The sequence below is a fragment of the Flavobacterium luminosum genome (assembly GCF_023635005.1).
Lineage (GTDB): Bacteria > Bacteroidota > Bacteroidia > Flavobacteriales > Flavobacteriaceae > Flavobacterium > Flavobacterium luminosum.
In genome coordinates, this window is sequence record NZ_JAMLJM010000007.1 from 1 (window position 1) to 115,343 (window position 115,343).

Here is a 115,343-nt window from a genome sequence, read left to right on the forward strand (position 1 = left end):
TTTTCAAATCAAGTAATAAATTATGGCACTAGATAAAAATCAAATTGCAAAACGTATTGCACAAGAAGTGAAAGACGGATACTATGTCAACTTAGGTATCGGTATTCCCACGTTAGTGGTAAATTATGTGCGAGAAGATATATCGGTTGAATTTCAATCGGAGAATGGAGTATTAGGAATGGGACCTTTCCCTTTTGAAGGAGAGGAAGATGCGGATATCATCAATGCAGGAAAGCAAACTATCACGACTTTACCGGGAGCCAGTTTCTTTGATTCGGCGTTTAGTTTCGGAATGATTCGTGCTCAAAAGGTGGATTTAACCATTTTAGGAGCGATGGAAGTAGCCGAAAACGGAGACATTGCCAATTGGAAAATTCCGGGTAAAATGGTAAAAGGAATGGGAGGCGCAATGGATTTAGTTGCTTCGGCAGAGAATATCATCGTAGCGATGATGCACGTGAACAAAGCCGGAGAGTCGAAAATCTTAAAAAGGTGCACCCTTCCATTAACAGGAGTGGGTTGTGTGAAAAAAGTAGTAACCGAATTAGCGGTATTAGAAATCACACCTAACGGTTTCAAATTGTTAGAACGCGCACCAGATGTTTCAGTTGAAGAGATTATCAACGCCACAGAAGCCGATTTAATCATCGAAGGAGATATTCCGGAAATGAAAATTGTTTAATTATAAACTTTAATTACATCGCAGATTCACAGAGAACTATTTTTATGTCTGAGAATCTGCGTTTTTTTATTACAATTTCTCTACAATTCTTGCGGAATTTCAGGTTCCCAAAATATTTCTTTAAAATCGACTACCTGATTGTTTTCTACTTTAACTCCTTCACTTTCTAGAAGTTGTTGCATCAGATTTGTCCCTTCAAAATGATGTTTCCCTGTTAAGATTCCATTTCTGTTGACTACTCGATGAGCCGGTACATCTTCCCGATCATGAGAAGCATTCATAGCCCACCCTACCATTCTGGCAGATCGAGCTGTCCCCAAGGCTTTTGCAATCGCTCCATAGGAAGTAACTCTTCCTTCTGGAATTTTCCGAACTACTTCATAAACCCGTTCAAAAAAACTGTCGTCTTGAGGTTTCACTATTGTAAATAATTAATTGTAAATGGTGAAAATAGCGACAATCCCTGTAATTAAAGCAATAATAAAATTGACATTCTTCACAAAAAAAGAAACTCTATTTTCTAATTTTTTGAAAAGATAGGCATACAACGTATAAACTAAACCCGTACCCACAACACTTCCCAGTACGAAAAAAACGCCAATACACTTTTCAAAAAAATCGGGTATGAAAGCAGAAATATAAAGGCTTAAAAAAGCATAATACGGAATTGGGAAAACATTTAAAAATGACAACAAAAGTCCTTGATAAAAAGGAGCAAATTTACTCTCGGTGGTATCTGTTTCAATCTTACCAGACTGTATCACATTTTGTATTCCCTTTCCCAAAAAGATGATAGTCAATACAAAGAAAATGACACTTCCTACAAGTTTTAAATTATGCGTAACTTGAGGATGATCTTCCAAAAAAGTAGCAAAATTGAAGCCCACAAAACTTTGTGCAGCGACCACTACCAATGCTCCATAAATGAATTCATTGGCTTTTGCAACTGATCGTTTAATACTGATCGTTGCAATTCTCATATTAAGCATTCCCGGAGGAAGTACACCTATGCCAGAGAAAAAAACCGTTAAGAAAAAAGCCAAGGCTATAGACATCTACTTTATTTTAAATCTAATATAGGTAATTGCCTTATTAATTTCCAAATATTGTTTCTCGTAAAATGTCTGAATATCAGTAACTTCTTTTGGAGCCCCTTCATTCTTGTATACATTGTGGTTAGCATAAAGCACTTCGTGTCCTTCACCATGCAAAAGACCTAAAGTATAACCATGCATGAATTCAGAATCTGTTTTAAGATTCATAACTCCATCGGGCTTCAATATCTTTTTATACAACTGCAAAAATTGTGAGTTGGTCATACGATGTTTGGTTCGTTTGTATTTGATTTGCGGATCTGGAAAAGTAATCCAAATTTCGCTCACCTCATTTGCTGCAAAAATGTGGTCTATCAACTCAATTTGAGTACGAACAAAAGCCACATTTTTCATACCGCTTTCCACAGAAGTCTTAGCACCTCTCCAGAAACGAGCTCCTTTCACATCGATACCAATATAATTAACATTAGGATTTCTTTCGGCTAACCCAATCGTGTATTCTCCCTTTCCGCAACCCAATTCCAATATAATTGGATTTTCATTTTTAAAAAACTCTTTATTCCACTTCCCTTTTAAAGCAAAACTATCCGAAACTACTTCTTCTCTTGTTGGCTGAAATACATTCGTAAAAGTTTCGTTCTCTTTAAATCTCTTTAGTTTATTCTTACTTCCCACTACAATAAATTTTTACAAAAATAGGTAAATTATATTGTTATCAGAAATGAACTTGTTTATCACCTTTAAGAAAACCTTCCTGTTACAAATGACAACCATTTCATAATATCACAATAACATTCCCACAACATTTCTTGAGTTAATTTGAAAGAAAAACATTGAAAAAGAGAAAAGTAGAACTAGTTGTTATCTCCGATGTTCATTTAGGAACTTACGGTTGCCATGCCAAAGAATTAATGCATTACTTGGTATCCATTAAACCTAAGACATTAATCTTGAATGGTGATATTGTGGATATTTGGCAATTCCGAAAATCATATTTCCCGCCAAGTCATTTGAAAGTTCTCAAAAAAATCATTTCAATGAGTTCCAAAGGGACCAAAGTATACTACCTTACAGGAAACCACGATGAGTTATTGCGCAAATTCACCGATATACATCTAGGAAATTTTAGTCTTCTAAACAAATTACTCTTAGAAGTCGATGATAAAAAGGCTTGGATTTTTCATGGTGATGTTTTTGATGCTTCAATAACGCACACCAAATGGCTAGCAAAACTCGGAGGATGGGGTTATGATTTCTTAATTGTCTTGAATCGTGCCATCAACTGGGGGCTTGTTAAGTTAGGCAAAGAACCCTACTCTTTATCTAAAAAAATCAAATCGAGTGTGAAATCTGCCGTAAAATTCGTATCCGATTTTGAAAACGTTTGCATCGAATTAGCTATCGAAAAAAACTATGATTATGTAATTTGCGGTCACATCCATGAACCCAAAATAGAAACCATTACCACCGAAAAAGGCAGTACTACTTACCTAAATTCCGGTGATTGGGTAGAAAACCTAACCGCTTTGGAGTACAACAAGAAAAAATGGCGCTTGTATGAACATAAAATCGAAAGTGTTACTTTTGAAACAGAAGAAGAAACTTTTGAATATGAAAATCAACTCATAGAACAATTCATCACAGCCATCCAAAAATAACTACTCCCTAAAACCACAACACACGTAATGAAAAATATATTAGTCGCTCCGTTAAACTGGGGATTAGGTCACGCCACACGATGTATTCCCGTCATACAAGCCTTACTCGATCATGGTTTTAATCCCATTATTGCTTCCGATGGTGTTGCTTTGGAATTATTACAAAAAGAATTCCCTTCATTACAAAGCATCGAATTACCTTCCTATCAGATTGAATATGCCAAAAAAGAAGCGTATTTTAAATGGAAACTGCTTTGGAATAGTCCCAAAATGATTGCCGCAATTCTAGCCGAAAAAAACAGAACAAGGCAAATTGTAGAAACCTATCAGATTGACGGAATTATTTCCGATAACAGACTGGGCGTATATAGCCACAAAGTCACTTCTATTTTCATTACGCATCAATTAAATGTAATGACGGGTAACACCACTTGGTTGACCACCAAATTGCATCAGTTGTTTATCAAAAAATTCGACGAATGTTGGGTACCCGATGTAAATACGGTTCCTAATTTAAGTGGTGCTTTAGGGCATCCCGAAATTGTACCTAAAAACGTAAAATATATTGGTCCTTTGTGTCGTTTGCACAAAAAAAACTTACCTAAAAAATACGATTTAATGGTTATTCTTTCGGGTCCAGAACCACAACGCACAATGTTGGAAGAAAAATTACTGACCGAATTGAAAGCCTATCGCGGAGACATTTTGTTTGTGAAAGGCAAAATTGAATCACAACAAAAAATAGAAAAACAAGCTCAGTTTACCTTTTATAATTACATGGACTCAAAGCAAATTGAAATTGCTTTTAACGAAAGTGAACGAATCCTATGTCGTTCCGGATACACAACCGTGATGGATTTGGCTAAACTAAAGAAAAAAGCTTTTTTTATTCCTACACCAGGACAATACGAACAAGAATACCTAGCTAAAAAATTTAAAGAAGAAGGATTGATTCCGAGTTGCAAACAAGACAAATTCAAATTGCACAAACTGGATAAGATAGACGTATACAAAGGACTAAGAAATTTTGAAAGCCATACGAAATGGAAAGACTTGTTCGAAGTGTTTTAAATAAAAAAGCCGACTCAATCAGTCGGCTTTTTTATACAACGTTTTGTTCAAAATTTATTTTGTGTACGCTACGGTAGCTTTTTCCCATTGGCTCACTGAAGCCACTCGGCTGTTTTTATAATCTACTTCATTCAAGTTAGACGTTTCATTCCAAAAAAACCATTTACCGGCTTTTTCTCCGTTCTTAAATTCCCCCATGGCTAATTTCTTGCCACTTTCATCATAAGAAACCCATTTACCATGAACTTTACCATCTTTATAAAAACCTTCTTGCTTCACTTTACCATTAGCATGATAATAGGTTGCCTTTACTAGATTCCCTTCAATTTCATATTGAGGTTCAACTTCTTGTGCCTGCATCATTCCTGACAAGATCAAAGCGCTAAATAATACCAATTTTTTCATAGTAAAAAGATTTAAGGGTTCGTATCTATCACAAATATAAAACTTTTTTCACGATAAAAAAACATTTACTTAACAATTTAATAACATTGAAAAATAGGGAAATAAAAAAGAATTAACTCAATATCAGTGAATTGATGTTAATTCTATAAAAAAATCAAAAACGTAAGTCTTAAAATAGCTTTTTTTACACTTTCTCTAAAGTAAAAGAAAATTCAGAACCTTTTCTAAAAGTACTTTTAACAAAAATTTTCTCATCGTGAGCTTCAATAATATGCTTCACAATGGCCAAACCTAGGCCTGAACCGCCCTCACTACGCGCACCACTTTTGTCTACACGATAAAAACGTTCGAATAGACGAGGAATATTTTGTTTTTCGATACCTTCACCGTTATCCGTAACGCGTACGATCACTTTATTATTGGTCAAATTCTCAATTCCAATCTCGGTAGATCCTCCCTCTTTTCCGTACTTGATAGAATTCATAACCAAATTAATCATAACCTGCTGAATCTTCTCATAATCGGCCAAAACCATGATGCTCTTGAAGTATTTAGAATCGAAACTCAAACTAATATCTTTCTTATTGGCTTCAATTTCTAAAAGGTCCATCACATTTTGGGACAATTCCACAATATCAAATTCGGTTAAATTCAGGCGTTCATCCCCCATTTCAAGTTTCGAAATCATGTCGAGATCCTCAACGATATAGACCAATCGTTCCACACCTTTTTCAGCGCGTTCCAAATACTTTTTTCGGAGTACTTTGTCTTTATGTGCGCCTTCCAATAGTGTAGAAATATAACTTTGAACCGTAAACAGTGGCGTTTTTAACTCATGGGAAACATTTCCTAGAAACTCTCGACGGTATTCTTCCCGATCCTTAAGCATCTCTATTTCGAGTTTTTTATCGGTAGCAAACTTTTTAACCTGTCGGGTTAACGTCGCCATATCTGTAGTAATAGATTGGTTTCTAAACTCTGTAGCATCAAGAAAAGAAATATCGTCGTAGATTTTTTTTACTCTTCTGTAAATAAAATGTTCCACACGATACTGAAGTACAAAGAAAGAGAAAACCAAAATAGATAACGCAAATAAAGTGCTGAAAAACCAATTAATCGAGAAAAAGAAATAACTTAAAATCGTAATAAAACCAAAAGAAAACAAACTAATGTACAAAGCCGATTTTACAGCAAACTTATAGGTTTTCTTAAGGGTTACACTCATTATAATTCAAATTTATATCCAACACCTTTGATGGTTTTAAACAAATCTTCGCCAATTTTTTCACGAAGTTTTCTAATATGAACATCTATAGTTCTTCCTCCTACTACCACTTCATTACCCCAAACTTTATCAAGGATTTCTTCACGTTTAAACACTTTTCCAGGTTTTGAAGCTAGGAGATAAAACAATTCAAATTCTTTTCGTGGAAGTATGATTTCTTCACCGTCTTTGATGATTTTATATTCCTCACGATTAATTTCAATTCCACCTACGTTTAAGCTATCAGAAGTCGTTTCTTCTTCTTTCAAACGGCGTAATAAGGCTTTAACTTTACTAACTAATACTTTGGGTTTTATAGGTTTAGCAATATAATCATCGGCTCCCGCATCAAAACCAGCAACTTGAGAATAATCTTCATTTCTAGCGGTTAGAAAAGCAATAATCGTATGACTTAATTCTGGTATTTTTCTAATGTTTTCACACGCTTCCATCCCATCCATTTCAGGCATCATCACATCCATGATAATTAAATGCGGATGATGTTTCTTCGCTTTTTCAATAGCTTTCTTTCCATTATCAGCAGTAAAAATCTGATAACCCTCTTGTGTTAAGTTGTATCCTATGATTTCTAAGATATCAACCTCATCATCTACTAAAAGAATCTTAATGTCCTTCTTTTTCATACAAAGTGTTAGGTTGTTTAATGTGAGGTAAAAGTAACTATTATTTGAAAGAATATATTGCGCTTACGTAAATTTAATCTCTTAACAATTAATAAACAAATTGTAAACTTAAAAATAACTTCTGCTTAACTTGTTTTTTACTTTGCTAACGTTCCTTTGCGGAAAATTTAACACAACTACAATGAAATTTAAATTAATCATTACGTTCTTACTGATCTCATTTTCAGTACTTGCCCAAAAAACTACGATATCGGGTGTGGTTTCTGATAAAGAATTAAACGGAGAACCATTACCTTTTGCCAACGTTGTTATTAAAGGTAAATCATTAGGTGTAACTACAGACATTGATGGCAAATATTCCTTAGAAATACCAGCCGGATCACACACCGTGGTCTTCAGTTTTCTTGGCTACGAATCTAAAGAAATTTTATTTACCATTGCAGAAGGAGAAAACAAAACTTTTGATGTGACTCTGGGAACTGGAAGCGTAACATTAGAAGATGTTGTTATTAAAGCTACTGTGAGCCGCGAAAAAGAAAGTGCTTTACTCTTAGAACAGAAAAAATCTGTTGAAATTAAACAAAGTATCGGCGCGCAAGAAATGTCGAGAAAAGGAGTAAGTGACGTAGCGGGAGCCGTAACTAAAACCACTGGTATTACAAAACAAGAAGGAACAGGTAATATTTTCGTAAGAGGTTTAGGTGACCGTTATAATTCGACTACCATGAATGGCTTACCGATTCCTTCTAATGATCCTGAAAAGAAAAATATTAATCTTGAAATTTTTTCTACAGACATTTTAGAATTCGTTTCTATCGACAAAGTATACAACAGTAAACTTTTTGGAGACTTCGCAGGAGGTAATGTTGATATTGTTTCTAAAGACTATAAAGGTAAAGGTTTATTACGCCTAGACGCTGGTTCTAAAATAAACACCAACGCTTTATCTAACAATGACTTTACATTACTTAAAGGATACAGCCCTTTTGGATTTGACGCCAGAAAAACACCACAAAACGCGCTTTCTAGTTATAAATTCAAGACGTTAAACTCAGAAAGTTATACTCCAGTAGGTGGTTCTTTCGGAGTAACTGTAGGCGACTCTTATGATGTTGGCAGCAACGGAAGCAAATTGAACTTTTTCGCCACTGCTTCTTTTAGCAACGATTACACTTCAAAAAATAATGGATTAGCAAGAGGTGGTGTCAATGAAGCGGGGGTAATCAATAAAGATTTCGAAAAATACTCTTCCATTGCTTACACGACTACAACCAATGTAATGGGAACCCTTGGATACAAAATCAACGACAATCACAAGTTAAATTTCAACTCTGTATTAATCAACTCTTCAAGCTTGTCTAAAGATGAATACTACGGTTATATAGTTGATATTGCCAATGATGGAAATGGTTTCATCAGAAGAAATAAATTTGAGAAAAACACACTATGGATCAACCAATTATTAGGTAACCATACTTTATCTGAAAAAACCAAAGCCAATTGGGGTATTTCATACAACACTATCAAAGGGGATATGCCTGACAGAACCCAAAATACTTTACGTAAGGAAAGTAATGGTTATGTTCTTTCTGCTATTTCTGCTCCAGATAACCACAGATATTTTCAAGAGCTAAAAGAAAACGAATTAGCCGGAAATGCTGCTATCGATTATAAATTCAAAAAGAATGACGAAGGAGATTACAACGGTAAATTCACTTTAGGTTTCAACGGAAGATACAAAACCAGAGATTTCGCAGCTACACAATTCAATTTAAAAACGAACAGTAATTTCACAGGAGAAATAGTAGATATCAATAATCTTGATGGTTTCTATAATCAAAACAATTTCAACAATGGTTATTTCAATATTTCAACCTTCAGAGGAAATGCTCAAGTGACCAATGCAGAAAAACCTCAAGTATATAATGGAGAGCAAGTAATCAACGGAGGTTATTTGAATACAGAATACAACTTTGGAAAATTAACTGCCGTAGTAGGTTTAAGAGGTGAATACATTTTCCAAAAAATAAAATGGAACACTCAGTTGGATCCTAGCGGAAACAAAGACGAATTAGAAAAAGTAGCCTTTTTACCAAGCGCCACTTTAAAATACAGTCTAAACGAAAAACACAACCTAAGATTAGGAGTAAGCAAAACCTACACCTTACCACAATTCAAAGAGCGTGCTTTGTTTATCTATGAAGAAGTAAACGAAGTAAAAGTTGGTAATCCCGATTTGTATGCTTCCGATGATTACAATGCAGATTTAAAATGGGAATATTTCCCTAAAAACGACGAAGTAATTTCGGTTACAGCTTTTGCAAAATACATCAAGAACCCTATGAACGAAGTAACCATCGCTTCTTCTACTAACGATATCTCGTTCATTAACACCGGAGATTACGGATACGTAGCCGGAGCGGAAGCAGAAGTGAGAAAACAAATTTTCGCTACCGAAGATAGAAACAAATTAACGACAGGTTTGAATGTATCTTACTTATACAGCGATCAAGAACTAAGTACCAACAAAGTAATTAGAGAAACCAATTACAATGTTGTTTTTACTGACGATAAAAGTAAATTCACCGGCGCTTCTGATTTATTAGTCAATGCCGATGTGACCTTCTTTAACGAATGGAAGAACAAAGAAAACAACTTAACAACAACTTTAGCTTACAATTATTTTTCTGATAGAGTATATGCTTTAGGAACCAATGGTCGTGGCAATTTAGTAGACAAAGCGGTAGGAACTGTTGATTTTATATCAAAAGCCAAATTCGGAAAACATTTCGGTGTTGGAATTGTTGCTAAAAACTTATTAAACCCAACGATCGACAGAGTACAGGAAAATAAAAGCAATACCGTAAAAGTATTGTCTTATGACAAAGGGACAACATTCAGTTTGAACTTTTCATATACATTCTAACAAAAAAGGAGCTTCGGCTCCTTTTTTTATTTAACACAAACAAAAAATTTTAAAGATAACATCACAATAGCTTAACGATGAGATAGTAAACTTAAAATATTTTTGTAACAAATAATAAAAAATAAAATACAAACACAACTATGAAATCAATTGCAAAAATTTTCGGACTACTTGCTGTTTCCGCTTCGATGCTTACCGCTTGTTCATCTGATGATAATACAGATGAAAATACAGTAACAGTAGATCCTAACAATTTCCAAGGTACTTTCAATACTGGTGAAATCATTTTAGATCCTGCTAAAACTTACAAATTAACCGGAAAAGTACAAATCAACGAAGGAGCTTCTTTAACTATTCCAGCTGGAACAAGAATCGAAGGTACTGCGGGTACTGCTTCTTACATCGCTGTTGCTCAAGGAGGTAAAATTTTCGTTAACGGAACCTCTTCAAATCCAGTAGTAATGACTAGTGGTTTACCTACAAAAAAAGCAGGAGACTGGGGTGGATTGGTAATTTGTGGTAAAGCACCTATCAATCGCGTTTCAGGAGGTACTAGTACTGCTCAATCTGAAGTTGCCGAATTAACGTATGGTGGTACAATCGCTAACGACAATTCAGGTTCATTAAGATATTTAAGAATCGAGTACGCTGGTGCAGCTTTCAATAGTGAAAAAGAATTCAACGGATTATCATTATTTGGTGTAGGATCAGGAACTACAGTAGAATATGTTCAAACATACTATGGTGCTGATGACGGTTTCGAATTCTTCGGAGGTACTGTAAACACTGCAAACTTAATCGCTGTTGGAAACGAAGACGACCAATTTGACTGGACAGAAGGTTGGAACGGAACAAACGCTCAATGGTATGGTAAAATTGATTTTGGAAGAGGAAACAGAGGAATCGAAGCAGACAACTTTGAATTAGGATATGCTAATACACCAATTGCAAACCCTACGATCTCTAACATGACCCTAATAGGTCCTGGAAGTGCTGCTGATGCTACTTATACAGAAAATCAAGCGTTAAAATTAAGAAGAGGCACTAAAGGTAATTTTTCTAATGTAGTATTGGCAAATTGGAAAACAGGTTTCGATGTAGAACATGATGAAACTGTAGCTGCTGTAACTGCAGGTACTTTAGAAGCAACTAACGTTTTATTTTCAGATGTTCCAACAAAATCAAAAGGTAAAGGAACAGATCCTGATGGCTCAGGGCCTCAAGTAGCTCCTTCAGCAGATGTTTCAGCTATGTTTACTGAATCAGACAACAACGGTGCTGGAAATGGTACAGGAGTACCTTCTTGGGCTACTGGATGGTCTGTAGGATTATAAAAAATACCCAAATCATAAAAATGCTCCAAAATTTTGGAGCATTTTTTTTAATCCTTTATTTTATTTTTCATAACTTTACTGTTTAAAGAAAATTAAATGACAAAAAACTACTTTTATATTTCCGTATTATTTCTCCTATTTTCCCTGAGCAGTTTAGCTCAAGAGAACAAAGACGGTTCGACTTCAAAATTCCAAGAACAACCCCTAGATAATTTGACGATTTACCCCAACCCTGTGTCTGGCGATAGAGTGTTTATTAACTCCAGATCCACAGCGGCAAAAGACATTGAAATTTTTGATGTTTTGGGCAAAAAAGTAATGCAAACCACCGTAGCGAACAAAGAACTAAACGTTAGCTCGCTTACACCGGGTGTTTACATTATTAAAATTAAAGAAGGGGAGCAACGCGCTACCAGAAAATTGATTATCAAGTGATTAAAACAAAACCTTTCCGTAAAACTTAAAGGTTAATTTACACACATTTCTTAAAACAAAAGAAATTACTTATTATATTTGTTGTCAAACTTAAAACAAAAAACAATGAAAAAAATTTACTTATTAACAATGCTGATACTAAGCACACTGAGTTTTGGGCAAGCAACTGATTTATATTTTAGTAAATATGGAGAAGGTTCTAGTAACAATAAGTTTTTAGAAATTTATAATGGCACAGGTGCCCAAGTTGATTTGTCCAACTATTCTGTTGAACTATACGCCAACGGAGGAACAACTGCAACAAACACACAAACTTTCGCTGCTGGGACAATTCTTAACGCTGGTGATGTATACGTATTGAGGAATTCTGGTGCAGCTTTAGCTGCCATCATTGCAGCTGCAGATATAACTTCTGGGACTTGTAACTTCAATGGTGATGACGCTGTAGTTCTGAAAAAAAATACTGATGTAATTGATATGATTGGACAAGTTGGTGTTGATCCAGGTGCTTCATGGCCTGTTGCAGGGATTACAGGAGGAACTGTAGATCATACTTTAGTTAGAAAAACAACGGTTTGTAGTCCTAATCCAACTCCTCTAGGATCATTCGGTACAGACGCAGCTACTTCTGAATGGACAGTAGAAGCAAGTGATTACGTAGCTGGTCTTGGTAGTTTTAATGGCTGTAATACTGCTCCAAATATTAGCATTACGTCTCCTTCAAACGGAGTAACATTATCACCTGAAACCACTTCAGTAAACGTTATTTTATCTGTAAGTAATTTTAACGTGGCTGCTGCAGGTGCTGGAGACGGCTACATTAAATATAGCATCAACGGAGGAACTGCTTCAGACAAATTTGACACTACTGATATTATTGTTCCTACAACACCGGGTACTTATACAGTAATTGCAGAATTAGTTGACAACTCTGGAAATCCATTATCCCCAGCAAAAAGCGCTACTGTAAGTTTTACCGTTGCTGCTTACATCGTCGCTTCTGACTTAGCAGCTGTAAGAGCAGACGTTTTAGCTACTACCGTTGGAAAATACTACCAAATCTCTAGCACACCTGTAATTACGTATGCAAGACCAACCAATGTTACTACCTACAGAAAACAAAAATACGTTCAAGATGCTTCTGCGGGTATATTAATTGATGACAATACTCCTGAAACAACCAATCCAACACTTTCTGGTATGGTAATTGGTGATGCCATCTCAGGATTGAAAGGTCAAACAACAAATTATAATGGTGTTTTACAATTCGTACCAATTGTGGATGCTACTGTAGCCTCTTCAGGTAATGTAATCACTCCGGAAGTAGTAACCGTACCAACACTAAAAACCGGTTGGGAAAATTACGAAAGTGAATTGGTTCTAGTAAAACAACTAACCTTCCAAGCCAATGCTCAAGGTACTCCTTTTCAAGCTGGCACTAATTATGATGTTGCACAACCTGACTTAGAAAACATGATTTTCCGTACATTGTTCGCTGAAGCAGATTATATTAATCAAAACATTCCTTCTACTCCTTACGACATAGTATTATTAGTTGCTGAATTTAACAATACTCCACAAGTAGTAGCAAGAAGTTTAGCAGATATCACCTTATCAAACAACAAGTTTGACAATATTGCTGGTTTACAAGTATATCCTAACCCAGCGAAAACGAATTTATTTGTAACTTCTAACAGTTTTGCAGAAAAACAAGTAGTATTATACGATGTATTAGGTAAAGTTGCTTTAAAAGCTAAAGTAACGAACCAACCAATCAGCGTTACTTCTTTACCAAAAGGAGTGTACATTGCTAAAATCACAGAAGAAGGAAAAACCGCTACAAGAAAAGTAGTAATCGAGTAATTCTCGTCTTCATAACACTTTTACAAGACCTCACCTAAATTGGTGAGGTCTTGTCTTTTTTAGAGGTTTCATCGAGTTTTTTAGGCTTTTATCTAAAAAAAAATAGCTATTACAAGTGGTTTCATTAATTTTGTTGCAGTAAATTCTTAAACAAATTAAAAACAAAGAAGCATGAAGAAACTTTACTTTTTTTTATTTATTGTAGCCACTGTAACTAGTGCGGTAGCGCAAACCACCTTAACACAATGGACTTTTGAAAACACTACGCTGCCCAGCACGGGTAGTGGCACTATGACTCTAGTTGGCCCATTTACATCTCCAGCCAATAATCCCTACTCTACTGGTACACCAGGACTAAGTTATACCATTACTAATTTCCCTTCAGATTCAGCAGATTCAGGAACTTCTGGCTATAATTTTGCAGTAAATACTTCGGGTTATGGAGGCATAAAGGTTTCTTTTGATATTTCAGGATCTCAGCAGTCTTCAAAATTCATGGAGTATCAATATACAGCTGATGGGATTTCTTGGATTTCTTTGGGAAACAATAATGGAGACCTTACAACAACTTTTGCAAGAAAAACAATCGATTTACCAGCAACTTGTGATAACAATCCAAAGGTAGCTTTTAGAATTGTGTCTATCTTTAGACTTCCACAAAACGATAAATATCAATCTATTGGGACTGGAAACGGATATAACGGCGCTAATGGCTATTGGAACATAGACAATGTTACTTTTAGCTATAATACATTAGGAAGAGCGTCCAATGAAATTGCGGGTTTACAAGTATACCCTAACCCAGCAAAAACGAGTTTATTTGTAACTTCAGACAGTTTTACAGAAAAACAAGTTGTGTTATATGATGTGCTAGGAAAAATAGCTTTAAAAACGGAAGTAACCAACCAACCTATTAGCGTGACTTCTTTACCAAAAGGAATGTACATTGCTAAAATTACAGAAGAAGGAAAAACCGCTACAAGAAAAGTTGTGATTGAATAATGAAACAACCCTGTTCCCCCAAAATAATAAGTCCCGTTTTTGCGGGACTTACTATTTTACGTACTTTTGAAGTATGATTACAACCTCCGACATATTTGAAATTGGTTCCAAGAAAGAGTTTGAAAAAATGGCACTCAAAGTGTTCCGTTTTCAATATGAGCATAATTTGGTGTACCAACAATTTTGTCAACTGCTACGAAAAGACAAAACAAATGTCAAACGTCTTGAGGAAATCCCTTTTTTACCCATTCAGTTTTTCAAAAGTCATATTGTAGTGAGTAGTACTGAAACGGTACAAACCACCTTCACCAGTAGCGGTACCACAGGAATGATTACCAGTAGGCATCACGTTACCGATTTAGCTTTTTACGAGGAAAGCTTTAGACTAGGTTTTAGACAGTTTTACGGCAATATAGAAGATTATGTCATCTTAGCCTTATTGCCTTCTTATTTGGAGCGTGAAGGCTCTTCGCTAATCTATATGGTTGATGATCTGATCAAGCATACCAACAATCCTGAAAGCGGTTTCTACCTCAACAATTACGAGGCGCTCGCTGAAAAACTAATTCGATTGGATCAGGAAGGGCAAAACGTTATTTTAATCGGAGTTACCTATGCTTTGTTGGATTTAATCGAACAGCAAAATTTCAATCTAAAAAACACCATTATCATGGAAACCGGAGGCATGAAAGGCCGACGTAAAGAAATCATACGCGAAGAATTGCATCAAATCTTATGCGACGGTTTTGGAGTTTCCGAAATACATTCGGAATATGGGATGACCGAATTGTTATCGCAGGCTTATTCCTTGGGTAATGGTATTTTTGAATGTCCCAATTGGATGCACATCATCATCAGAGACCCGGAAGATGCTTTGACACTTTTAGAAAACAATAGAAACGGAGGCATCAATATCATCGATTTGGCCAATGTGAATTCATGTTCTTTTATTGCGACACAAGATTTAGGTAAAAAATATGAAAACGGTACTTTTGAGGTATTAGGTCGTTTCGATCATTCTGATATCCGCGGCTGTAATTTGATGGTGCTCTAACCTGAAATTCTATAGTGTTGTCATTCCGACGAAGGAGGAATCTCATAATAAAGACGAACAAATGCGATTCCTCCTTCGTCGGAATGACAAAAAATGATTCAATAAAAAAAACCCTCACATTGCTGCAAGGGTTTAAAATATTTCAGATGCTGAAACAGTTCAGCATAACAATTAATATCTGTAATATTCTGGTTTGAATGGACCTTGAACGTCTACTCCAATATAAGCAGCTTGTTCTTCATTTAATGTTTCCAATTCAACACCTAATTTAGCTAAGTGAAGCGCCGCTACTTTTTCATCTAAATGTTTCGGTAACATGTACACTTCATTTTTATAGTTCGCAGAATTATTCCATAATTCGATTTGAGCTAAAGTTTGGTTAGTAAATGAATTAGACATTACAAAAGATGGGTGACCTGTAGCACAACCTAAGTTTACTAAACGTCCTTCTGCTAAGATGATAATATCTTTTCCGTTCACGTTGTAGATATCAACTTGTGGTTTTACTTCAGTTTTAGTAGCACCGTAGTTTTTGTTCAACCAAGCCATATCGATTTCGTTATCGAAGTGACCGATGTTACATACGATAGTTTTGTCTTTCATTGCTTCAAAATGACGACCTACTACGATGTCTTTGTTTCCTGTAGTCGTGATGATGATATCAGCATTACCAACCACAGTATCTAATTTTTTAACTTCATAACCGTCCATTGCCGCTTGTAAAGCACAAATTGGGTCAATTTCAGTAACCGTTACGATAGAACCTGCTCCACGGAAAGAAGCTGCAGTACCTTTTCCTACGTCACCGTAACCACAAACTACTACTCTCTTACCCGCTAACATTACGTCAGTAGCACGACGAATCGCATCTACAGCTGATTCTTTACAACCGTATTTGTTATCGAATTTCGATTTAGTAACTGAATCGTTTACGTTGATTGCTGGCATGAATAAAGTTCCGTTTTTCATTCTTTCGTATAAACGGTGAACTCCTGTAGTTGTTTCTTCAGATAAACCTTTGATGCCAGGGATTAATTCAGGGTAACGATCAAAAACCATATTGGTTAAATCTCCACCATCATCCAAAATCATGTTCAATGGCTTTCTATCTTCACCAAAGAATAAAGTTTGCTCGATACACCAATCAAATTCTTCTTCATTAAGACCTTTCCAAGCGTAAACTTGAATTCCGGCAGCAGCAATAGCCGCAGCAGCTTGATCTTGAGTAGAGAATATGTTACAAGAAGACCAAGTTACCTCAGCTCCTAATGCAATCAAAGTTTCGATTAAAACTGCTGTTTGAATCGTCATGTGCAAACATCCCGCGATACGGGCTCCTTTTAGGGGTTTGCTTTCGCCATATTCAGCACGAAGTGCCATTAAACCAGGCATTTCAGCCTCAGCTAATTCAATTTCTTTTCTTCCCCAAGCTGCAAGGTTGATATCTTTTACCTTGTAAGCTACAAACGGAATGGTTGTTGTACTCATCTATTTAGTATATTTGTTTTTATTAATACCCAAAAATTGGACTGCAAAATTACACATTAGTTTTAAATTTGACAACGTATAACTAATTTTTAATAGTTGTTTAAACTTTATAACATATTAATTTTCAGTTGAATGAAATTTTAAACCGTAATGTCTTTCTATAAAAGCGTCAAAATCAACGAAACAACAGAATTATTTCTTTGGAAAATCACCGAAGACTATAACGATTTGTATCGAAAAGTAAGTTTAAAAGATGTCTCTCTGGCACGATTGGATGGAATGAAATCGGAGACACATCAAAACGCTTTTCTATCGGTTCGAATGCTATTGCAACATTGTGGTTATACCGATTTTGATTTGTTTTACGATGAATTTGGCAAGCCTCATTTGCAAGATGGCAAACACATTTCTATTTCTCATGCGTTGGGTTTTTCAGCAATAATCCTCAGCAATGAAAATGTGGGTATCGATTTAGAACAAGCCAAAGAAAAGGTGCTTAAAATTGCTTCTCGATTCATGGATGTTTCTCATTTGGAAAATCTTACAGAAGAAGATCAAATTCACAAAGCCACCGTCATTTGGGGAATAAAAGAAGCCATCTTTAAACTAAAAAACGAAAAAGGAATCAGTTTTCCGAAACACATCTTTGAAGCTCCATTCGAATTGAAAGACAAAAAATGTACTGCTCAATTGCATTTTAATAATTCTGTGGAAGATTTCGATATAGCCTTTGATCTAGTGGAAGACTATGTTTTTGTATGTGCCATGAAAAAAAAATAATGAAAAATATCTATTCGAATCTCCTCAAGGCAAAAGCCGAAAACAAAAAACAACTCGCTATTTTGCTAGATCCCGACAAAATAGACTTGAAAAATGCTGCGACTCTGGCTGACAAAATCAACCAAACCCCGGCAACGCATCTTTTTGTTGGCGGCAGTATCGTTGCTTCGGACATAATTGACGAATTAATTGTGTTGTTAAAAAAGAAATGCCACTTACCCATCGTTTTATTCCCTGGAAATCCCTCGCAAATTTCCAAAGAAGCGGATGCCATTTTGTTCTTAACCTTACTTTCCGGAAGAAATCCAGATTATTTAATAGAACACCAAGTGAATGCCGTGCCCATCTTGAAGAAAACTGAATTAGAGATCATTTCGACCGGTTACATCTTGATTGAAAGCGGGACAAAAACTGCGGTGGAACGAGTAAGTCAAACCAATCCTTTAGACCGAAACAACGCAGATTATGTGTTACAAACGGCACAAGCAGGTGAATATCTTGGCAATAAACTGATTTATTTAGAAGCAGGAAGTGGTGCACTACAGCCAGTTCCTTTAGAAGTAATAGAAAAAGTTTCAAAAAATACAACGGTACCTATTATCGTCGGTGGCGGAATCCGATCTCATGAAGGCATCTCGCAAGCCTTCGAAGCTGGAGCGGACCTAGTCGTAATTGGCACTGCTTTCGAAAACGATATTAACTTTTTTTCAAAACTATGATAGATTTCTTTTTAAACGCTTACAAGAATGCTCCGTTATGGCAAATTATACTCGAATTAGTCGCTTTCTTTTTTGGGATAATCAGTGTATGGTACGCTAAAAAAGAAAATATCTTGGTCTATCCTACCGGATTAATAGCCACCGTTATTAGCGTCTATTTGTTATGGCAAGCTGGATATTTGGGAGACATGATGATTAACTTATATTTTTCAATCATGAGTATTTACGGATGGTGGAATTGGTCTAGAAACAAAGACGATGAGAGTCTGGAAATCAGCAGAACCAACACTTCAGAAAAATTTTTCGGAATAGTTTTGTTTATCCTCACTGTATTGGTAGTGTTAAGCATTTATAAATACTTTGATTACGAAATTAAAACAGAGAATTATTTTGATATTTTTGCTTCCGGCATTTTCTTTACAGGCATGTGGTATATGGCCAAAAAGAAAATTGAAAACTGGACCTTATGGATTATTGGAGATATTATTGTCATTCCATTATATGCCTATAGAGGTCTGGGAATGTTATCGTTACAATATTTAATTTTTACAATATTAGCCATTTTGGCTTACTTAGAATGGAGAAAGATCTTAGACAGCAAGAAACTTCAATAATTAAAATTACACTTTACGGTCCGGAAAGCACCGGAAAAACTACCCTTTGCAGAGAGTTGGCGCAACATTTTAACACCGTTTGCGTGGAAGAATATGCACGAGAATATCTTGAGGAAAAATTAGAACAATACAACACTATTTGCGAGGAATCGGATCTACTCCCAATAGCCATAGGACAAACCCAATTGGAAAACGAAGCCTTGAAAAAGGCCAACCGATTCCTATTTTGCGACACGAATGCTTTAGTTACAAAAGTATTTTCAGACATTTACTATCATCATTGTTCGGCCGAATTAGAAGAAGCAGCTCGTTTACACGAATACGATTTGTTTTTTTTAACCGATATTGATGTTCCTTGGCAAAATGACGGATTACGCGATAGTCAGGAGTACAGAGATCGTTCTTTTACGATTTTTGAAGAGGCTTTAATCGAATATAATAAACCCTATATTAAAATTTCGGGCAACGAGCAAGAACGTCTCGAAAAAGCCATCGAAATTGTTACCGATTTAGAAAAAGCAAAAAAAGCAGGTTTAACCAGCCACGACTTTGTAGCGCTTTACCATCAACAAAAAAACATTGATTATATTGTCAATCAAATTCAAAATATAAAAACAGGAATTCCTAAAATAACCTTAGAAAAACCCGCTGCTATCAACGATGGCATTATTCAATTTTCGGAAGACGACTTTGAAAACTACTCTTCGCTTTTTGACAAACAAATTGGTCACTATACAGTAGAAAAATTTGTCCCAGCATCGGGTGCGGCGAGCAGAATGTTTAAATTCCTTTCGGATTTTCTACATGAATTCCTTCCAGAAAAAGAAACCATCAACGGCTATGTGAATCGCACGAAAAACAATCAATTGAATACATTTCTTGTAGCCATAGACAAATTTCCTTTCTTTCATGAAGTCAATAATTATTTAAAAAACAAATACCCCAATTTTCAGTCGTTCTCAAGAGATCGAAAAAACTTTCTTTTTATCGAAACTTTGCTAAACGATGGTTTTTTTGATTATCTGAACAAACCTAAAGCGGTACTGCCTTTTCATAAGTACGAAGAACAAATTATTACGCCCATAGAAGAACACTTGAAAGAAGTGGTAGCTTATGCCACCAATGGCTCAAAAGCAACCATCCATTTTACGATATCTGAAGAACACGAATCAGGATTCAATGAAATTATCAACAGAGTAAAAGGGATTTTCGAAAATGAATTTGAAAAAACAATCAATTACAGTTATTCTTTCCAAAATCCTATAACCGATTCCATTGCGTTAGACAATCAATTAGCGACGCTAAAGGATGAACACAATCGTTTAGTTTTTAGACCTGGAGGTCACGGCGCTTTGCTACACAACTTGAATGAAAGAGACTCGGATATTATTTTCGTGAAAAACATTGACAATGTGAGTCATAACAATACTCTTTCGATTGCCAAATATAAAAAAGCATTAGGAGGACTTTTAATTGAAAAGCAACAGCAAATTTTCGACTATCTTAATCTTTTGGAAGATTCAGAAATAAGCAATGACTCAATCAACAAAATAGCACGTTTTGTCGAAACAGAGTTATTTATCACATTACCGGATACTTTCGAAGAACTTAAAAACGAAAAAAAGATTCAACTCTTACAATCTATTTTAAACCGACCTATTCGAGTTTGTGGAATGGTAAAAAATGAACAAGAACCGGGTGGTGGTCCATTTTGGGTAAAAGAGAAAAACGGAGGTAAATCGTTACAAATCGTTGAATCTGCCCAAATAGATGTAGACAATCCGTCACAAATAAAACTTTTTAATAGTGCTACCCATTTTAATCCAGTAGATTTAGTTTGTGGTACTAAAAACTACCGTGGTGAAAAGTTTAATTTACTAGAATATACAGATCCAGAAACCGGTTTTGTAGTCGAGAAAAGTAAAAACGGAAAAACATACAAAGCTTATGAATTACCAGGGCTTTGGAATGGTAGTATGGCCAATTGGATCACACTTTTTGTAGAAGTGCCCATAGAAACCTTTAATCCGGTAAAAACCGTGAATGACTTATTAAAACCAACCCATCAACCGACACCTCGTGGATAAAGCAATTCTTTTATCGGAGTTACAGTACAAAGCGGTTCGGAGCAGTGGAGCCGGAGGACAAAATGTGAATAAAGTTTCCAGTAAAGTACTTTTGTCTTTTTCTGTAGAAGATTCCATTGGTTTAAATAACGACGAAAAAGAACAAATCAAACAAAAACTAGCCAACAGATTGACCGTAGATTTTGTTTTAAACCTTAGTTGTGACGAAGAACGAAGTCAATTTAAAAACAAAACCATTGTAACCAAGCGCTTTTTTGAAATTTTGGAAAAATCGTTACTGAAACAAAAGCCACGAAAAGCTACTAAAATTCCAAAAGGAGCCGTCGAAAAGCGATTAAGTCGAAAGAAATCAAAAGCGGAAATTAAAAAATCGAGAAGAAGACCTGATTTTTAATGATTCTCGATACTTTTTTTGCTTCATTTCATTGCGCAAAAACACTCGAATTGAACCCAACGAATTAATTAATTCTTTTTGAATTGACTCAGCGCTTTGCGAGTAAAGTCACTTAAGACCAATTTCCCTGATATTGCAGCACGTTCGTACAACAATTCATCCCAATGATCGGTTCCTTCCCACAAAACCTTTTTCATTTCAGTCAAGGCTTCTGGATTATAATTGGCTAATTGCAAAGCAAATTCAAGTAAGGCCGCATCCATTTCTCTTTCGTTGGCAAACAATTGCGCGTATAATTTATGCTCAAAAGCCCATTGTGCAGTTTTCCATTCTGTAGGATTCAAAGTCATTTCTGCCATAGCGGATTTACCGATTTTTCTAGAAACAGCAGGTTCTATAACAAAAGGACCAATTCCTATAGCAATTTCAGAAAGTTTTATCGATGCTGCTTCGGTAGCAAATGTATAATCGCAAGCCGAAGCCAATCCTACGCCACCTCCTACAGCTTTCCCGTGAATGCGACCTACAATGATCTTTTTGCAAGAACGCATAGCATTAATCACATTGGCAAATCCACTGAAAAAGATTTTACCATCCTCTAAATTCGAAATAGACAATAACTCATCAAACGAAGCACCGGCGCAAAAAGCACCTGTTCCAGCACTTTGCAACACAATAACCGTAACGTCGTCATTAGCATCTAAAGCATTCAACTCTTCCGTTAAAGCCTTTAATTGATGACTTGGAAAAGAATTACTAGCTGGATGCGAAAAAGTAATCGTGGCTATTTTGTTTTCTATAGTAGTGGTGATGGTTCCGTTTGTTGACATACTGTTACATTTTGAATTCAAACTTAAATAAAATGCATAAAAAAACCCGATTGTCATCGGGAATTTTGTTATTTACCTTTATTAACTTCGGCTACATATTTTTCAAGAGCCATAGTCATAGAAGGTGCTTCTGGCGTTGGAGCCATAATATCTATGCGCAAGCCGTGTTCTAAAGCTTCTTTTTGTGTAGTGCTTCCAAAAACTGCTATACGTGTTTCGTTTTGTTTAAAATCAGGAAAATTTTTAAATAACGATTTAATCCCTGTTGGACTGAAAAAAGCCAACACATCGTAATAAACATCCTTTAAATCAGACAAATCACTCATTACCGTTCTGTAGAATGTTCCAGGAGTCCAATCTAATTTAAGGTTATTTAAAGTCTGAGGAATATCTGCGTTTAATTGATCCGAAGACGGCAACAAGAATTTTTCGTCTTTATATTTTTTAAAAAGCGGCGACATGTCTGCAAAATCTTTCTGACCCACATAAATCTTTCGCTTTCTGTAAACAACGTACTTTTGTAAATAGTAAGCAATCGCCTCACTTTGACAAAAATAGCGTAAATCTTCAGGAACTTTGTAGCGCATTTCTTCGGCAACCCTAAAAAAGTGGTCTACCGAGTTTTTGCTAGTTAAAATAATCGCAGTAAAATTGTTCAAATCAATTTTTTGAGCGCGAACCTCTTTTGCCGGAACTCCTTCTACATGAATAAAAGGTCTAAAGTCTACTTTTATCTTATGCTTATTCTGTAAATCAAAATAAGGAGAATTTTCAACTTTTGGTTCAGGTTGCGATACTAAAATCGTTTTCACTTTCATATTAGACATCTCAAAATCTATTATCGGTTTGTAATTGCATAATACATGAAATAGTAAGGTGCAATTTCAAGAGCGCAAATATACAAAATAAAATAAAAGATTTTGCCGGAAAGTAAATTTTGATAATTTCTTAATGAAACAAGGTATGTTAGTATATTAATTATCAATAAGATAATCAAAACAGCGATAATCATGTAAGAATTCATCAAATTGGTGTAATAAAACACTAAGTTCACCGGAAGCAAGACTAACCCAATATAGGTTCTATAACTTACTTTAAACAAATTGAACTGTTCAATAAAACTTTCAATATTGAATGAAGTCGCTATAATTTTTTCGATTAGAAACTTGGATAGAATAAAAAAACTGAGCGAAGTAAAAATCTGAACAAAACTGATCCAGTTTGTTTTAGTGGTATATCCAAAATAACTTAACACCAGCTGAATAAAAAACGAAAACGATACTAGCTGTACAAAAAACAACAAAATGGTAAACCAACTCATTAAGTTACTGGGATCTTTATAAACTTTAAGGTATTTATCACTAATAAGGAGATTTGTAAAATCACTGAAACGGTTTTCGAAAACTGCTTTAGCAACCACCACTACCGCAATGGTAACAATGAGGACTATTGTTATCCAATCTTTATTTTCGACAATTCGCGGAATCAATTCGTAGTTTTTCATAGGACAAAATTACAATTTTTCCGCAAAATAAATCAGGCTATTTTTTGTAGTAAGAATCTCTAAAAAATTGAGTTCTAATCTTAAATCCGATTTATTTATAACCGATTTAGAAAACAACAATCGCTGTCATTTTATGGATTTGGAATTAAAATACAAAGCGACCGACAAAATGAATTTCTTTCTTTTAGGGAACAACCTATTAAACGAAAAGTATTATCAACAAAAATCCAACACCGATTATTCTGCTTATATTTCTCAAACCAATGTAACACCGCGTTATTTTTTACTGACAATGGAATACAATTTTTAAATCGGATCGCTTAATTATAAATTATTTAAGAGACACATTGTCTAAAAAGTTTATTTTTGCATCAGATTTTAATACTATGCAAGACGGAATTGTCATAATACCCACTTATAATGAAATTGAAAATATCGAAGCCATCATTCGCGCCGTATTTTCATTACCTAAAAAATTTGATGTTCTTATCGTGGATGACAATTCGCCCGACGGCACCGCAGACAAAGTAATTGAACTTCAAAAAGAATTTCCAGACGCTTTACATTTAGAAAAAAGACAAGGAAAAGCAGGATTAGGAACCGCATACGTACATGGTTTCAAATGGGCTATACAACACCATTATGAGTATATCTTTGAAATGGATGCCGATTTTTCACATAATCCAAACGATTTAGAGAAACTATATAACGCTTGTAAAAACGAAGGAGCCGGCATGGCCATTGGTTCAAGATACAAAACAGGAGTCAATGTAGTCAACTGGCCTTTAAACAGAGTGCTGCTTTCGTATTTTGCTTCGGTTTATGTACGCTTAATCACCGGAATGGAAATCCACGATGCTACCGCAGGATTCATTTGTTATCAGAGACAAGTTTTAGAAAAAATCAACCTTGACAGACTTAAATTCACCGGGTATGCCTTTCAGATAGAAATGAAATACCGAACGTTTGTCAATCATTTTAAAATCATCGAAGTACCAATCATCTTTACCGACCGAACCAAAGGCGAATCAAAAATGAGTGGTGCTATTATTCGCGAAGCCATTTTAGGTGTTATCATGCTTCGCATTCGAAAAATGTTTAACCGACTTTAAAACACACAACACTATGAGCTCGATTTTAATTAAAAACGCAAAAATTGTTAACGAAGGAAAAATAACCGAAGGCGAAGTTTTAATTGAAAACGAGTGGATACGAGCCGTAGGAGTAAATCTTCCTACACCTGAAAACTGTCAGATCATTGATGCACAAGGCAATTATCTTATCCCAGGAGCCATAGACGATCAGGTGCATTTTCGCGAACCGGGATTAACCCACAAAGGAACCATTGCTTCCGAATCTAGAGCAGCCGTGGCTGGCGGAGTAACGTCTTTTATCGAACAACCCAACACGATTCCCAATGCGGTTACTCAGGAAATCCTAGAAGAAAAATACCAAATTGCCTACGACACATCCTATGCCAATTACTCCTTCATGATGGGCGCCACCAACGACAACTTAGAGGAAGTATTAAAAACCAATCCTAAAAATGTTGCTGGAATTAAAATTTTCTTAGGATCATCAACTGGAAATATGTTGGTAGACAAAGAAGAGGTGCTAACCAAAATCTTTTCCAACACTTCGATGCTCATTGCTGTTCATTGCGAAGACGAAGCCACGATCAAAAAAAATTTAGCAATCTATAAAGAAAAATACGGGGACGATATCCCGATGGAATTTCACCATCTAATCCGTAGCGAAGAAGCTTGTTATCTTTCTTCTTCCAAAGCGATAGAACTGGCAAAAAAGACTGGAGCTCGTTTGCATATTTTCCATCTTTCTACCGCTAAAGAAATGGAGCTTTTTAGAAACGATATTCCATTGGAAGAAAAACAAATAACCGCCGAAGTGTGTGTGCATCATCTTTGGTTCACCAATGAAGATTATAAAACCAAAGGAACCCTAATCAAATGGAATCCTGCCGTGAAAACGCAAAAAGACAAAGATGGTTTGTGGGAAGCCTTATTAGACGATCGCATTGATGTAATTGCTACAGATCATGCTCCACATACTTTAGAAGAAAAAACACATAATTATACCTCAGCTCCTTCAGGCGGACCTTTGGTACAACATGCTGTCGTAGCTTTATTTGAAGCGCATCAACAAGGAAAGATTAGCATCGAAAAAATAGTAGAAAAAATGGCACACAATCCTGCCAAAATTTTCAAAATAGAAAAACGAGGCTTTATCAAAGAAGGATATTTCGCCGATCTCGCTATTGTAAACACAAACGACCCTTGGACGGTCTCTAAAGAAAATATTTTATACCATTGCGGTTGGTCTCCGTTAGAAGGTACTACATTTAGTTCAAAAATTACTCATACCTTTGTCAATGGAACTTTGGTTTATGAAAACCAAAAAGTAAAAGAAATCCGTAACGGAAAACGTTTGACTTTTAACCGATAACTTGATGAAAAAAATATTGTTTTTGCTCCTATCTGTACCTTTTTTGAGTTGTAATCCTAACCAATCTGTAGAAAAACCCAAAAAACTCATTGAAGAAGAAACGATGGAAGCGATTTTATACGATTTGGCTTTGTTACAAGCGTTAAAAGGTTACAATCCACAGAAATTGGCTGAAAACAATATCAATCCTAAAACGTATATCTATCAGAAATATAAGATTGATAGCCTACAATTTGTAGAAAACAACCGTTATTATTCTGCCGATGTTGAGAATTATAAAAAAATGTTTGATCGTGTGATCGAACGCTTAGACACAGAAAAAAAAGCTGCTGATAAAATCGTTCAGAAAGAGACAAAAGCAGAAGAAAAAAAACGAAAAGATTCTATCACAAAAGCTAGAAAACAAACAAGCAATAATTAAGATTGCTCCCAATTTTCTTTTCTAATTTCATAGATAAAATTGAGTTTCGGTGTTTCACCGTAATATTCTATTAGTTGTTCATCTATCTTCTGAGCATCAAGTCGTTCCATGGCTATCTGTGAACGTTTGTTTTGCGAACCCACATGAAAATAAACTGTATCTACAAAACGAAACGCGTAGTCTAACATTAGCCTTTTTACCATAGGATTCAGACCTTTTCCCCAATAGGCTTTGGCATAAAAAGTGTACCCAATTAACACACTTTTGTCCTTCGGATTATAATCGTAAAAGCGAGTGCTTCCTACTACTTTATCGGAATCTAGTGCAACAATCTTAAAGGCACCGCCACTCTCGAGTGCTCCTTTAAAGAAAACCTCAAAAACGTCGCGCTTGTATCTATCTTTATTAGGATGCTGTTCCCACACTTCGGGATCCGAAGCACAAGCATACAAATCTTCAAAATCAGTTTCCGCAAGAGGAACTAATTGAACGGTCGTGTTGCGTAGGTTTGTTGGCTGTAAATACATCATTTTGATTCAATATAATTCGCTATCGGTTGAAATTCGATACCGAGAGTTTGTTTCACTTTTGATGTATCAAAATACTCTACGTGGTGTAACGTATGCGCCATGTCTCTGGAAAGCATTCTTTTTTTGCCAAATAATCCCAAAAAATAATCCATACACCATGCTACACTGGTCATCCATGGTTGCGCTGAAAATCGTGGCATTTTTACTTTAAGTTTATGCGCAAGCAGTTCAATTAAAGTTTTATAAGTCAATGTTTCTGCCACCAATGTAAATCGTTGTCCTTTACTATCCGAATTCATCAAAGCTATCATGGCGCGAACCACATCGTCTACTGATACAAAGCCTGTTCCGCCTTCGGTATAAAACCAAAGTCCTTTTTGTACACGATCATAGATTTCACCACTACCGGTGTTCCAGAACAAAGGCCCTAGAATTACGCCAGGATTGACCACCACTACTTCCAAACCTTCCTGATCGCCTCTCCAAACTTCCATTTCGGCTCCGTATTTCGAAATAGCATAATCGCTATGTCTGATTTCGGGATTCCATTCTGTTTCTTCTGTAATTATGGTTTCGTGTTCCTTTAAATCACCTAAAGTGGCAATAGAACTCACATAACACAATTTTTTGACTCCAAAATCGATACAACAATTTACAATGTTAGCTGTCCCTTCGATATTGGTTTTTCGTAACTTTTCTTCTTCTTTAGGTTCAAAAGAAATATAGGCCGCACAATGGTACACGTAATCTACACCTTGAAAAGCATCTTCGAGCGAAGGAATATCTAAAATATCACCGGAAATCCAAAAGATACGATCGTATAAATCTGATTTTTGATAATACTCAAAAACCTTGCGAACGTTTTCCTTATTGGCTTCATTTCGAAATAATGCTTTTACTTTCTGACCTTGTTCAAGCAGTTGTAATACCAAATGTGAACCGACTAATCCTGTTGCTCCTGTAACTAAAATCATATTTCAAAGATATAGATTTAAGTGTATAACCACAAAGTTAACCACATATCTTCTGCAGCCTAAACACCTTAGAGCGATTGTATTTTAATTAACAATTGTAAACACGGTGTAACGACCAGATTCTTTAATTTTGCAAAATGTATGCTTTAGTCGATTGTAATAATTTTTACGCTTCCTGCGAACGTGTTTTCCAACCTCAATACATTGGAAAACCAATCGTTGTGCTCTCTAACAACGATGGTTGCGTAATTTCACGAAGTGACGAAGCAAAGTCCTTAGGTATTCCTATGGGAGCGCCCGAATTTAAAATACGATCACTTTTGACCCAAAAGAACATCAAAGTCTTTTCATCTAATTATGCACTTTACGGTGATTTAAGCAATCGGGTTATGCAGATTCTGAACGAATTCAGCCCACACATGGAAATCTACAGTATTGACGAAGCTTTTATGAATTTTGAGGGGATTCAGATTTCGAATTTTCACGATTACGGGACCCTCATGAGAAATCGGGTACAAAAATGGGTTGGTATTCCAATTTCAGTAGGTTTTGCCTCGACAAAAGCCTTGTCTAAAGTAGCCAACAAAATAGCGCGAAAATTTCCGGAACGCACTAAAGGAGTCTATTGCATAGACACAGAAGAAAAAAGAATCAGAGCTTTACAATGGACTAAAATTGAAGATGTTTGGGGAATTGGAAGAAAACATGCGCAGCGACTTCAGAACCATAATGTTCTTACGGCTTATCAATTTACTTTGCTTTCGGACGATTGGGTACGAAAAAACATGTCGGTCATTGGACTTCGTTTAAAACATGAACTCGAAGGAAAATCGGTGTTAAGTTTAGAGCCTGCCTCTGAACATAAAAAAAGTATTGCAGTCACCCGAAGTTTTCCAAAACAACTGTCAGATTTTGACGCACTCAAAGAGCGTGTTTCCACCTTTGCGACAGTTTGTGCCGAAAAACTACGAAAACAACAATCTTGTTGTCAGACTATCATTGTGATGTTACTGATTGACAAACATCAATACAAAACTGACAAATACTATTTTAACAGAGCCGTTACCTTGCCATTTGCCACACAATCTTCGCTAACCATTGCCAACGCCTCTATTGGTATTTTAAAAGAACTTCTTGCTGAAACCAAAGGTGCTAAATTCAAAAAAGCGGGCGTGATTGTCACAGGATTAACCCCTGAGAATAACAAACAATTTCATTTGTTTGAAGAAGAAAATCCTAAACATTTGTCACTGATGAAAACCATCGATTCCTTGAATCAAAAAATAGGAACACGAAAAATCAAGTTGGCCAATCAGAATTTAAACCTGACTTGGGATATGAATCAGAATTATCTGTCTCCAAAATACACTACTAATTTTAACGAAATCCTTGAAATCAATGTCGACCGATCATAAACTTACTTTTTTTAGACCTGATCTCGAAAGTGATATGTCTATACCGTATATCAAAGAAGGAGTTTCTGCTGGATTCCCCTCTCCTGCCGCTGATTTTTCGGAAAACAGCATCGATTTAAACAAAGAATTATCCAAAAATCCTCTGGCCACTTTCTACATCCGTGTAAAAGGAAATTCGATGATTAATGCTGGTATTCAAGATAAAGATATTCTGGTGGTAGACCGAAGTCTGGAAGCTACTAATAATAAGATTGCTATCTGTTTTATTGATGGTGAATTTACCGTAAAACGAATTAAACTCGATACAAACGGCCTATACCTCATGCCTGAGAATGAAAATTACAAACCTATCAAAGTAAGCGAAGAAAACCAATTTATGATATGGGGCATTGTTACTTATATCATTAAATCCGTTTTGTAACACCCTTGTTTTACCAGCTAAACATAGCATTAAAAATAAGAAATCTCACGGTTTGGAACTTTATAATAACTGACCGGTATATTCCTGAACAATTTCATCAAACACCTGCAACAAAGCATTATGATCATCTAAAGTAACTAATTTGTTTCGATGTTCTTTAAAATGTGGAATTCCTTTAAAATAATTTGTATAGTGACGACGCATTTCCACGATACCTACACGTTCCCCTTTCCACTCCATGGACCATATTAAATGGTTACGGGCAGCTTCCACACGATCGTTTATAGTTGGAACCGGTAAGCGTTCGCCTGTTTTAAAATAATGTTTGATTTCGTTAAAAATCCAAGGGTAACCAATAGCTGCACGACCTATCATCATTCCGTCCAGACCATATTTGTTTTTGTATTCTAAGGCTTTTTCAGGCGAATCTATATCACCATTGCCAAAAATCGGAATAGTAATTCTCGGATTATTTTTAACTCTTTCTATATGAGACCAATCCGAATGTCCTTTATACATTTGTGCTCTTGTTCTGGCATGTACCGTTAGAGCCTGAATACCTACGTCTTGAAGTCTTTCCGCCACTTCATCAATATTAATAGACGATTCATCCCAACCCAAACGGGTCTTAACGGTTACCGGCAAATTGGTACTTTTCACAACAGCTTTAGTCAAACGAACCATCAAGTCGATGTCTTTCAATACTCCAGCACCTGCTCCTTTACAAACAACTTTTTTTACGGGACAACCAAAATTAATATCGACTAGATCGGGCTGTACCGTTTCAACTATTCTAGCCGACATTGCCATTGCTTCTTCATCACCTCCAAAAATCTGAATCCCTACAGGTCTTTCATAGTCAAAGATATCGAGTTTCTGACGGCTTTTTATAGCATCTCTGATTAATCCTTCGGAAGAAATAAACTCCGAATACATTAAATCCGCTCCATGCATTTTACACAAACGACGAAAAGGCGGATCACTAACATCTTCCATAGGAGCCAGCAATAGTGGGAAATCAGGTAATTCTATAGAACCAATTTTGGGCATTTTATTCTGTTTTACAATGAATTACAAATAAAAAAAGCTGCAAAATTACAGCTTTTTTTATGATGCAAAGATAGTATTATTCTACAATTTACCTGCAATGTCTTTGCTGTATTTTTTCAGCGTAGCTCTGGCCATTCCCAAATTCACTTTCGAAGAATCTACCGCTAAATACACGAAATATTCTCCATTGTCCGATAGATCTATAATATGGATTTGGTTGGACAAGGTAATTAAAATATCATCTATTTTTTGGTCCAATCCTAGAGCCTTAAGAGCATTAAATTTAGCCTTAACGACCTCTAAATTGTAGGCCGAAGCCAATTCAGGATCAAAATTAGGGTCTACGGATAGAGAAGCAAAAGACATCCCGGTTTTAATTTCTGTAACGGACACCCCAATAAAACCAGCAAGGTTATCTTTCAAATCTGTTGTAAAAGTTGTTAAAAAATCTGACATAAAATTTTTTTTAAGTTATTATTTATAGTGAATTTTGCATTTTAAGATGGATTAATCCTAGTTTACTTGGATCTTTCGTGAATAACCCCAAGTACTCATCATTTTTTAGTTTTTTCACAAAAAAAAGGCCTTTTTCCCCTTGAAGAATCAATTCGTTAGTCACTCCGTATTTTAGATCTTCCAAAAGTTCCTTACACATGGTAAGAAGCACCCCTGACATGGCGGCTATATTTCCAGGATATTCAAGCTGTTGAAACTCTAACAGCACACCGTCTGTATTGAAAACCAGTCCGGCTTCTACTCCTATGTTTTCAATTAAAGCATCTAATTTAATTTTCATTTTTGTTGGTTATTTTAAATTTGTTTTTGCTAATATAGATAAAAACTACAAGAAATTACTCGAAAAATGTGCTAATTTTTAAAAAAATCTTTATATTTGGTATACTATATTTTAAGAATTTTATGACACAGAGTAAAAATTTTCACGACTTAAGAAAAAAATTAGAAAAGAGGTTAATCGAATTCAGAAAATACCGTTTTGCCAATGGTAAAACAACCAAAAAAGCAGGATTATTTTCTAAGATTTTTAATTAATGATGTACTTCTTTCTTATCAGAATACATGATTTTACATCAAAAAAGATTTCTATTTTTAACACGAATCCATGCTAAGAACATGGATTATTTTTTCAAATTTATTATACTTTTCATATTGACCTGTAAAATCAAAATCTACAACATATGATTAATCAATTGTCATGATTCTAAATTCCTAAAATCTAGATTTTGTGTACTCAAATGAATCAGTCCCATCTTACTCAAATCTTCAGTAAACAAAGTCAACCATTCGTCTTGATTTATATGTTTAATAAAGAAAAGTCCTTGATCCGCTTTAAGAATCAATTCATTAACCTTACCTAAGTTTGAGTTTTCAAATAGTTCTTTAGAGACATTAAGAATCATAGCTGACATAGCCGAAATATTTCCCGGATAATCTAAATTATAGGACTCAAACAAGACACCTTCAGAATTAAAAATCATCCCTCCATTTACGTCAATCTTCTCTATTAATAACTCTAATTTAGTCTTCATCTGTATCATTAAATTCTTTAACAAAACAAAGGTAGCTTTAATAAATAAGACTGCATGGTAATTTTTTGTTAAATCTTTTAAAGGAAACAATAAACAAAATATTTTTCATTATCTTTGCAGTAGAAAATTTTAGTCAATTAAAAAATGATCTGTCAATATAATGCATTGATATATTTAAGTATAGATAAAATTTTTTAAAATCCCCCAAAAACACCTCTAAATATTTGTAACATGAAAACGATAGAAGAAGTACGATTTGATGCAAATGCGAAATTAGCTAAGTTTAGATCATTTCGAATAGAAAATGGCGAAATAGCAGTACCAAAAAAAAATAAATCAAAGAAAAAACAGCCTAGTCTATTAACTAAGATATTTAGTTTTTAATCTACAAAAATTGTTTGCAATGATTGGTTTTCTTAACCAAAAGCACCTTGTTTATGCAAGGTGCTTTTTAATTTAAGACCTATCTTAAAATATAATATCAGTTTTTCTAAAAAATTAGTCTATTTTTTTATTCTCTCATAATGTTTTCTAATAAAATCTAAACTATCCTTACTATATTTGCAGATTAAAAAGCCCTGAAAAACGCTTTTCAAAAGATTGTACGCAACTATTGACAATCTGATAAATACAGACAAAGAACGAAGATGAAGCATATTAGAAATTTTTGCATTATTGCACACATAGACCACGGAAAAAGTACTTTGGCAGACCGATTACTATCGGCCACACAAACGGTTTCAGCCCGTGAAGAAAAAGCCCAGCTATTAGACAACATGGACCTTGAGCGCGAACGTGGCATCACTATTAAAAGTCACGCGATACAGATGGAATATACCTACAAAGGCGAACAATATATTTTGAATCTAATCGACACTCCTGGTCACGTAGATTTCTCGTACGAAGTTTCTCGTTCTATCGCGGCGTGTGAAGGTGCTTTGCTTATTGTAGATGCTGCACAAAGTATTCAGGCACAAACCATTTCTAATTTATATCTAGCATTAGAAAATGATTTAGAAATCATCCCGGTACTAAACAAAGTCGATTTACCTAGTGCAAATCCAGAAGAAGTAAGTGACGACATTATCGATTTATTAGGATGTAAATTAGAAGATATTATTCACGCTTCAGGAAAAACTGGCTTCGGTGTCGAAAATATCTTAGCAGCCATTATTGAAAAAATTCCTGCTCCGCAAGGTAATCCAGACGAACCTTTACAAGCCTTAATTTTCGACTCTGTATACAATCCGTTTAGAGGAATTGAGGTTATTTTCCGTGTTAAAAATGGAGAGATTAAAAAAGGTCAAAAAATTAAATTCATGGCTACCGGCAACGAATATTTTGCCGATGAAATTGGCACCTTGAAACTTAATCAAGTTCCTAAAGACAAAGTATCTACTGGAGATGTTGGTTATTTAATTTCGGGTATTAAAGAAGCGAAAGAAGTAAAAGTAGGAGACACCATTACCGATGCTAAAGTTCCTACTACCAATATGATTCAAGGTTTCGAAGACGTAAAACCAATGGTATTTGCCGGTATATATCCGGTAGACACTGAAGATTACGAGGAACTTCGCGCTTCCATGGAAAAACTACAGTTGAATGATGCTTCTTTAGTATTCACAGCTGAAAGTTCTGCCGCATTAGGATTTGGTTTCCGTTGTGGATTCTTAGGAATGCTACACATGGAAATTATCCAAGAGCGATTAGAACGTGAGTTCAACATGACGGTAATCACAACGGTTCCCAACGTATCGTATTTGGCGTACACCAAAAAAGATCCGGAAACACCATTTGTGGTAAACAACCCATCGGATTTACCAGAACCTTCAAAACTAGACCGAGTAGAAGAACCCTATATCAAAGCAACTATCATTACCAAAGCCGATTTCGTGGGTAACGTAATGAGTTTGTGTATCGAAAAAAGAGGTTTAATTACCAATCAAACCTATTTAACTACAGAACGTGTTGAATTGAATTTTGATATGCCGCTAGCAGAAATTGTATTCGATTTTTACGATCGTTTAAAAACCGTTTCTAAAGGATACGCTTCATTTGATTACCACCCAATAGGAATGCGTACTTCCAAACTAGTTCGCTTGGACGTCTTGTTGAATGGACAAAACGTAGATGCTTTATCGGCGTTAATTCACGAAGACAATGCCTACAACATCGGTAAGAAAATGTGTGAAAAATTACGAGAATTAATCCCGCGTCAGCAATTCGACATTCCAATTCAGGCTGCTATCGGAGCTAAAATTATTGCTCGTGAAACCATTAAAGCCTTGCGTAAAGACGTAACTGCAAAATGTTACGGTGGAGATATTTCTCGTAAACGTAAACTATTGGAAAAACAAAAAGCCGGTAAAAAACGTATGCGTCAAGTAGGAAACGTAGAAATTCCTCAATCGGCGTTTATGGCCGTTCTTAAATTGAATGATTAAAGAGATTTAAAAATAAAATATTGAACAAACCCAATGACAAAAGTTATTGGGTTTTTGTTTGAACTATTACTTTGTAACTTTGCAATATTAAAACTTTGTAACTCATATCATGATCGAAGATAAAACCCCTCAAAGAACCAGCCTTTCACAATTGGGCGAATTTGGATTAATAGAACATTTAACCAAGCATTTTGAAATTAAAAACGAATCGACACTGAAAGGAATTGGTGACGATGCTGCCGTTTTGAATTTTGGCAATAAAAAAGCAGTAATTTCGACTGATTTACTTATTGAAGGTGTTCATTTCGATTTGGCCTACGTGCCTTTAAAACATTTAGGATACAAAGCCGTTACAGTCAATTTATCGGATATTTATGCCATGAATGCCAAGGCAACACAAATAACGGTTTCCTTAGCAGTTTCCAATCGTTTTCCGTTAGAAGCTTTAGAAGAATTGTATGCTGGAATTACTTTGGCGGCTAAACAGTATAAAGTAGACGTGGTGGGAGGTGATACCACCTCATCACAAAAAGGATTAATAATATCGATTACCGCTATTGGTGAAGCTCAAGAAGAAGACATTGTTTATCGTAACGGAGCCAAAGAAAATGATTTATTGGTAGTTTCTGGAGATTTGGGTGCTGCCTATATGGGATTACAAGTGCTAGAAAGAGAAAAACAAGTGTTTCAAGTGAATCCTAACAATCAACCGGATTTAGATAATTATACTTATTTAATTGAACGTCAGTTAAAACCAGAAGCCCGTCAGGATATTCCAGAAATATTGAAAGCTTTAGAGATAAAACCTACGGCTATGATTGATATTTCAGACGGATTGTCTTCGGAAATCATGCATTTGTGCAAACAATCGAATGTTGGTTGTAATCTATATGAAGACAAATTACCTTTAGATCCTCAATTTATCAACGTCTGTGAAGAATTTAACATAGACAGTACAACTATCGCCCTAAACGGTGGAGAAGATTACGAATTGTTGTTTACCATTCCTATGGATGACTTCGATAAAATTAAAGGGAATCCTCACTTTACTGTAATTGGTCACATGACTCAAGCTAGTGAAGGCGTGCACTTGGTTACCCGTGCCAATACTAAAATAGAATTAAAAGCTAGAGGCTGGAACGGATTACAATAATAAATTATAAAAAACCCCAAGTTCTTGTAGACATTATGTTGAAGAACTTGGGATTTTATATTTTAGGGAATCTTATTCGAAACCTAATTTTATTCTTACTTTTTTCAGAACTCCATCAGCTACTTTAGAAGCTCTTTCGGCACCTATTTTTAACAACTGATCTACTTCCTCTAGGTGATTCATGTAATAATTGTAACGCTCTCTTTCTGTTGCGAATTTATCAATTATCAACTCATACAAAGCTTGTTTGGCATGACCGTAACCATAATTACCACCTAAATAATTGGCTCTCATCGCCTCTGTTTGTTCCGGAGTGGCCAATAATTTATAAAGTGCAAAAGCATTACAAGTATCTGGATTTTTAGGCTCTTCTAACGGAGTACTATCCGTTTCGATACCCATAATTTGTTTGCGAAGCGCTTTATCATCTAAAAAAATATTAATGGTATTGTTACGAGATTTACTCATTTTTTCACCATCAGTTCCCGGAATAATCATGATATGTTCCTCGATTTTAGCCTCGGGCAACACAAAAGTTTCTCCCATTTGATGATTAAAACGAGACGCAACATCACGGGTAATTTCTAAATGCTGCAATTGATCTTTTCCTACTGGAACAAATTCGGCATCGTATAACAAAATATCAGCTGCCATCAGCATCGGATACGTAAACAAGCCCGCATTAACATCGTCTAACCTATCGGCTTTATCCTTAAATGAATGTGCTAAGGTTAAACGTTGGAAAGGGAAGAAACAACTCAGATACCACGATAACTCAGCAGTTTGTGGCACATCGCTCTGGCGATAAAAAACCACTTTATTAATATCTAATCCAAAAGCTAGCCAAGTAGCCGCCACACAATACGTATTGTTTCTTAAAATATCTCCGTTCTTGATTTGTGTTACTGAATGTAAATCGGCAATAAAAAGAAACGATTCGTTTTCGGGTAAATTTGCCATTTCGATAGCCGGAATAATTGCGCCCAACAAATTTCCTAAATGGGGAGTCCCTGTACTTTGTACACCCGTAAGTATTTTTGCCATTGTTATTCTAATTTTCACAAAGGTACTTTTTTTTGTCAAAATTTTTGACTGCATTTCAAGCGAAGTCTAAAAAAGTTTAAAAAATTCCTTATGTTTGATCTCTAACCCTGATGGCAGCAACTACCGCGTAGTGCGAACAGCAGGAACAAGGACTATTCACTGCCATGACGCTGGGTTACTAAAAGAAATTTATGAGATTGTTTAAAATACTGTTTTGGTGTCTTTGGCGGATTTGGTTCTATTGCTTGGCCATTATTCCTATTATTGTACTGTTTCCATTGGTACTCCTTAGTCTTTCCAAAGAAAGTTGGTACCCATTTTTCTTTAAAATAGCCCGTTTTTGGGCGCACTTTATTTTGTGGGGATCAGGATTCTACTACAGCGTAAAAGCAGAACAAAAAATAAAACCACACAAAAGCTATATGTTTATTGCCAACCATACGTCGATGACCGATATCATGCTGATGCTGGCTGTGGTGAAGAATCCTTTTGTGTTTGTGGGGAAAAAAGAGTTGGAAAAAATCCCAATCTTTGGTCTTTTTTACAAACGAGCGGTCATATCCGTAGATCGGGACTGTCCTAAGAGCAGAATTGAAGTTTATGAACATGCGCAAAGAAGAATTGGACAAGAGCTGAGTATTTGTATTTTTCCGGAAGGTAAAGTTCCGGATGATGAAAGTGTCGTGCTAGATTCTTTTAAAGGTGGCGCTTTTAACTTAGCCATAGAGCACAAACTCCCGATTGTTCCTATGACGTTTTACGACAATAAAGAACGTTTTTCGTATACTTTTTTTAGTGGTGCTCCTGGAAGACTTCGAGTAAAAATTCATTCGTTTTTGGAAACTGACAAATTAAAAGATTCCGACAAAAAAGCATTAAGAGAACAAGCTCGAGACATTATCTTGCATGAATTGAAATCGGATAAAGCATATATGAAAACTACACTAAAAGCGAAGAAACAGTAATTAGTGAGTAGTGATTAGTGAATGGTGAATGGTTAAGACATACCCGTTTGTTCGAGTGTTTTTGTTGCAATGCAATGGAAACAAAAATGTATCGAGAACTCTCCGTTTAGTGAATAGTGAGCAGTGAATTGTGAATGGTTAAGACTTTCCCGTCTGTTCGAGTGTTTTTGGTGGAGTGCAACGGAAACAAAAATGTATCGAGAACTTTTTGTAAACAAACATAGTGCAAGTTTTCGATACATTTTTTAATCAGAAATCACTCCAATTGACGTAAAACTTAAGATTACGGCACTACGGGAACTTCTACTTCTTCAAAAATATTTTGTCCTTGGGTATCTTTACCTTTCCAAAACTTAAAAATGTAACTGCTTTCAGTAGTAGGTTTGAATTTTAAAATCTCAGTCACCGGATTCGTCGTAGGTGGAACACATCCTTTTTGTTCAAATACAGTAGTATAAATAGCCACTACCCTAACGTTAAGATCTTTCTGGTAATAAAACCCATCGAAAAGGTAACACGTCGTAGGACGAACATATCGAATAGGCAATTCATAGACACTATCCTTTTTAAATTCGGTCGGGAGTACCGCACTTTCTACCGGTAAAATTTCACCATGATAAGGAACACTATCATCGTCCCATAAACCACAACTGCTCACCGACAAGAAAATCAGGCATAAGAAAACAAACTTTTTCATTTCATTTGCGATTATTGATTACATAAAATTACAAAAAATAGATTTAAAAAAAATAGCCACTCTTACGAATGGCTACTTGCTTTAATTTTCTTGTTGTTTGATCAACTCTTTTATTTTTATTTCTAATTCTTCGGCTAACTCAGGGTTGTCTTTAATCAATGATTTCACGGCATCGCGACCTTGTCCTAATTTAGTGTCTCCATAACTAAACCAAGAACCAGCCTTTTTGATAATATCGAACTCTACGGCTAAATCTAAAATTTCACCGGTTTTAGAAACCCCTTCGCCATACATAATATCGAATTCGGCAGTTCTAAAAGGAGGTGCCACTTTGTTTTTTACTACTTTTACTTTGGTTCTGTTTCCTAAAACATTTTCACCGTCTTTAATTTGAGACGAACGACGAATATCCAAACGTACCGAAGCATAGAATTTTAACGCGTTACCTCCCGTAGTCGTTTCAGGATTACCAAACATTACTCCAATTTTTTCACGCAATTGGTTGATAAAGAAAACCGTACAATGTGTTTTACTGATCGTAGCCGTTAACTTACGTAAAGCTTGTGACATTAAACGAGCATGAAGACCCATTTTGGAATCCCCCATCTCCCCTTCGATTTCACTTTTTGGTGTTAAGGCAGCTACCGAGTCAATTACCACAATATCGATGGCTCCAGAACGGATAAGGTTTTCGGCAATTTCTAAAGCCTGCTCTCCGTTATCTGGCTGAGAGATGATTAAGTTATCGATATCTACACCTAATTTTTGTGCATAGAAACGGTCAAAGGCGTGTTCAGCATCAATAAACGCTGCTATTCCACCCGCTTTTTGAGCTTCGGCAATGGCATGTAATGTCAAGGTAGTTTTACCCGAAGATTCCGGACCGAAAATCTCGATGATTCTTCCTCTCGGATAACCATTAACCCCCAAAGCCAAGTCTAATCCCAAGGATCCCGAAGGAATCACTTCTACTTCTTCAATGGCTTTGTCGCCCATTTTCATTACGGTTCCTTTTCCGTAGGCTTTGTCTAATTTATCTAAGGTAAGCTGTAATGCTTTTAGTTTGGCTTCTTTTTCTGCACTCATTATTCCTAAATTTTATATCCAATAATTTTTAGTAAAAATAGGTGTTTTTTGTCGTAATGAAATAACAAGTTTTCAACAAAAAAGAAAATCCCTCTGTTACAGAGGGATTTGTAAGATTTCTAAAATACGATATTGTATTAGTACATGATTTTTTTGCTCACTACCTGACCGTTTTCCAAGGTCACTTTCACGATAAGTGCTTGGTTGTTTTTCATGATAGTAGCTTCTTCGGCCTGATAGCCTTTTACTTGTTTTTTATAGGCTAGAAGCTGTCCTAATACATTATAGATGTCGTACGACTGAATCGCTTCTGTTTTAGAATCAATAACGATAGCGTGATCCGATCCGTAGATTTTTACACCTTCAGCTATCGTTTCAAAATCGGTATTGCCTAGTGCCTGATCGGTGTAACGTAAGATAAAACGATCGTTGATGACACCTTTGTTCGCCGTAAACTGATAAGGTGCAAATGTAAGGTCATGAATCGTTTGATTTAATTTGTCTTCTACATATATTTTTTGTTTCGTAGTAGCAAACAACCCGTCGAGCGTACCTATGGCAATAGTATACGTACCATCTGTTGGCAATTGAACTCCTAACGGCACCTTATCATTAACATCAAACGGTAGTGTTCTTGCCTGAATATCAAAGATCGTATTGTTATTGATGGAATGGAAACCTAAATCGGATCTGTAATCTGCTTTAGAATCGAAATAAAAATCGTCATCATTTGTAGCGCCTTCCACATAAGCCACCACTTGTGTAGTAACTGATTTGTTAGCATCTAATAGATCTAACCAAATTCTATGTTTCTCGCGAGAGGATTTCCCTTTAGACATTGTTCTGAAAAACTGACTGTTATTGAACACACGACTTCTTTGTGTATTGCTAAACTGAAGATTAGCCGATGAACCAATTGCCTCTTTCATTTTTACGAAATATCCTTGACCTGCGGCTATTTTACCATCAAATGCACCTGCTGGAATAGACGCAGTACCATTATAAGAAACATAATCTGTAGAAACATAATTATACGTAAATGTTTGATAGTATGGACTAACTGTAGAAGTAGGCCCCGTTAGATGTCTCCATAGATATATTGTTCCGTCTTCTAGAACACTACTATTTTGTATTGCAAAAGTCTCGGCATCTATAGCTGACGGATATGGATTTCCGACCAAGTTCCAGTTGTCATCAAACTCTGTAATCGGAGCATTAACCCCAGGAAAAGGTACTGTGATAGTCCCCTTGATAATTGGTTTATTTATCAATGCATTATTAAACAAACTACCTGAAAAAGTAACGGTCTGTGTTGAATCACCATTTGGAACTCTAAAAATATAACCCTTACCTATCTGCATAGCGGCATCTGCCGTACCTACCCAGTTTCCTTGCCCATATCCAGTTGGGTTCACTACATCGGTATCCCATTCATACAAACGACTGTAAGGAATAGATGAAAAAGGAGCCGAAATTATTGGCGAAGACCAATAAACATAGTCTAAAGATTTAGTATTTTCTGCAATTCGAGTCATCGAATGCGTTCCGCTACCAGAGTAATTACCCAAATCGTTGCGTTGCACTAACGAACCATCGTCTTGAATAGTAATAGCTCCATTGTTGGTCACACTATACTGAACATCCACATAATCGTTAGAAGCAATATTTAATGTTCTCGTAGCGTTTACAGTTAAATTCCCGTTAGCAATAATATCATTAGACACAGAAGTATCAAAATTATTGTTCAGAATCACATTATAAAACTCTTCGGTACTGCCATTAACGTTATTATTGATGATTTGAGGGGCACTTCCTGTAAAATGAATGGTTCCGTTTCCTTCTTCAAAAGCTGTGTTTCCAGCATTGTTCGTCCAATTTCCATACAAGTTTAATCTACTTGCCGCATTATTCATGGTTAAAGAACTGCCACCATCTATTGTGAGATTATTAGAAAAAGCACCTGTTGGAAATTTTGCTGTTGAAGCACCAATTACCGGTTGATTGGCCACACTAGGAATCACAACATCTGTAGTTGATTTTGGCACTGCCAAGCCTTCCCAGTTACTGCATTTAAACCAATCTGTATCGGTAAAACCTGTCCAGGTTCCGTCCGGATTGGAAGTTGTAACTGTAAAAGGTTTTCCAACTGCATTATCATTAGCACTTGGATTAAAATTTTCTGTGGTACTTAAACAATTGTCATTTGTAGGTGAAGACCAGTTACCCAAATTCATAATGGCCCCTAAAATCTGATTTTTAGAACCGGTATGCAAACCACTGTTTTGGTAATATCTAACACCTTCCAGAGAAGAAGCTTCAATATTAAAACATTCCAAATCTTCCGGCAGTCTAGACACTCTTCCGGCAGATGTATTAGCAGATGAAACAGCAGAAGTAAACGGCACCCATGAAGCCCCATTTGTCAAACCGAACAAAACTCTTCCGTTAAAAAGGTTGTATCGATTAGTGCCAATTACCCCAAAAGGAGTAAAATTTCCCTGCATAATATAAATCTGATCGGATTCTGTCGAGGAAATATTACATTGATTGGCATTTGTTGTCACATTAAAATCTGTCGTTACAACATCATTAATTCGGATGTCGTTTACAGTAAAGACATTGGCTTTAAACGTAATAATGGAACCAGCTACAATAGGAGCTGTACCGTTCCATTTAAAAGTGATAATTCCCGGATCATCATAAGGATCGGTACTTCCGGAGTACCAACGGTCTGTTCGGGTGTTGGCTGCTGCACCTGATTCATATCTTGAGTTAACCACCATAAATTCGGTACCCGGCAAAATATCAATCAAATTGGCAACATACAATTTATCCATTTGTGCTCCTCCGGAACAATCTGCCGCTGCCGAAACGGTAGAATCATAACCAACAAAAATTAAATCACCCGGTCTGAAAACTGTTCCGGTTGCTGTAGCGTCATACGCCGTTGCAACAATATCGAAATTATAAAGTGCTTCATTACTGTCATTGCTTGGAATATTCACCGTGTTGGTAAATGTTCCGGCAATTGCGCTGTTAAAGGTAACGGTAAATGTTGTATTGCCTCCTGCCGGTATCGTTGTAAGTGCAGGTTGCGTTACTGTGAACTCCTGTGGTGCCGACACGTCGGTTAAGGTTACCGGGCCGCTTAAAACTAAATTGGTAGTACCTTGGTTGTGGATAACAAACGATCTGACAATGTTGGTACTTAGTGTTGTACTTCCGAAATTGGTATCGTCCGCTACAGATGGTGTCGTGTCTCCATCAACAATATCCACCCCGCTTCCGGTTATATTGATTTCCGGACCTGATGGTGGTGTTCCACAAAAAACCTGAATATCATCCAAACCCCATCTTGCAACTGATGTTGCAGAATCTTTCCTAAACTTTATAAAAACATTAGGATAAGACGTGTAAGCCGACAAATCAACTGTACAATTTACAGTACCATTCGAAGTTGTATTGCTATGATCATACGTTGCAACTGTTGTATACGTTCCTCCTTGTGTCGTTGTAGAAACCTCTATCAACATAGTTTTTGCAACACTACTTCCGGTTCTTTCCAATGTAAAAGTCAAATTAGTTGGATAATTCACCGCTATTGTTGTCAATTCACCAGTTTGTGATTGAAATTCAGCTCTGTTTGACGCAAAAGTCACGGAGGTTTGTACCCATCCTGATGGTAAAGTATTGACTGTAAAACTCTCAGACAAACAAGGTCCCGTTGTAACCGACAACGTAGCCGCCGAAGACGTCACAGTACCACAAGGCGCATTTCCGGTCACTATTACCTGATACTGATAACCGCTCATCGCTAAAGTAGCAGCCGGAGTAGTATAACTGGCTGAAGTAGCACCTGCAATATTAGCCCAACCACTTCCTGTATTTACTTGCCACTGATAACCTGCAGCATTGGAAGCTGTTACCGAAAAAGTTGCCGTGTTTCCAACTGTGGTTGCTTGGTTGGTTGCTTGTCCAGTAATAGCAACCGGTGCCGCAACTGTAAAAGTTACAGATGTTGCTGGCGACCAACACGTACCACTTAACTCTCTCACATAGATAGTGTAAGAACCTGCAGTTGCTGACGAAATATAACTTGAAGTTGTTGGATTTGTTGTTACTGTTCCTGTAGCACTTGTTTGCCAATAAATATTGGCACTTGGTGCTGAATAAGTTAAAGTTGCTGCTCCACAAGATGGATTAGCAGTAATATTAATAGTTCCAGATGGTGCACTTGGTATTGCTGTTACATTAACCGCTCCAGAAACATTACTAACCGCAGGCGTTGGCGTTGGCATACAAGTACTTCCTACTTCGCAATAATAATACAAAGTTCCGACTGACGCAGTAGAAGGCGTATAAGTAGCGCTTGTTGCTCCGGCGATCAAAGTCCCTCCGCTAGCACTTGCCACTGTATTACTGTACCATTGATAGGTTAAGGTCGGAGCACCAGTCGCAGCAACCGACAAGGCAGTTGCCGAAGCACCTGCACAATAATTTTGAACTGATGTTGAAGGATTTGTAGTTATTGTTGGTGTTGAACACGTTGTTAGTGTTCCTTCAACTTTAAAATCATCTAACACCCATCTCTCATTTGCTGAATTATTTAATAAAGTAATTCTAAATTTTAAATTAGACGTTGAAGGAAGTCCTGAAATATTTATTGATGAATATCCGTCAGTAGTCCTAACACCACCACCTCCAGGTTGAAAGTCTACAGGCGTAGCATTACCATCGTAAGCTGTATTTGCATTTCCTGTTGCTGAATAAGCCCAATAAGCATTTGAATTACCTAAAATCCTAAGTGTACTATACCAATTTGTTCCTCCATTTGGACTAACTTCAACTGTTACAATATCTCCAACATCGGCACCATTTCCAGCACCTCCAATAGAAAATGATGCTAATTTAAAAGACATACTTATTGAAGTATAACCAGTTGAATTTATATCACTACTAAGTAATGTTGCTGTCGCATTTGAAACTCCTCTTGAGTGTGTTCCTTCAAATGCAAAAGGCGAAGAACTTGGTCCATCTGTTGCAGCCGAATTACCATTGTAATAAGCTCCGTTTGACAATGTAAATAATGTCGTAGCATCATTTAACCCATCAGAAACAATGATAGTCTGCCCCCAAGACACAATGGAGCACAAAAAAGCTAAAACGAGTAGTTTTAATTTCATAATAATATTTGTTTTTGGTGAAAACACTTTATTCAAAATCAAGGGGTTGATTCGGAATAAAGCAAGCAAATATAAATTTAATTTTAATTAATATGGGTGAGTTAAGTTAAATTTATCGTTAAATCTTACCCATCATCGATAAAATTTGTGTTTTCGTAATTTTTTTAATATAAGTATATCCTTACATAATAAGAAATCAAATCACTTTTTTTGTAATTTTACCCCATGAGTACACAATCCTATACGGTGAGCGAGGCACAAAAAAAAATGGAGTATTACTGTTCCTATCAGGAGCGCTGCCACCACGAAGTGGTCGCCAAACTCCAGAGCATGAACATGATCCCCCAAGCCATCGATCTGATTGTAGTACATCTAATCACCCACAACTTCCTAAACGAGGAACGCTTCGCCCGAAGTTTTGCCCGTGGGAAACACCGTTTTAAAAAATGGGGAAGGTTCCGCATCGAAAGTGAACTGAAATCCCGCCATATCTCCTCTTACAACATCACAAAAGCTTTGCAAGAAATCCCAAAAGAGGTTTATTGGACTACTTTTCATGAACTCGCCGAAAAACATTGGGAATCGATTAAAATCCAAAACCTACAACAAAAGCGAAAGAAATTTTGCGACTTCCTACTTCGTAAAGGCTATGAAACTTCATTGATTTTCGAAAAACTGAATGATTTGGAGAAAGGGATTACTAGTGAATGGTGAATAGTGAGTGGTGAATGGTCAAAAACTTACCCGTCGGTTCGAGTGTTTTTTTGTAATGAAATGAAGAAAAAATGTATCGAGAACTCTACTATCAGTGAGTGGTGAGGAGTGAATGGTGAGTGGTTTTTAAGGTGAAATCACTAGAACAAATGGAAAATGTTCACCCAAATACGACTGGATTTTTTTTGTGGCAAAATTTTTAAAAATATTTTTTTGCCACACTTTTTGTGGCAAAATATTTCTTGTGAAAATTTTGCCACAACTTTTTTTCAAAAGAAAATAACCTGAAACCAACAACAAAACACAATGTCACACTGAGCCTGTCCAAGTGCTCCCTTCACACTGAGCTTATCGAAGTGCCTCTGTCACACTGAGCTTGTCGAAGTGCTATCAATAAATTTTACCTAGAAAAAGTCTTCGACAAGCTCAGACTGACAATAATAGTAAACTTATCTAAACTCCTATCACACTGTACCTGTCGAAGTGCTTCCGTCACACTGAGCCTATCCAAGTGCTTCCGTCACACTGAGCTTGTCGAAGTGCCTCTGTCACACTGAGCCTGTCGAAGTGCCTCTGTCACACTGAGCTTGTCGAAGTGCTATCAATAAATTTTACCTAGAAAAAGTCTTCGACAAGCTCAGACTGACAATAACATTGAGTTCATCGAAGTACTTCCGTCACACTGAGCTTGTCGAAGTGCTATCAATAAATTTTACCTAGAAAAAGTCTTCGACAAGCTCAGACTGACAATAATAGTAAACTTATCTAAGTACTCCCGTCACACTGAGCCTATCCAAGTGCTTCCGTCACACTGAGCCTGTCGAAGTGCAAAAAGATCTCTCCCTACAAAACGTCTTCGACAAGCTCAGACTGACAATAATAGTAAACTTATCTAAACTCCTATCACACTGTACCTGTCGAAGTGCCTCTGTCACACTGAGCTTGTCGAAGTGCAAAAAATTCTTATCTTAGATATAATTATAAAATTATACGCCATGAAAAACTACTTTGTTTACATTCTAGAATGTAATGACAACAGCTACTACACCGGAATAACCAATGATTTTGAGCGAAGACTTGATGAACATTTATCAGGGAAAAATCCAAAATCATATACTTATGAAAGACGTCCATTAAAATTGGTTTGGTTTGAATCATTCGTTGATCCTGATGAAGCTATAGCAATGGAGAAAAAAATTAAAGGATGGAGTCGCAGAAAAAAAGAAGCTCTTATGAATCAAGATTGGGAAAAACTTGTGGAATATTCAAAGAATTATACGCAATATCAAAATTTTATATTGGTTCCTTTCAAAAAGTCTTCGACAAGCTCAGACTGACAATCACACTAAACTTATCGAAGTACTTCCGTCACACTGAGCCTATCCAAGTGCCTCTGTCACACTGAGCTTGTCGAAGTGCTATCAATAAATTTTACCTAGAAAAAGTCTTCGACAAGCTCAGACTGACTATAACATTAAACTTATCGAAATGCTTCCGTCACACTGAGCCTGTCGAAGTGCTTCTGTCACACTGAGCTTGTCGAAGTGCAAAAAAATCTCTTACCTACAAAACGTCTTCGACAAGCTCAGACTGACAATAAAACACTCACAGCATTGCCTCCAAAACCTACGGCATTGACAAGTATTTTGCGTAACGGTCGGTTTTGTTTCGGACTATCAATATAAGGAACGGGAACAAAATGGTTGTAGCGCAACATGAAAACCGCTAATTCTACGCTCAACATGCCCGAAGCACCAAAAGTATGTCCCAATTTCCATTTATTAGTAGTTAATAGTGGAAGGTTTTCTCCAAAAATATGCTGTATCGCTTTATATTCAGCCATATCGCCTTTAAGGGTTCCCGGTGCGTGCATAACAATGGCATCTATGGTATCGGGAGTTGTATTTTGTAGAGCGCCTTTCATAGACTCTTGAAAACAAAGTGCCTCACTGGAAATCGAAAGGGAATGAGTCAGCATTTCTGTGGCATAGCCTATACCTTCGATATATGCCAACGCTTTCGGAGTTGTTCCTAATTCTAAACAAGCCATTGAAGCACCTTCGCCCAAGACCATAGTGTTTTTCTGTTTTTCAAAATCTAAAGCTCTGCAAAAATAGTCTTCGACAAGCTCAGACTGACTCTCACACTGAGCTTGTCGAAGTTTGGAGTAGATTTTTAGCGCTTGCATTTGAGCCATGGTAAAAGGAGTCAATGGCGCTTCACTTCCTCCTACCAAAAATTTATTACATCGACCCGACTCTAACCAAACGATTCCGTTGAGTAAGGCATGTAACGCTGTAGAACAGGTAATGGAATGGGAAATTTCGGGTCCTTTACTTTTCAGGTCTTGCGCTACCCAAGTAGCAATATTTCCTAACGTAGTGGTCGGCGAAGCCAATGTAGCCGACTTTCCAGTTTCTAGAAATTCCTGATGGTATTGTTCAAACAATTGGGTGGCTCCCCGAGAAGAACCAATATTAATTCCGAATACTTCATCCTCTTGCCACTCTGCCTGACGAACAGCTGCTCTGGAAGCAAAGATGGCAAACAAAACCGAAGGGTCTAGGTTTCTGTATTGAGGATGGGATTGTTGCAAAGCTTCGATCTGCTGTCGAGTCTCCAAAGGAATACGCGCCACAGGGACTGTTTGTTCCCCTATGGTTTCGAGCGTTATAGCCGATTGGTCGTCTAAATATCGTTTCCAGATTTGTTCAGGCTCGTGGCCTAATGCGGCTACCGATGAAAGGGCTGTAATGGCTATTTTCTGTTTCAAAAGAATCGATTTTTTCCTGCTTTGCTTTTTCCACGGTGTAATTATAAACTCCAAAAACACTATGGAAAGTACTGCAAAATTATACTATTTCTAAGGCCGCTTCAATAGTTTGATAAACTTTTTGCAATTGTTCGTCAGTGATGACATACGGTGGCAAAACATAAATTGTACCACCAACAGGACGAAGAATAATGCCGTTTTGGATGAAAAAATTATACAAACGGTTGCGGAGATTACCATAATAACCTTGAGGATTATCAGTGACAACTTCTAAGGCAAAAATAACTCCCAAAACTCGAGTAGTGGCCACTTTAGGATGTTGTTGAATACGTTGTTGAAACTGTAAATGATGTTGATGAATACGCTCTAGGTCTACAGAAGTCTTCGGTTGTTGTAAAATTTCGATACTAGCTAACGCCGCCGCACAACCCGTTGGATTGGCAGTAAACGTATGTCCATGAAACAAGGCGTGATTTACCGAATCACTTTTAAAACCATCAAAAATCTGATTGGTAAACGTTGTTATTGCCATTGGAATTGTTCCACCGGTAAGCGCTTTGGATAAACACATCATATCGGGTTGGTTTTTTAGGTATTGACAGGCAAAAGTCTTTCCTGTTTTACCAAAACCGGTCATGACCTCGTCGGCAATAGTCAACACGTTATTTTGTTGGCACACAACCAATAATTCATCTAGTATTTCCGGTTCATACATAACCATTCCCGCAGCGCCCAGCACCAAAGGTTCAAAAATAAAAGCCGCTACTTCGTGTTGCTCAATGGCTTTTTGCAAACTTGCCAAAGTTTCTTGTTCCTTTCCTTTTACCGGAACTGGAATGCGTACTACCTGAATTAAAGCATCTTGAAAAGCTTCGGTAAAGAGAGAGATTCCGCTAACAGCCATAGCTCCGAAGGTATCGCCGTGAAAAGCATCTTCAAAAGCAATCAATGTATTTTTAGATCTCCCTTGATTGAAAAAATATTGAAACGAGGCTTTAATGGCTACTTCAACAGCAGTGGATCCATTATCCGAATAAAAAAACTTTTGTTGATTATTGGGAAGGATTTCGACTAATTTTTCAGCCAATTGTACCGCTTTATTATGAGTAAAACCACCGAACAAAACATGTTCTAGAGTGGTTAATTGTTCGTAAATGGCATCGGCAATAAATTTATTTGAATGTCCAAAAGGATTTACCCACCATGAAGCAATCCCATCGATGTATTCTTTGCCGTTTTCATCCCAAAGTAAAGCGTCTTTTCCTTTTACGATAGCTGGAAAATCTTGCGCAATCTGATGTTGAGTATAAGGATGCCAGTTGTATAGTTTGTCTTTTTCGGTTAAATTCATGATTGAAGAAAAAAGAAAGTTCTTTTAGTTTTACAATTCCGATGCAAAGATACGTGAAAACCCATTACTGTTTAGTGATTGGTGAGGAGTGAATGGTGAATAGTTAGAAGCTTCGCGTCAGTTCGAGTAATTTTTTGTGTCAAAATATTTTAACACAACGTATAAAACTTTATAAACTCAAAAGGTTTTCTCGAAATAAATCGGCATAATAACGAATTACCCCAGTATCAAAATAAGGTTCGTTTTCGATACGACCAATCATTTTTAGCTTTGTTTTTGATAGAATAATTTCTTCTGAGGCTGGATTAGCATCACCCGAAAAGATAATTCCTGCTACTTGAAGTTTTCTGTTTTGCAAAGCTTCTATAGTTAATAAGGTATGATTAATGCTTCCCAAATAATGACGCGAAACCACAATGATTTTATAGTCCGGTTGAATGAGATCGATAATACAATCCTCATCATTTAAAGGCACCAAAATCCCTCCTGCGCCTTCTATGACAAGATGGTTTGAGGTTTGAGGTTCTACAATCTGATCTAATTTTATGGTGATTCCGTCTATTTTTGCCGCCAAATGAGGACTTGCCGGAGTTTGGAGAGAGTAACTGTTTTCGTGAAATTGCGTCTGGGTGTTAGAAACATAACGACGGACTTTATGTGTATCCGAAAAGTCGAGATCTCCAGCCTGAACTGGTTTCCAATAATCGGCTTGTAAAGCTTCTACTGTAATGGCGGAAGCAACGGTTTTACCCACATCGGTTCCTATACCTGTAATAAATACTTTCATCAATTTTTTTTGCAAAAATAATAAACCCATCGTTATGATGGGCTTACTCTTATTCCTTTAATTCGTTTAAAATTTTTCGGATTTCTTTGGCATATTTCCCGTAGAAATAATGCACCCAATATTCGGCGACAATAGCTATGATTAAAATACTAAAAATCAAAGTAATTAATACTGCTATAACTATTCTAGTATCTAAGTTGCCCTCAATAAATTGGAAAGTTTTAGGTTCGTTATAAAAAACGCTTCCCAAAATATAAATTATCACAAAGGGTGTTAATGCAAAATTGAAAGTTTTGTACAATTCCATATTAATCCGAATATCTAAATACGTTTCGTATAAGCTATCTTTCGTATTTAAAGTTGCTTGATTGATTCTTTTGTAGAAGAAAAACAATTTACCCAAATAATAAAAGATCACCGCCACCATTACGGCATACAATAAATAGTATACTACGACCAATTTTTCTGGAAATTTATTATACATTGGAATAAAACCGATAAACACCACGGCCAAAAGTTGTGATATCAACTCATTTTTAAGGTTTTTACGAATTTTATCCAGGGGTGTATTGGCCGACTGTAGTTTTTCTAAATTAGTCGGAAGTTCTACCTGTTCCTCCTGATCGTTATTCCATGCTTTTTGTATATCGTTAAAGTCCATAACCTTGTTGTTTAATGATTTCTTTTAATTTTTCTTTTGCCCTGTTTAATTTAACTCTAGCATTTCCTTCTGAAATACCAAGGTTGTTTCCGATTTCGCGGTGAGAGAAGCCTTCAAGTTGATAAAAAATAATTGCTTTGTCCACTTTATCCAATTGTTGTACTGCCCTGTAAAAATGATCCAATTGACTTTCTTTCAATTCATGATCATCCTCTTGCTCGCTAGTATTATCAGAAGTGATTTCAAATCGATCGATTTTCTTTTTCTCTTTTTTAAGAAATACAATAGCGGTATTGATAGCCACTCGGTACATCCAAGTCGAAAATTGACTTTCACCTTTGAAACTATCATAGGCTTTCCAAATCTGGTAAATGATTTCCTGAAACAAATCTTGCTGATCGTCAGGGTTATCCATATACATTTTAGAAACTTTAAAGAGAATTCCTTTATGCTGCTTAATTCGGATTAAAAATTCTTGTTCTTTAGTTTCCAAAATATTATCCCATGATTGGTTTTACAGTATAACCTGCTTTTCTCAATAAATGAATAATTCCTATTTCGCCTCCTAAATGTGCTGCTCCAACTGCAAAAAAGGTACTTTCTTTCTGCATTAAGGTAGGCATTGTTTTTAACCAATTTTCATTTCTGAACTGTAGCATCCATTGAACTGCAGTAGCGGACATCATTTCTTTGTTGGTCGAGAACTCGTACAAACCACTAACATCTTCATTCAAATAGGTTGCAACTAACTGTTGCGTTAATTGTTTGTCACTTTTACTTAATTGTTCAATGATTTCATTGGAATCCAATGCTTTGGCCATATAGTCAAATTGTTCCTTTACTTTTTCGAGTCCTAAAACCGGTTTGTTTATTTGTTTGGCTTTGGCGACAAATTCCATTTCATACATTTTTATATTATCGCATCCAAAAGATTTCATAGAAACCAAACTCAAAATTGTTTGTAAACTAAATTGATCTACTTGTGCTACTCCTACACCTACTTCTCTCTTTAGAATTTCTTCTAATTTAGCCAACTGCTCTTTAGTTAATTGTTTGGATAAGGGTTCTTTGCCCAAAGCTAACTGTTGCATAGCAACTAATTCATTGGGATCTGCCATATTAATTTCTAGTACTAATTGACTCGTTTTAGCAAAAGCATCATTCACTTTTGGCTTCATGACAAAATCCTTTTCACAAATCATGTGAATTGTACCAAATAAATACGATGGCTTTGCCAATCCGTTACCTGACACTTCCCAAAGTAAGGCGTTTTCGGTTTTATTTTGTGCATTTACATAGCTAATAGATCCTATGAAAAGGGTAATAATTACTACTATTTTTTGAATTGTTGCTTTCATTTTTTTATGTTTTTAGTTATTTGAATGATTAAAATAAGACAAATGGGATACTATTGCTGCGCTGACGATTTTTTTACCGAAGAAGAAGTCATTCCCGCTACGCACAATGCTATTGAGGTGATTAGAAAATCTTCTTGAGGTTTATTGAATACGAAATGACTCGTTAACGCATAGCCAATACCTATAAAGGTTACAAAAAGTAAAACGGTGTTGATAGAATTAATTTTCATTGTTTAGTGTTTTAATTTGATTACGACTCGTAAGTAATCGTTAAAACAAAACGTTACAGAAAACTTTTGTTTTTTTTTACAAAAGGCCGTAAATACAATGCATCAGAGCCGAAATTTCTTCTAAAGTATTGTAAGAATGCAAACAAATTCGGAGTCTTTCTTGTCCTTCTGGAACCGTTGGAGAAAGAATAGCTTTCACATCAAAACCTTTCGATTGCAGATTAGCGGCAACCGTTTTGACTTTTTCATTACCGGGCAAAATAGCACATTGTATTGCCGATTTGCTAAAGACAAACATTGGTTTAAGTCCCAATAAATGTTTCTCTTGGTTGAAATGGATGATATTGTGTTTTAATTGTTGAATTGCCGTAGTGCCTGAAATTAATTTCTGATAGGCTACTATAATAGTCGCAACCGAATGTGGAGACAATCCGGTAGTATAAATAAAACTTCGTGCGAAATTAATCAGGTATGTTTTGAGATCTTCTGAACCCAGAACCACCGCTCCGTGGCATCCTAAGGCTTTTCCGAAAGTAACGATTCGAGCGAAGACTTTGTCTTGTAAACCAAGATATTGTATAAGTCCTTCCCCTTGTTCTCCAAAAACGCCCAATGCATGCGCTTCGTCAACCACTAACAACACATTGTATTTTGTGGTTAAAGCAGTCAATTCTTCAAAATTCGGAGAATCCCCGTCCATAGAAAAGACCGATTCGGTAACCACATAAAGCACCGTATCCTCCTTTTGATATTTGAGTATTAATCGTTCGAGATCTTCAAAATCGTTATGTCTGAATTTATAGGATCGGGCCGCAGTCATTTGAATTCCATCCCGAATGGAAGCATGACTCAATTCATCATATAAAACAACATCTGTTCTTTGGGGCACCGAACTAAAAAAACCTACGTTGGCATCATATCCTGAATTGAATAGTAAGGCCGAAGGAGCTTGGTGAAATTGAGCTATCATTTTTTCGGCTTCTAGATACAAGATATGATTTCCAGAAATCAATCGGGAACCCGTGGCTCCATTCGTTTTAAAATTTCGCTCGACAAGGTATTGATGCGTCTCATCGAAAATTTCTGTCGAATGCGCAAAGCCCAAATAATCATTTGATGAAAAATCGATAACAGCATGAGAAACAGATAAACTTCGCAAGGCATTGGTTTGCTTACGAAGTTCAAGTTTTTCAATTAGTTTTTGAGGTAAATTCATTTTGAAGATTATCCCTTAATTTCCTCAAGGAATAGAATACTTTTATCTAAATTCTTTTGGTATTCGTTCAAATCCCAAGGATAAAAACTTTCTTTTAAAGATTGTAATCCGAGTTCTTCTTTTCTTATTTGATCTACTGCTTCAGGATTCTCGATAGGGAAAAAATACAATTTAGAATCTTTACTCTTCTGCCACATTTGAGTACCGTATTTTTGGGGAACACCCTTTTTTACACAATACGTATCGTAATAAATAGCATAATCTTCTGCCTTTATTTTTCCTTCTTTGAAAGCTTTAAAGAATAAATCGATATGTTTTTCCATGGTTTTATGACCCGAACGAAGAATTCTTTTGTATAAAACCTTACTAAGTTGATTGCCTACTAATTCTTGGTCAATAAAACCATTTTTTTCTAAAATTTTTGAAGCTTTCGTAACACTAACAGAATCTGTTACCGCATTATCCAACCAAAACAATTTAGCTTCTTTTGAAGCAGCACCATTGTTCATAACCACAGACAAAAACTTCATCGAACCTAATTTTAAAGAGTGGTCAATCTCTGAAAGTTCTTTGGTTAATTCCTCCTTGTTAATTTGGGAGAAAACCGTATTAACAAACAATAAAAGTAAGAAAACAATGTACCTAATCATTCCATTTTTTTTAAAATTCAACTCCAATTCGCTTTACATTTTTAAGATTGTCCACATCTAGAAATATAAAAGCAGTGCTCCCTGACACTTTAAACTTGTAATCAGCCGCGTAAATTTTCTTCAACTGTTCGTGTTTGGCTTCAATTTCTTCGAAAAGAGTTCCTATCGTAAAACCATTCAACTTCCATTTTTTATTGGTAATGGTGACATTTTTAAATTGATTGTTCTGCATTACCATGGTAAGTCCATCATAAGTAAAATAGAAAATAGCAGGTTCGTCCTTTTCTTCTATTTCTTTATCGAGAGTAATGGCTTTACCTAAAATGGCTTCTACTTTATCCGGATCGATTTTAGTGCAAATATTGATACTTTTCTTGGTCTTTACATTCGTGAGGGTTAAAGTACATGAAGTTTGCGCTTTAAGTTGATGAATGAATAAAAAAGCAAAAACTGTAAAAAGAAGTGATAATTTTGTTTTCATAGTGTTGGATTTGAGAGCTCTAAAATAACTAAAAAAGCCAAACATTGCTGTTTGGCTTTTCATTTTATTGATTATTATTTTAGTCAGCTAAAACAATAATTTTGTTATCATTCATTTCAATAGTTCCAGAATTGATTGGCAACCAATAAGTTTGTTCATTTACTTTATTAAATTTACTAACAAATTCTTTAGCAATTTTAATATTAGAACCTACTATTTTAACATTGCCACTTCCTAATAACGACACGATTGGCGCGTGGTTATTTAACATTTGGAACTCTCCATTTACTCCTGGAACTGCTACCGAAGTAACTTCTCCTGAAAATAAAGTAGCTTCTGGTGATACTATTTCTACAATCATATTCTTTCGTTTACAGTTTACAGTTTACAGTTGTCAGTGAAGTTCACTGCGACAGTTTACTGCTTACTAGATTATGCTTCAGCTAACATTTTTTGACCTGCTTCGATCACATCTTCGATGGTACCTTTAAGGTTGAAAGCAGCTTCAGGTAAGTGATCTAACTCACCGTCGATAATCATGTTAAATCCTTTAATTGTATCTTTAATATCAACCAACACACCAGGAATACCTGTAAACTGTTCTGCTACGTGGAAAGGTTGAGACAAGAAACGTTGTACACGACGCGCTCTTGATACAGCTAATTTATCTTCTTCAGATAATTCTTCCATACCTAAAATCGCGATGATATCTTGTAATTGTTTGTATTTTTGAAGAATCTCTTTTACTCTTTGCGCACAGTCATAGTGTTCAGCTCCTAAAATTTCTGGAGTTAAGATACGAGAAGTAGAATCTAGCGGATCTACCGCTGGATAAATACCTAACTCAGCAATTTTACGAGACAATACTGTTGTTGCATCTAAGTGAGCGAAGGTTGTAGCCGGAGCCGGATCCGTTAAGTCATCCGCAGGTACGTATACTGCTTGTACTGATGTAATAGATCCTTTTTTAGTTGAAGTAATACGCTCTTGCATCGCACCCATCTCTGTTGCTAATGTAGGTTGGTAACCTACCGCAGATGGCATACGACCTAATAACGCAGATACCTCAGAACCCGCTTGTGTAAAACGGAAGATATTATCTACGAAGAATAATACGTCTTTTCCTTGGTCTGATCCTGCACCATCACGGAAATATTCAGCGATAGAAAGACCTGATAAAGCTACACGAGCACGTGCTCCTGGTGGCTCATTCATCTGACCGAAAACGAAAGTCGCTTTAGAATCTCTCATTCCTGCTTTGTCAACTTTGGTTAAATCCCAACCACCGTTTTCCATAGAATGCATGAAATCATCACCATATTTGATAATTCCTGACTCTAACATCTCACGAAGTAAGTCATTTCCTTCACGTGTTCTTTCACCTACTCCTGCGAATACAGAAAGACCACCGTGACCTTTAGCAATATTGTTGATCAACTCCTGAATCAATACCGTTTTACCTACACCGGCACCACCGAACAATCCAATTTTACCTCCTTTTGCATAAGGCTCAATCAAGTCGATTACTTTAATACCTGTAAATAAAACTTCAGTTGAAGTTGATAAATCTTCGAATTTTGGCGCTTGACGGTGAATAGGCATACCATTAGCACCTTCTTTTGGTAAATCTCCTAAACCATCGATAGCGTCCCCTACAACATTAAACAAACGTCCATAGATATCTCCACCAATCGGCATTTGAATCGGAGCACCTGTAGCAACAGCATCTTCACCTCTACTTAAACCATCAGTAGAGTCCATTGAGATTGTACGTACTGTATTTTCTCCAATGTGAGATTGTACCTCTAATACCAATTTAGTACCGTCTTTTTTAGTGATTTCTAACGAATCATAAATCTTTGGCAACTCAGCATCAGCAGTGTTAAACACAACGTCAACTACCGGACCAATAATTTGAGCAACTTTTCCTATTACTTTAGACATGCTGTATGTATTTATTAAATAGCTATTTAGTTATCAAAAACAAAGTGTTTTTTCAGTGTGCAAAGATAATTTTATAATTGTGAATTACAATACAAAATTTTGGTTTTTTTAAAACAGTGTCATTCCGTAGTTCTAAAATCAAAAAAACCACCTTAAAAGTAGGTGGTTTTTGTTATGAAATTTATCGTTTATAGTGCTTTTGGAAATAAAATTCTGTAAGTACCAATATTTACATTTTTCAAAGTAGATCCATATTTCTCATTGATAACTTTTGCAAATTGATTAGCGATTAAAGCATAACCTCTGGGCGAAGGATGGATTCCGTCTAAAGAAAAGGCACCACCCAGCACAAAATCTGCTGTCAAAGCATAACCACTATCACTCACACCAACAGTTAATAGTTTTTCCATTAAAACTTTAGCATCTAAAAAAGCTAAATCTTTTGATACTGAAGCTTGCTTAATTGTAGCATTATAAGCATCAGTAGCTGCAATTATTTCATCTACCTCTGTTGGTATAAGCACATGCTTATCTTCTAGAGGATATGTAATTCCATATTTTGCAAAATCTAAAGGAACACCATTAGGCACTGAAGCATTGGTTCCTATTACACCTGAAGTTAACAAAGGAATTAAATCTCCCGTTTTAGTTTGCCTCACATTTCCAAATGTAGCTCCTAAATAATTTGCCAAAGCCATTAACTGAGTATCACCACTTGCTAAAGCAGCCGCTCTAATCTCAGTTCCATAATTAGTTAAAGTTTCATCCTTTATTAAAACCGGATTTTTTTGTGTAGTTGATAAAGCATTAATTCTATTTTCTTCACCTAAATTTGTCAAAACTTGATCTAAAAAATTTAAAATAGAATTAATTTGATTGATAGTGCCTACATCATAAATACTAACTTTTGGCGAAACTTTTTTCTCATCTCCATCAACATAATATTTGTATGGATCAACAAGACTCGGTTTTAAATATGTAAACTGTGGAAGAGAAGTAATATAAGGTAAATTAGCAATCACTCCCTTTCTTCCATTCGCAGTTAAATTATTTATTAATTCATTATAAGAAGCATCAAAACCTACACCAATTGGTCCTGCTGATGGTGTTAATGGATTAATAGTAGCATCTCCTCCAGCCAAAGCATAACCCAAAACATCATTACCACCAATCCACAAGGAGAAAAACGTTGGGTTTTGTGTTAGAGCATCAGCCATCACTGTTGTAGGAACATCAGAAGCAAATCTCTTAAAATATGGATTATAATTTGCATAACCTGGCATTACTAAATGAATACATTTTGCTCCAGGCACACCTAAATTACTAAATGTTCCTGTGAGTTTTGACGAAATGTCGGTTCCTGAAACACCTGCAACAGAAAGAGGTTCATCTACTTCTGAACCTTGTGCTTTACCAAAATACAATCTTGTTCCAAAACCTGGCACTTGAGCTCCTCCCGATGAAAACCCCCCTATGTTATCAACCATATAAGGAACTGTAAATACTCCACCTCCAGCAGCTGAAAACTGTGTTGCCAAGATACTCGGATAAGATGTTTCTTGCGCTAATTTAAATAATGCATTATCACTATATCCAGCCGCGAAAGAATCTCCTAAAGCGACATATTTAGAAAAATTTGCCGTACCTGGTGATACGGGTTCTTCTGTAACTGCTGCCGTATCATCATCATTACATGCCATAAAGGTTAAGGAAACCAAGAATAGCCATTTGAAATTTTTAATCATATATTTTTACTTTTAATAAGTTGAACAAGATTACGGATTGATAGTCCAAGACGCATAATATTGTTGACCTATATTACCCGCTCCAGGAACTTGAATATAATCTTTACCACCAATGTTTGCACCTCCTACTTTAAATACCGATTTTAAAGCTGGAATTGAGTAGTTGATTTGCGCATCAAACACCACATTTTCAGGCACCATAGCATCTACAAAAGAAGCTTCCCATAAATATGCTGAATTCCATCTTACGTTCGTATTGAATCCAAAGTTTTTGAATAATTTTTCACTTCCAAAAGACCCTTTGATTCTATGTTTTGGTGTATTGAATCCTGGCTCGAAACTTGGGTCCGAAGCACGATCAAATTGGAATTCTGAATAATTGTAACTAGCTTCTAAATCGAACATAGCCACTCTTCTGTTAAGTCCAATACCAAAACCTAAGGATTTAATATCTGCTTTTGAGTTAGTATATAGTTGATAGATTCTTCTATCTCCGTTCACTAAAGACATTACTGCTGTTGGTGTACCCACTGTTCCATACAATGGCGCAATTACGTTTGCCGTATTGATGAAATCTTTGTAAATGTTATAGTATCCGTTAATATCAACCGACGTTTTTTGGATGTTAGTTCTATATCCTAATTCAAATGCTTTTACTTCTTCTGGTTTTACCAATCCGTAAGTAGCTTTTTCTAATTTTGTTGGATCGCCCGTAGCCGAAAACGCTTGTGCAGATGCTGCTGTAAAGGAATTTAAATAAGCATTTTCTCCTGTCATTTCAACCGATGAAGGATTACCCATCGTTTGACCATTCGGACTTACTGCTACATTTTCTCTGAATCGTAATAAATTCTCAGGGGCTGAACCGATTAAGGCAAAAGGACCTAAATCTAACCCAATGTATTGATCCTGAGTAGTTGGATTACGGAAACCTGTTTGAAAAGAAGCACGGAAGTTATGTTGTTTTCCAGCTCCTGCCGCATAAGTTAACGACAATCTAGGAGAAATGTTTCCATCGAAATTTTGTGATTTATCGTATCGTAATGACCCGGTAAATTTCATTCTTTCTTCCATGAATTTCTTTTGTAACTGTGTATAAACACCGTACTCACTATATTTCAATGGACCATCAAAATCTGTAAAAATTGTTCCATCAGAATTCATTAGGTATTCTCTAGCAGATCCTCCTACTTGAATTTCAACAAAATCGATTAAATCTTTAAAATTATAATTCACATCTGCATGGTAAATTTTCGATGCATCTTTAAATTTAGCTCCTTCGGTTAAGTCTGGATTAGCCGTTACAGTAGCCAAAGCTTGATTGAATTGCGCTGAACCTGGTAAGAATCTTCCTGAATCCGCAATATTTCTAGCCGCTTTGTGAGCTTCATCTGGCATAGCACCAGCCAATGTCGACTGAATATAAGCTCCTGCATATTGACCAAACCAATTTGCGTCAGATTTCCAAGCACGGTTTACATTCCATGCCGCAAAACGCATATCGTACGAATTACCCGCACTTTCGGTAGTCATATAACCTCTAGCAAAGAAATTTTTACCTTTTACTTCTAATTTAGTTTGATCCATGTAGAAATCTTTCAAAGCATATCTGTTAGCACCTTGGTAAATAGTATTACCAAAACCTAATTTATGTTGCATGATAATTTCGATATCTTTTGCAAAACTGTTTTCAGAATTAGCCCATGGACGGAAATGTAACGACGCGTCGAACTTCACACTTTCGATTTTGTTGTCGCTCAAATCTTTTTCAGCATATCCTGTTCTTGCCACATTGTAATTAGGCAATAAATTAACCGCTGAAGCGGGGATTAAACCTAACGATGCTAACGTTTGTCCCACTGACTTTAAATTCGTAGAAACTTCGTCTCCGTATGTGTTTAATCCGTCATAATTTGGATTAAAACCTAATCCTGTTTGATTCGTTGTTAAATCTCTTCGATCGTCAGCAATCCACTCTGTAGCAGATAAAACAGCAAAATTAGCTTTAGCTGCAAAATGATCTGTGAATTTTTTAGCGGCTCTAATTCCAAAATCATATACTGGATTGTCCCCTGCTGTATTTTGAACAGTTCTTCCGTATTTGAAATACGCCGAAATACCTTCTTTTGCAAAAGGATTTCTACTATTCATGAACATAATACCATTAAAGGCATTAGCTCCATAAAGAGCAGAAGACGCTCCCGGTAAAATTTCTACACTAGATACATCTACATCATTAAGTCCCAGTAGATTTCCCAATACGAAGTTTAATGCCGGAGAGGAGTTATCCATACCATCTACCAATTGCATAAAACGTGTATTGGCTACCGTTGCAAAACCTCTTGTGTTAACTGATTTGAATGAAAAACTACTCGTGTTGAAGTGTACGTCTTTCATGTTTTCTAATCCATCATAGAAAGTTGCCGCTGTAGTATTCTTAATGTCTTTTAGGCCCATTCTTTCAATGGTAACAGGAGATTCCAATAATCGTTCAGGAGCTCTTGAAGCCGAGATTACGATCTCATCTAACTTTGTTGATTCTTCAGGTAAAACCACAAGGATTTCCTGATCTTTAGAGTTAACTTTAACGGTTTTTGTAGCATAACCCATCATTGAAACCTCCAAAGTGAAAGGCAATGCGGCTTGTGTCTTCAAAGTAAATTTCCCGTCAAATCCAGTTGAAGTCCCGGATGTAGATCCTACGACTTTAATATTCGCTCCAGGCACAGGCTGATTTTTATCATCTGTAACTGTTCCTGAAATTGTTGTTTGCGCAAATGTGATTACGCAAAAAAACAATGACAAAATTGTAAAATAGATTCTCATTCTTCTTCGAAATTTGTTTTTGATTTATCTAGCCAAAGTACAATAAAATTTGAAATAAATAAAAAAAGTGATAAAAAATATCACTTTATATAATTTAGATATTAATTTTTTGACAAATTACCGATTTGAAGACAATAAAAAAGCGAGAAAAATTCTCGCTTTTTGGTATAGTTTTTTATATTTACTCTACTGTTACAGATTTTGCTAAATTTCTTGGCTGATCTACATTACAACCCCTCATGACTGCTATATGATAAGACAATAACTGCAGAGGAATAGTAGTTAATAAAGGGGATAACGGATCTGATGATTCAGGGATTTCAATCACGTGATCTGCTAAAGCTCTCACCTGCTCATCTCCTTTGGTAACAACTGCAATGATTTTACCACTACGTGATTTAATTTCTTGTATGTTACTTACTACTTTATCATAATGGCCTTGCTTTGGAGCAATAACTACAACCGGCATCTGCTCATCAATTAAAGCAATAGGACCATGTTTCATTTCTGCTGCCGGATAACCTTCAGCATGAATGTACGAAATCTCTTTTAATTTCAATGCGCCTTCCAAAGCTACCGGGAAATTATATCCTCTTCCAAGGTATAAGCAATTAGATGCATTTTTATAGACTGAAGCAATTTCTTTCGTCACTTCGTTTGTTAGTAACGCCTCTTGAACTTTTTCAGGCATCATTTCTAATTCTGAAAGATAGGTATGATACTCGGTTTTAGATAATGTTCCTTTAATTTTTGCCAAACGCAACGCAATCATTGTTAACACTGTGATTTGAGTTGTGAATGCTTTGGTAGAAGCCACTCCAATTTCAGGACCTGCATGCGTGTATGCCCCTGCGTGCGATTCTCTAGAAATTGAAGAACCTACTACATTACAAACTCCAAAGACAAACGCTCCTTTTTCTTTAGCTAATTTGATTGCTGCCAAAGTATCGGCTGTTTCTCCAGACTGAGAAATGGCAATTACCACATCTTTATCGGTAATAATTGGATTTCTGTATCTAAACTCTGAAGCATATTCTACTTCAACAGGGATTCTAGCAAACTCTTCGAAAATGTATTCTGCCACTAGACCCGCATGCCAAGAAGTACCACAAGCAATGATTAATATTCGGTGGGCATTGGTGAATTTTTCGATGTTATCCTCGACACCAGCCATTTTAATCATTCCTTCGTTAGCATGAAGACGACCGCGGTAAGTATCTTTTATAACACTAGGTTGTTCGTAGATTTCTTTCAACATGAAATGATCGTAACCTCCCTTTTCAATTTGTTCCAAATTCATTTGCAACTCTTGAATATAAGGATCTACTAAAGAATCATCTTTGATTTTACGTATTTTCAACGACTTGTGTAATCTTACAATAGCCATTTCCTCATCTTCTAAATAAATAGCATTAGAAGTATACTCTATAAAAGGTGACGCATCGGAAGCAATAAAATATTCGTTTTCCCCGATACCAATCGCTAAAGGACTACCTAGTCTTGCTACTACTATTTCATCTGGTTTTTGTTTGTCGAAAACACAGATAGCATAAGCACCAACCACTTGATTTAAGGCTAACTGTACCGCTTTCCCTAATTTAAGGTTGTCCTTCTTTTGTACATCCTCAATTAGATTTACTAATACTTCAGTATCTGTATCTGATTTAAAAGTATAACCTCTTTTAATCAACTCTTTTTTAAGTGGTTCATAATTTTCGATAATCCCGTTATGAACAATCACTAAATTACCTGAATTAGAAACATGAGGATGAGAATTTACATCGTTTGGAACACCATGTGTAGCCCAACGAGTATGCCCAATACCTATAGTTCCATTCAGAGAAATTTCTTTTGTAGCTTTTGCTTCAAGATCCGAAACTTTTCCTTTTGTTTTGGATAATTTTAAGTCAGCACCGTCGTATAAAACCAATCCAGCACTATCATAACCTCTATATTCTAAACGCTTTAATCCTTTTATTACAATAGGATAAGCCTCTCTATGCCCAATATACCCTACAATTCCACACATAGCTTAAAGTTAATTTGGTTTTGTGTAATAAATTTTAAATTTCACATTCTTATTACCAGCATTCGCTCCTGTACCATAAAGTACGGTTCCCAAAGGATTTACAACAGAACTAACTGGTAATGTTTTCAGATTCGTTACCGCTGTAGGTGACTTAAGTTTTACATGTCCAGAATAACCAATATTTTCTGTTACAACCAAACCTAAACGAACATTCTCTTGTTCGCCTTTGATGATTCTATTAACATGTTCTGTAATTCTTATGCGATATGTTTTTTCGGTAACTACATCGTTATCTTTTTTAGTCTCAAGGATTCCACCAAAAATATATTTACTCAACTTAGGAAAACTTCCATTATCGGTAACATCAAAACTGTAATCGTATAATACTTTATTATTATCTACATCAAAAAGATACACTCTAAGTGGCTCGTATTTTGATGTCATAATATCTCTGTTAACCGTAAAGTACAAACTTGCATCATTCAACAAAATCTTGTCTTTATCTGCTTTTAAGGTATTTAATTCCTGAGGCGTGAATAGCTCTATATAAGCCATAGATCCTTCACCTCCTTTGAGATACAAATTGTCATCTCCCGAAGTTCTATCAGGGTTATCTACAGCTGATAAATAACTTGGATTATCTGTATTGTTAAGTAGATTCACTGTAACTCCAGACATATTTAGGACAAATTCTTTCAATGGTCTGTTATTACCAATTGCAGTGGTAGTATTATTTTTTGTCTCAGTAACAATTTCGTCCTCAGTATAATATATCGTAATATTTCCTTTAGAAAAATCAAGACTCATCATACTTCCTTCGTTAGCATCCTCTACCTGAAAATACAAACCTTTAAAATACGATTTAAAAATATTATTATTTGCTAAATTACTTGGGTTAGCTTCAATAATATGTTGTTTAAAATAGTCTTTATTTAAGTTAATACGCATAGCAGGCACACCTCTTGACTCAACTTCAGTGGTTCTTTCATGCTTCATAGTGAAATAATTAGTACCGGTCTCTTCCTTAGTACTTTTTACTTTATAATTCACATACTCTCTATTACTAGGTTTGAAAGCACTATTTTGAGAAGGTTTTGCAAAATCATCATTCAATTGAGCACCTACAACGTTAGTACTAAAATTAGCATCCTGATTAGAATAGTATTTATTAGACACTTCTAAATTATCCGGATCTACGTCATTTAATTGGTAACCACTTCTGAAAATTTTCAGATTAATAGGCTTATAAATCGTATCGTTTACATCGGTAGTATAAACAGAATCTAATTTGTATTTTACAATACCAGAACTTAAAGTTCTTACCTTCTTATTAAAGTATGGCACATTCAACACTACACTGTCTATCACAATATTCTTTGTCTGATCAAAATCAGGCGATGTAGAAGATAATGTCAATTGAGTGGCAAAATTAGCAACAGTTTTTCCAAAAACAGGATTATTCGTAATTCCCAACTGATTCAGCGGTAAGTTATTAGTCTGAATTACTGGTACTTTTTGGTTATACGCCTTTACAGTAAAAGGATCACCAAGAAAATCATAATTTTCATCTCCTATGATATCTCCACCTAGGGTGTTAAAATCTTTATCACATGAAACAAAAAGAACAGAAAATAAAGCAATTACAATATATTTTGTAAAAATAGAATCTCTCATCAGATTAACCTAAAATTTGATTTTTATAAAAATTAGTATACGCTTCTGCAAACGTATCTTTCGGCGTGAAAGGTAATAAAGGTTTTTTTGACGCTTCTATAAATTTTGTTAAAGTTGGTGAAATCACTTCTGAAGCAACAACTACTCCATCAGAATGTTTCACAGCGGCCATCATCACATTCTCGTAAGTTGGGTTGTCCAACTCAGCAATAGCTTCATGAGGAACACCGTCAAATTGAACTTTTTTACCCATTTCAGAATCTAAACTTCCTTCAAAACCATTACTGAAAATTGATGTCACAATTTTTGTATCGGCAAACAACGCATCATTCTTATAATAATGTTTCATGTAGATTGGCAATAAAGAAGCCATCCAACCTTGAACATGAATAATATCAGGAACCCAATTTAATTTTTTTACGGTTTCTACTACTCCTTTAGCAAAGAAAATTGCACGTTCATCATTATCAGGAAAAAGCACTCCTTCTTCATCAGTAAAGGTTGCTTTTCGTTTGAAATACTCATCATTATCGATAAAATATACCTGAATTCTTTCTTTAGGAATAGAGGCTACCTTAATAATTAACGGCATATCCACATCATTTACCACCAAATTCATTCCCGACAAACGAATTACTTCATGCAACTGGTGTCTTCTTTCATTCACATTACCATAGCGAGGCATAAAAATTCGTATTTGACCACCTTGATCGTTAATCATTTTTGGCACATCATACGACATTAAAGAAACCTCATTTTCAGGCAGATAGGGCACTACTTCGGATGATACATATAAAATCCTTTTATCCTCCATTTTTTTATTTAGTTTTGTTTATTGAACACAAATACATGCAAAATTACAAAAATTTACCGAGATATTATCTAAAATAGTAAGTTTGCAAAGAATTTAAAGCCAGACCCATGCCTCTTTTCACGAAACAAAGCGATCTAAAAAACCATCTTGAGCCAATGATAGCAGCCCATAAAACCATTGGTTTTGTACCTACCATGGGAGCTTTACATCAGGGACATTTATCGCTACTCCAACAATCTTTAAAAAATAATTCAGTTACAGTTATAAGTATTTTCGTAAATCCTACACAATTTAACAATGCGGACGATTTAAAAAAATACCCTCGAACTTTAGAAGCAGACTTAGAGAAAGTAAACGCATTACATCCTGAAATCATTGTTTATGCTCCTTCGGTAGAAGATATTTATGAAAATAAAACCGAATCACAATCCTTCGATTATGACGGATTAGAATTTCAGATGGAAGGAAAACACAGACCAGGTCATTTTGATGGCGTTGGAACGATTGTGAAAAAATTATTTGAAATTGTACGCCCCACCAATGCTTATTTTGGAGAAAAAGATTTTCAGCAACTCCAAATTATCAAAAAAATGGTCTCAAAACTTCAACTACCGGTAACCATCATAGGGTGTCCTATTCATCGTGAAGAAAGCGGGTTAGCTATGAGTTCGAGAAACGAGAGACTGACAACTTTAGAAAGAGAAAAGGCAGCTGTGATTTACAAGATCCTTTTGGAATCGAAAAAATTATTTGCGACTCAAAGTGCTAAACAAGTAACACAATGGGTTACGAAACAATTTGAAAAAGAGCCTCTATTTGAATTGGAATATTTTGAAATTGCAGACGAAGAAACACTTCTAGAATGCAAACGAAAAAACCAAAAGAAACACTACAGAGGATTTATTGCGGTTTTTGTCAACAATATTCGTTTAATTGATAACATTTCACTAAAATAATTTTAACTTTGCCCCATGCAAATTCAAGTACTAAAATCTAAGATTCACAGAGTTAGAGTAACTGGCGCCGATTTAAATTATATTGGTAGCATTACCATAGATGAAACTCTTATGGAAGCCTCCAATATTTTTGAAGGTGAAAAGGTTTCTATCGTAAACATTAACAACGGAGAACGCTTTGAAACTTATGCTATTCCTGGTCCCAAAAATAGTGGCGAAATTACTCTCAACGGTCCTGCAGCGCGTAAAGTACAAAAAGATGACATTATTATTATCATTGCCTACGGAATAATAGAAATGTCTGAAGCCAAAAACTTTAAGCCTTCTGTAATTTTTCCTAACGAAGAAACCAATTCGTTACAGTAAAAGTGAATAGTAAAATAAGTTCGTATGCTAGTGTAGTTATTCCTATCCTTTTAGGTGCGGGACTTACTTATTTTCAATATGCTTCATTCACGCCTGAGCAAATTGTTCAGATGAAGAGTTATTTCCTGACGGCAAACTACAATTATGTACTAATTTCTTTGCTCATTGCCATATCCGGCTGTGTATTCAGAGCCTATAGATGGAAATATTCTTTACAAGAAATTGGTGCAAAATCGGAATTTAAAATGAATTTCTTAGCGGTTTGCATCGGCTATTTTGTCAATTTAACCATTCCACGTTCAGGAGAAGTTTCTAGGGCTTTACTACTAAAAAAATACCGAGATGTCCCATTTGACAAAGCTTTCGGAACTATTATCGCAGAAAGAATTGTAGATTTACTTTTCTTGGTTTTATTTGTTCTAACTGCCCTACTCCTAGAATTCGACACTTTAAAAAACTTTTTGTTAACCTATATTCCCGTAACAAAATTAGCTTGGTTAATAGTCTTTGGAATCGGCTTTTTCATTTGGTTTATATTACTGTATCGCTATTCTAAATGGAAATACGTTTTACTATTCAAATCAAAAATAGAAGGACTTAAAGAAGGTGTTTTAAGTATTGTACACATGCCAAACAAGTGGAAGTTTATTTTTTTCACCTTATTAATATGGCTATCGTACGTCTTCATGTTTTACATCACCGTATTTGCTCTTCCTGCCACTAGCCATATTTCTTTAGGAACTATCATGGTTGCCTTTGTTATTGGCGGATTAACCATGTCCTTTACGAACGGTGGATTTGGTTTCTTTCCGGTACTCATTGCTAAAATTTTATTCCTCTACAACATCCCTTTAGAAGCCGGAAACGCCTTTGGATGGATCATATGGACTTCACAATTATTGATTACAGTTCTCTTGGGAATTTTCTCTTTTTCGATTCTTCCCATGGTAGGGAAAAGAAAATAAATTAGTATCTTGCTCGTTACTAAATGTAGCAACCCATTTAACTATGAAACATACACTTCAGCTATTAGCCGTAATGTTCTCATTGACGGTTTTTTCACAATCTTTTGTAGAAAAAATAAATTCTGCCAAACTTAACTCAGATCGTGAGATAAGAATTAAACTTCCCAATTCTTATAACGCAAATCCTGACAGGAAATATCCCTTGATCTTAGTTCTTGATAGCGAATTCTTATATGCGCCTTTTGAAGGAAACCTTCATTATGGAACCTATTGGGGTGATATGCCCGAAGTTATCTTAGTAGGTATCAATCAAAACAAAAACAACGAAAGAGAAAGCGATTGTGATTTCGATCCAAGAACTGGTCTTCCGGCAGGCAAAGGAGGAGCATTTTTTGAATTTATTGGTTCCGAATTATTACCCTATCTAGAAAAAAAATACCGCGTTGGCAGCTTCAAAACCATTGCAGGTATAGACGCCACAGCTGGTTTATTAAACGCTTTTTTATACAAAGATATTCCTTTGTTTAATGCCTATATTTCGCTAAGTCCCGACTTACAGACCAACATGGAAGAACGCATTCCGAAACGCTTAGCCCAATTGCAACAACCCATTTATTACTACACAGCCACTGCCGATGGAGACCTGAAAAAGTTTCAAAAGCAGATTAAAACCTTAAATCAGAACATGCAGGCTGTTAAAAATGATCTGATTAACTATAAATTCGATGATTTCTCGAATGCCAATCATTACAGCGTTGCTATCCTTGGAATTCCGCAGGCTTTAAATCAGATTTTCAAAATATACGAACCAATCTCGGTAAAAGAATACCAAGAAAAAATCGTGATTCTCCCTCAAGACTATGTAAAATACCTAACCGATAAATACGAAGCCATCGAAAAAAATCTGGGTATTAAAATGAATGTCCGTTTGAGCGACTTTAAAGCTATAGAAACGGCTATCAACAAAAATGAACGTTTTGAAGAATACGAACTTTTGGCACAAATCTCTGGTCAACAGTACGAGAAAACCATGATGTACGATTACCACATGGCTACCTATTGGGAAAAAAGAGGAGAATTGAAAAAAGCTATCAAAAATTACGAAAATGCTTTTGTGAAAGAAGAAATAGGAAGTTTGACTAAAGACATGATGATGGCTAAAGCCGCAGAATTGAAACAAAAATTACCTAGTAAAAAGAATAAATTAAAAGGCGGAAAAGACACTTCAGAAGAAGTAACCGAAGAGATTCCTGCAGACACCCCTGCTGAAGAACCTAAAGCAGACGAAAACCAAGAACAGAAAAAAGACGAATAATGGCAAAAGTAAAAACGTCATTTTTTTGTCAAAGCTGTGGCACCCAGTTTGCCAAATGGCAGGGACAATGTACAGCTTGCAAAGAATGGAATACTATTGTAGAAGAAGTTATTCAGAAAGAGGAAAAAGTAGCTTGGAAAAGCGAAACTTCGACCGTTAAAAAAGCAGCCAAACCGCTTCGTATTCACGAGATCGATTCTACTGAAGAAATCCGAATGAACACCACCGATAGCGAGCTAAACAGAGTGCTTGGTGGAGGTTTAGTTCCTGGTTCGTTGACTCTTTTAGGAGGTGAACCCGGCATAGGAAAAAGTACTTTGTTATTGCAAATTTCTTTAAAACTTCCGTATAAAACGCTTTATGTTTCGGGAGAAGAGAGTCAGAAACAGATTAAAATGCGAGCGGAAAGGATTAATCCTGAAAGCAATAATTGTTACATCTTAACTGAAACCAAAACGCAAAACATTTTTAGACAAATAGAAGAAATCGAACCTGATGTAGTGATTATCGATTCCATTCAAACACTGCATACGGATTACATCGAATCTTCCGCTGGAAGTATTTCTCAAATTCGAGAATGTACTGCCGAGTTGATCAAGTTTGCTAAAGAAACCAATGTACCCGTGATTCTCATTGGGCATATCACAAAAGACGGAAATATTGCCGGACCCAAGATTTTAGAGCACATGGTCGATACTGTTTTGCAATTTGAAGGAGATCGTAATCATATTTATCGAATTTTACGTTCACTCAAAAACCGTTTTGGATCTACGGCAGAATTAGGCATCTATGAAATGCAAGGTTCCGGATTACGAGAAGTTTCTAATCCTTCGGAAATATTGATCTCACACAAAAATGAAGAACTTTCCGGAACTGCTATCGCAACCACTCTCGAAGGTATGCGCCCTCTTATGATAGAAATTCAGGCTTTGGTTTCTACAGCTGTATATGGTACCCCTCAACGAAGCACGACGGGTTACAATGCCAAAAGACTTAATATGATTTTGGCCGTCTTAGAAAAAAGAGCCGGTTTTCGTCTCGGAGCAAAAGATGTCTTTCTCAACATCACCGGAGGAATTACTGTAGATGATCCCGCCATCGATTTGGCTGTTGTAGCGGCAATTTTATCCTCTAATGAAGACATTCCGGTAGGTAAAGATTTTTGTTTTGCAGGTGAAGTAGGCCTTTCTGGCGAAATACGACCAGTTAACCGTGTAGAACAGCGCATACAAGAAGCTGAAAAATTAGGATTTTCGACAATTTTCGTATCAAAATACAACAAGATTTCGCTAAAAAACACATTAATTGATATTAAGTTGGTTGCTAAAATAGAAGATGTGGTTAGCGAATTGTTTGGATAATGCGCAAAACTTACAGTGAAATACTCCAATTAATACAGAGTTATCACGAACTCGGTGAAACCATTGCTGCTGCAAATTTAGTTGTTACCGAATACGAATTGCAACATCCTAACTTCAAAGGCTTCGAATTACGAGAAAAGGCCAAACCAGACTATGTGCTGATGACAACCGAAGGAGTTTTTGGAGAACCAAATAGTATCCGAATACCAGAAAATACTTTTGAATTTGAATTCAAACTCATGCTCAATCTTATTGCTCATGAAATGGTTCATATACATCAAAAAAGTAAAGGGAATTTTGTAGAAGATCGCAATGAAAGAGAATGGCAGGCCTATTACGAAATTCTCTTTCATAAAATTTATCCCCAAATCCCAAGAGTTGCAAAACATCAGGAACTCTTTTTTGCTTCTAAAGCATTAGACTATTACAAAAGAATGGGCGAAGGCTCTTTACTTCAAGAAAAATACGCACAACAGAAAAAAGAAGTTGAAGATTTCGTAGCTTCGCTTCATAAATTACCCTGAAAAAAATATGGCAATGAGAACTAAAAAACAATGGTTTTTTCTGATTCTTAAAATCATCATAGTCCTTGTAATACTAGCCTTGAGCGGAATTTATTTCTTTCGAGACACTTTATTGCAACAAGCATTAGAGAAGGCTAAAAACAAATTCGACCAACAATATAACGCTAACTTCATAGTAGAAAAAGCTAAGTTCATTGGCACCACAAGCGTCGAATTGGAAAATATTCACCTGATACCTCAACAGGCAGATACGCTTTTATCCGTAGAAAAAATTCGAACCGAAGTCAGTCTTCTCCAGCTTCTCACGGGAGAGGTGCAATTAAAAAACCTCGAAATGCGAAATGGTTTCATCCAATTGGTTAAAAACGAAAACGGACGCAACTTCGATGCTTTTCTGAAGAAAGAAAACACTAAGGAAACGACGAACGAAAAACGCAATTATGCCAAATTAGTCAATCGAATCCTGACGCAAATTCTCAATTTGATTCCTTCTGAAATGAATTTGGAAAATCTCTCACTTCGCATTGATGATCAAGGGAAGAAGGTCAATTTCCATATGAATAATTTATCCTTAATAAACCATCAATTAGCTACTAAAATCGATGTAAAAACCAATACGCTCAATCAGAAATGGAATATTAATGGCTTTGCGAATCCTAGAGAAAAAAGAGCCGATTTGCTATTTACATCGGCAGATACTTCTAAAATTCAAATCCCGTATATCGATGAAAAATTTGGATTGAAATCGAGTTTCAACAAAATACGATTGAAGCTCGATAATTTAGAAATGAGTTTTGGTAAATTACATCTTGACGGTGTAGCATCAATAGAAAACTTCACTATCAATCACCCAAAAATTGCTAAAAAAGATGTAGTGCTTCAAAATGCACAATTTGATTACCGTTTTCTTTTAGGAAGCGATTTTATTTCTATTGACAGCACTTCTAGTGCACAACTCAACAAAATCAAAATTAAACCTTATCTCGAATACAATACCGAAGAAGATACGATCTACAAACTGAAACTGAATATCGAGAATATGAAGGCGCAGGATTTTATCACTTCGTTACCCGAAGGGCTGTTTACCCATTTCACCGGTATGGAAGCGGAAGGTTCTTTTGATTACCATCTCGACTTTGTATTTAACAAAAACAAACCGAATCAACTTGTTTTTGACAGTAAATTGAACAAACGTAATTTACGCATTGTGAAATATGGGGAAGCCAATCTAGAAAAACTAAATGCTGAATTTACTTATCGCGCTATTGAAAACGGTGTACCACAGCGACCTGTCTTCGTAGGAGCTTCAAATCCTTATTTTACTCCGTTAGAATTGATCTCTCCTTATTTGAAACATGCCGTACTCACCAATGAAGATCCTTCGTTTATGCGTCATCGCGGTTTTATTTCGGAAGCCTTCAAACAATCGATTGTAAAAAATATTCGAACTAAGAAATTTGCTCGTGGTGCGAGTACCATTAGCATGCAATTAGTAAAAAATGTCTTCTTGACCCGTGAAAAGACTTTATCTCGAAAATTAGAAGAAATTTTACTGGTTTACATCTTAGAAAACAATCGAATTGCTTCAAAAGAACGTATGTTAGAAGTTTATTTTAATGTAATTGAATGGGGACCTAATGTGTATGGTATTGGAGAAGCAGCGGAATTTTATTTTCAGAAAAAACCAATCGATTTAACGCTAACCGAATGTTTGTATCTGGCTTCAATTGTCCCTAAACCCAAGAAATTCATGTGGCAGTTTGATAGTGAAGGAAATCAAAAATCGTATGCGCAAAAAAATCAAAGATTTATCAAGAATTTAATGTTGCGTCGTGGGTTAATCATTCCTGATGATACTATCGGGCAATCAATACCAATTCACATATCGGGTCGAGCCCGTTCGTTTCTTAAACTAAAAATTGTGCAAGACACGATTGCTATAGATAGTCTGGATATTCTAGAACCCGAGTTTATAAATTAAAATACAACCCATAAAAAAAGAGTCTGATTAGTATTCAGACTCTTTTTCTATCACTATAAATTGGATTAAGGTGCAGGATTAGGTTGTGATTCATGAATTTTATTGATCTCATCAATTACTTCTTGTGTCAAACGAACCTCAAAAGCGTTGATATTCTCTTCCAACTGATCTAAATTCGTAGCCCCGATAATTGTAGAGGTCACAAATTTTTGATGGTACACGAAAGCAATTGCCAATTCTACTAAAGTTAATCCCAAACTATGAGCCAAATCTTGATACTTTTGGGTGATTTTATAACAATTTTCGTTAGTGTATCTGGTAAAATTTGGAAAAGTACCCATACGCGATTTCTCTGGAGTTCCATTAAGGTATTTACCGCTTAAAAATCCAAAAGCCAAAGGTGAATACGCCAAAAGACCTACTTCTTCGCGCATACAAATCTCAGATAATCCGACTTCAAACAATCGGTTTAACAAAGAATATGGGTTTTGGATGGTCGCAATACGAGGTAAACCGTGTTTTTCGCTTTCATTTAAAAATCGCATAACACCCCATGGATTCTCATTAGAAACTCCAATGTGTTTTATTTTACCTTCTTTGATTAGTCCATCAAAAATCGTTAATACTTCAAAAATATTATCTTTCCATTGATCGTCTAACTCCGTAATTCCTCTTTTTCCGAACATGTTCATCACACGTTCCGGCCAGTGCATTTGATATAAATCGATGTAATCTGTCTGTAAGTTTCTTAAACTCAAATCAACCGCTTCGTACAAACTTTTCTTAGAAAAATCTAACGGCTGACGGATGTATTCCATCCCACGGTTAGGTCCAGCAATTTTTGTCGCTAATATAACTTGATCTCTTTTTCCCGTCTTCTTAAACCAAGAACCGATATATCTTTCAGTATTTCCAAAAATTTGGGCATTTCCTCCTATTGGATACATTTCGGCAGTATCGAAGAAATTAATCCCTCTTTCAAAAGCATAATCCATCTGAGCATGAGCTTCGGCTTCTGTATTTTGATTACCGAAAGTCATCGTTCCTAAACAAATATCGCTAACTTTAAGATCCGTGTTGGGCAAGTTTATGTATTTCATAATAAATTGTGTCGTGAAATAAATTTTATGATACAAAGATACAAGGTATAACAAAAACAATCTGTTGTATTTTGGTTAAAAAAACAGGACTTTTTGAGCATAAAAAAACCTCCAAAAGTAATTTAATCTTTGGAGGCCTTATTTTGAATTTCTATTTTTCAGAAAACACTAACGTATTAAATCTCGTTTAACGCTTTAGATAATTCATCTAATTTAGGCGTTAAAATAATTTCTATACGGCGGTTTTTAGCTTTACCGTCAGCAGTTTCGTTACTCATAATCGGGTTGTATTCGCTACGTCCTGCCGCTGTTAGGTTCTCCTTTTTAACTTTAGGGTTTGATGACAAGATATTCACAATAGCCGTAGCACGTTTTGTAGATAAATCCCAGTTGTTTTCTACACCACCACCAAGAGTTCCGGTAATCTTATCATTATCTGTATGCCCTTCAATAAGTACTGCAATTTCAGGATTTTCAGCCAATACTTTTCCTACTAGATCAACAGCATTTTTTCCTTCAGAACCTACAGTCCAACTACCCGATTCGAAAAGCAATTTGTTTTCCATAGAAACATATACTTTTCCATCTTTTTGTTGTACTGTTAATCCTTTTCCTTCAAAAGCTTTAAGTGATTTTGAAAGTGCATCTTTTAGTTTTTTCAAAGATGCTTCTTTGGCAGCAATAATATTTTCTAACTCGGTCACGCGATCCGAACGATCTTTTAAATCGGCACTTAGTTTTTCTAGACGTGCTTTTTCAGCTGCCAGCGCTTTTTCTTTAGCTTCTAATTTGGCTAACAACTCGCGGTTTTTGTCCATATTTGCCTTTAAGGCTTCGTCACTATTCTTTTCTAACGCTTTGTAGGAATCTTGCAAGGTTTTTAAATTGTTACTTGCGGCTGCATAATCGGCTGCCAATTTATTTCTTTCGGCAATCGTTTTTTCTAACTCTGCTTTTAAAGACGCATTGTCATTTTCTAATTGTGTTTTTGAAGTTTTTAACGCTTCATTTTCATCAGACAAAGCATTGCGTTCTTTTTTTAGTTCTGCAAACTTGTTTTCTAAATCGGTATACATTTTTTTGGATACACAAGAGGTACTTAATGCAAGTACCAGCAATCCTAAAGAAGCTCTTTTTATCATAATTTGAGGTTTTATTCAATTTCTACATATACAGGGCAATGATCAGAATGTTTGGCTTCGGGCAAAATTAAAGCTCGTTTCATTCTATCTTTTAAAGGTTCTGAGACCAAATTGTAATCGATTCTCCATCCCTTATTGTTGGCGCGAGCATTAGCGCGATAACTCCACCAACTGTAATTGTGTGGCTCTTTGTTAAAATGACGGAAACTATCAACGAATCCGGACTTCATAAAAGCATCTAACCAAGCACGCTCTTCGGGTAAGAAACCAGACACCTTGGCATTTCTGATAGGGTCATGGATATCGATGGCTTCGTGACAAATATTATAATCGCCACAGATCACCAAATTAGGAATTTCCTTCTTGAGTTCATTAATGTATTTCTGAAAATCGTCCATATAGGCAAACTTATGATCCAATCGGTGAATGTTAGTCCCCGAAGGCAAATACAAACTCATAACCGAAAAACCTTTAAAATCGACACGAAGATTACGACCTTCTTTATCCATATAATCGATTCCAGTTCCGAAAACCACATTTTCAGGTTCTGTTTTGCATAAAATGGCCACTCCGCTGTATCCTTTTTTCTCAGCAGGGAAATAATATTGGTAGGGATATCCTGCCATCTCGATATCCATCACAGGGATTTGGTCTTGAGTAGCTTTGATTTCCTGAAGACAAATCACATCAGGATCAGCAACTTGCAACCAATCGAGAAAACCTTTGGTGATTGCGGCTCTAATACCATTTACGTTATAAGAGATAATTTTCATGAATTGTCTATTCGTTTTTTCAAAAATAAATAAAAAAAGGAGCTATTACTCTTTTTAAAAAATTATTTATTAACCAAAAGTCATAACCGACTCTCACATGTAAATTTAGAGCTGTCTTGCTTTTGGTTTTAAAATATCAATAATGTTTAGTGGTTTCCATTACTTTATCGATTTTTTATTAATATCTTTCATTATTTTTTTATAAGCACCAAGTATCATGGTGTTTATCGAACTTGAAAAATTAATATCATCATTGTCTTGTTTTAGTTTTGAAATAGCAATAGCTTTTTTGCTGTACACCAAAAATTGATTATCTAAATCATAAACATTTAACTCTACTAAGATTTTTTTCTCTTTGAGATCCTTCTTAAATTTGTGGTTAGTAAAATCTACAGCATTAAATTCATTTTTAATGACTTTTGCTCTAATATCTATTAAATAATTATACCCTGTAGTTTTATTAATCTTAGCTAATTCAGAAGGTGATTTATTTAAATCGATACCAGGAGTAATTAAGAACTCTTTTACATCCTTTGCTAAAGAAAAACGACTATCTAATATTTTCGAAAAATCATCTTTCGCTAATTGTGATAATTTTTGTTTAATTTCATTGGGAGCTACAACTTCTTTTAAAATCCATTTTCCTGTTGTTAAATTCAACCCTGTTCTCATTTCACTATTTTCAAAATAGTAATTTGTAATACTACATGAAGATGTGAAAATCAAAATAAATAACACACCTGTTATTCTACATACAAAACATAACTTTTTATTTTTTATCATTTGAATTTATTTTATCAAAACTTTAAACTATTTCTATAATCATCATAACATGCAGAAACTTTTTTCTCCACTCTGAAATCAAATGTCTGCTTTTTTAAATTAAAATTCTATTAATCTTAATATTTATCTTAGAGATATGTGAATAAAAAATATCATTATCTGTTCTAATCTTCATTCACCAAAATGATACTGAAAATTCGTACTGTAAAACTTTAAACCCTTTTCTTCAAAAGAAATAAAAACTTTAAATAGATGTGAATGTAGAAAAATCTATATAAGGAATTCAAATAAAAACAAAAAGTATCTAACTTTTGTTATCTTTGTGATTCGCTAAAAATGAATGAATGAATGGGTTTAGTTACCGCTAAAGAAGTTGCAAAAGCAATAAAGACAGACAAATACGGATTTTTGGGTACTTTCTCCGGATGGATGTTGATGAAAGTGCTTCAAATTTCTACTTTAAACAAAATTTACAATCGTAATAAACACCTTAAAGATGTAGCCTTTTTAAATGCTATTTTAGATGAATTTCAGATTAAATTCGAAATCCCAGAAGAAGATCTAAAACGTCTACCAAAAGACGGGGCTTACATTACGATTTCTAACCATCCTCTTGGTGGTATCGATGGCATATTGCTGTTAAAATTGATGCTGGAAAGAGAACCCAATTTTAAAATTATTGCCAACTTTTTATTGCACCGAATAGAACCGTTGAAACCTTATATTATGCCGGTTAATCCTTTTGAAAATCACAAGGATGCCAAATCAAGCGTAATTGGTTTAAAAGAAACTTTTCGTCATTTGAGTGACGGGAAACCCTTGGGAATGTTTCCTGCCGGAGAAGTTTCTACTTACAAGGATGATAAATTGGTTGTAGATAAAGAGTGGGAAGAAGGTGCTATTAAAGTAATTCGAAAAGCGCAAGTTCCTGTAGTACCTATTTATTTTCACGCGAAGAACAGTAAATTATTCTACATCCTTTCTAAAATTAGTGATACGTTGCGCACAGCCAAACTGCCTTCCGAGCTGCTAACACAGAAAGACCGCGTAATAAAGGTACGTATCGGAAAACCTATTTCAGTAGCTGAACAAAACGAATACGAAACCATAGAAGAATACACCGATTTTCTTCGCAAGAAAACCTACATGTTGTCTAATGCCTTCGAAAAGGACTCTAAACTATTGCAGACTCCTATTCTGAAGACACCTAACAAACCTGCTAAACAAATTGTTACCGGAGCCAATCAGGAAAAAATGATTGCTGAAGTAGAAAAACTGCGAGGCAAAGAAGCTCGATTATTACAGAGTAAAAACTACGAAGTTTTTTTAACTACAGCCAATGAAATTCCGAATATCTTACACGAAATTGGACGCTTACGCGAAATTACGTTCCGTGCGGTAGGTGAAGGAACCAACGAGTCTACGGATCTCGATAAATTTGATCAATACTATCATCATATGTTCCTTTGGGATGATGACACCAAACAAATCGCAGGAGCTTACCGAATGGGATTGGGAAGTGAAATTTATACCAAATATGGCATCAATGGATTTTATCTTCAGGATTTGTTCCGTTTCGAACCGGAATTGTACGATATGATGAGTAAATCTATCGAAATGGGACGTGCGTTTATCTGTGCCGAATACCAACAAAAGCCTATGCCTTTGTTTTTATTATGGAAAGGTATTGTACACACTACGTTGCGCTATCCGGAACACAAATTCTTAATTGGTGGCGTGAGTATAAGTAATCAGTTTTCCGATTTTTCAAAATCGCTTATGATTGAATTTATGAAATCGCACTATTACGATCCGTATATCGCGCAATACGTTCACCCTAAAAAAGAATACCGCGTAAAACTAAAAGATGCCGATAAGGATTTCATCTTTAACGAGACGGAAGCCGATTTAAATAAATTTGATAAAATTATTGATGAAGTAGAACCGGGTAACTTACGCTTACCGGTACTAATAAAAAAATACATCAAACAAAATGCGCGTGTAGTAGCTTTTAATGTTGACCCATTGTTTAACAATGCCGTTGATGGTCTAATGTACATTCGTATAGCCGATTTACCAGAAAGCACGGTAAAACCCGTTATGGAAGAATTTCAGGCTGAATTAGAACGCAAGCACGCAGAAGAAACAAACAAAAAAACCGAAGACTAAAATAAAAACTAACTTAAAAACTAACTTATGAAATATTATTTAGACGTTCTAAAAAAATATGCCGATTTTAACGGTCGCGCAAGAAGAAAAGAATATTGGATGTTTGTACTTTTCAATATGATTTTCACTTACACTCTATTGTTTGTTGATATTTATTTACAAATTGGGGTATTAAACTTAATCTATAGTCTAGCGTTGTTAATTCCTTCCATTGCGGTTGCTGTAAGAAGAATGCATGATGTAGGTAAAAGTGGTTGGTTCATTCTAATCCCAATTTACAATTTAATTTTAGCGGTTACAGAAGGTGAAAAAGGACCGAATGAATACGGGGAAGATCCTAAAGGTTCTGGAAACGAAATCGAAGAAATAGGTATAACACAAGAATAAAAAAACCGAAGATTAATCTTCGGTTTTTTGTTATTTTAAAACCATGCTTTTTTATTGGCTTGATACGTTTGATAAAATTCTTCATCGGATTTAGTGAGATAAATAATTCCTTCTATGAATCCAATCATACTACCCAATCCGCAAGTTACAACACTTATCACCAACTGAATAATTCCTTCTGTGGTATAGCCTAATATAAATTTATGCACCCCGAAACCTCCAAACAGAATCCCCATTACACCTGCTAATACTTTCTTATTTTCTTGTTGTGGTTGCGCCGGTTGGTTCCAGTCTTCTCTTGATTTTGATGTTTCCATAATAATTCGAATTAATTATTCTCTACCTGACCAATTTCATTAATTGATTCTAAAGTATTCTTAGGATCTTCCCCGTATTCATTAGAACCTTTGGTTCCCTCTGTCAAGAATAAAACCAATAACCAAATTACACCAATTAAAGGAACTAAAGCAATTAATAAAAACCATCCGCTTTTGTTCACATCGTGCAATCTTCTTACAGCAACAGCTAAACCAGGAATTAAAACAGCTAAAGAATATAAAGTATAAAGGGGTCCGTAGCCAATATTTTCAAAAGCTAAACCTGCTACGTTGTCAATAATCATTAATGCAATTGCAATAATTAGATTTGCTAATGTATAGAACCAATATTCACTTCTTCTGGCTCTTCCATTAAAATTAGCGTAGTTCTCAAAAACCACTTTTTTGTACCATTCAATCATAATTTTTAGTTTTTTAATTTGTTTACCCTACTCTTTTCTGGATTTTCAGAAACTCCATGTTGAATGCAATGTATAAAATTTTAACAAAATATTTGCAAAAAATATTTTTAAATCCATTATTGTTCTAAATCATGCAAATGATGTGCTCTTTTATACAAAATCGTTGTGGCTAATATCAGAACTATTCCTTCAAGAGTAAATAAAAACATAGTATCTATTGTTCCCGAAATATAAGTACTCCCAAGACCAAAAACCGCTAGCCCGACCCCCAATATCAGTACTTGCAATCTTGCTTTATGACTCCCAATTAAAATGTGCTGGAAAAGAATTAACAAATTAAGACCTGAAATCAACATCATAATTGACGAATAAAACCAAATGATCCGCACGCTATTTGCCGCCGGAGCTTGAATTTCACCTTTGTCAATATGCTCTAAAACCGCTTTCATTCCTAGAAAAGCATGTGGAAAAAAACTCAAAATTGAAATAACTCCAATAGCAAAAACCAAATAATAAGAAGCTCTATTTATGGTACAATTTTTTGATTTTATCGACAATTACCTGAGCCAATCGTTCTTTACTTTCGAAAGTCCATCCAGCTATATGTGGTGTTAATAAAACATTTTCAGCATTCAGAAGGTATTCAAAAGCAGGAGGCCTTTCTCCTTCAAATAGTGTTTCAAAAGATAATTTTTCATATTCCAAAACATCGAGACCGGCGCCTAATATTTTACCCGATTGTAACGCCTCGACCAAGTCAGCGGTAACAACACTTTTTCCTCTAGCCGTATTAATAAACCAAAAAGGTTTCGAAAACGCATTTATAAACTCTGCATTAATCATACCGTCTGTTAACGGTGTCCAAGGAGTATGCAAACTTAACACGTCTGCTTTTTGCTGTAATTCTTGTAAAGTTACCTGACGTACATTTTCATCGCCCACATTTTCAAGAATATCAAAGCACAAAACCTCTGTATCGAATCCTCTCAATTTTTTAGCAAACGATTTCCCCATGTTTCCATAACCAATAATCCCTACCGTTTTACCATCGAGTTCATGACCTCGATTGTGTTCTCTTTTCCAATGACCGGCTCTAATTTCTTTATCGGCTCTGTTTAGGTTGTTAAAAAGTGAAAGCAACATTCCTAAAGCATGTTCCCCCACGGCATTCCGATTGCCTTCAGGAGCTGCTATGAGTTGAATTCCTTTGCTTTGCGCATACTCACAGTCGATACTTTCTAAACCGGCTCCCACCCGTGCAATGAATTGAAGATTTGTGGCCTGATCTAAAAAAGTTCGATCAATTTTAAAACGACTTCGGATAACAATTCCATGATATTCAGAAATTTTAGCTTCGATGGCTGCTTTGGAAGAAGTAAAATCTTCAAAATTTTGAAAACCTGCTTCCTGCAATTGCTCCCAAAGAAGCGGATGATTACTGTCTATGTGAAGGATTTTAATAGCGGAATGATTCATTTTTATGCTCTGTAGTTTCTCAAAGTTATTTAAATTGATTTTATTAACGAAAAATTCATCAAGGTATTTTAAGACTGTCTTAGAAGTAGTTTTTTATGTTACAAAAAAAACAGCCTTTTGTAACGATTGTAGTTACTTGACTGTTGAAAACATTTTTATTCGAGAATGCTAGGCACAAATATGTACTTAGAGAAAAGGATAATTATCTTTTATCTAAAAGCACTTTAGAATCCTAAGATTACTCTAGCAATAGAAAAATAGATCAAAATTCCCAAAATATCATTACTGGTAGTAATAAACGGTCCGGTGGCCAATGCAGGATCTATTCCGTATTTATTTAAAATAATGGGAATGAAAGTTCCGTTGAGTGAAGCAATAACAATGACCGAGATCAATGCAACGGTAACGGTAATACCAATATGGGCTTCAAAATTCAACAAATAATAACTTCCTAAAAATAATATTGCTGCAAGAATAATCCCGTTTAACAAACTGAGTGAAAGTTCTTTCAATAAACGTTCAACTATACTCCCAGTTATAGCATTATTAGCTAAACCCTGAACGATAATCGCCGATGATTGTACTCCAACATTTCCACCCATAGCGGCAATTAGCGGTGTAAAAAAGAAAAGTTCCGGATGCGACTGCATAGCAGGTTCAAAAAAACCAAGCACTTTTACACTAATAAATCCACCAAATAATGCTAAAACTAACCATGGTAAACGCGCTCGTGTTAAATGCCAAATACTATCGTCGGCTTCTACATCCTGAGAAATACCGGCTGCTAACTGATAATCTTTGTCGGCTTCTTCTTTAATCACATCGACAATATCATCAATCGTGATACGACCTACCAAACGACCCATTTCGTCTACCACGGGAATCGCCTCCAAGTCATATTTTTGCATGATACGGGCAACCTCAACATCTTTAGTATCTACTTTTACATAATCTACTTTTTTGATGTAAACGTCGCTGATAGGAGTTTTTGTAGATGTGGTTAACAAGTCTTTCAAGGACAAACGCCCTTTTAAGCGATCATCGTCATCTACCACATAAATAGAATGTACTCGAGTAACGTGTTCTGCCTGAGATCGCATTTCTTTCACACAGGTTAGAACATTCCAATTTTCATTTACTTTCACCAACTCCTTCCCCATCAAACCTCCGGCTGTATCCTCGTCGTAACGTAAAAGATCGACAATGTCTTTGGCGTGTTCCACATCCTCTAATTCGGAGATTACCTCTTCTTTTTTAGACTGTGGAAGTTCGGCAATAATGTCCGCAGCATCATCGGTATCAAGTTCATCCAACTCTTCTGCAATTTCTTTTGCCGAAAGATTTCGAAGGATTTTTTCACGAACTTCTTCATCAAGTTCTAGTAAGGCTTCTGCCGTTTTTTCGGAATCTAAAACCTTAAAGACGTAGCTGGCACCATAATCGTCCAGTTCGTCCATAATTTCAGCAATATCAGCAAAGTGGATATCGTGCAACAAGTTTTCTAATTCTTGCGCACGGTTTTCACTGATAAGTTGTTCGATTTGAACAAGAAAATCTCTGCTGATTTTAAACTCCATCGGCTTTTATTTTTTGAGTGAGTTCTATGAATTGCTCAACCGATATTTGTTCCGGTCGGAGGTCAAAGATACTATCTTCTCTTAAAATATTTGATAGGTTGAGTGATTTTAAGCTATTTCGAAGTGTTTTTCTTCTTTGGTTGAAAGCCGTTTTTACAACCGTAAACAACAATTTTTCATCACAAGGCAAATGATAATTTTCTTTTCGAATCATTCGCATTACTCCGGATTTGACTTTGGGTGGCGGTGTAAACACGTTTTCGTCTACTGTAAACAAATATTCTACATCATAGAAAGCTTGTGCCAAAACAGATAAAATTCCGTACACTTTGCTTCCTTTTTTAGAACAAATACGTTCCGCTACTTCTTTTTGAAACATTCCCGAAAATTCAGGAATCTGATCTCTTAGTTCTAAGGCTTTGAAAACAATTTGAGAAGAAATATTGTATGGAAAATTTCCGATAATAGCAAAAGGCTCTTCTCCAAAAACCTCTTTTATATTGTATCTTAAGAAATCTTCAGAAATAATTTTACCATTCAATTTACTGTAATGATTTTGAAGATATGCTACCGATTCGGTATCTATCTCAATCACATAGGTATCGATAGGTTTCTCTAACAGATATTTCGTTAAAACACCCATACCCGGACCAATTTCTAAAACTTTTTTATACTCTTTTAGTGTTAATGCATCCGCTATGCGCTGTGCTATACTTTCATCGTTAAGGAAATGTTGTCCGAGATGTTTTTTTTGCTTTTACTTTATCCATTGAAATGGTTTATGATGGGTATTATTTGGTATTTTTCTGTTTGTAGTAAATTTCGATTGTACTCAAACCTATTTTGAATAACTGATTCTTTGACTTCTTTTTTATTTATAAATTGAAAAAAGAATTGTTTTCTTGTTTTGGCAATTTCACTTTTTCTTTAATGTTCGGAAACCAGTTCCAATTCTGTTCTGAAAGCCAACATTTTATCGCCAAATAGCTGTAATCCTTCCAAGCGTAATCGTTCTGCATCTTCATCATAATAGCGTTGCAACGTTTCTTTGCTATCCGTAGTATATTGTACAGAATAGGTAACTCCTCCCATTTCTTCTTCAACTAGCACCTTAACCAATCTCGCTGCACTGAATTTTCCTGTAGCTAAAACATCGGCAATGTGTTTGTTTTGCATCCAATCCATCCATTGATCATGGACACTTTCATGTATATTAATGGTTACATTATAAAGAATCATTTGTGTAAAATTTAAATTGATTATTTGTTTTTCCGTTCAAGAATGGCTACGATACAATGTTATAAATGGGTATCTCCTCTTAATTTTCTGAAATTGTTCCTTGCCTCTACAAAATAAATACTATCCTGGTGATTGAACAAGATTTTTTCATATAAACTCTTGGCTTTCTCTATTTCCTGAGTGTTCTTTCTGTAGATTTCAGCAGAAAAAAACAAAGCTTCATCTATGTAGATATCTTCTGAAAACCTATCGATAATTTGCTGATAATACGTTAAAGCTTCTTGCCAGTTGCCTTGTCTTTCATAAATTTTACCTATTTCTAATAAAGCTTCATCTTCGATACCTTCTCCCTTATGCTCCATTAAAATTCTTTTAAACTGTTCTAAAGCTTCGGTATTTTTATTTTGATAACTCAAAAAATCGGCATGAGCAAATTTCTTCAAAGCCACTTGTGTAGAATCTTCCACGGTATTGTCTGAAATTAACAAAAACATTTGCAGCGCATCGTTTGCGATTAACTGTGACGTAGAGGATTTCAGAACTTTAAACTGTTGTTGTGCCCATGTAAAATCACCTTTGTAGTAACTTGCTTTTGCCATTTTTAAACTCGACTGATGGCCGATGGCATCGTTTGCCAATTCTTCTTCAACCTGAGCATAATAGATAATCGCCTGATTGAATTTTTCATTCAACAATAAAATATCCGCCAATTCTAATTTCACTTCCGCTCTTTGATACGGATTTAGTGAAAATGCTAAAGCATTAGTCAAACCAATTCTTGCTTCTTCAATTTTTTTCAAATAAAAAGCTTCAAAATGAGCTTTTAAAATCTGTAACTGTACCGTGTTTGCGGATGTTCCGTATTGTTGCAATAACTGATCTGTTTTTTGTGAAATAACCGGATAGTCCGAAGGTGTAGCGTTTTCAATATCCAATTTTAACAATGCATAATTCACATCGATAAGAATATCCGTTTGCTGTGAATTTTCTAAGACAAATTCTAAAATCTCTCGCTGGGTATCCTTTTCATTTTCCTGAGCAACTAAATGTGCTAAAGCTAGAATATTGTTGAAATTATCCGGATTACGTCTGTAAATGGCTTTTTCTTGAATAAAGGCTTTGGCGTACTCTTTTTGTTGTACGAAAAACCAACTCATGAATTCATTCCAAAATAAGTCCTGATTTTTTTGAGTTCTTATCAATAATGCTTTTCGAAGTTGTTCCGCAAAACTTTTACTGTGGTCTTCTATCAAAAAACGATTCAACTGGTTTTGTACCAAAAGTAAATTATTGGGGAATTTATAGGCATAATCCAATAGCGCATCAATCATTAAATCGAATTTTCCTAATTGCCCTTGCAATAAGGCCGTTTGATAATCGAAATTAATTTCCGGATTTAATTTCTGTCCTAAACTATACGCATCAATTGCTTGTTGTACCAATACTTTATTTTCGAATTCACGGGCAACAGCGTAAACATAATTCGGGTTTTCGTTGATTTTTTGTAGCGCGATAGTATAATTTTTTTGCGCTTTATCTAACTGATTTTGCAATTGATAATTATACCCTAATTCGACATACAATTGTGGTTGTTTGGTTCTATCCAGTTTCGATTTGATAGCATTTTCAGCTTTTTCGTAATTTTTAAGTTGTTGGTAACAACCTATCAATTTCTGAAAATATTGATTACTATTGGGCTGTACACGCAACAGTTCTTCATAAATGATTACGGCTTTATCAAATTCACCTCGATCGTAATAATTTTGCGCCAAGTATTCATTCCCTATTCTTTGCTGTGGTTGTTGTTCTTGGGACTTTCCTCCTGGAGGTGGAGTTACAGTGAAAGTTTGCGAAAAAACCGCACCAAAAAACATCAGAAATATTATCTTGATAAAAACTCTCATCCCTAGTAAAAAACAATGTACTAAGGTAGCAATAATTTTGCCACTTTAGTACATTTTATGGTTTTGTTTGAAATTAAATCTAATCTACTTTAACTGCTTATTAGTTAATAATGTCGAAACCTGTATATTTTCTTAGCACTTCAGGAATAACAATACCTTCTGGTGTTTGATAATTCTCTATAATACCTGCCAAAACACGTGGCAAAGCCAATGAACTTCCGTTTAAAGTATGGGCTAATTGTGTCTTTCCGTCTTTTCCTTTGAAACGTAATTTCAATCGGTTAGCTTGGAATGTTTCAAAGTTTGACACCGATGAAATTTCTAACCAACGATCTTGTGCTGTAGAAAATACTTCAAAATCATAAGTCAAAGCCGAAGCAAAGCCCATATCACCGCCACACAAACGCAATACACGGAACGGTAATTTTAATTCACGCATGATCTCTTTAACGTGTTCTACCATGCCGTTTAATGCTTCATGAGAAGAATCTGGATGCTCAATACGAACGATTTCTACTTTATCGAATTGGTGTAAACGATTTAACCCACGCACGTGTGCTCCCCATGAACCTGCTTCGCGACGGAAACATGGTGTGTATCCAGTGGCTAAAATAGGCAAATCGCTTTCCTGAAGAATCACATCACGGTAAATATTGGTCACAGGAACTTCAGCCGTCGGAATAAGATACAAATCGTCTTTGGCATCGTGGTACATTTGACCGTCTTTATCCGGCAACTGTCCTGTACCATAAGCAGAAGCTTCATTAACCAAATGCGGTACTTGAAATTCTTGGTAACCAGCATCTGTGTTTTTATCTAAAAAGTAAGAAATAAGCGCTCGTTGTAATTTGGCTCCTTTCCCTTTGTAAACTGGAAAACCCGGTGCCGTAATTTTAGTTCCTAATTCGAAATCGATGATATCGTATTTCTTAATTAATTCCCAATGCGGTAAAGCTCCTTCGTGCAAAACCGGAATATCTCCTTCTTGATGTACATTCAGATTGTCATCAGCCGATTTTCCTTCCGGAACAATATCTGCTGGAGTATTTGGTAATTTATATAATTCATTCGTTAAGGCTTCCGAAAGAGTATTTAACGTTTCGGTTAATTCTTTACTTTTATCACGTAACTGAGTCGTTTTTTCTTTTAAAATTTCGGCTTTTGCCTTTTCTCCGGATTTCATTAAACCACCTATGTCTTTGGATAATTTATTGGATTCAGCTAAAATATTATCCAATTCAACTTGTGTGGCACGGCGTTTTTCGTCCAATGCAATTACAGAATCAACGATAGCGGTAGCATCAAAATTTCTTTTGGCTAAAGCCTTGATCACTTCTTCTCTTTTTTCTCTAATAACTGCTATTTGTAACATGACATAAATTTTATACAATCGCAAATTTAGCAATTAGAGCCTTGCAAACCCATAAAAACAAAAATTTATTTAATTTGAATATAAATTAGTTAATAATGATTATTTTTAACCTTAGATTAAAACAATTTTTATGATTATCATTATACCTTTGCTATAATGAAAAAATGGTTTTGTATATCTTTCCTAGTAATGTATTTGTTTTCAATGACAGAATTGCATCAGTTATTGAAAGCTCCTTTACTGATAGAACATTACTTTGAACACCAATCGAAAGATGAACAGCTGGATTTAATTACTTTCTTAGAAATTCATTACTTAAATGGAGATCAGATTGATGCGGATTATGAGAAAGACATGAAACTCCCTTTCAAGTCCTTTCAAGACAATCATCCTAGTGTTGTGGTAACAATTCCTCAGGATCCTTATAATTTAAATTTCGCCCCTGTAATAGAATATCCTAAACAGCCTTACATTCAGAAAAGTCAGGTGTTGTATTCTAATTACTTTTCTTCCATCTGGCAACCGCCTAAAATAGCTTAATCGTTGTATTGGTTAATGACTTTATAAAAGTCTGAAAAATATATTTTTACGATTAAACTTATTACTTATGTTAAATAAAATCATCGAGTTTTCTGTAAAGAATAAACTCATAGTGGCATTGTTTACCTTTATGCTTATTGGCTTTGGTATTTACAATGTACAAAAATTACCTATTGATGCTGTTCCTGATATCACAAACAATCAGGTACAAGTAATTACCGTTGCGCCTTCTTTTGGGGCAACCGATATTGAACGATTGGTTACTTTCCCTATTGAACAAGCCAACAACAATATTCCTGGATTAAAAGAAATCAGAAGTTTTTCCCGTTTTGGATTATCCCTTGTGACTATCGTATTTGAAGATGACGTTGACGTTTATTGGGCAAGACAACAAGTAGCCGAACGCTTACAAATGGTACAGAGTCAATTGCCGCAAGGTATGGGTTCTCCTCAACTTGGACCCGTTTCTACCGGTTTAGGAGAAATTTACCAATATGTAGTTCGTGCCAAAGAAGGTTATGAATCGAAATACAACGAAACCGAATTAAGAACGATTCAGGATTGGATCATTAAACGACAATTATCGGGCGTTAAAGGGGTAGCCGAAGTGAGTAGTTTTGGAGGTAAATTAAAACAGATTGAAATCAGTATTCAACCTAACAAACTAAATGCTTTAGGTGTTACCATCAATGATGTTTTTGACGCTCTGGAAAAAAACAATCAAAATACCGGTGGAGCCTATATAGAAAAAGAAGCGTCAGTTCTTTTCATTAGAAGTGAAGGCTTATTAAAATCTAAAGAAGATATAGAAAATATCGCTGTAACCACCTCTAAATCGGGTATTCCTTTATTATTGAAAGACGTAGCTCAAGTCAACATAGGATTTGCCACTCGTTACGGAGCCATGTGTTATAATGACAAAGGTGAAGTTTCCGGAGCTGTTGTAATGATGCTTAAAGGAGCCAACAGTAGCGAAGTAATTAAAAACGTTAAAGACCGTATTGCTCAAATTCAAAAAACATTACCTGAAGGCGTAGTCATTGAACCGTTTCTTGACCGAACAAAAATGGTTAACAATGCCATTCATACCGTAGAAAAGAATTTGATAGAAGGTGCTTTGATCGTTGTTTTCGTTCTAGTACTTTTTCTAGGTAACTTACGCGCCGGGTTTTTAGTAGCTTCGGTAATTCCTTTAGCGATGTTATTTGCCATCATCATGATGAATCTTTTCGGGGTGAGTGGTAATTTAATGAGTTTGGGTGCCTTAGATTTTGGACTAATTGTAGACGGTGCCGTAATTATTGTTGAAGCCGTAATTCATCACATCTTTATTTACCAAAAGAAAAAAGATGCTCCAGCTTTAACCCAAGAAGGTTTGGATCAGGAAGTAACTTCCTCTGCCAAAAAAATGATGAACAGTGCCGTTTTTGGACAAATCATCATTTTAATGGTGTACTTACCTATTTTCACCTTACAAGGTATCGAAGGAAAAATGTTTAAACCAATGGCACAAACCGTAGCTTTTGCTCTAATTGGCGCCTTTATTCTTTCCTTGACTTACATCCCAATGATGAGTACTTTGGTTTTGAAAAACATTAAACACAATCCTAAAAGTTTTTCAGAACGTATGATTGCTTATCTGGAGAGAATTTATAAAATAAGACTAGAACAAGCTTTACACCACAAAAAGAAAATTCTTGTAGGTACTTTGACTGCTTTTGCTGGTTCGCTTGTAATCATGTCTTTTTTAGGTGGAGAATTTATCCCCGCTCTTGAGGAAGGTGATTTTGCAGTAGATACGCGTGTATTGACTGGAAGTAATATTTCAACCACCATAGCATCAACCCAAAAAGCAGCACACATCTTAAAAACCAGATTCCCGGAAGTGGAAAAAGTAGTCACAAAGATTGGTAGTGGTGAAGTGCCTACAGATCCAATGCCAATGGAAGCGAGCGACATGATGGTAATTCTGAAAGACAAAAGCGAATGGACTTCTGCTTCTAACTTCAAAGAATTATCAGAAAAGATGAGCGAAGCCTTAAAAGATGTACCAGGTATTACCGTTGGATTCCAATACCCGGTTCAAATGCGATTCAACGAATTAATGACGGGAGCTCGACAAGATGTTGTTTGTAAGATTTTTGGAGAAGATCTTGATACTTTAGCCAAATATGCCGATAAATTAGGTAAAGTGGCTCACAGTATTAAAGGAACCAAAGACTTATACGTAGAACCTATAGGAGGAATGCCTCAAGTAGTATTAGAATATAACAGACCTGCAATTGCTCAGTACCGATTAAACATTTCGGATGTTAATAAAATAGTCAACACCTCATTTGCTGGTCAAACTACTGGGTTGTTATTTGAAGGTGAAAAACGTTTCGACATCGTTGTAAAATTAGATGCCAACGCTAAACAAAATATCGATGACATCAAAAACCTTTTAATCCCTACGCCCTCGGGATCACAAATTCCATTATACCTAGTAGCAGATGTGAAAATTATCAGTGGTCCTAACCAAATTCAACGTGAGGATACCAAACGAAGAATTGTGGTAGGCTTCAATGCCGATCGTGACGTACAAAGTTTAGTAGGCGAATTACAAAAGAAAGTAGAGAGTACTATAAAATTCCCTGAAGGATATTATGTTACTTATGGTGGGAGTTTTGAGAACTTAAACGAAGCCAAAAATCGATTGATGATTGCTGTCCCTCTTTCTTTATTGATGATCTTTTTTATGTTATACTTTGCTTTCAAATCGGTAAAACAAGCCTTACTCATTTATTCTGCTATTCCACTATCTATGATTGGAGGAATAATTTTCTTAGCTTTACGAGGAATGCCATTCAGTATCAGTGCCGGAATTGGATTTATTGCACTATTTGGTGTAGCCGTACTTAACGGTATTGTACTAATCGCGGAATTTAATAGTCAAAAAGCAAGCGGTTTAACCGACTTGAAACAAATTATCATGAACGGAACACAAAACAGATTACGTCCTATCCTGATGACTGCTTTGGTAGCTTCACTGGGTTTTTTACCTATGGCACTAAGTAACGGATCAGGCGCCGAGGTACAACGTCCTTTGGCAACCGTAGTAATCGGTGGATTATTGGTAGCAACGTTTTTAACCCTATTCTTACTCCCTATTTTATACACCTATTTTGAAAATTGGTCTGGTTTTTCATTCAAGAAAAATAAAACCAATCTGACCATTATTACTCTATTAATTGGATTTTCAGGATTTAGTCAAAATCCTATTACGTTAGAAACGGCATTAAAAATAGCCACAGAGAATAATTTGACCTTAAAAACTGAAAAACAAAAGGTTGAAGCGAGTAAAGTCCTCATCAAATCAGCCCGTGAGGTTCCGCCAGTGACAATTAGTGGAGAAGTAGGCCAACTAAATAGTGCTTATACCGACAACAAATTTGGTGTAAGCCAAAATATTAGTTTCCCTTTTGTGAATGCTAAGAAAAAACAATTGCTGCAAGAACAAGCCAAAGGAGCAGAACTATATTATAAGTTATCAGAAAATGAACTAAAAAAAGCAGTGACGCAAACCTATTATGATTTGTCAAATGTGATTGAAAAAGAAAAAGTTTACGTAACTATCGATTCAATTTACGGTGAATTCCTGACTAAAGCAGCGCTCAGACTTCGTTTAGGGGAATCGAACCATATTGAAAAATCTTCTGCTCAATTGCAAAAGTCGAAAATTGTGGCGGAGTTGAACAAACTCAAAGAAGAAAAAAATCAGTTACAATTGCATTTTATCTATTTATTGCAATCGGAAGAACAATACCTTCCCATAGCTAGAGATTTTAAAATTGGTTCTTTCAACAGTAATGAATTTGTTACCAAAAATATCTTCTCAGACATCATTGAGCAAGAAAAAAAAACCAATAAATCCGAAATTTCAGCGCAAAAAGCTCAATTAATCCCAGAGATTTCTGTAGGTGTTTTTAGTACGACTATGAAAGGAATGGGTGCCGATGATAAATTATATGGCAGCAGTGATCGCTTTAATTCTTTTCAAGTAAACTTAGGTCTTCCTATATTTAATGGCAGCAACAAAGCTCGCAGAGAAGCATTACAAATTCATCAAGAGATTTTAGGAACTCAATCGGAAATTCAAAAGCAACAATTGCAAAATCAATACGATGTCTTTTTGAAAAAATACAATAACGATTTGGTTTTAATCAAAAGTTATGAAGAAGAAGTTTTACCAGAAGCAAAATTAATTGCCAATTCTGCCAACAAACAATTCTTCAATGGTGAAATTAACTTTTTAGAATGGTCGGTTCTCATGAATCAAGCACAAGAAGTAAAAATAAATTATTTGAACACCATCAAATCCTATAACGACAACATCATTCAAGTTTTATACTTTAAATCATAATCATGAAAACTATAAAAAACATATATCACCTATTTTTTGCTGCAATAGTTTTAGCTTCTTGCGGACAAAAAACAGAAACAGCGGAAAACAAAGAAGCTACAAACGAATTTGAGGTAGTTTTGACAGAAAATCAATTGAAAAATTCAAAAATTGAATTGGGAACATTGGACCAAAAACCGGTTTCCAATACTATTAAGGTCAACGGAAAAATTACTTTGGCACCAGAAGCAATAGCTACAATCAGCATGCCTTTGGGAGGCTATGTAAAAGCCATCAAAGTAATGCAAGGAATGAATGTTCGAAAAGGACAAGTTTTAGCTGTGGTTGAAGATCCTCAATACGTACAATTACAACAGGATTATCTGACTACTAGACAACAACTAACTTTCGCCAACAAAGATTTTAACCGACAAAAAGAGCTGAATGCCTCTAAAGCAGTTAGTGATAAAACCTATGAAATGGCGCAAAGCGAATTGGCGAAACAAAAAATCACGTTAAAATCATTAGAAGAAAAATTAAAACTTATAGGTGTTAACCCTTCAACTTTAACCGCAAATAACATTTCTAAATCTGTTTCCATCTATTCTCCTATCAACGGATTAGTATCTAAAGTAGAAATAAATTTAGGTAAATATGTTAACGCTTCCGATATGCTTTTCGAAGTTATCAATAACCAGCATATGTTCTTAAAACTGAATGTATATGATAAAGATGCTTCAAATCTGTACATTGGTCAAAAAGTAACTGCATTTAGCAACAATACTTCGGACAGCTATAATACTTCTATTTTATATGTGAATAGAAATATTAACGAAGAAAATGCCGTGGAAGTGATTACCAAAATTAATAATGTTAACGGAAAACTGATCCCTGGAAATTATATGAATGCTGTCATCGAATCACAAAACAATAATGCTTTCGTTCTAAACAACGAGGCTATTGTGAATTTTGAAGACAAAAATTATGTGTTTGTTAGCGACAACAATACTACTTTTAGAATGATTGAAGTGGAAGTTGGTACAAAAATGAAAGACTACACCGAAATTAAAAATTCATCAGTGCTATCTAACAAAAAAGTAGTTGTTAAAGATGCCTATACCCTTCTAATGGTATTGAAAAACAAAGAAGAATAAAAACCTAAAGAGTGGTTTATCTGAAAAGGATCGACGAAATATTTCTTCAATAGATTCGGTTCAACTGAAATGAGAAGAAAACGAAATTTTAAATGATCCAAAAGAGATAAACCACTTTTTATATGCCAATCCTTCGGCATAAATCAAAACTCCCATTTTTTTCTTATTACAATAAAAAACAATGCCTTTTAGTTCAGGGATATACTTTTATTTGTTTATTTTTTAGTCTAATCTAAAAATATTTTTTATTTATTTGTAATAAATATTTATTTTTGACTGAAAAATACATTTTTGTGACACATTCTGAGGAAAATTATCTAAAAGTTATTTATCATCTGTCGTCGGCTTCTCCCAAAGGAGTAAATACCAACGCCATTGCTGCTATGATGGACACCAAAGCTTCATCGGTAACAGATATGATCAAGAAACTAGCCGAGAAAGAAATGGTTTTGTACCAAAAATACCAAGGCGTTTCTCTTACCGAACAGGGTTTACTAGCTGCTAAAATGATCGTAAGAAAACATCGTTTGTGGGAAGTTTTCTTGGTAGAAAAATTAGACTTTTCATGGGACGAAGTGCACGATGTTGCGGAAGAATTAGAACACATTAAATCCGAAAAACTCATCAATAAACTCGATGCTTTTTTAAATTTTCCGAGCGAAGACCCTCATGGCGATCCAATCCCCAATCAATATGGAGAAATTCAAAAGACCGACAAACAATTACTCTCCGAAGCAACGGTAGGCAAAAACTACATTTGCGTGGGAGTGAAAGACTCTTCGTCGGCCTTTCTGCAATACCTCAACAAACAAAAAATTGCTTTAGGAACTCCAATGAAGATTCTCGAAAAAGAAACTTTCGATCAAACCTTATTGGTAGAAATTGAAGGGGAAGACAAAGTTTTGTCACATAAAATAGCAAGTAATTTATACATAAATTAAGAATATGTTCGAAAACCTAATCCAATATTTTGAAAGCATCGATCCCGTACTCGCGGCATTATATGCAACCTTGTTTACTTGGTTTCTCACCGCTTTGGGAGCTTCCTTCGTGTTTTTCTTTAAAGCCATGAACCGTACTGTTCTCGATGGAATGCTGGGATTCACTGGAGGAGTCATGGTCGCAGCGAGTTTTTGGAGTTTACTAGCTCCAGCCATAGAAATGAGTAAAGGCGACGGATTTGTTAAAGTCATGCCTGCCGCGATAGGTTTTTTTCTAGGTGCCTTATTTATATTTGCCTTAGATAAAACCTTACCCCATTTACACATCAATTTTAAGGAAACAGAAGGAATAAAATCGCCTTGGCAACGCACCACTCTTTTAGTATTGGCCATTACACTTCACAATATTCCGGAAGGTTTGGCCGTTGGGGTATTGTTCGGAGGAGTCGCAGCAGGAATACCAGAAGCATCAATTGCAGGAGCTTTGACGTTAGCTATAGGTATAGGAATTCAAAATTTCCCCGAAGGAATCGCAGTAGCTATGCCACTTCGAAGAATGGGAATGAGCAGAAGAAAAAGCTTTTTATACGGACAATCATCCGCAATAGTAGAACCCATTGCAGGGGTATTGGGAGCCGTAGCCGTGAGTTTTTTCACCCCTATTTTACCATATGCTTTGGCATTTGCAGCTGGTGCAATGATCTTTGTTGTAATTGAAGAAGTTATTCCCGAAACACAATTGGATAAAAACACAGATATTGCTACTTTAGGATTTATTGGCGGATTCATCGTTATGATGACGCTTGATGTAGCATTAGGTTAACCGAATTACTCATGAAAAAACTAACATCACTACTAATTGCAAGCTATATTTTGATAGGTTGTGCCACAACTCAAAACCAAAACATCATCAATCAGAAGTTGGATTCCAAACAAAACAAGGAGATTGTTTTAATAAAAGTACTCAACGATTCCCGTTGTCCGGAAGGTGTGCAATGCATTTGGGCAGGTGAAATTACGTTTGAAGTAGCGGCCTATGAAAACCGTAACCTTGTAGAGCAAATACAATTAACCCTTTCTCCAAACAAAGAAGCGGCAGCCATAAATTGGTTTAACAAACATTTACCGCAACAAAAAGCCCAAATAACAAAAGTCTCGATACTCCCATATCCTAAAAAAGAAAAGAATATCGAACCAACGGAATATTACATACAGCTACAATAATCCTCTGTAAAATCAACAACAAATTACAAAAGCATTATTTACAGCCACAATCGGTACCGCATTTTCCTTTTGACTTCTTGCTTCCGAAAAACTTCTTAAACAGAAACCAAACTGATATTCCTAATACACCAAAAGCTATAAATTCTTGAATCATTATTTTAGTAATTGATAAGCAATAAAAGCAACCACATAAGCAAAGCCCGACATAAAAACGAGTTGAACTACAGGCCATTTCCAAGAATTCGTTTCTTTTTTGGTAATTGCCAAAGTACTAATGCATTGCATTGCAAAAGCATAGAACAACAATAACGAAATTCCTGTTGCGGGATTAAATAATTTTTCCCCAGTCAAAGGATTGATTTCTTCCGATAATTTATTTTTAATTGTTGCATCCTGATTTTCGGAATCTTCAATACTATAAATCGTAGCCAATGTTCCCACGAACACCTCACGAGCAGCAAAGGAAGACACAATGGCAATACCTATTTTCCAATCATATCCTAAAGGAGATATTACTGGCTCTATCGATTTTCCAATTCTACCTATATAGGAATTTTCCAATTTATAAGAGGCTACTTTGGCATCAAAATGCTCATCTTTAGGCAACTGACTTGCCAAGATCTCTTCCGCTTTTTCAAATTTTTCTCCAGGACCATAAGACGCTAAAAACCACAAAATAACCGATAAGGCCATGATTATCTTTCCTGCACCAAAAACAAATGATTTGGTTTTTTCAACCACATTAATGGCTACATTTTTAAACATTGGCATTTTATAGTTAGGCATTTCAACTACAAAATAGGATTTAGAATCAATTTTAAGGGTTTTGTGCAATATCAAAGCGGAAATAAGTGCCATTAGAAAGCCTATAAGATACATCGCCATAAGAGCAAAACCTTGCAAATTAAATACCCAGAAAATACGCTGATTAGGAATAATCAGAGCAATAATAATAGCATACACCGGTAATCTTGCGGAACAAGTAGTGAAAGGAGTTACTAAAATAGTTATCAGGCGTTCTTTCCAATTTTCTATATTACGGGTGGCCATAATAGCAGGAATAGCACAAGCAGTTCCGGACATTAAAGGCACGACACTTTTCCCGGATAAACCAAATTTTCGCATCGATTTATCCATTAAAAAAACAACGCGACTCATATAACCACTTTCTTCTAAAAGAGATATAAAAAGTGACAAAAAGGCAATTTGAGGAATAAAAATTACAATTCCCCCAATGCCAGGAATAATTCCTTGTACAATCAGATTAGTCAAGACACCGGCAGGCAATATTCCTTCTACCAACGACGCTAACGAAACAAAAGCATTATCAATAAAGTCCATTGGAACGCTTGCCCAATCGAAAATGGCTTGAAAAATCAACATCAAGATAAAGAAAAAGATCACGTAACCCCAGACTTTATGCATTAAGATTCGATCGAACTTACTTCTGATATCTTTTGCCGAGTTAATATCGATAGTTTGTCCTACTTTCAGGACATCATTAATAAATTGGTATCTTTTGATCGTTTCCTTGTGTTGCAATCTTTTTAACTGATCTTTCGATCTGGTAAAAGAACTGGGCAACTCTTTACGGTCTAAATTGACAAAATTGACATCTTGTGTAATTACCAACCATAATTTGTATAACGATTGCGTTGGGAACGCTTTACGTAAATTATTAAAATATTCTACATCAATCTCCGAAGCATTCAAACAAGGCTCGGTAGGTAAACTCCTGAAATTAACAATCAAGTTTTTTAGTTCTTCAATTCCCTCTCCTTTTCTAGAACTTACCAAAGCAATTTTGGTTTTAAGCATTTTTTCCAAATAAGGAATGTCAAGCGAAATGCCTTTATAGGACATTCTATCGGCCATATTAATCACTAAAATGGTAGGAATTTCAAGATCTTTAATCTGAGTGAAGAGGAGTAAATTACGTTTTAAATTCTCTACATCAGTAACCACAATAGCTACATCTGGATAATCTTTATCGTTTTTATTAAGAAGTAACTCAATAACCACATTTTCGTCTAGCGAACTGGCATTCAAACTATAAGTGCCCGGTAAATCTAAAATTGTAGCTTTAAGATTCGATGCTAATTTGCAAACACCCGTCTTTTTTTCTACTGTAATCCCGGGATAATTGCCCACTTGTTGATTTAACCCTGTTAACTGGTTGAATACGGAAGTTTTCCCAACATTAGGATTCCCGATTAATGCAATGTTAATATTCCCTACTTTCATAATTTTTCTTCATTGGGAATTTCTACCATAATAGCCAAAGCTGTTTCCAATCTAATGGCTAAATGCGAATCATTAACATTTAAGTACAAAGGGTCTCCAAAAGGAGCTACCTGCAGTAATTGCACTTCGTTTCCAGGCAAACAACCCATTTCGAGTAGTTTTAGAGGAACCAAATCAATATCGAAATCCTGAATGATTCCTTTTTGACCAATTTGTAGTTGAGCTAAATTAATTTCCACTTATTTAGATTGAATTAAGATTACAAAGTTACTAATTAAAATTCATTCTAAATATGATAAAAATCAAGAGATTCGAATTTATTCTTTTTCTAACAATAAATTAATGTCCTCCAATAATTTTTCAACCTCTTCTCTTTTAGTGCCGTCATAGAAACCTCGAACGCGTTTTTTTTGATCTACCAATACGAAATTTTCGGTATGCACCATATCGTATAGCTCTTCGGGTTTTCCAGTCTTAACAGCCAAATAAGATTTTCGTGCTATGTAGTAAATATCTTTTTTGTCTCCAGTCACTAGATTCCACTTCGCATCAATCACTCCCTTTTTTTGTGCATATGCCTTTAGTACAGGTACACTATCAATGTCAGGCGTTACTGAATGGGACAAAAGCATTACTTTAGGATTGTTTTTTATTTGTTCTTGTAACCAAACCATATTATCGGTCATTAGTGGACAAATAGTAGGACACGTAGTGAAGAAAAAATCGGCTACATAAACTTTTCCTTCGTAATCCTTCGAAGTAATTGTTTTTCCATTTTGATTGGTGAAAGCAAAATCGGGGATATAATGATGGTTGGCGATATGCTGAACTGTAGTATCGACTAACTCCGGATTCACCATTGAAGGTGTATAAATCGGTAAAGTTTTTTTAGGTTTTAAAGCAAAATAAAACAAGGTAATACAAGCCACCGAAATTACAGTTATAGTTACAATAAAAAGTCGGTATTTTTTGAAGAGAGCCATCATCTTGAAAAGTTTCGGTAAAATTACTACATATAATTAAATCCTGAAAAAAGAAAAAAAGGATTGTGAAAACATTAAGTATTCAACTAAAGAAAAAAACCTTCACTCACAAATTTTAGATTCTTTAAAGGATATATTTTTACAACTCTAAACACAATGTTAAATAAGTGTAAAGCATTAGATAAATAATTATTTTTGGTTTCTATTGTAACGGACACGTTAAAATATCAACTAATTCTTACTGTAACCATCAAAAATGTAAAAATGAAAAAAGTAACTCTAAGTGTCTTAACTCTGCTAAGCTTATCCGCGATGCAAAGTTACGCACAACAAAACCCGGGAATCAACCTGAATTACATGGATAAATCCGTTAAACCAGGTGATGATTTTTTCCGTTTTGTAAACGGTACTTGGTATGACAAAACCGATATTCCAGCCGACAAAACCCGCTGGGGAAGTTTCGACGAATTACGTCAAAATACTGACAAAGATGCTTTGGCTATCTTGAAAGAAGCAGCTTCTAAAAAATTAGATCCTACTTCTGATCAAGCAAAAGCAGTCAATGTATACAAAACGTATATGGATACCATTGCTCGAAACAAAAAAGGAATCGCTCCTTTAAAACCTTATCTAGCAAAGATCAAAGCAATAAAAAATATTGAAGATCTAAACAAATTAATCACTGAGATGACACCAGAAGGTGGTTTAGGTTTTTACAGTGCTGGAATTGGACCTGATGCCAAAAACTCGAACCGCAACGTGGTTTATATTGGCTTAGGAAGTTTAGGATTACCTGATAGAGATTATTATGTTTCTGAAGATAAAGACTCTAAAGAAAAACGTGAAAAATATGTAGCTCACGTTGCAAGAATGCTTCAGTTTTTAGGTGAAAAACCTGCCGACGCACAAAAAAGTGCTGAAAAAGTATTAGCGCTTGAAATTGAAATGGCTCGTCCTCGTTTAGACCGTGTGGAGCGTCGTGACCGAAGAAAAACCTATAACCCAATGACAGTAGCTGATTTGCAAAAATTGACTCCGTCTGTGAAATGGGATAGTTATTTAGAAAACATTGGAATCGGAAAAATCGATTCTCTAATTGTTTCTCAACCAAAATACATGACTGCTTTAGAAGATATTTTTAAAGCGAACAAATTAGAAGATTGGAAAGCTTACATGCGTTGGACGCTAATCAACAAATCGACAGGTGTTTTAACTAGTGAAATTGAAACGGCAAACTGGGAATTTTACAGCAAAACGTTACAAGGTGCTTTAAAACAACGTCCACGTGAGGAAAGAGCTTTACAAGTGGTTAACGGAACTGTGGGAGAAGCTCTAGGAAAATTATATGTAGAGAAAAAATTCCCTGCAGAAGCGAAAGAAAAAGCGAAAGCAATGATTGACAACGTGTTCTTGGCTTTCGAAAACCGTATTAACAATTTGCCATGGATGACTCCTGCTACACGAAAAGGAGCGATTGAAAAATTAAGAAAATCTACCGTAAAAATTGGTTATCCAGACAAATGGAAAGATTATTCTAAATTAGCGATTGTTGCACCAGAACAAGGTGGTAACTACTACGATAACATGAAAAATGTTGCTCGTTGGGGATTTGCTGAAAATATTGCCGACTTGAAAAAACCAGTTGACAAAACTCGTTGGGGAATGTCTCCACAAACGGTAAATGCTTACTACAATCCATCTTACAATGAGATTGTTTTCCCTGCGGCTATCTTACAACCTCCATTCTACGATTATAAAGCAGATGAAGCTGTAAATTACGGTGGAATTGGAGCGGTAATTGGACATGAAATTTCTCATGGTTTCGACGATTCTGGTTCACGATACAATGCTGATGGTAATTTAGTAAACTGGTGGACTGAAGACGATTTAAAACAATTTACTGGTTTAGGTGGATCCTTAGCAGCTCAATATTCTGCACTAGAACCACTTCCTGGTACTTTTGTTGATGGTAAATTTACTTTAGGTGAAAATATTGGTGACTTAGGAGGTGTAAACGCTGCATACGATGGTTTACAGATATTCTTGAAAAAGAATGGAAGACCTGCAAATATCGATGGATTTACACCTGAGCAACGTTTCTTTATTTCTTGGGCTACTATCTGGAGATCGAAAATGAGAGACGAGGCTATTAAAAACCAAGTAAAAACAGATCCTCACTCTCCTGGAATGTATCGTGCTTATGTACCATTACAAAACGTAGATGCTTTCTATGAAGCCTTTGGTATCACAGAAGGAGATAAATTATATGTAAAACCAGAAGAAAGAGTAAAAATCTGGTAATTTACACTTAAATAAATAATAAAAAAGAGAGCTAAACGCTCTCTTTTTTATTGGTTTTTCTTAAAGAATAATTAATCAAATAAATACCGAAAATTACCAATCCTACTCCAGTGACAATGGCAATGGTTAATGTTTCATCAAACAGAAAACTACCTAAAATAACCGCTACAATCGGATTTATATACGCATAAACACTACTCAATTCTGTTGGTAATCGCTGTAAAGCATAAATAAAGGCAATAAAAGTGGTTACAGAGCCGAAAAACACTAAATAAGCAATAGACCACCATGCTTCGGCAGGAATGGTTTGTATTGGTACAGAAGTTCCAGTAGCTCCAGTATAGGCAAAAAGTAAAATACAAGAAATCAACATTTGCAATCCTAAACTAAAATAGGGATTAAAACTCGCTGCTTTCTTTTTGGTGTATAAGCTTCCTAGAGCCCAAGTGAATGTAGCAATTACTGATAAAATGATACCAAACTGAAAATCGGGACGTAACAAATCTGATAAATAATCAGAAAATACCACGCAAACACCTCCAAAACTTACTAGCAAGCCTATTAATGCCAATTTTGCTAACTTTTCTCCATTGAAAAGGCTAATAATAACAATCCAAAGAGGAAAAATAGCTCCAATGATGGCTCCTAACCCACTGGAAATATACTTAACACCCCAAGTACTTAATCCGTTACTTAGCACAAAATTGAGGATACTTAGAACAAAAATTGCTTTCCACTGCTTTTTTTTAGGCCATGGCTCCTTCTTCCAAACAAAGTACAACACATACAACCCTCCTCCAATAAACTGTCTAATGGCGGCCAACTGCAATGCCGGCATATGTCGAACTCCTTCCTTGGAAGCCAACCAAGTTGTACCCCAAAAGAAACTCACCCAAAATAAAGCCAACATAGGCAATCCCACAGCTGTTGCTTTTTGTGAAATTGCGTTTTTTGCTTTGTTTAACATTAATACAAATCAAGATTAAATGAATAATTCAGTACTTTTTCTAATTTTTCAGAGATAATAACTTTACCTTTTGAGGTATCCTTCTCAGAAGAAAACTGAGGCAAAGGCAATCCTAACTCTTTTGCTTTTGAGGTATAATATTCTTCTCTAGAAGGATGAAAAGGAGCTGCCACATTAAAGATGCCCTCATCCCAAATTTCCTTCTCAAGAATCGTTTGAATAATGTTAATACAATCCTCAAAATGAATTAAATTCACCGGTGCTGATGGATTTTCCAAATGATTTCTTCCGGCCAAATATTTTACAGGATGCCTGTCTTTTCCAATTAATCCGGCCAATCGTAGAATTGTAGTCTTGAATTGCTTATTTTGTAACAACAGTTGTTCTATCTGAACTAATTGTTTCCCGCTTTCTGTTTCGGGAATCGGGAGAGTAGCTTCGGTCACTAAACTATCACTTTCCCCATAGGTTGATGTAGAACTGATAAATAAAATCTTTTCTATACTTGAACTTTCAATGAAAGGAATTAAATTTCGAATTTTTGCAACAAAGTTCTCACTGTTATCTCCTCTTAATTTTGGAGGAACAGCAATAATTAAAAGGGTAGAATTCTGTAAAAATTCAGCAAAAGGCCCCTCTACCTGATCTTCTTTTAAATGGATAATATAAGGTATAATGTGCGCTTTCTCTAAAACTTCTTTTTTGTCCAATGAAGTAGTAGAACCCTTTACAATGATTCCTTTTTCTGCAAGACTGGCACCTAGAGGTAACCCCAACCAACCGCAACCTAAAATACTAATTTGTTTCATTTAAAGCTGTTACTGTCTGATTCATTATTTCCTTTTTGGGACTGGCTTTAATTTTTTGTTCTAAAACAATGGCATCATTCAAAACAAAAGGTTTTGGCATCATCCAATCCCTTCTTTTGGCAATGCTAAAGAGAGGATTTTCCAACAAATCGAAAGAACTTTCTTTGAGATCAAGGTCTAATTTCTGATTTGCAGGAATTGAAAACTCTATCGTCAAAGGTACGTTGTTTTTCACATAGTAGGTTAGCACTTTTTGACTGTCTTTAGAAGAAATATTGCTTTTAAAAGCGACTTCTTTTACTCCATTGGCTATCAAATCTTGAGGTGTGGTCTTATTGAAAAATACATTGTATCGATTCACTTTTCTATTGGGAGTGATACTGATTTTTAAATGTCGGTTACCCGAAACCACCGAATCTTTTACGAAATCTATCGTAGGTTTCTGAATATTTTTTAGAGGTGCTTGTGCCATATAACTGAATCCCGAGTTGTATTTGCTATACATCTTAATCTTATTTAAACTCTCGGCAGATTCAGGTTTTTCACCCAAATAGCCTTTTGTCCATTCGTCTAAATTAATATCGTATGTTGCCCAATACGCTTTATTTTCATCTGCCTTATAAACATACAATAAACTGTTGGGTTTGGCTTTTCCCGGCTGGAATTCTGAACTTTGATGTGCTTTATAAACAAAGGCCAAGGCTAAGACAAAAAATAATGTTCCCCAGGCTCTTTTCTTAGGAAAGAATCCGAAAACTGGTAATAACAAACCAAAAATCAAAACCGTGAGTATAGCACTTCCTGAAAGGATTTTTAAACCTAGACCAATAGGAAACATCTGTACAAAAGGAACCAAAATAAATAGACTCGGCAAAGTCAAAATGAGATTGAGTATCGCATTAGATTTTTGTGTGATTACATGATAGCCTAACATAATAACACTCGATAAAACGGGAATAATAAAAAATCCAGCTCCCTTCAATTTAAATGCGATGAATAGATTAATAATCAACCAAAGAATTAATGGTGCTGCTAGTTGATTGTATTCATTAGGCTTTGAATTTTTACTGTGATAAAACCAAAAACAAATGGCTAAGGTTATACAGACAAAAGCATAAATATAATCGTGACCATTATAGGTGAATCCATGCAACATATCATTGTATTGTGGATATATTTTTTGAAGAAGTTTCCAGCCCAAAAAAGTCACGAGACCAGAAACCAACATTGCTCCTAGGAACGGAAGAAACCCTTTTAGAATTTCTGCTGGCTGTAAGACCATTTTCCCAACTCCTATAAACAAGAAAAAAACAAATAGTACCGTAACCAAAATCAACATAGGGAAAACCCACGAGAACGGATAATTGATAAACATATACGGAATATTGAAATATACTTTGTCTTCGGTTGAGTTTAAATTAGTCAAATCGGCATTTGCGAAATGTTTCAATAACGGAAACAAATTAGTTCCTTGGTGTGCTAGAGAATTTCTATCCAAATTTTCATAATTATCTTGTTGTGTATGATAATTAAAATGGTTGTCGATAAAAGCAAAATTAAATCCCTGAATTTTATTTTGTTCTCTAAATACGGTCAAATCGGTATCATTCGGCAACATTTTATAAATGCTATACATTAACGAATTTGACACCGGATGAGTCAATTTTCCAGCGGTAAAGGCATCAACCATTTTGGCGTTGCCTTGATTGGTTTCCATTAACATATAAGCAGGTCCTGAAGTACCACGAGCTTCAAAATTCAAGACTAATCCTACCTCTTTAGCCCACTTGTGTTGCGTTGCAAAAAGAGCCGCTCCGTTAAGTCCAATTTCTTCCGAATCTGTAAAAAGAATAATAAGGTCATTTTTTGGTTGTTGTTTTTGCGCCTGAAAAGCCCTTACGCTTTCCAAAATTGCAGCAATACCACTAGCATCATCGCTTCCTCCTAACGATTTAGAATGCGGAGCACTATCGTAATGCGACAACAATACCAAAGCTTTTGTATTTTCAGTCCCTTTGATTCGAGCCATGACATTTTTAGCCTTTACCAATGTTCCGCCATCTGACAGAATAAAACCTTCTTGGATTTCAGGCTGAAGACCTAAATTTTTTAATTCCCCTAATAAATAGTTTACTACGGTTTCGTGGTTAGACGAACTTACATAATGCGGTTCTTGCGCGATAACTTTTACTTTTTCTAAAGCTCTTTTAGTTGAAAATTCGGTAATTGGAACCTCCTCTTCTGGATCAAACTTGGGAGTGAATGAATAAAAAACCAGAAATATTGTAACAATAATAAACAATACCGAAGAAACGGCCGTGGCATTTGATTTTTGCATAATTAATTGTCTTTTTTAACCAACACAAAACCCTCGTTTTCAATGGCCATGTACCCTTGATTGTAGAGAAAGTAATAGATGTTGCCTGTTTTAGTGGTATAAATTGAGGTAATATATTCGAAATCAAAACCTTTACTTAATAGTTTGGTTTTGGTGGTTTTCGATTTCCCATCGGGGTTTAATTCATTTAGAATACGATAGTTTTTGCGCAATTTATTATTGATGTTTCGCATTAAATTGTTACTATCTTTATTCATCTTATTGTTATAGGTATTACGACATCCATCTCCACAGAATTTCTTATCTTCTCTACCCAAAATTTTTTCACCGCATTCTAAACAATGTTTCATCACAATATTTTTTTTACAATGGGAAAAGATAATTTCCTGTTAAACATTTAATCTAAATTATAAGCTTAATATAAAAGCTTAAAACCTAGTAGTTATGACTTCTTAATAGTGTATTTGACACCTGAACTTATAGAAGTACATTCAAAATCGGTCGTTGATTAACTTATTTATAGTTAGCCATTTGATTCAAATATAATAAATTTTCCATTTGCAAACGACAACAAACGATTACAAACGAAAATAAACGTATTTTAACCGAATATTCTAAAACAGTCTTCCAATCTTTGCATCGTCAAGTTCAAACGAGACAATCGTTTTTCTGACATTTTATATTTAACAATAACATTTAAATTTTAAACGCCATGAATGCATTAAGAAACAGAGTACAATTAATCGGAAACGTAGGACAAGAACCTGAAATCAAAATTATTGAAGGAGGAAAAAAGCTAGCTAAATTAGTCTTGGCTACCAACGAAGTTTTCTATAACGAAAAAGGAGATAAAGTCACCGATACACAATGGCACAATGTGTCTGCTTGGGGCAAAACAGCCGACATTATAGAAAAATATGTTTCCAAAGGAAAGGAAATAGGAATCGAAGGAAAATTAACTCACCGTACTTATGAAGATAAAGACGGAAACAAACGCTATTTTACCGAAGTAATTGTCAATGACCTTTTACTGCTAGGAAAGTAAAAGATTTAAAGAGCGCCCTTTCGGCGCTCTTTCTTTTTATTATTTAACAGCTGTTTTTCAAAAAACAAACAAGTATTTCACTAGTTTTGTGTAAATTATAAACTATGAAAAAAATATTTACTTTTTTTTACATTTTCTTCACGGTTGCTGTTTTTGCACAAAATAATGACACCATAACTATTGCAGAAGCCGAAATGAAATTGGCTTCTAAAAAAATAGGTTTTAGGGCTAATCCTAATACAGCCAATTACGATATCACCTATTCAAAGCTGGAATTCACTATAGATCCAAATGTTTTTATGATTAGTGGAAAAGTTACTACTACATTCAAAGCGCTTTCTAACATGAGCACAGTAACTTTTGATTTGTTTAAGACTCCCACTAACCCCTTTAACATTACTGCTGTTAAAATGAATGGATCTGATTTGGTAGCCATTCACAACGATTCCCACGAATTAGTCATCACACTTCCTTCTACACTAACAACTGGAAACTACGCTACGGTAGAAATAACATACAATGGCATACCATCCACTGGACAAGCTGCTTTTTCACAATCAACACATGGATCACCACCAAAACCTATTATATATACTTTATCTGAACCTTACGGAGCAAGAGATTGGTGGCCTTGTAAACAAAATTTAAACGACAAAATTGAAAGCCTAGAAGTATACATCACCTGCCCTTCCGAATACATAGGAGTTTCTAACGGCGTAAGACATTTACCGAATGTAGTCAATGGTTCTAATACTACCTATCACTACAAACACAATTACCCAATTCCTGCCTATTTGGTTGCCATAGCCGTCTCAAATTATACGACCTTAAACACAGGAACTGCTGGAAATCCTTCTTTCCCTGTTATTGATTATATTTACCCTGAGAATAATACAACTACTACCAAAAATACTTTAGCTAAAACCCTTGATATCATCAACTTCTTAGAAACCAAAATAGGTCCTTATCCTTATAATACTGAAAAATATGGCCATACACAATGGCCTAGCAATATTGGAGGAATGGAACATTCGACCAATTCTTTTATGTCCAATTTTAACCGAGAATTAGTTTCACATGAATTGGCACACCAATGGTTTGGTAACAAAATCACTTGTGGCACCTGGCAAGATATTTGGCTCAACGAAGGACTAACAGAATACATGTCAGGGTGTGTAATTGAACGTTTTGACGGTCAACCTGCGTTTTTAAATTGGAAAGACTACAAAATAAACAACGCTTATTATGGAATAACAAGCCAAACGACGGGTAATCTTTATCTAAATGAATCACAGACAGCTTCTGTTGGGCGTATTTTTGATTACCGCCTTTCTTATAACAAAGGTGCCATGGTAACACACATGCTTCGTTATGTCATGGGAGATACCAATTTTTTTCAAGCTCTACGCAATTACTTAAATGACCCTATGCTTGCCTACAAATATGCCGTTACACCACAATTACAATACCATTTAGAAGCAGTTCATGGTAGTAGTTTGCAAGAATTCTTCAATGATTGGATTTATGATGAAGGATATCCTATCTACAACATTAACGCTTACAATTCTGGAACTAATCAGGTAACCGTAGTAATCAATCAAACACAATCAATTACCGACTCTACATATCCTGGTTATGTGTCTTATTTTGAGATGCCTGTTCCCATGAGATTATCATTAAGTAATGGTACTACGCAAGACGTACGATTAAACAATACCTTCAATGGTCAAAGTTTTAAAGTAACCATTCCTCCCGGCACTACCATGACTGGGATTGCTTTTGACCCTCTAAAGGATATCATTTCTAAAAATAGTACTACTTCTCTTTCACAAGATAATTTTGAATTGAACGAGCAAGTCAATGTATTTCCAAATCCTTCTAAAACATACATAGAGGTTGAAATACCTAACACGGCATCTTTACAAAAAATACAATTTTATACTATTTTAGGACAAAAAGCCATGGAATCCAATGCCTCTAAAATCGATATTTCACATTTAAGTAATGGGTTATATACCATAATCATTGAGACTTCTGAAGGTAAAGCTCTTAAAAAATTTATAAAAAATTAATTCATCCAATATATTGACATAAAAAGTAAGGCGAAAACCTTACTTTTGTCGTTTAAATAAAAAACTATTCGTAAAAATGATTCAATTTGCACAAATAATCTTTATACTTTCTGTATTAGTAATTCTTCATGAATTTGGGCATTACATCACAGCCAAAATGTTCAAAATGAGAGTAGAAAAATTCTACTTATTCATGGATGCCGGTTTTTCTTTAATCAAAAAGAAAATAGGAGAAACCGAATGGGGAATTGGATGGTTACCCTTGGGAGGTTACGTGAAAATCTCCGGAATGATTGATGAAAGTATGGATACCGAGCAAATGAAATCAGAACCTCAACCTTGGGAGTTTCGTGCTAAACCGGCTTGGCAAAGATTAATTGTAATGTTGGGAGGAATCATTGTCAACATCTTATTGGCTTGGTTTATTTACACTGTGATGTATGCAACTATTGGCCAAAAATACATCTCTTCTGAAAGAATTCAGGAAAATGGTTTAGCCTTTGGGGATATTGGTGAAAAAGTAGGATTTAAAAATGGGGATAAAATTGTCTCTGTAGACGGCAAATTACAACCTAAATTTAATTGGATGGTTGTGGATGTCCTACTGAGCGACGAAGTTATTGTAGACCGCAATGGTCAAAAAGTGACTTTAAATTTAACCGATGAACAAAAAGGTGAAATTTTAGGAGCAGAAGGTAAAAACTTCATCAAACCTCGTTTTGATATTGCTGAAGTTACCATTGATAGTATCAGCGATAAAAACTCTTCATTTAAAGTAGATGATCAACTAAAAGGAATTGATGGTCATACTTTCAAATATTTTGATGAAATTAAAGACTATTGTAAAAATTACAAGAATCAAAATGTGAATTTCATTGTAAATAGAAATGGAAAAGATACTTTAATAAACGTTAAAATTGACAAAGAAGGTTCTTTTGGTCTAAATAACACCTTGTTTACGAATTTGAAACCACGATTAAGCGATGTCTTCATCAAAGAAGTGGAGTCTGGTTCAAATGCTGAAAAAGCCGGTATGCAATCTGGAGATGGCATTAAAGGCATCGTTGGACAAAATATAAAAACATTAGAACAACTAACAACTTACCTCAGAGCAAATAAAAATACTGAAATTGCCATTGAAGTGCTTAGAGAAGATAAACCTGTCGTTATTAATGCCAAAACCAATAATGAAGGAAAGCTAGGCATTCAATTTGATGCATTAGATAAAAAACAATACCAAATCACAAATCATTTAACACTTTTCGAAGCTATACCTGCCGCAGTAAACGAATCATGGCAAATGTTAGTTTACAACGTAAAACAGTTTAAACTAATACTTAAACCAAAAACCGGCGCCATTATGCAAGTGAAAAGTCCAATAGGGATTGCCAGACAACTTCCTGACACTTGGAATTGGGAATTTATTTGGAATTTCACAGCTCTTTTCTCAATAGGTCTTGCCTTCATGAATCTGTTACCTATTCCTGGATTAGATGGAGGACATGCCTTGTTTACGATTGTAGAAATGGTTACCGGTAAAAAATTAAATGATAAAGCAGCCGGGTATGTACAAACGTTCGGAATGATTATCTTATTGACTCTGATGGCTTTTACCTTCGGAAAAGATATTTATCAATGGATCATGGATATCCTTGCTAAAAAATAATCGTAAAAAATTAATATTTTTTGTTTGCGATTATAAAATTTAGATTATATTTGCACTCGCTAAAAAGATATTAATCTTCCTCCTTAGCTCAGTTGGTTAGAGCATCTGACTGTTAATCAGAGGGTCCTTGGTTCGAGCCCAAGAGGGGGAGCAACTTTTTAGCAAACACATAAACCTTTCATGGTGATTCCTCCTTAGCTCAGTTGGTTAGAGCATCTGACTGTTAATCAGAGGGTCCTTGGTTCGAGCCCAAGAGGGGGAGCAAAATCCTAATCATAACAATGGTTAGGATTTTTTTATTTTCATTATCTCTTGGAATTTATTGTTTACATACTCCACTCCGAAAAATTAGATAAATAGTATATTGGCGTTACAGAAAATCTTACCCGAAGATTAGACTTCCATCTTAATGACACACAATCTAGAGAATTCAGATAGTAATGGTATTATAAAACAACCCCTGAAGATTATACCGATATCAGAATTTACGTTTCTTTAAAAAACGTAACTTTACATTTTATTGAATAATAATATGTTGTCAAAAATAAATATCGCAAACGAAGCTTTCGGAAATTGGAAAAAGAAAACCATAGCAGAGCGCATGGTATTGGTGAAGAACCTACAATTAGAGTTGGAAAAAAACCGAAACTATTATGCCACTCTCATCACCAAAGAAATGAACAAACCGATCACACAATCTTTGGCCGAAGTAGATAAATGTGGACTATTATGTGATTTTTACATCAACAATGCGGCTGTATTTCTAGAAACTAAACACATCAAAACGGAAGCTGTTGAAAGTTTTGTAACTTATGAACCTTTGGGTGTTTTATTAGGCATTATGCCTTGGAATTTTCCATTTTGGCAAGTATTCCGATTTGCAATCCCATCTATTATAGCGGGCAATGTCGTTTTGGTCAAACACGCTAGTAATGTACCGGAATCGGCACAGAGTATAGAAAATTTATTCATCAAAAGTGGGTTTCCTGAAGGAATTTACCAAAATATTGCCATTAAGAGTGATAAAGTCTCCGAAATAATAGCGCACCCTTTCGTAAAAGCTGTTTCTCTAACCGGAAGTGAAGCCGCAGGAAGTAGTGTTGCCGCTCAGGCGGGAAAATACCTCAAAAAATCATTATTGGAACTAGGAGGAAGTAATGCTTTTATAGTCTGTAATGATGCTAATATTGACCAAACAATTCGTATTGCAGTCAATGCACGAATGCAAAATGCAGGACAAAGCTGTATTGCTGCAAAACGATTTTTAATTCATCAAGATATATTTGAAGCCTTCACTGAAAAATATAAAAAAGCATTATCAGAATTGATTCAAGGTGACCCTATGCATCCTGAAACTCAAATAGGTCCAATGGCTCGAATAGATCTAGCAGAAGATCTAGAAAAACAAGTCAACCAATCCGTGAGTATGGGTGCCAAAATTATCTTGGGAGGCCAACGCGAAGGTGCTTTTTACAGTCCAACAATAATCACTAAAGTAACTCCTGAGATGCCAGTCTTCAAAGAAGAAACTTTTGGTCCCGTAGCCGTATTACTTTCTTTTAAAACACTAGACGAAGCTATTGCCCTCAGCAATTTATCGGAATTTGGTCTAGGAGTTTCTATATTCACACAAAATGTAGAAAGCATTAAAACCCGAATTCCGGAATTTAACGAAGGTGCGGTTTTCATTAATGAAATGGTAAAATCTGACCCAAGGCTTCCTTTTGGAGGGGTTAAAAAGTCGGGATATGGTAGAGAATTAGCAGAAGAAGGCATCAAGGAATTTGTAAACACCAAAACTGTCGTAATTCAACATTTTTAAACAAAAAACACAGTAATAAAAAAGGGATAGCTAAAAACTATCCCTTTGTTTATATTAAAAGAACCATGAGGCTATTAAAATGGCGGTAATCACACAGATCAAATCAATTAGCAACATCATTCCTAAAGTGTATCGCGTATTTTTAATATTCACCGATCCAAAATAAACGGCTATAACATAAAAAGTAGTTTCGGCACTACACTGAAAAATACAAGCCAAACGTCCCGTTAAAGAGTCCGGTCCAAAACTTCGCATTGCATCAATCATAAATCCTCTAGAACCACCAGAACTAAAAGGACGAAGCATTGCTACTGGCAGTGAATCGGTAATTTGTTTGCTTACTCCAATATTCGAAAAGACGAAAGAAATCCCGTTACTGATTATCTCAAACAAACCGCTGTTTCTAAAGAAAGAAATAGCCACTAACATTCCCATCACATAAGGGAAAATCTTCACTCCTGTATTTAATCCATTCTTAGCTCCTTCAACAAAAGTATCAAAAATAGTAGTCCCTTTTTCAGCGAATTTTTTCTCATTCTTAAATGCAAAAATCAAAGTAATTGCAATGATGGAAATCAACATCAATCCAGAAAGATTCCCAGTAAAATAATTTTTACCTATAAGATCTAATCCATTAATGTAAAATAAAAGACCAGCAATTGCAGCTATAATAGTTGTGATAGCCAAAACCAACGAAGCACTTCTAAAATTAATACGTTGCTTTATTCCTACTAAAATAAAGGCCGCAATAGTTCCTACGAAAGAAGTTATGATGCATGGCAACATTACATCTGCAGGATTAGCTGCGTTTTCAGCCGCACGATATCCAATAATTGAAGTTGGAATCAAAGTCAATCCGGCAGCGTGCAAACACATAAACATAATTTGTGCATCACTAGCTTTATCTTTTTCAGGATTAATTTCCTGTAAACTTTCCATAGCTTTTAATCCAAAAGGAGTCGCTGCTGAATCTAATCCAAGAAAATTCGCCGCAAAATTCAAGGTCATGTATGAAATAGATTCATGGTTCTTCGGTACCGAAGGAAATACTTTCGCAAAAACAGGGCTTAATTTTCGTGCTAACCTTTCCGAAGCACCTGAAACGATCAACAATTCCATTAATCCACAGAAGAAAGCCAAATAAGCAATTAAAGGAATAATTAAATCGGTTAAACTGTTTTTACAGGTAGGCAACAAACCGTCCGATTTCTGAACACCGCTGTATAATTTTACCGTTTGACTCTTATACACATAAGTTGTATCCGGATTTGAAGTATCTCTATCAACCACCATCGTCATTTCGGGTGCTTTTTCGATACTATCAGCAACAAACTTCGGTATTTCGTTAAGATATTTTTCAGAGACCAAAATTGGTTCATCTTTTTTACCGTTTAACACATAATCTATCGAATAACTGCTTCCGGTAAATAATCCAACTACAACAAAAAGAATCGAAGAAATAAAAATAACGAGCCAAAACCTGCTTAAAACCATGCCTTAATTTTTTTGTAAAGATATTTAAATTTTTATACTGAAAAGATTGTCAAAAAAGTGAAAACACTACACATGAATAATTTCTTCTTCAACCAACAAATCTTCTCTACGCAAACGGAGTAAAATTTGCGCCACGGCGATTACATCTTTTTCACAATAGGTAACAATACGATCGATATCCTTTTCAATATAAAAAACAGAAGCCACTTCACTGCCGTCAATATCGTCTTTTGGCGAAGGAATACCTAACACATTAGTTAGCAACTTTAGAGAAGTATAATGTTTATAATCACCAAATTTCCATAATTCCAGCGTGTCTAAATGTGGAACTTCCCACGGTTTTTTACCAAACAAATTAAGTTTCGTAGGAATTGGAACATTATGAATAATCATTCGGCGTGCAATGAACGGAAAATCGAATTCTTTAGCATTATGACCACACAAAACATGTTGTGGCTGACTGAAATGATTTTGTAATAAATTAGAAAAATCTTTCAAAATTTTAATTTCATCGCCAAAAAAAGAAGTTACTCTGAAATGACGAACATCTGATTTATGCGTAAAATATCCAACCGAAATACAGATGATTTTTCCAAATTCTGCCCAAATTCCCGCGCGATCATAGAACTCTTCGGGAGTAAAATCGTCTTTTCGTTGGTATTGCGTTTTGGCTTCAAAAAGTTCTTGGCGAGTTTGATCCAGATCGGAAAAATTTTCGAATTCTGGCACTGTTTCTATATCCAGAAACAAAATGTTATCCAGTTGAATTTTATCTAAC

Annotated in this window: 104 protein-coding genes, 2 tRNA genes and 1 pseudogene (1 of these 107 running past the window's edge); 48 read left to right on the forward strand and 59 right to left on the reverse strand. The window is 35.5% G+C overall.

The window, feature by feature from the left end; all coding sequences use genetic code 11:
- Nucleotides 1–22: 22 nt before the first annotated feature.
- Nucleotides 23–682, forward strand: a complete 660-nt coding sequence (locus tag NAT50_RS09265) for a CoA transferase subunit B (RefSeq protein WP_250592996.1) — start codon at nucleotides 23–25, stop codon at nucleotides 680–682.
- Between the two features lie 80 nt (nucleotides 683–762).
- On the opposite strand, the gene NAT50_RS09270 is transcribed toward NAT50_RS09265, so the two are convergent.
- From NAT50_RS09270 to trmB, 3 genes are read right to left on the reverse strand one after another with little or no spacing between them, the layout of a single operon-like run.
- Nucleotides 763–1,101 carry an MGMT family protein gene (locus NAT50_RS09270; RefSeq protein ID WP_250592997.1) on the reverse strand — a complete coding sequence of 113 codons (339 nt, stop codon included), beginning with the start codon at nucleotides 1,099–1,101 and terminating at the stop codon, nucleotides 763–765.
- A 12-nt stretch (nucleotides 1,102–1,113) separates the two neighbouring features.
- Nucleotides 1,114–1,737 (reverse strand): LysE family transporter, encoded by a 624-nt coding sequence (locus tag NAT50_RS09275; RefSeq protein ID WP_250592998.1) that lies wholly within the window; start codon nucleotides 1,735–1,737, stop codon nucleotides 1,114–1,116.
- Nucleotides 1,738–2,412: a tRNA (guanosine(46)-N7)-methyltransferase TrmB gene (trmB, locus tag NAT50_RS09280; RefSeq protein WP_250592999.1), complete on the reverse strand. Its 675-nt coding sequence runs from the start codon at nucleotides 2,410–2,412 to the stop codon at nucleotides 1,738–1,740. It abuts the gene before it with no gap.
- A gap of 158 nt (nucleotides 2,413–2,570) precedes the next feature.
- Here trmB and NAT50_RS09285 point away from each other — a divergent pair, with 158 nt between their 5' ends.
- Together NAT50_RS09285 and NAT50_RS09290 are read left to right on the forward strand one after the other, a co-directional pair.
- The gene (locus tag NAT50_RS09285; RefSeq protein WP_250593000.1) at nucleotides 2,571–3,395 is read left to right on the forward strand and encodes a UDP-2,3-diacylglucosamine diphosphatase; all 825 of its coding nucleotides are present in this window, start codon (nucleotides 2,571–2,573) and stop codon (nucleotides 3,393–3,395) included.
- Between the two features lie 27 nt (nucleotides 3,396–3,422).
- On the forward strand, nucleotides 3,423–4,466 hold the full coding sequence (locus tag NAT50_RS09290) for a glycosyltransferase (protein ID WP_250593001.1): 1,044 nt from the start codon (nucleotides 3,423–3,425) through the stop codon (nucleotides 4,464–4,466).
- Nucleotides 4,467–4,520: 54 nt separating this feature from the next.
- On the opposite strand, the gene NAT50_RS09295 is transcribed toward NAT50_RS09290, so the two are convergent.
- The 3 genes from NAT50_RS09295 to NAT50_RS09305 form a co-directional block, all read right to left on the reverse strand.
- On the reverse strand, nucleotides 4,521–4,871 hold the full coding sequence (locus tag NAT50_RS09295) for a toxin-antitoxin system YwqK family antitoxin (protein ID WP_250593002.1): 351 nt from the start codon (nucleotides 4,869–4,871) through the stop codon (nucleotides 4,521–4,523).
- A gap of 184 nt (nucleotides 4,872–5,055) precedes the next feature.
- The gene (locus NAT50_RS09300; protein ID WP_250593003.1) at nucleotides 5,056–6,096 is read right to left on the reverse strand and encodes a sensor histidine kinase; all 1,041 of its coding nucleotides are present in this window, start codon (nucleotides 6,094–6,096) and stop codon (nucleotides 5,056–5,058) included.
- On the reverse strand, nucleotides 6,096–6,779 hold the full coding sequence (locus tag NAT50_RS09305) for a response regulator transcription factor (RefSeq protein ID WP_250593004.1): 684 nt from the start codon (nucleotides 6,777–6,779) through the stop codon (nucleotides 6,096–6,098). Before NAT50_RS09305 ends, NAT50_RS09300 begins: the two co-directional genes overlap by 1 nt.
- 181 nt (nucleotides 6,780–6,960) lie before the next feature.
- Here NAT50_RS09305 and NAT50_RS09310 point away from each other — a divergent pair, with 181 nt between their 5' ends.
- The 6 genes from NAT50_RS09310 (at nucleotide 6,961) to NAT50_RS09335 (ending at nucleotide 15,393) form a co-directional block, all read left to right on the forward strand.
- The gene (locus tag NAT50_RS09310; protein WP_250593005.1) at nucleotides 6,961–9,705 is read left to right on the forward strand and encodes a TonB-dependent receptor; all 2,745 of its coding nucleotides are present in this window, start codon (nucleotides 6,961–6,963) and stop codon (nucleotides 9,703–9,705) included.
- 140 nt (nucleotides 9,706–9,845) lie between these two features.
- Nucleotides 9,846–11,039, forward strand: a complete 1,194-nt coding sequence (locus tag NAT50_RS09315; protein WP_250593006.1) for a hypothetical protein — start codon at nucleotides 9,846–9,848, stop codon at nucleotides 11,037–11,039.
- Between the two features lie 96 nt (nucleotides 11,040–11,135).
- Nucleotides 11,136–11,474 (forward strand): T9SS type A sorting domain-containing protein, encoded by a 339-nt coding sequence (locus tag NAT50_RS09320; RefSeq protein WP_250593007.1) that lies wholly within the window; start codon nucleotides 11,136–11,138, stop codon nucleotides 11,472–11,474.
- A gap of 105 nt (nucleotides 11,475–11,579) precedes the next feature.
- Nucleotides 11,580–13,337, forward strand: a complete 1,758-nt coding sequence (locus tag NAT50_RS09325) for a T9SS type A sorting domain-containing protein (protein ID WP_250593008.1) — start codon at nucleotides 11,580–11,582, stop codon at nucleotides 13,335–13,337.
- A 171-nt stretch (nucleotides 13,338–13,508) separates the two neighbouring features.
- The gene (locus NAT50_RS09330; protein WP_250593009.1) at nucleotides 13,509–14,339 is read left to right on the forward strand and encodes a T9SS type A sorting domain-containing protein; all 831 of its coding nucleotides are present in this window, start codon (nucleotides 13,509–13,511) and stop codon (nucleotides 14,337–14,339) included.
- Between the two features lie 73 nt (nucleotides 14,340–14,412).
- Complete coding sequence (locus NAT50_RS09335) at nucleotides 14,413–15,393, forward strand: LuxE/PaaK family acyltransferase (RefSeq protein ID WP_250593010.1); 981 nt, start codon at nucleotides 14,413–14,415, stop codon at nucleotides 15,391–15,393.
- A 171-nt stretch (nucleotides 15,394–15,564) separates the two neighbouring features.
- Here the strand turns inward: NAT50_RS09335 and ahcY are convergent, their stop codons facing one another.
- Nucleotides 15,565–16,881, reverse strand: a complete 1,317-nt coding sequence (gene ahcY / locus NAT50_RS09340) for an adenosylhomocysteinase (protein WP_250593011.1) — start codon at nucleotides 16,879–16,881, stop codon at nucleotides 15,565–15,567.
- Between the two features lie 150 nt (nucleotides 16,882–17,031).
- On the opposite strand from ahcY, the gene NAT50_RS09345 reads away from it, so the two are divergent.
- From NAT50_RS09345 to arfB, 5 genes are read left to right on the forward strand one after another with little or no spacing between them, the layout of a single operon-like run.
- Nucleotides 17,032–17,661, forward strand: coding sequence for a 4'-phosphopantetheinyl transferase family protein (locus NAT50_RS09345; RefSeq protein WP_250593012.1), 630 nt, complete (start codon nucleotides 17,032–17,034; stop codon nucleotides 17,659–17,661).
- Entirely contained in the window at nucleotides 17,661–18,380 is a 720-nt protein-coding gene (locus NAT50_RS09350) for a phosphoglycerol geranylgeranyltransferase (protein ID WP_250593013.1), read from the forward strand. The genes NAT50_RS09345 and NAT50_RS09350 overlap by 1 nt, the downstream gene beginning before the upstream one ends.
- Nucleotides 18,377–18,994 carry a nicotinamide riboside transporter PnuC gene (gene pnuC / locus NAT50_RS09355; RefSeq protein WP_250593014.1) on the forward strand — a complete coding sequence of 206 codons (618 nt, stop codon included), beginning with the start codon at nucleotides 18,377–18,379 and terminating at the stop codon, nucleotides 18,992–18,994. The genes NAT50_RS09350 and pnuC overlap by 4 nt, the downstream gene beginning before the upstream one ends.
- Nucleotides 18,958–21,081 (forward strand): DUF4301 family protein, encoded by a 2,124-nt coding sequence (locus tag NAT50_RS09360; protein ID WP_250593015.1) that lies wholly within the window; start codon nucleotides 18,958–18,960, stop codon nucleotides 21,079–21,081. Before pnuC ends, NAT50_RS09360 begins: the two co-directional genes overlap by 37 nt.
- A complete protein-coding gene (gene arfB / locus NAT50_RS09365; RefSeq protein ID WP_250593016.1) occupies nucleotides 21,074–21,475 on the forward strand; it encodes an alternative ribosome rescue aminoacyl-tRNA hydrolase ArfB in 402 nt (133 codons plus the stop codon). Before NAT50_RS09360 ends, arfB begins: the two co-directional genes overlap by 8 nt.
- Nucleotides 21,476–21,543: 68 nt before the next feature.
- On the opposite strand, the gene NAT50_RS09370 is transcribed toward arfB, so the two are convergent.
- The 3 genes from NAT50_RS09370 to NAT50_RS09380 all read right to left on the reverse strand — a co-directional run bounded on the left by NAT50_RS09370 (nucleotide 21,544) and on the right by NAT50_RS09380 (nucleotide 23,809).
- Complete coding sequence (locus NAT50_RS09370; protein WP_250593017.1) at nucleotides 21,544–22,305, reverse strand: enoyl-CoA hydratase/isomerase family protein; 762 nt, start codon at nucleotides 22,303–22,305, stop codon at nucleotides 21,544–21,546.
- A gap of 68 nt (nucleotides 22,306–22,373) precedes the next feature.
- The gene (locus NAT50_RS09375; protein ID WP_250593128.1) at nucleotides 22,374–23,123 is read right to left on the reverse strand and encodes a uroporphyrinogen-III synthase; all 750 of its coding nucleotides are present in this window, start codon (nucleotides 23,121–23,123) and stop codon (nucleotides 22,374–22,376) included.
- A 20-nt stretch (nucleotides 23,124–23,143) separates the two neighbouring features.
- Nucleotides 23,144–23,809: a DUF4271 domain-containing protein gene (locus NAT50_RS09380; protein WP_250593018.1), complete on the reverse strand. Its 666-nt coding sequence runs from the start codon at nucleotides 23,807–23,809 to the stop codon at nucleotides 23,144–23,146.
- A gap of 67 nt (nucleotides 23,810–23,876) precedes the next feature.
- Between NAT50_RS09380 and NAT50_RS09385 the strand changes: the two genes are divergently transcribed.
- The 4 genes from NAT50_RS09385 to NAT50_RS09400 all read left to right on the forward strand — a co-directional run bounded on the left by NAT50_RS09385 (nucleotide 23,877) and on the right by NAT50_RS09400 (nucleotide 26,693).
- Complete coding sequence (locus NAT50_RS09385) at nucleotides 23,877–24,119, forward strand: TonB-dependent receptor (protein ID WP_250593019.1); 243 nt, start codon at nucleotides 23,877–23,879, stop codon at nucleotides 24,117–24,119.
- Between the two features lie 76 nt (nucleotides 24,120–24,195).
- Nucleotides 24,196–24,921, forward strand: coding sequence for a polyprenol monophosphomannose synthase (locus NAT50_RS09390; RefSeq protein ID WP_250593020.1), 726 nt, complete (start codon nucleotides 24,196–24,198; stop codon nucleotides 24,919–24,921).
- A 13-nt stretch (nucleotides 24,922–24,934) separates the two neighbouring features.
- A complete protein-coding gene (locus tag NAT50_RS09395; RefSeq protein WP_250593021.1) occupies nucleotides 24,935–26,272 on the forward strand; it encodes a dihydroorotase in 1,338 nt (445 codons plus the stop codon).
- A gap of 4 nt (nucleotides 26,273–26,276) precedes the next feature.
- Nucleotides 26,277–26,693 (forward strand): DUF4296 domain-containing protein, encoded by a 417-nt coding sequence (locus NAT50_RS09400; RefSeq protein WP_250593022.1) that lies wholly within the window; start codon nucleotides 26,277–26,279, stop codon nucleotides 26,691–26,693.
- Here the strand turns inward: NAT50_RS09400 and NAT50_RS09405 are convergent.
- Entirely contained in the window at nucleotides 26,690–27,223 is a 534-nt protein-coding gene (locus tag NAT50_RS09405; protein WP_250593023.1) for a GNAT family N-acetyltransferase, read from the reverse strand. The genes NAT50_RS09400 and NAT50_RS09405 overlap by 4 nt on opposite strands.
- Entirely contained in the window at nucleotides 27,220–28,197 is a 978-nt protein-coding gene (locus tag NAT50_RS09410) for an NAD-dependent epimerase/dehydratase family protein (protein ID WP_250593024.1), read from the reverse strand. Before NAT50_RS09410 ends, NAT50_RS09405 begins: the two co-directional genes overlap by 4 nt.
- A gap of 137 nt (nucleotides 28,198–28,334) precedes the next feature.
- Here NAT50_RS09410 and NAT50_RS09415 point away from each other — a divergent pair, with 137 nt between their 5' ends.
- Both NAT50_RS09415 and NAT50_RS09420 read left to right on the forward strand, forming a co-directional pair.
- Entirely contained in the window at nucleotides 28,335–29,612 is a 1,278-nt protein-coding gene (locus NAT50_RS09415) for a Y-family DNA polymerase (protein ID WP_250593025.1), read from the forward strand.
- Entirely contained in the window at nucleotides 29,596–30,033 is a 438-nt protein-coding gene (locus NAT50_RS09420; protein ID WP_250593026.1) for a LexA family protein, read from the forward strand. The genes NAT50_RS09415 and NAT50_RS09420 overlap by 17 nt, the downstream gene beginning before the upstream one ends.
- Before the next feature lie 60 nt (nucleotides 30,034–30,093).
- Here NAT50_RS09420 and dusB read toward each other — a convergent pair whose 3' ends face one another.
- The 4 genes from dusB to NAT50_RS09440 form a co-directional block, all read right to left on the reverse strand.
- On the reverse strand, nucleotides 30,094–31,083 hold the full coding sequence (gene dusB / locus NAT50_RS09425; protein WP_250593027.1) for a tRNA dihydrouridine synthase DusB: 990 nt from the start codon (nucleotides 31,081–31,083) through the stop codon (nucleotides 30,094–30,096).
- 81 nt (nucleotides 31,084–31,164) lie between these two features.
- Entirely contained in the window at nucleotides 31,165–31,539 is a 375-nt protein-coding gene (locus NAT50_RS09430; RefSeq protein WP_250593028.1) for a hypothetical protein, read from the reverse strand.
- 22 nt (nucleotides 31,540–31,561) lie between these two features.
- Nucleotides 31,562–31,879, reverse strand: a complete 318-nt coding sequence (locus NAT50_RS09435; RefSeq protein ID WP_250593029.1) for a roadblock/LC7 domain-containing protein — start codon at nucleotides 31,877–31,879, stop codon at nucleotides 31,562–31,564.
- A gap of 415 nt (nucleotides 31,880–32,294) precedes the next feature.
- Nucleotides 32,295–32,630, reverse strand: coding sequence for a roadblock/LC7 domain-containing protein (locus NAT50_RS09440; RefSeq protein ID WP_250593030.1), 336 nt, complete (start codon nucleotides 32,628–32,630; stop codon nucleotides 32,295–32,297).
- 231 nt (nucleotides 32,631–32,861) lie between these two features.
- Between NAT50_RS09440 and NAT50_RS09445 the strand changes: the two genes are divergently transcribed.
- From NAT50_RS09445 to thiL, 3 genes are all read left to right on the forward strand, one after another.
- Nucleotides 32,862–33,014 carry a hypothetical protein gene (locus NAT50_RS09445; RefSeq protein ID WP_250593031.1) on the forward strand — a complete coding sequence of 51 codons (153 nt, stop codon included), beginning with the start codon at nucleotides 32,862–32,864 and terminating at the stop codon, nucleotides 33,012–33,014.
- Nucleotides 33,015–33,277: 263 nt separating this feature from the next.
- Nucleotides 33,278–35,074, forward strand: coding sequence for a translation elongation factor 4 (gene lepA, locus NAT50_RS09450; RefSeq protein WP_250593032.1), 1,797 nt, complete (start codon nucleotides 33,278–33,280; stop codon nucleotides 35,072–35,074).
- 109 nt (nucleotides 35,075–35,183) lie between these two features.
- Nucleotides 35,184–36,227: a thiamine-phosphate kinase gene (gene thiL, locus NAT50_RS09455; RefSeq protein ID WP_250593033.1), complete on the forward strand. Its 1,044-nt coding sequence runs from the start codon at nucleotides 35,184–35,186 to the stop codon at nucleotides 36,225–36,227.
- A 72-nt stretch (nucleotides 36,228–36,299) separates the two neighbouring features.
- Here thiL and trpS read toward each other — a convergent pair whose 3' ends face one another.
- A complete protein-coding gene (trpS, locus tag NAT50_RS09460) occupies nucleotides 36,300–37,271 on the reverse strand; it encodes a tryptophan--tRNA ligase (protein WP_250593034.1) in 972 nt (323 codons plus the stop codon).
- A gap of 191 nt (nucleotides 37,272–37,462) precedes the next feature.
- Here trpS and NAT50_RS09465 point away from each other — a divergent pair, with 191 nt between their 5' ends.
- Nucleotides 37,463–38,236 carry a lysophospholipid acyltransferase family protein gene (locus tag NAT50_RS09465; RefSeq protein WP_250593035.1) on the forward strand — a complete coding sequence of 258 codons (774 nt, stop codon included), beginning with the start codon at nucleotides 37,463–37,465 and terminating at the stop codon, nucleotides 38,234–38,236.
- Between the two features lie 283 nt (nucleotides 38,237–38,519).
- Here the strand turns inward: NAT50_RS09465 and NAT50_RS09470 are convergent, their stop codons facing one another.
- The 3 genes from NAT50_RS09470 to NAT50_RS09480 form a co-directional block, all read right to left on the reverse strand.
- The gene (locus NAT50_RS09470; RefSeq protein ID WP_250593036.1) at nucleotides 38,520–38,933 is read right to left on the reverse strand and encodes a hypothetical protein; all 414 of its coding nucleotides are present in this window, start codon (nucleotides 38,931–38,933) and stop codon (nucleotides 38,520–38,522) included.
- A gap of 81 nt (nucleotides 38,934–39,014) precedes the next feature.
- Entirely contained in the window at nucleotides 39,015–40,019 is a 1,005-nt protein-coding gene (recA, locus tag NAT50_RS09475; RefSeq protein WP_250593037.1) for a recombinase RecA, read from the reverse strand.
- A gap of 137 nt (nucleotides 40,020–40,156) precedes the next feature.
- A complete protein-coding gene (locus NAT50_RS09480) occupies nucleotides 40,157–45,202 on the reverse strand; it encodes a choice-of-anchor D domain-containing protein (protein WP_250593038.1) in 5,046 nt (1,681 codons plus the stop codon).
- Nucleotides 45,203–45,532: 330 nt separating this feature from the next.
- Here NAT50_RS09480 and NAT50_RS09485 point away from each other — a divergent pair, with 330 nt between their 5' ends.
- Both NAT50_RS09485 and NAT50_RS09490 read left to right on the forward strand, forming a co-directional pair.
- Entirely contained in the window at nucleotides 45,533–45,916 is a 384-nt protein-coding gene (locus tag NAT50_RS09485) for a regulatory protein RecX (protein WP_317236680.1), read from the forward strand.
- A 995-nt stretch (nucleotides 45,917–46,911) separates the two neighbouring features.
- Nucleotides 46,912–47,253, forward strand: a complete 342-nt coding sequence (locus NAT50_RS09490) for a GIY-YIG nuclease family protein (protein ID WP_250593040.1) — start codon at nucleotides 46,912–46,914, stop codon at nucleotides 47,251–47,253.
- 248 nt (nucleotides 47,254–47,501) lie between these two features.
- Here NAT50_RS09490 and NAT50_RS09495 read toward each other — a convergent pair whose 3' ends face one another.
- The 17 genes from NAT50_RS09495 to NAT50_RS09575 form a co-directional block, all read right to left on the reverse strand.
- Complete coding sequence (locus tag NAT50_RS09495; protein WP_250593041.1) at nucleotides 47,502–48,689, reverse strand: beta-ketoacyl synthase N-terminal-like domain-containing protein; 1,188 nt, start codon at nucleotides 48,687–48,689, stop codon at nucleotides 47,502–47,504.
- A gap of 79 nt (nucleotides 48,690–48,768) precedes the next feature.
- Nucleotides 48,769–50,040, reverse strand: coding sequence for an adenosylmethionine--8-amino-7-oxononanoate transaminase (bioA, locus tag NAT50_RS09500; RefSeq protein WP_250593042.1), 1,272 nt, complete (start codon nucleotides 50,038–50,040; stop codon nucleotides 48,769–48,771).
- 169 nt (nucleotides 50,041–50,209) lie between these two features.
- The gene (gene bioD / locus NAT50_RS09505) at nucleotides 50,210–50,827 is read right to left on the reverse strand and encodes a dethiobiotin synthase (protein WP_250593043.1); all 618 of its coding nucleotides are present in this window, start codon (nucleotides 50,825–50,827) and stop codon (nucleotides 50,210–50,212) included.
- 49 nt (nucleotides 50,828–50,876) lie between these two features.
- Nucleotides 50,877–51,488 carry a hypothetical protein gene (locus NAT50_RS09510; protein WP_250593044.1) on the reverse strand — a complete coding sequence of 204 codons (612 nt, stop codon included), beginning with the start codon at nucleotides 51,486–51,488 and terminating at the stop codon, nucleotides 50,877–50,879.
- Nucleotides 51,478–51,981: an RNA polymerase sigma factor gene (locus NAT50_RS09515; RefSeq protein ID WP_250593045.1), complete on the reverse strand. Its 504-nt coding sequence runs from the start codon at nucleotides 51,979–51,981 to the stop codon at nucleotides 51,478–51,480. Before NAT50_RS09515 ends, NAT50_RS09510 begins: the two co-directional genes overlap by 11 nt.
- A 4-nt stretch (nucleotides 51,982–51,985) precedes the next feature.
- Nucleotides 51,986–52,846: a TraB/GumN family protein gene (locus NAT50_RS09520; RefSeq protein WP_250593046.1), complete on the reverse strand. Its 861-nt coding sequence runs from the start codon at nucleotides 52,844–52,846 to the stop codon at nucleotides 51,986–51,988.
- A 50-nt stretch (nucleotides 52,847–52,896) separates the two neighbouring features.
- Nucleotides 52,897–53,076, reverse strand: coding sequence for a hypothetical protein (locus tag NAT50_RS09525; RefSeq protein WP_250593047.1), 180 nt, complete (start codon nucleotides 53,074–53,076; stop codon nucleotides 52,897–52,899).
- A 76-nt stretch (nucleotides 53,077–53,152) separates the two neighbouring features.
- A complete protein-coding gene (locus tag NAT50_RS09530; RefSeq protein WP_250593048.1) occupies nucleotides 53,153–54,292 on the reverse strand; it encodes an aminotransferase class I/II-fold pyridoxal phosphate-dependent enzyme in 1,140 nt (379 codons plus the stop codon).
- An 8-nt stretch (nucleotides 54,293–54,300) separates the two neighbouring features.
- Nucleotides 54,301–54,942 (reverse strand): DUF6624 domain-containing protein, encoded by a 642-nt coding sequence (locus NAT50_RS09535; protein ID WP_250593049.1) that lies wholly within the window; start codon nucleotides 54,940–54,942, stop codon nucleotides 54,301–54,303.
- A 10-nt stretch (nucleotides 54,943–54,952) separates the two neighbouring features.
- The gene (locus tag NAT50_RS09540) at nucleotides 54,953–55,423 is read right to left on the reverse strand and encodes a hypothetical protein (protein ID WP_250593050.1); all 471 of its coding nucleotides are present in this window, start codon (nucleotides 55,421–55,423) and stop codon (nucleotides 54,953–54,955) included.
- 79 nt (nucleotides 55,424–55,502) lie between these two features.
- Entirely contained in the window at nucleotides 55,503–55,784 is a 282-nt protein-coding gene (locus NAT50_RS09545) for a F0F1 ATP synthase subunit epsilon (RefSeq protein WP_250593051.1), read from the reverse strand.
- 71 nt (nucleotides 55,785–55,855) lie between these two features.
- Entirely contained in the window at nucleotides 55,856–57,367 is a 1,512-nt protein-coding gene (gene atpD, locus NAT50_RS09550) for a F0F1 ATP synthase subunit beta (RefSeq protein WP_250593052.1), read from the reverse strand.
- A 188-nt stretch (nucleotides 57,368–57,555) separates the two neighbouring features.
- Entirely contained in the window at nucleotides 57,556–59,112 is a 1,557-nt protein-coding gene (locus NAT50_RS09555; protein ID WP_250593053.1) for an SGNH/GDSL hydrolase family protein, read from the reverse strand.
- A gap of 30 nt (nucleotides 59,113–59,142) precedes the next feature.
- The gene (locus NAT50_RS09560; protein ID WP_250593054.1) at nucleotides 59,143–61,938 is read right to left on the reverse strand and encodes a TonB-dependent receptor domain-containing protein; all 2,796 of its coding nucleotides are present in this window, start codon (nucleotides 61,936–61,938) and stop codon (nucleotides 59,143–59,145) included.
- Between the two features lie 181 nt (nucleotides 61,939–62,119).
- Nucleotides 62,120–63,967: a glutamine--fructose-6-phosphate transaminase (isomerizing) gene (gene glmS, locus NAT50_RS09565; protein WP_250593055.1), complete on the reverse strand. Its 1,848-nt coding sequence runs from the start codon at nucleotides 63,965–63,967 to the stop codon at nucleotides 62,120–62,122.
- Between the two features lie 9 nt (nucleotides 63,968–63,976).
- Entirely contained in the window at nucleotides 63,977–65,641 is a 1,665-nt protein-coding gene (locus NAT50_RS09570; protein ID WP_250593056.1) for a DUF4270 domain-containing protein, read from the reverse strand.
- Nucleotides 65,642–65,645: 4 nt separating this feature from the next.
- Complete coding sequence (locus tag NAT50_RS09575) at nucleotides 65,646–66,455, reverse strand: glycogen/starch synthase (RefSeq protein ID WP_250593057.1); 810 nt, start codon at nucleotides 66,453–66,455, stop codon at nucleotides 65,646–65,648.
- Nucleotides 66,456–66,610: 155 nt separating this feature from the next.
- Here NAT50_RS09575 and panC point away from each other — a divergent pair, with 155 nt between their 5' ends.
- The 7 genes from panC to NAT50_RS09610 are packed head-to-tail and all read left to right on the forward strand — an operon-like array spanning nucleotide 66,611 to nucleotide 73,923.
- Nucleotides 66,611–67,411: a pantoate--beta-alanine ligase gene (gene panC / locus NAT50_RS09580; protein WP_408610666.1), complete on the forward strand. Its 801-nt coding sequence runs from the start codon at nucleotides 66,611–66,613 to the stop codon at nucleotides 67,409–67,411.
- Nucleotides 67,412–67,426: 15 nt separating this feature from the next.
- Nucleotides 67,427–67,777, forward strand: coding sequence for an aspartate 1-decarboxylase (gene panD, locus NAT50_RS09585; RefSeq protein ID WP_250593059.1), 351 nt, complete (start codon nucleotides 67,427–67,429; stop codon nucleotides 67,775–67,777).
- A 2-nt stretch (nucleotides 67,778–67,779) separates the two neighbouring features.
- The gene (locus NAT50_RS09590) at nucleotides 67,780–68,742 is read left to right on the forward strand and encodes a lysylphosphatidylglycerol synthase transmembrane domain-containing protein (RefSeq protein ID WP_250593060.1); all 963 of its coding nucleotides are present in this window, start codon (nucleotides 67,780–67,782) and stop codon (nucleotides 68,740–68,742) included.
- Nucleotides 68,743–68,785: 43 nt separating this feature from the next.
- Nucleotides 68,786–70,057 (forward strand): alpha/beta hydrolase, encoded by a 1,272-nt coding sequence (locus tag NAT50_RS09595; protein ID WP_250593061.1) that lies wholly within the window; start codon nucleotides 68,786–68,788, stop codon nucleotides 70,055–70,057.
- Nucleotides 70,057–71,418, forward strand: a complete 1,362-nt coding sequence (gene radA, locus NAT50_RS09600) for a DNA repair protein RadA (protein WP_250593062.1) — start codon at nucleotides 70,057–70,059, stop codon at nucleotides 71,416–71,418. The genes NAT50_RS09595 and radA overlap by 1 nt, the downstream gene beginning before the upstream one ends.
- A complete protein-coding gene (locus NAT50_RS09605; RefSeq protein WP_250593063.1) occupies nucleotides 71,418–71,942 on the forward strand; it encodes a hypothetical protein in 525 nt (174 codons plus the stop codon). The genes radA and NAT50_RS09605 overlap by 1 nt, the downstream gene beginning before the upstream one ends.
- 13 nt (nucleotides 71,943–71,955) lie before the next feature.
- Nucleotides 71,956–73,923, forward strand: a complete 1,968-nt coding sequence (locus tag NAT50_RS09610) for a transglycosylase domain-containing protein (RefSeq protein ID WP_250593064.1) — start codon at nucleotides 71,956–71,958, stop codon at nucleotides 73,921–73,923.
- A gap of 65 nt (nucleotides 73,924–73,988) precedes the next feature.
- Here NAT50_RS09610 and NAT50_RS09615 read toward each other — a convergent pair whose 3' ends face one another.
- The 4 genes from NAT50_RS09615 to NAT50_RS09630 form a co-directional block, all read right to left on the reverse strand.
- A complete protein-coding gene (locus NAT50_RS09615) occupies nucleotides 73,989–75,023 on the reverse strand; it encodes an aldo/keto reductase (protein WP_250593065.1) in 1,035 nt (344 codons plus the stop codon).
- 176 nt (nucleotides 75,024–75,199) lie between these two features.
- On the reverse strand, nucleotides 75,200–76,165 hold the full coding sequence (locus NAT50_RS09620) for an OmpA/MotB family protein (RefSeq protein ID WP_250593066.1): 966 nt from the start codon (nucleotides 76,163–76,165) through the stop codon (nucleotides 75,200–75,202).
- Between the two features lie 11 nt (nucleotides 76,166–76,176).
- Entirely contained in the window at nucleotides 76,177–76,938 is a 762-nt protein-coding gene (locus NAT50_RS09625) for an exodeoxyribonuclease III (protein ID WP_250593067.1), read from the reverse strand.
- 159 nt (nucleotides 76,939–77,097) lie between these two features.
- Nucleotides 77,098–77,721 (reverse strand): hypothetical protein, encoded by a 624-nt coding sequence (locus NAT50_RS09630; protein WP_250593068.1) that lies wholly within the window; start codon nucleotides 77,719–77,721, stop codon nucleotides 77,098–77,100.
- A gap of 348 nt (nucleotides 77,722–78,069) precedes the next feature.
- On the opposite strand from NAT50_RS09630, the gene NAT50_RS09635 reads away from it, so the two are divergent.
- Together NAT50_RS09635 and NAT50_RS09640 are read left to right on the forward strand one after the other, a co-directional pair.
- Nucleotides 78,070–79,890 (forward strand): GNAT family N-acyltransferase, encoded by a 1,821-nt coding sequence (locus NAT50_RS09635; RefSeq protein WP_250593069.1) that lies wholly within the window; start codon nucleotides 78,070–78,072, stop codon nucleotides 79,888–79,890.
- A gap of 27 nt (nucleotides 79,891–79,917) precedes the next feature.
- The gene (locus NAT50_RS09640; RefSeq protein WP_250593070.1) at nucleotides 79,918–80,277 is read left to right on the forward strand and encodes a DUF805 domain-containing protein; all 360 of its coding nucleotides are present in this window, start codon (nucleotides 79,918–79,920) and stop codon (nucleotides 80,275–80,277) included.
- A 35-nt stretch (nucleotides 80,278–80,312) separates the two neighbouring features.
- On the opposite strand, the gene NAT50_RS09645 is transcribed toward NAT50_RS09640, so the two are convergent.
- The 9 genes and pseudogenes from NAT50_RS09645 to serS all read right to left on the reverse strand — a co-directional run bounded on the left by NAT50_RS09645 (nucleotide 80,313) and on the right by serS (nucleotide 88,584).
- Complete coding sequence (locus NAT50_RS09645; RefSeq protein WP_250593071.1) at nucleotides 80,313–80,594, reverse strand: TM2 domain-containing protein; 282 nt, start codon at nucleotides 80,592–80,594, stop codon at nucleotides 80,313–80,315.
- 11 nt (nucleotides 80,595–80,605) lie between these two features.
- Nucleotides 80,606–81,016, reverse strand: coding sequence for a DUF805 domain-containing protein (locus tag NAT50_RS09650; protein WP_250593072.1), 411 nt, complete (start codon nucleotides 81,014–81,016; stop codon nucleotides 80,606–80,608).
- Between the two features lie 116 nt (nucleotides 81,017–81,132).
- Entirely contained in the window at nucleotides 81,133–81,495 is a 363-nt protein-coding gene (locus tag NAT50_RS09655) for a hypothetical protein (protein WP_250593073.1), read from the reverse strand.
- Between the two features lie 43 nt (nucleotides 81,496–81,538).
- Nucleotides 81,539–82,492, reverse strand: a complete 954-nt coding sequence (locus NAT50_RS09660; protein ID WP_250593074.1) for a 2-hydroxyacid dehydrogenase — start codon at nucleotides 82,490–82,492, stop codon at nucleotides 81,539–81,541.
- Nucleotides 82,493–82,716: 224 nt separating this feature from the next.
- The gene (gene mgtE / locus NAT50_RS09665) at nucleotides 82,717–84,069 is read right to left on the reverse strand and encodes a magnesium transporter (RefSeq protein ID WP_250593075.1); all 1,353 of its coding nucleotides are present in this window, start codon (nucleotides 84,067–84,069) and stop codon (nucleotides 82,717–82,719) included.
- Nucleotides 84,059–84,839: pseudogene (rsmA, locus tag NAT50_RS09670) on the reverse strand (16S rRNA (adenine(1518)-N(6)/adenine(1519)-N(6))-dimethyltransferase RsmA). Before rsmA ends, mgtE begins: the two are co-directional and overlap by 11 nt.
- A gap of 157 nt (nucleotides 84,840–84,996) precedes the next feature.
- Nucleotides 84,997–85,308, reverse strand: a complete 312-nt coding sequence (locus NAT50_RS09675) for a DUF4286 family protein (protein ID WP_250593076.1) — start codon at nucleotides 85,306–85,308, stop codon at nucleotides 84,997–84,999.
- Nucleotides 85,309–85,367: 59 nt separating this feature from the next.
- Nucleotides 85,368–87,212, reverse strand: coding sequence for a tetratricopeptide repeat protein (locus NAT50_RS09680; RefSeq protein ID WP_250593077.1), 1,845 nt, complete (start codon nucleotides 87,210–87,212; stop codon nucleotides 85,368–85,370).
- Nucleotides 87,213–87,312: 100 nt separating this feature from the next.
- Nucleotides 87,313–88,584: a serine--tRNA ligase gene (serS, locus tag NAT50_RS09685; RefSeq protein WP_250593078.1), complete on the reverse strand. Its 1,272-nt coding sequence runs from the start codon at nucleotides 88,582–88,584 to the stop codon at nucleotides 87,313–87,315.
- Nucleotides 88,585–88,740: 156 nt separating this feature from the next.
- Between serS and NAT50_RS09690 the strand changes: the two genes are divergently transcribed.
- From NAT50_RS09690 to NAT50_RS09715, 6 genes are all read left to right on the forward strand, one after another.
- The gene (locus tag NAT50_RS09690) at nucleotides 88,741–89,124 is read left to right on the forward strand and encodes a hypothetical protein (protein WP_250593079.1); all 384 of its coding nucleotides are present in this window, start codon (nucleotides 88,741–88,743) and stop codon (nucleotides 89,122–89,124) included.
- Between the two features lie 67 nt (nucleotides 89,125–89,191).
- Nucleotides 89,192–93,526, forward strand: a complete 4,335-nt coding sequence (locus tag NAT50_RS09695) for a CusA/CzcA family heavy metal efflux RND transporter (RefSeq protein WP_250593080.1) — start codon at nucleotides 89,192–89,194, stop codon at nucleotides 93,524–93,526.
- 2 nt (nucleotides 93,527–93,528) lie between these two features.
- Nucleotides 93,529–94,659 carry an efflux RND transporter periplasmic adaptor subunit gene (locus NAT50_RS09700; RefSeq protein ID WP_250593081.1) on the forward strand — a complete coding sequence of 377 codons (1,131 nt, stop codon included), beginning with the start codon at nucleotides 93,529–93,531 and terminating at the stop codon, nucleotides 94,657–94,659.
- A gap of 293 nt (nucleotides 94,660–94,952) precedes the next feature.
- Nucleotides 94,953–95,600: a metal-dependent transcriptional regulator gene (locus NAT50_RS09705; RefSeq protein ID WP_250593082.1), complete on the forward strand. Its 648-nt coding sequence runs from the start codon at nucleotides 94,953–94,955 to the stop codon at nucleotides 95,598–95,600.
- Between the two features lie 4 nt (nucleotides 95,601–95,604).
- Nucleotides 95,605–96,423, forward strand: a complete 819-nt coding sequence (locus tag NAT50_RS09710; protein ID WP_250593083.1) for a ZIP family metal transporter — start codon at nucleotides 95,605–95,607, stop codon at nucleotides 96,421–96,423.
- Between the two features lie 11 nt (nucleotides 96,424–96,434).
- Nucleotides 96,435–96,824, forward strand: a complete 390-nt coding sequence (locus NAT50_RS09715; RefSeq protein WP_250593084.1) for a hypothetical protein — start codon at nucleotides 96,435–96,437, stop codon at nucleotides 96,822–96,824.
- Nucleotides 96,825–96,977: 153 nt separating this feature from the next.
- Here the strand turns inward: NAT50_RS09715 and feoB are convergent, their stop codons facing one another.
- From feoB to NAT50_RS09730, 3 genes are all read right to left on the reverse strand, one after another.
- Nucleotides 96,978–99,068, reverse strand: a complete 2,091-nt coding sequence (gene feoB, locus NAT50_RS09720) for a ferrous iron transport protein B (RefSeq protein WP_250593085.1) — start codon at nucleotides 99,066–99,068, stop codon at nucleotides 96,978–96,980.
- Complete coding sequence (locus tag NAT50_RS09725; protein WP_250593086.1) at nucleotides 99,065–99,307, reverse strand: FeoA family protein; 243 nt, start codon at nucleotides 99,305–99,307, stop codon at nucleotides 99,065–99,067. Before NAT50_RS09725 ends, feoB begins: the two co-directional genes overlap by 4 nt.
- Before the next feature lie 78 nt (nucleotides 99,308–99,385).
- Nucleotides 99,386–100,054, reverse strand: coding sequence for an SCO family protein (locus NAT50_RS09730; protein WP_250593087.1), 669 nt, complete (start codon nucleotides 100,052–100,054; stop codon nucleotides 99,386–99,388).
- 309 nt (nucleotides 100,055–100,363) lie between these two features.
- On the opposite strand from NAT50_RS09730, the gene NAT50_RS09735 reads away from it, so the two are divergent.
- Nucleotides 100,364–102,352 carry a M13 family metallopeptidase gene (locus NAT50_RS09735; RefSeq protein WP_250593130.1) on the forward strand — a complete coding sequence of 663 codons (1,989 nt, stop codon included), beginning with the start codon at nucleotides 100,364–100,366 and terminating at the stop codon, nucleotides 102,350–102,352.
- Between the two features lie 31 nt (nucleotides 102,353–102,383).
- Here the strand turns inward: NAT50_RS09735 and NAT50_RS09740 are convergent, their stop codons facing one another.
- The 4 genes from NAT50_RS09740 to NAT50_RS09755 are packed head-to-tail and all read right to left on the reverse strand — an operon-like array spanning nucleotide 102,384 to nucleotide 106,816.
- Nucleotides 102,384–103,319 carry a DMT family transporter gene (locus NAT50_RS09740; protein ID WP_250593088.1) on the reverse strand — a complete coding sequence of 312 codons (936 nt, stop codon included), beginning with the start codon at nucleotides 103,317–103,319 and terminating at the stop codon, nucleotides 102,384–102,386.
- On the reverse strand, nucleotides 103,319–104,128 hold the full coding sequence (locus NAT50_RS09745) for an SDR family oxidoreductase (RefSeq protein WP_250593089.1): 810 nt from the start codon (nucleotides 104,126–104,128) through the stop codon (nucleotides 103,319–103,321). Before NAT50_RS09745 ends, NAT50_RS09740 begins: the two co-directional genes overlap by 1 nt.
- Nucleotides 104,115–106,466 (reverse strand): M20/M25/M40 family metallo-hydrolase, encoded by a 2,352-nt coding sequence (locus NAT50_RS09750; RefSeq protein WP_250593090.1) that lies wholly within the window; start codon nucleotides 106,464–106,466, stop codon nucleotides 104,115–104,117. Before NAT50_RS09750 ends, NAT50_RS09745 begins: the two co-directional genes overlap by 14 nt.
- 2 nt (nucleotides 106,467–106,468) lie before the next feature.
- Nucleotides 106,469–106,816, reverse strand: coding sequence for a DUF2116 family Zn-ribbon domain-containing protein (locus tag NAT50_RS09755; protein WP_250593091.1), 348 nt, complete (start codon nucleotides 106,814–106,816; stop codon nucleotides 106,469–106,471).
- A 362-nt stretch (nucleotides 106,817–107,178) separates the two neighbouring features.
- Here NAT50_RS09755 and NAT50_RS09760 point away from each other — a divergent pair, with 362 nt between their 5' ends.
- The 6 genes from NAT50_RS09760 to NAT50_RS09785 all read left to right on the forward strand — a co-directional run bounded on the left by NAT50_RS09760 (nucleotide 107,179) and on the right by NAT50_RS09785 (nucleotide 113,071).
- Complete coding sequence (locus tag NAT50_RS09760; protein WP_250593092.1) at nucleotides 107,179–107,511, forward strand: single-stranded DNA-binding protein; 333 nt, start codon at nucleotides 107,179–107,181, stop codon at nucleotides 107,509–107,511.
- 104 nt (nucleotides 107,512–107,615) lie between these two features.
- Nucleotides 107,616–109,583 carry a M1 family aminopeptidase gene (locus tag NAT50_RS09765; protein WP_250593093.1) on the forward strand — a complete coding sequence of 656 codons (1,968 nt, stop codon included), beginning with the start codon at nucleotides 107,616–107,618 and terminating at the stop codon, nucleotides 109,581–109,583.
- Nucleotides 109,584–109,659: 76 nt separating this feature from the next.
- Nucleotides 109,660–111,249 (forward strand): site-2 protease family protein, encoded by a 1,590-nt coding sequence (locus tag NAT50_RS09770; protein ID WP_250593094.1) that lies wholly within the window; start codon nucleotides 109,660–109,662, stop codon nucleotides 111,247–111,249.
- Nucleotides 111,250–111,326: 77 nt separating this feature from the next.
- A tRNA-Asn gene (locus tag NAT50_RS09775) sits at nucleotides 111,327–111,400 on the forward strand.
- 37 nt (nucleotides 111,401–111,437) lie between these two features.
- Nucleotides 111,438–111,511 (forward strand) — tRNA-Asn (locus NAT50_RS09780).
- Nucleotides 111,512–111,781: 270 nt separating this feature from the next.
- Nucleotides 111,782–113,071, forward strand: a complete 1,290-nt coding sequence (locus NAT50_RS09785) for an NAD-dependent succinate-semialdehyde dehydrogenase (RefSeq protein ID WP_250593095.1) — start codon at nucleotides 111,782–111,784, stop codon at nucleotides 113,069–113,071.
- A 54-nt stretch (nucleotides 113,072–113,125) separates the two neighbouring features.
- On the opposite strand, the gene NAT50_RS09790 is transcribed toward NAT50_RS09785, so the two are convergent.
- Nucleotides 113,126–114,565 (reverse strand): nucleoside recognition domain-containing protein, encoded by a 1,440-nt coding sequence (locus tag NAT50_RS09790; protein WP_250593096.1) that lies wholly within the window; start codon nucleotides 114,563–114,565, stop codon nucleotides 113,126–113,128.
- A 66-nt stretch (nucleotides 114,566–114,631) separates the two neighbouring features.
- Nucleotides 114,632–115,343, reverse strand: partial view of a 3'-5' exonuclease gene (locus NAT50_RS09795; protein ID WP_250593097.1) — the 3' portion only. Its footprint extends 2 nt past the window's final position; 712 of the gene's 714 nt are visible here — the last part of the coding sequence; only part of the start codon is in view: it crosses the right edge, with 1 base visible at nucleotide 115,343; its stop codon occupies nucleotides 114,632–114,634.

Bases quoted from the DNA above. Each gene is read 5' to 3' on its own strand.
- NAT50_RS09545 (WP_250593051.1), bottom strand. From the start codon at position 55,784: ATGATTGTAGAAATAGTATCACCAGAAGCTACTTTATTTTCAGGAGAA.
- NAT50_RS09310 (WP_250593005.1), top strand. From the start codon at position 6,961: ATGAAATTTAAATTAATCATTACGTTCTTACTGATCTCATTTTCAGTA.
- NAT50_RS09370 (WP_250593017.1), bottom strand. From the start codon at position 22,305: ATGTCAACAAACGGAACCATCACCACTACTATAGAAAACAAAATAGCC.
- NAT50_RS09645 (WP_250593071.1), bottom strand. From the start codon at position 80,594: ATGGAAACATCAAAATCAAGAGAAGACTGGAACCAACCGGCGCAACCA.
- NAT50_RS09710 (WP_250593083.1), top strand. From the start codon at position 95,605: ATGTTCGAAAACCTAATCCAATATTTTGAAAGCATCGATCCCGTACTC.
- NAT50_RS09440 (WP_250593030.1), bottom strand. From the start codon at position 32,630: ATGAAGACTAAATTAGAGTTATTAATAGAGAAGATTGACGTAAATGGA.
- NAT50_RS09435 (WP_250593029.1), bottom strand. From the start codon at position 31,879: ATGAAAATTAAATTAGATGCTTTAATTGAAAACATAGGAGTAGAAGCC.
- NAT50_RS09750 (WP_250593090.1), bottom strand. From the start codon at position 106,466: ATGCAAAAATCAAATGCCACGGCCGTTTCTTCGGTATTGTTTATTATT.
- bioA (WP_250593042.1), bottom strand. From the start codon at position 50,040: ATGAATTTAACCGAAAAAGACAAACTATACAACTGGCATCCTTATACT.
- NAT50_RS09690 (WP_250593079.1), top strand. From the start codon at position 88,741: ATGAAAAAATGGTTTTGTATATCTTTCCTAGTAATGTATTTGTTTTCA.
- NAT50_RS09620 (WP_250593066.1), bottom strand. From the start codon at position 76,165: ATGATAAAAAGAGCTTCTTTAGGATTGCTGGTACTTGCATTAAGTACC.
- NAT50_RS09660 (WP_250593074.1), bottom strand. From the start codon at position 82,492: ATGAATCATTCCGCTATTAAAATCCTTCACATAGACAGTAATCATCCG.
- dusB (WP_250593027.1), bottom strand. From the start codon at position 31,083: ATGCCCAAAATTGGTTCTATAGAATTACCTGATTTCCCACTATTGCTG.
- NAT50_RS09520 (WP_250593046.1), bottom strand. From the start codon at position 52,846: ATGAAAGCAACAATTCAAAAAATAGTAGTAATTATTACCCTTTTCATA.
- NAT50_RS09445 (WP_250593031.1), top strand. From the start codon at position 32,862: ATGAAAACGATAGAAGAAGTACGATTTGATGCAAATGCGAAATTAGCT.
- NAT50_RS09480 (WP_250593038.1), bottom strand. From the start codon at position 45,202: ATGAAATTAAAACTACTCGTTTTAGCTTTTTTGTGCTCCATTGTGTCT.
- NAT50_RS09405 (WP_250593023.1), bottom strand. From the start codon at position 27,223: ATGATGTATTTACAGCCAACAAACCTACGCAACACGACCGTTCAATTA.
- NAT50_RS09530 (WP_250593048.1), bottom strand. From the start codon at position 54,292: ATGAATTTACCTCAAAAACTAATTGAAAAACTTGAACTTCGTAAGCAA.
- NAT50_RS09335 (WP_250593010.1), top strand. From the start codon at position 14,413: ATGATTACAACCTCCGACATATTTGAAATTGGTTCCAAGAAAGAGTTT.
- NAT50_RS09755 (WP_250593091.1), bottom strand. From the start codon at position 106,816: ATGAAACATTGTTTAGAATGCGGTGAAAAAATTTTGGGTAGAGAAGAT.
- panD (WP_250593059.1), top strand. From the start codon at position 67,427: ATGCAAATTCAAGTACTAAAATCTAAGATTCACAGAGTTAGAGTAACT.
- NAT50_RS09770 (WP_250593094.1), top strand. From the start codon at position 109,660: ATGATTCAATTTGCACAAATAATCTTTATACTTTCTGTATTAGTAATT.
- mgtE (WP_250593075.1), bottom strand. From the start codon at position 84,069: ATGGAGTTTAAAATCAGCAGAGATTTTCTTGTTCAAATCGAACAACTT.
- NAT50_RS09330 (WP_250593009.1), top strand. From the start codon at position 13,509: ATGAAGAAACTTTACTTTTTTTTATTTATTGTAGCCACTGTAACTAGT.
- NAT50_RS09390 (WP_250593020.1), top strand. From the start codon at position 24,196: ATGCAAGACGGAATTGTCATAATACCCACTTATAATGAAATTGAAAAT.
- NAT50_RS09525 (WP_250593047.1), bottom strand. From the start codon at position 53,076: ATGAAAATTAATTCTATCAACACCGTTTTACTTTTTGTAACCTTTATA.
- NAT50_RS09395 (WP_250593021.1), top strand. From the start codon at position 24,935: ATGAGCTCGATTTTAATTAAAAACGCAAAAATTGTTAACGAAGGAAAA.
- NAT50_RS09555 (WP_250593053.1), bottom strand. From the start codon at position 59,112: ATGATTAAAAATTTCAAATGGCTATTCTTGGTTTCCTTAACCTTTATG.
- NAT50_RS09640 (WP_250593070.1), top strand. From the start codon at position 79,918: ATGAAATATTATTTAGACGTTCTAAAAAAATATGCCGATTTTAACGGT.
- NAT50_RS09735 (WP_250593130.1), top strand. From the start codon at position 100,364: ATGCAAAGTTACGCACAACAAAACCCGGGAATCAACCTGAATTACATG.
- NAT50_RS09680 (WP_250593077.1), bottom strand. From the start codon at position 87,212: ATGAGAGTTTTTATCAAGATAATATTTCTGATGTTTTTTGGTGCGGTT.
- serS (WP_250593078.1), bottom strand. From the start codon at position 88,584: ATGTTACAAATAGCAGTTATTAGAGAAAAAAGAGAAGAAGTGATCAAG.
- thiL (WP_250593033.1), top strand. From the start codon at position 35,184: ATGATCGAAGATAAAACCCCTCAAAGAACCAGCCTTTCACAATTGGGC.
- NAT50_RS09785 (WP_250593095.1), top strand. From the start codon at position 111,782: ATGTTGTCAAAAATAAATATCGCAAACGAAGCTTTCGGAAATTGGAAA.
- bioD (WP_250593043.1), bottom strand. From the start codon at position 50,827: ATGAAAGTATTTATTACAGGTATAGGAACCGATGTGGGTAAAACCGTT.
- NAT50_RS09490 (WP_250593040.1), top strand. From the start codon at position 46,912: ATGAAAAACTACTTTGTTTACATTCTAGAATGTAATGACAACAGCTAC.
- NAT50_RS09760 (WP_250593092.1), top strand. From the start codon at position 107,179: ATGAATGCATTAAGAAACAGAGTACAATTAATCGGAAACGTAGGACAA.
- NAT50_RS09375 (WP_250593128.1), bottom strand. From the start codon at position 23,123: ATGAAAGTGAAAACGATTTTAGTATCGCAACCTGAACCAAAAGTTGAA.
- NAT50_RS09560 (WP_250593054.1), bottom strand. From the start codon at position 61,938: ATGAGAATCTATTTTACAATTTTGTCATTGTTTTTTTGCGTAATCACA.
- NAT50_RS09745 (WP_250593089.1), bottom strand. From the start codon at position 104,128: ATGAAACAAATTAGTATTTTAGGTTGCGGTTGGTTGGGGTTACCTCTA.
- NAT50_RS09265 (WP_250592996.1), top strand. From the start codon at position 23: ATGGCACTAGATAAAAATCAAATTGCAAAACGTATTGCACAAGAAGTG.
- NAT50_RS09625 (WP_250593067.1), bottom strand. From the start codon at position 76,938: ATGAAAATTATCTCTTATAACGTAAATGGTATTAGAGCCGCAATCACC.
- NAT50_RS09790 (WP_250593096.1), bottom strand. From the start codon at position 114,565: ATGGTTTTAAGCAGGTTTTGGCTCGTTATTTTTATTTCTTCGATTCTT.
- NAT50_RS09730 (WP_250593087.1), bottom strand. From the start codon at position 100,054: ATGATGGCTCTCTTCAAAAAATACCGACTTTTTATTGTAACTATAACT.
- NAT50_RS09465 (WP_250593035.1), top strand. From the start codon at position 37,463: ATGAGATTGTTTAAAATACTGTTTTGGTGTCTTTGGCGGATTTGGTTC.
- recA (WP_250593037.1), bottom strand. From the start codon at position 40,019: ATGAGTGCAGAAAAAGAAGCCAAACTAAAAGCATTACAGCTTACCTTA.
- NAT50_RS09740 (WP_250593088.1), bottom strand. From the start codon at position 103,319: ATGTTAAACAAAGCAAAAAACGCAATTTCACAAAAAGCAACAGCTGTG.
- panC (WP_408610666.1), top strand. From the start codon at position 66,611: ATGATAGCAGCCCATAAAACCATTGGTTTTGTACCTACCATGGGAGCT.
- NAT50_RS09430 (WP_250593028.1), bottom strand. From the start codon at position 31,539: ATGTCAGATTTTTTAACAACTTTTACAACAGATTTGAAAGATAACCTT.
- NAT50_RS09575 (WP_250593057.1), bottom strand. From the start codon at position 66,455: ATGGAGGATAAAAGGATTTTATATGTATCATCCGAAGTAGTGCCCTAT.
- glmS (WP_250593055.1), bottom strand. From the start codon at position 63,967: ATGTGTGGAATTGTAGGGTATATTGGGCATAGAGAGGCTTATCCTATT.
- NAT50_RS09350 (WP_250593013.1), top strand. From the start codon at position 17,661: ATGAAAAATATCTATTCGAATCTCCTCAAGGCAAAAGCCGAAAACAAA.
- trpS (WP_250593034.1), bottom strand. From the start codon at position 37,271: ATGGCAAAAATACTTACGGGTGTACAAAGTACAGGGACTCCCCATTTA.
- NAT50_RS09320 (WP_250593007.1), top strand. From the start codon at position 11,136: ATGACAAAAAACTACTTTTATATTTCCGTATTATTTCTCCTATTTTCC.
- NAT50_RS09275 (WP_250592998.1), bottom strand. From the start codon at position 1,737: ATGTCTATAGCCTTGGCTTTTTTCTTAACGGTTTTTTTCTCTGGCATA.
- atpD (WP_250593052.1), bottom strand. From the start codon at position 57,367: ATGTCTAAAGTAATAGGAAAAGTTGCTCAAATTATTGGTCCGGTAGTT.
- NAT50_RS09675 (WP_250593076.1), bottom strand. From the start codon at position 85,308: ATGATTCTTTATAATGTAACCATTAATATACATGAAAGTGTCCATGAT.
- NAT50_RS09595 (WP_250593061.1), top strand. From the start codon at position 68,786: ATGAAACATACACTTCAGCTATTAGCCGTAATGTTCTCATTGACGGTT.
- NAT50_RS09630 (WP_250593068.1), bottom strand. From the start codon at position 77,721: ATGATAAAAAATAAAAAGTTATGTTTTGTATGTAGAATAACAGGTGTG.
- NAT50_RS09315 (WP_250593006.1), top strand. From the start codon at position 9,846: ATGAAATCAATTGCAAAAATTTTCGGACTACTTGCTGTTTCCGCTTCG.
- NAT50_RS09300 (WP_250593003.1), bottom strand. From the start codon at position 6,096: ATGAGTGTAACCCTTAAGAAAACCTATAAGTTTGCTGTAAAATCGGCT.
- NAT50_RS09570 (WP_250593056.1), bottom strand. From the start codon at position 65,641: ATGAGAGATTCTATTTTTACAAAATATATTGTAATTGCTTTATTTTCT.
- NAT50_RS09610 (WP_250593064.1), top strand. From the start codon at position 71,956: ATGAGAACTAAAAAACAATGGTTTTTTCTGATTCTTAAAATCATCATA.
- NAT50_RS09635 (WP_250593069.1), top strand. From the start codon at position 78,070: ATGGGTTTAGTTACCGCTAAAGAAGTTGCAAAAGCAATAAAGACAGAC.
- NAT50_RS09290 (WP_250593001.1), top strand. From the start codon at position 3,423: ATGAAAAATATATTAGTCGCTCCGTTAAACTGGGGATTAGGTCACGCC.
- NAT50_RS09345 (WP_250593012.1), top strand. From the start codon at position 17,032: ATGTCTTTCTATAAAAGCGTCAAAATCAACGAAACAACAGAATTATTT.
- radA (WP_250593062.1), top strand. From the start codon at position 70,057: ATGGCAAAAGTAAAAACGTCATTTTTTTGTCAAAGCTGTGGCACCCAG.
- NAT50_RS09510 (WP_250593044.1), bottom strand. From the start codon at position 51,488: ATGGACTTTAACGATATACAAAAAGCATGGAATAACGATCAGGAGGAA.
- NAT50_RS09410 (WP_250593024.1), bottom strand. From the start codon at position 28,197: ATGATTTTAGTTACAGGAGCAACAGGATTAGTCGGTTCACATTTGGTA.
- NAT50_RS09305 (WP_250593004.1), bottom strand. From the start codon at position 6,779: ATGAAAAAGAAGGACATTAAGATTCTTTTAGTAGATGATGAGGTTGAT.
- NAT50_RS09715 (WP_250593084.1), top strand. From the start codon at position 96,435: ATGAAAAAACTAACATCACTACTAATTGCAAGCTATATTTTGATAGGT.
- feoB (WP_250593085.1), bottom strand. From the start codon at position 99,068: ATGAAAGTAGGGAATATTAACATTGCATTAATCGGGAATCCTAATGTT.
- NAT50_RS09765 (WP_250593093.1), top strand. From the start codon at position 107,616: ATGAAAAAAATATTTACTTTTTTTTACATTTTCTTCACGGTTGCTGTT.
- pnuC (WP_250593014.1), top strand. From the start codon at position 18,377: ATGATAGATTTCTTTTTAAACGCTTACAAGAATGCTCCGTTATGGCAA.
- NAT50_RS09380 (WP_250593018.1), bottom strand. From the start codon at position 23,809: ATGAAAAACTACGAATTGATTCCGCGAATTGTCGAAAATAAAGATTGG.
- NAT50_RS09605 (WP_250593063.1), top strand. From the start codon at position 71,418: ATGCGCAAAACTTACAGTGAAATACTCCAATTAATACAGAGTTATCAC.
- NAT50_RS09295 (WP_250593002.1), bottom strand. From the start codon at position 4,871: ATGAAAAAATTGGTATTATTTAGCGCTTTGATCTTGTCAGGAATGATG.
- ahcY (WP_250593011.1), bottom strand. From the start codon at position 16,881: ATGAGTACAACAACCATTCCGTTTGTAGCTTACAAGGTAAAAGATATC.
- NAT50_RS09615 (WP_250593065.1), bottom strand. From the start codon at position 75,023: ATGAAATACATAAACTTGCCCAACACGGATCTTAAAGTTAGCGATATT.
- NAT50_RS09650 (WP_250593072.1), bottom strand. From the start codon at position 81,016: ATGATTGAATGGTACAAAAAAGTGGTTTTTGAGAACTACGCTAATTTT.
- NAT50_RS09535 (WP_250593049.1), bottom strand. From the start codon at position 54,942: ATGATTAGGTACATTGTTTTCTTACTTTTATTGTTTGTTAATACGGTT.
- NAT50_RS09700 (WP_250593081.1), top strand. From the start codon at position 93,529: ATGAAAACTATAAAAAACATATATCACCTATTTTTTGCTGCAATAGTT.
- NAT50_RS09540 (WP_250593050.1), bottom strand. From the start codon at position 55,423: ATGAAAACAAAATTATCACTTCTTTTTACAGTTTTTGCTTTTTTATTC.
- NAT50_RS09470 (WP_250593036.1), bottom strand. From the start codon at position 38,933: ATGAAAAAGTTTGTTTTCTTATGCCTGATTTTCTTGTCGGTGAGCAGT.
- NAT50_RS09485 (WP_317236680.1), top strand. From the start codon at position 45,533: ATGAACATGATCCCCCAAGCCATCGATCTGATTGTAGTACATCTAATC.
- lepA (WP_250593032.1), top strand. From the start codon at position 33,278: ATGAAGCATATTAGAAATTTTTGCATTATTGCACACATAGACCACGGA.
- NAT50_RS09420 (WP_250593026.1), top strand. From the start codon at position 29,596: ATGTCGACCGATCATAAACTTACTTTTTTTAGACCTGATCTCGAAAGT.
- NAT50_RS09415 (WP_250593025.1), top strand. From the start codon at position 28,335: ATGTATGCTTTAGTCGATTGTAATAATTTTTACGCTTCCTGCGAACGT.
- NAT50_RS09325 (WP_250593008.1), top strand. From the start codon at position 11,580: ATGAAAAAAATTTACTTATTAACAATGCTGATACTAAGCACACTGAGT.
- NAT50_RS09360 (WP_250593015.1), top strand. From the start codon at position 18,958: ATGGAGAAAGATCTTAGACAGCAAGAAACTTCAATAATTAAAATTACA.
- NAT50_RS09695 (WP_250593080.1), top strand. From the start codon at position 89,192: ATGTTAAATAAAATCATCGAGTTTTCTGTAAAGAATAAACTCATAGTG.
- NAT50_RS09400 (WP_250593022.1), top strand. From the start codon at position 26,277: ATGAAAAAAATATTGTTTTTGCTCCTATCTGTACCTTTTTTGAGTTGT.